This window comes from Paraburkholderia sp. RL17-368-BIF-A (assembly GCF_046054045.1).
Classification (GTDB): domain Bacteria; phylum Pseudomonadota; class Gammaproteobacteria; order Burkholderiales; family Burkholderiaceae; genus Paraburkholderia; species Paraburkholderia graminis.
In genome coordinates this window covers 56320-169917 of sequence record NZ_JARESN010000011.1, presented here as the reverse complement: position 1 = coordinate 169917, position 113598 = coordinate 56320, and the positions used below count along the sequence as shown (strand labels likewise).

Genomic DNA, 113598 nt, shown 5'->3' with positions numbered 1-113598 from the left:
GAGAAACGCAATACCGATCGAGAAGATGGTCGCCGACGCAGCGCTAAGCGCGGGCACCGATCCGATTGGAGCCGGCATGTTGACCTCCTCCGGTCATGGGGCTACGACTCACTGCTCACGTTCAACGCTTAAATTCACTACGTCACGACGTGCGCGTTTGCCTTGCCTCATACGTCTTCAAATGGCTATACGCGATGCGCAGCAACGACAAACTCTGCTCGCTCTTTTGCGCTTCGCCGCCGCGCGCGATCAGATCGCCGAGAATATGATCGGCCTCGGTGTGCGAGTGGTTCTCTACATCGCGCAACATGGAAGCGGTAAGCGGCGACGGCGTGAAAAGCATTTGCGTGGCACGCGCATCGAAATCCGGCGCCATCGTAAAGCCGTGATGTTGCGCAACGGCGCGGGCCTCGGCGAGCAGATTCTCGATCACGCGCTTGCCGTCCGGCGCGGAAAGAATCTCGCCGATCGAACCGCGCATCAAACATGTACTCGCCGCGAGCGTCGCAAGGAAGACCCACTTTTCCCACATGCGCAGCAAGATGTTCTCGCTGACCACCACGTCGAAATTCGCGTCGGCCATCGCGTCGGCAATCGCCTGCACGCGTTCGGAGACGCCGCCCGCCAGTTCGCCGAACGTGACCGCGTGCGTGTCGTTCAAATGCACGATCTGCTGATCGGCGTTGAGCGTGGCCGCAATCACGCATTGGCCGCCGAGCACACGCGCTTCGCCGAATCGTTGCGTGAGCACGTCGATATGACGCATGCCGTTCAGCATCGGCAGAATCACAGTCGATTCGCCGACGAGCGGTGCAAACGAATCGATTGCATCGTCGAGACTGTATGCCTTGCAACTTAGCAGCACGACATCGAACGGTTCGGCGTTCACGCCGGCCAGAATCGTCTTGACGTCACGCTGCGTAAGATCGCCGCGCGCGCTTTTGATCACCAGTCCGTCGCGCCGAAGCCTGTCCGCCCGGCCCGCGCGCACGAGAAAAGTGACGTCCTGTCCCGCCGCTGCGAGCCGTCCGCCGAAGTAGCCGCCCACGGCGCCCGCGCCTACAACCAGAATTCGCATCTTTGGCCTCTCGAATGAATGTCGTCGCTCGAAGCAATGTAGCAAAGATTGGCGCAATGCACCGGACAAGCGCACATGCTCACGGCTTCGCGCAGACGGTGTTCTCGTATAACGCGAGCATGCCGGCCGCGTCGACGCCGACGCATGCCTTGCACGCGGGCCGCGAGTCCCAGGCGGGCGCGGGCACCGGCATCGTGGACGGCTTCAGTATCGTCTGGCCGACGGCGATGCCTTCCGTCAACACCCGCACCGGACCGCTGCGCGTGGTGTACAGATGCGGCGCCAGCACATACGCGACCGCCGACGAGTCGTGCACATAAATGCCTTTTAACTGCGCGCTTTGCTGATGAAACGCCTCGTAGTGCCGCGATACGTCCCAGATGAACTGGCCCGCGGCGCCGCCGCGATCGCGGATCGACGCAAGATACTCCTGGCTCATGATGGTGCGCTGCGTGACGTCGAGCCCGACGATGGCCACAGGCCACGGCGCGCCGAACACGATGTCGGCGGCGTCAGGATCGCCGAGAATGTTGGCCTCGGCTGCGGGCGTCACGTTGCCGAGCACGCCCTCGGTGCCGAACGCGCCGCCCATCACGACTACCTGCTTCACGAGCGGCGCGATCTGCGGATCGTCGGCGAGCGCGAGCGCGAGATTGGTCAGCGGGCCGACGGCCAGCAACGTGACTTCGCCGGGATGCGCACGCACGCTGTCGATAATAAACCGGTGCGCGGGCCGCGGGTCGAGCGGTGCAGCCGGCGAGTCGCCCAGCACGATGTTGCCGAGGCCGTTGTTGCCATGAATCCACGCGAGCGGCTGCGGCGCGGCGCGCTCGAGCGGAGCCGCGGCGCCGCGCGCGACCGGCACGCCAGGCGCGAAGCGGCCCGCGAGAAAGCGCGCGTTATGCGTGGTCGTCTCGATCGTCGCGTTGCCGAATACGCTCGTCAATCCGAGCAGTTCGATATCCGGATGCAGCGCCTGGAAGACGAGCGCCATCGCATCGTCGACACCGGGGTCGGTGTCGTAAATCACCTTGTGCGCGGTCATAGATAGAACGCGTCCGGCAGTTGTTCGCGCGCGGTCGTGTCGCGCGTCGCGCCATGCAGGTTGCCGAGTCGAATGCGCAACTCGGGGCCGCCGAGTTCAATGATCACCTGGCGGCACGCACCACAGGGCGCAATCGGGCCGTCGGTATCGCCGATCACGGCTAGCGCGGCAAACTGGTCGCGCTGGTAGCCCGCTGCAATCGCGCTGAAAAACGCGGTACGTTCAGCGCAATTGCACAAACCATACGACGCGTTCTCGACATTGCAGCCGTCGAATACGCGGCCGTCTTTCGTCAGCAACGCAGCGCCGACCTTGAATTTCGAATACGGCGCATAGGCCTTTTCTCGCGCGGCACCCGCGCGCTCCAACAGTTGTTCCATGTTCATGCGAGACGTCCTCGAATCAATTGAGCGTAATGAACATGCCCGCGATGGTCGCGCTCATCAGATTCGAGAGCGTTGCCGCGAGCACCACACGCAAGCCGTAGCGCGCGACTTCGGCGCGTCGTTCCGGCGCGACGGCGCTAAAGCCGCCCGTCAGCACCGCGATCGACGCAAAGTTCGCAAAGCCGCATAACGCAAACGACAGAATAGCAAGCGTACGCGGATCGAGCGCCTGCAGGCCCGCTGCGCTCACGCTCGCGGCATCCTTCAGATAGGGCGACAACGATGCGTATGCAACGAACTCGTTGAGAATGATCTTCTGCCCGAGAAAATTGCCGGCAATCGCGGCCTCGCTCCACGGCACGCCGATCAGCCACGCGAGCGGTGCGAACACCGTGCCGAGGATGGATTGCATGGACAGATCCGGGTGGCCGAACCAGCCGCCTATGCCACCCACCAGGCCGTTGAGCAATGCGATGAGTCCGACGAATGCGATCAGCATCGCGCCCACCATCACGGCGATTTTGAGTCCGACGGTCGCGCCCGAGCTCGCCGCTTCGATCACATTGGCGGGACGCTTTTCGTCGAAGTTGAGGTTGTCGAGATGAACGCGGCTCGGTTCCGTCGACGGATGAATGATCTTGGCGAACAGCAGTCCGCCGGGCACGGCCATGAACGACGCCGCGAGCAGATATTCAATTCGCACGCCGAGCCCCGCATAACCCGCGAGCACCGAGCCCGCGACCGCGGCCATGCCGCTCGACATCACCGCGAATAGTTCGGCACCCGTCATGTCGCGCGTGAACGGTTTGACGACCGCGGGCATTTCGCTTTGCCCGAGAAAGATCGTGGTGACGGCGGAAAACGATTCGAGCTTCGACACGCCAAGCAGTTTCTGGAAGACAGTGCCGAGTACGATCACGATCCAGCGCATCACGCCGAGGTAGTACAGCACGGAAATGAGCGCCGTCACGAAGATGATGGCCGGCAGCACGCGCACCGCAAACACAAAGCCGCCGTCGCCGAATACCTGAAACATCTTCGCCTGCACGAGTCCGCCGAACAGGAATTCAATGCCGGCATTGCCGTAGCCGAGCACGTTATTCACGCCGGCCGCGGCGGCCGCGAGAATCGTCTTGCCGAGCGGCACGAACAGAATGAATGCGCCAATGCAGAATTGCGCGAGCAACGCGCTACTTACAGTCCGTAAGCGAATGGCGCGACGATTGGTCGAAAAGATAAAGGCGATGAGCAGCAGTACGGCAATGCCGAGTACGTCGCGAGCGATAAGTGCCATGTCTCTTGTTCTTCATATGAAAGTGGCACTGATGCTAAACGAAACTGCTGCGGGAGAGAAATGTTTAAAGCGCGAATCAGTGAGATTTGGAAAAGAACACGACAGCGCCTTCTTGCGGCGTAAGGCCGAGGCTGAAATAACCTTCGAGCCGCTCAGCATCGGCGTCGTTCAGTTCGAAGGGCGCGCGAATGAAACCAGACACCACTGCATGGTCGTACCACACACTCATCCACATGCGCAGCGCCAGTACTTCCGGCGACACCAAACCCCATTCCTGTCGGGTCATGATCCTGCCTCCGTTGCGCAAACTGCCGTTTAGGCGGCCATCATGGCGATCCTCATGGCCGGCCGCTCGTCAGGCGGAAAGACGTGCCAAAGGCCGTCGCCGTGTCGAAAGAAAAACAGCGTGAGTGCGCCGGCCTCGCGTTGCGCCTCGACGCAGACGCAGCGCTTCATCCCACGACGCGGGGACGGTTGCAACTGCACGCGTGCCGATGCGGCACCTGTTGCGTCGAGCCACTTCTCGATAAGGTCACGCAATGATCGCTCTGACGCTGCCATTAGGTCCTCCGCCGGTTCCCATCATGCATCGTAAGTCGGCGGTGGCAACGCCTCCATCGGCGGCGGCGGAATGTCGGTTCAGGAATGCCTGTTTTGAGGCTCAGGTTTTCCTGACGCGTCAAAATTACGTGTTCGTGACCTACTCGGCGACGAGTCCGTGTCTGATCGCATAGCGAATCAGATCGGCGTTATTGGCGAGGCCGAGCTTCTGCATAAGCCGCATCTTGTGCGTGCTGATCGTCTTCGCGCTTAGCGCGAACGCGTCGGCGATGTCATTCAGGCTCTTGCCGAGCGCGAGCATCTGCAGAACCTGAAACTCGCGATCGGAAAGAATTTCGTGCGGCGGCGCATCGCCCGAATAGGTTTCGAACACGATCCCCTCAACCAGCTTCGGATCGATAAAGCGCCCGCCTTCGGCAAGCTTGCGAATCCCCGCGAGCAACACGTCAGGGTTGCTGTCTTTCGTCACATAACCGGTTGCGCCCGCGCGCAGCGCGCGAGAGACGACTTGTGCCTCGTTATGGATGCTCAGCACGAGTATCGGCAGCGATGGACGCTCGGCACGCACGCGCCGGATCAGATCGACACCGCTAATGCCGGGCATCGTCATGTCGAGCAGCAGCAGATCGACCTGACAGGTGCGCAGTTTTTCGATTACTTCGGAGCCTTGAGCCGCTTCGCCGGCCACCACGATGTCGGGCGTCGTTTCGATTATCTGCTTGAGACCTCCGCGCACCAAAGGGTGATCGTCGGCAATCAAAAGGTTGATCATGTCTGAAGCCCATCCTGAAGCGGTATATGAATCGAGACCGAAGTGCCGGTGCCCGGCGCGCTGTCGATCAGCAACGATCCGCCAATCAGACGCGCCCGCTCGCTCATGCCGAGCAGTCCGTATGAATAATCGCGGCGCACCGCCTCCTGATCGAAACCGCAGCCGTCGTCGCTCACATGCAGGTCCAACGCGGCCTGCGTACTCGTGAGCGTGACGTCCGCGCGCGTCGCGCTGGCATGCCGCGCGACGTTGGTCAGCGAAGCCTGCACGATACGGAACATGGCGGTTGCGTGCGCATCGGACAGTATGGGCTCGTTGCCGTTCAGGCGGAACTGGCAGGCGAGTCCGCTGCGCCGCCCGAAATCGTCGACGAGCCATTCGAGCGCCGACACGATACCGTAATTGAGCGCGGCCGGCCGCAAATGACTCGCGACGTTGCGCACCATCCAGATGGTTCTCTCAACGAGTTCACGCATATCGTCGGCTCTTCTCGCGACTTCCTGATCGCCGGGAAGACGCATCTTGAGCAGCGACACATCCATTTTTAGCGCAGTGAGAAGCTGGCCCAATTCGTCGTGAATTTCCATCGCGATGCGCTTTCTCTCTTCCTCGCGAATCGCTTCCATGTAGGCGGAAAGTTCTCGCAATTGCTCGCGCGACTCGACCAATTCCTGTTCGATGCGTTTGCGTTCCGTGATGTCGTTAAGGCCGACGAAGATCGCCGGCGCATCGTCATAAGTCGCGACGCGCGCGGTGGCGATCGCCCAGAACATCGTGCCGTCCGGCCGCCTGAACTTGACTTCGGTATTGCGAAAGTTTCCTTCATGACGCAGTTGGTCGACCAGCCGGTCGCGGTCGTCAGTGTCCGCATAAAGCTCGCCGATATTCGTGATGTGCGTGGTCACGTAGTCGACGCCGAATAGTTCGCGCAACGGTTTGTTGGTATAGAGAATGCGCCCTTCCGGCATCGACGTAATGCAAAGCGGCACGGGGCTCGTCTCGACAATGGTGCGAAAACGGAACTCGCTTGCAACGAGCCGCGCTTCGGCGCGTCTGCGCTCCTCGATCTGCGCTTGCAGCGTTGCATTCGCCCGCGCAAGTTCGTCGGTGCGCTGAGCGACGCTTTCTTCGAGACCGTCGCGCACGCGCGACAATGCACTTTCCGCCCGCTGGCGCACGAATACTTCTTCCTGCAATTGACGGTTCTGCGCAATCAGCTTCTGGTGCATGCCTCTTAACGCGAGATGCGTGCTGATGCGCGCCATCATCTCATCGACGTGAACGGGTTTTGTGAGGTAATCGACGCCGCCCGCGGAGAAGCCTTCGACCATGTCATCGCTGCCCGTTAGCGACGTCATGAAGATCACGGCGATATTGCGCGTGCGCTCGTCGGATTTCAGGCGCCGGCAAGTTTCGAAACCGTCGATGCCCGGCATTCTCACGTCGAGCAGAATCAGATCGGGCTGCGAGAATTGCGCCCGCTGAATCGCCTCCGGACCGTCGAGCGCGACCAGTACCTTGAAGCCGCGCGCGACCAGGCTTTCGACGACGACCGCGAGATTCGCGGGGTTGTCGTCGGCGATCAGAACAGTGGGCGAAGCGTCGCCAGGAAGAGTCATCTCGCTCATCTTACCGCCTGACGTTCGAGTTGCTCTTCGACAAGATGCAGCAGCGTCTTGGACTGATAGCCCTTCGCGAGAGAAAGAATCCGCGCGGTGAACGCGTGGTAATGCGGGGCATGTCTGCCGACGCGCTCCGCCCACAGCGCGATTTCCTGCATATCGCCGCGGCGCGCGAGCAGATGCAATTGCTGGAGTTCTTTTTCGGGCACGGGGACAAGCGGTGCAGTCGGTGCATCGAGCACGACCGCAGGATCGTTGGCTTCCGTGTAAGTCCATTCGAGGTCGAGCAAACGCGCGAGTTGCGCGAGCAGTTTGTCGAAGTCGATCGGCTTCGAAAGAAACGCATTCGCGCCGGCCGCGAGGCTGCGTTGTTCGCCCACGCCGGAAGGACTCGCCGATGTCGCGATGACCGGCACATTCGCGAAGCCTTGAATCTGCCGCAATCGGCGGGTCGCTTCGAGTCCGTCCATATCCGCCATCACGACGTCGGTGACGATCAGCGCGGGACGTTCGCTCAAGATCCTCGCAAGTCCTTGCCGGCCGCCTGTCGCCTCGACGATCTGGAAGCCGAGCCGGCCGAGATACTCGACCATGACCGCGCGGTTCATCGCGACGTCGTCGATCACGACGACCTTGCGGCGCGGCCCTTTGTAACCCGTCGCCATGCGCGCGTCCGTGCGGGCAGGCGCCGCGAGCGGCGCGACGACTGCCGCCGCGTCGAGTTCGAACCAGAACAGACTGCCGCGGCCAGGCTGGCTTTGCACATGAATCTCGCTGCCCATTGCGCGAAGCAACTGCTGACTGATCGTGAGGCCGAGCCCCGTGCCGCTCGCGCCGCGCTCCGTATGCATGATCTGTTCGAAAGGCTCAAAGATAGTCTGGAGCTGATCGGCATCCATGCCGATGCCCGTATCGCGCACTTCGAAGCAGACCTTGCCCGCCGCGCTCATTTCGATCAACAGGCTCACGCTGCCCTGATCCGTGTAATTGAATGCGTTGACCAGCAGATTCAGCAGCACCTGACGCAAGCGCCGTTCGTCCGCGCGTACTGCATCGGGCACATCGGGCGCAACGCGCCAGATAAACTCGACATGCTTCTGCACAATCTTCACTTCAATGATCTCGCGAATTGCGTCGAGTGTGCCGGCGAGCGGCACGTCATTCATCTCGATGCGCAAGCGGCCCGCTTCGACCCGCGCGAAATCAAGCGCGTCGCCAATCAGTGCGAGCAGATGTTCGCCGCTGCGTTGAATCACGCCGACGCCTTCGCGATGGTGCTCGCTCAGGCTTGCGTCGCGCCGCAAGATCTGCGCGTAGCCGAGAATGGCGTTTAACGGCGTGCGCAATTCGTGACTCATGTTGGCGAGGAACTCCCCTTTCGCGCGATTCGCGGCCTCGGCCGAGCGACGCGCTTCGCGCTCGGCGGCGGCTTCGCGCTCATCGAGATAGGCGTGGTGCAGGCGCGCGCCCATCGAATTGAAGGCCGTCACCACGCGTTCCAGTTCGTCGGGCTCACGGGGCGCGCGCCGATTCAGTTTCAACGGCTGCGCGGGCTCCCGAAAATCGTAGTCCTCGACAGTATGCGCGAGTACCGCGAGATGACGGGTCACGAGCCGCGTGAGTACGTAGAAAATGAAAAGAGAAACGAGGAAGGTATTGGCGGCCTGAGTAACGAGAATGAGCAGCGCCGTGTGCGTGAGATCGTCGTAGAGATCGTTCAACGTCGCCTGCACATACAGCGTGCCGATGCGTTGTTCCTTGCCGAGCACGCGATAGACGAGCGGGTACTCGCGCGTGATTGCCGGCCCGCTTGCGGGCTTGCCGGCGGACACGAGCAGCGGCGCCGTGCCGCTTCCGGACTGACGCACCTGAGCCGTGCTGACGTCCGCGAGACGCACAATGCCGCCCAGTTCGAGCCGCAATTGCGCATCGTCTAACCGCCACAGCGCCTCGCCGAGACTATCGCGGTAGCTTTTATCGATATCCGCGAGACGGTTCTCGATCAGCGCAACACCGGCGCTGTAATCGCGTTCGATCTGCAGCGCGGTCAACAACAAGGTGAGCACGCAACTAAACAGAATCACGACTGCGAGAAGCCGGAGCACGACACTGTGCCGCAACCGCCTGAGCGGATACCGCCACTGTCCCATGAGGTCGACAGCCATATTGCCCCCGCAAGCATGGTGATGTCAGTTCGCGTTGCGCGCTCGTGCAGCGACTGCGGTTTTACGGCACCCGCCTTAAACAAGCGGTTATTACGTTATGACGCCATGCGAGAGCGTTGCCGGATTGCGTGCCCAGCGTGCTGCATTCGACTCACGACGACAGCCGGATTCCGGTTGCCCCTGCCGGCTCGTGCACTGCGCGAAGCAGGAGATCGTCCACGCAATCGGCCAGTTCGCGAAGCATTGCCGCGACGTCGCCATCCAGTTCCGTATGATGAGACTTGCGCAATTCCCGCAGTGTTTCGCCTACTCGCCTGATCGCCTTCGGTCCGCTGTCGACCAGCGGCCAGCAATGCAGCAGATACCCCAGCGGCGTGATGCAGCGTCGTTCGCACCAGATATCGAATAGCCGGAAGCAGATCGAATTGATATGCTCCACCTCGTTTTCGCGCTGCGACAGATACGGAATCATTTCTGCTCATCCGGTTAGGCCATTTTGACCCGCTCATCATAGAACGAAGCGCATCGCACGGCAGTCAGTCAGCGCGGAGAATGCGCCAGGGGTATCCCGATTCGCGGGTAAGGAAATCCTGACCCCGCTCGCACATTGCCATTGCCCTAGCGGTTGCGCGCCACAATTGGCCACTGCATCCAGTACTCTTCCGGAATCTTTCGGTCTGCTGCGGAAAGATAGCGATTCTCCAGTTCAATCACTGTCCGCTCGCGCAAGTCGGCCTGCGCCAACGCACCCTGAATGTACGGATGCGCATTGAAAAGCCGCATATACGAGCCGTTTTTATAAGCCGCCATGAAGCCGCGCTCGATTGTCGATGCCAAAGCCGGATTCCGGCGAGCGACATAAAAGAGAAAGTCGGACCGGTACTTCAATAGCAAACGTTTTTCCACCGTCAATTCAGGGTCGATCCGATTGTGCGCTTCGATTTCGGGGAATGCCTCGATGAGTCCCCTAGGGTAATAATCTATTCGCCCGGCGCGCGTCATCGCGAAGAGCGTGTCGGTGCTCGATGTTTCGACCTTCAAACCGGCGTCGAGCAGAATGTCGGTGTCGACCCAGCCGAGCCCTTGGCCGGCCGTCAACTGCCGCAGATCGGCGAGGTTTTGAACGCGGTCGAATTGGGCTTGCCGGTCTTTTCTTATGACGAAGAGGCGATAACCGATCAAGCCGCGATTCACCGGAATAGGAACCACGTTCAGGCCGCTTTCGGCGCGCCTGTCCATACTCGTCCAAAGAAGATTGATCGAATTGCCGTCGGCCAATTCGGCTAACGCGCGGCGGCGCTCCATCGCGACATCGGCCTGACGAATCGAGTAGGTGACGTTGGCCGTCTTCATGGCCAGATCCAATACCGCGAGTGCGAATGCCGCGTGCACCTCGCCGCCAGTGCGGATTCGCGGATACACGATCTCGAAGTCGGCTGTCGACATGGTGGGCGGGCGGCCGAGCATGCCGGCCGTGCCTAACGCTGCGAGTACAAAGTCCCTGCGCTGCATGATGTGTCGACGTCTGATGAAATGCGCGGGGCGTCCGCATCGACGCCCTGCATGTAAGCATCCTGTCACTGCAATGAAAGCTTTGCAATGAGGGGAAAGGCGGGCTAATAGCGAATGCGCTGGTTGCTATGTCAACGTTTTCGATTGCTTATACAGCGTTGCTTGGCTCGTTTGTCGCGGCACGAATGATGCTTCCCAGAAACACGAAAGTTCTCACGAGGAGTCGACGCCATGACGCTCTGGAGCCTTTTGCGTTCGCCCGCAGAACAGCAGATAGCCGGCATGCCGGTGCCCTGCGCCGTCGCGCTGCCCGACGGCCATCGTATCGGCGCGCGAGAGGCGCGTCTGTCGTTTGAGATTCGCGACATGCGGGCGCTGCTGCACCTGCGGCAGGGCGCGATCGGGCGGCTCGCGGAAGACTATGTGGAAGGCCGGCTGGAAATCGAAGGCGACATGCACGACCTGATGGCCGCCGCGCCGGCTTTGCTGCGCGGCGACCCTACGCACGAATCGCATGGATGGCTGCTCGATCGCGTGAGCCGCACGCGACGCGCCGTGTGGGAGCGCACGCATCATAGCCGTGCAAAAGACGCCGCGCAGATTCAGCACCATTACGACATCTCCGATGACTTTTACGCGCTGTGGCTCGATCCGCTGCGCGTGTATTCGTGCGCCTACTTTTCTTCACCGGATATGTCGCTTGCCGACGCACAGAAGGCAAAGCTCGATCACATCTGCAAGAAACTGATGCTGCGCTCCGGCGAACGTTTTCTCGACGTGGGCGCGGGCTGGGGCGCGCTGTTGCTGTGGGCCGCGGAACACTACGGTGTTGCCGCTACCGGCATTACGCTGTCGAAGAACCAGCATGCGTACGTCAGCCGGCTCATCGAGGAAAAGGGACTGCAAGGGCGCGTCACGATGCTGCTGCAGGACTATCGCGACGTCGACGAATCCGCGCCCTTTGACAAGATCGCTTCGGTCGGCATGTGCGAACACGTCGGCCGCCCTAACCTGCCTTTGTACTTTGCCAAGATGCGGCGACTGCTCCGGCCCGGCGGTCTTATGATGAATCACAGCATTACCGCCGGCGGCGTGGAAAACGGAGAAGTCGGCGGAGGCATGGGCGATTTCATCGACCGATATATTTTCCCCGGCGGCCAGCTCGTACACGTGAGCGTCATGATGGATGCGATGACGCGCGGCAATCTCGAAGCGGTCGACGCAGAATGCCTGCGCCCGCATTACGCGCGCACGCTCTGGCATTGGGCCGATGCGCTCGACGCGCATATCGACGAAGCGCGCCGCATTCTCGGCGAGCACGCGGAAAAGATCATTCGCGCCTACCGGCTTTATCTCGCCGGGTCGGCAATGGGATTCGAACGCGGCTGGACGTCGCTGTTTCAGATCGTTGCATCGCGTCCCGCAGAGCCGGCGACAATACACGACGAATCGGCCGGCCGCCTGCCGTGGACCCGCAGCGACTATCCATTCAATCGCACGTACATGTATGCCCGCAACGCCGCGATCGATCGGGTGAATGAACTGGAACACGCGAACGGCGGCGAGCAGATCGATTGAGGCGTCACGAATGCTCGACTGGAGACGTCGTTTCGCCGGGACTCGCGGCACCGCGTGATTCCGAGGCTGATTCCGCGGCCGATTCGGTTTCCGGCCCCATCGTGACGAGCACGCTGCAACTCACCCTGTCGAGCAACAGGCCATCGGTTCTGCCGCCCCACCACCGTGCGAGCCGGCCGGCCCGATGATGTCCCACGACAATCAGATCGACGTTCAGTTCTTTGGCGAAGTAAGGAATCTGATCGAGCGGATCGCCGATCGCAAAGTGCCCGGTCGCGTGAATGCCCTTGGCGGCCAGCTTTTTCAAGCCCTCGTCTAGCACGCTTTTGACCGAATCGTTAATCATATCCACCGGTATCGCCGACGTAATATCCGCGCCTTGCACCCACGCGGAATTGTCGATGACAGAGAGCACATGCACTTGCGCCGCGAGTTCTTGCGCGAGACGGGCACCGTCCGCAAGCGCGTGCTGCCCTTCGCGGGTCCCGTCATAACAGAGAAGAATGCGGTTGAAGGCCGACATGTCGTTCCTCCTCTAAGGAAAACGAACCTGCGCAATTCAGTATATGCCGCTTTGCGGCATAAGCGAGGTAGACCGCAACGCTGCTGTGCACGGCCTTCAACTACTCATCGCCTGATACATCATAATATGACATATAATAAAGGCGAGCGTGATCTGCGCAACATGTTGTCGATGCCGGTCGCGCTTTCCGTGGGAGGATCAAATGATCATTGGCAACGATTTCGAAATCGGCTTTCTGCTGGTCGCCTTTGCGCTGCTCGGCATCATTCTGATCGGCGCGCTGCTCGACACGCTGCACCTGCAGAGACTGCATCCCCGGCTCATAGGCGCGACGGTCGGAGCGCTAGTCGGCTTCGCGCTGATCGAAGCCGTGCCGCTATTCACCTGAGCCGATAAACGCGGCCGCAACATCTGAAGAACGCGTCGGCACGGCGGGGGTTACAGCCCCCAGATAATGTCCGCGCCGCGTTTGCGCGCCTCGCGCAACATATCCAGAAATGGCCATGCACGTTGCGAAAGCCCATTGCTCGGCTCACGCCGATTGCCAGGCGAGCGATGCAACGCCTCGAGCGCGACTTCGGCGCTGGCGTCTTCGGTAATGGCCGATTCCAGGCGGTTAATCGCGGCGGGCAATTCGTCGTGCATGATCACGCCCCGCTCATTCAGACGCTTACCGATCAGCCCCAATAGATATTGGGCGAGGTCGCGAAGCATCACCACATCAGGTGACGCACTGGATTGAAAAGTGATCAGCATGATGGCTCCTTTTCGCATACGCACGCGGCGCGGTTGAGTGCCGGTTAGGCGTTCGTCCAATTTATATCACAATGTGACTTAAATGACAGGTGAAATCGCGCCGCTAGCGCGGCTGGCGAATGGAGCCCAACGCCGTACTGATACGCTGCCCTGCTGAATCGGAACCGGTCATCGTCCGTCGGCGTGCGGGCCGTTTATATCATATTGAAATATAATCATGACCAGACGGTATTCGCGTTGCCCGGGGTTTCCCTGGTATCGTCGCACTCCAGCACAATCCACTCACTCGCCTTTTTCGCACCTTGTCCCGCTCTCTCGTCCTGCGCTGGCTGTCCAGCTTCGTCCCCGTACCAGTCACAGTGCGATGGCAGGAGCGCGCGCGTTCCTGTCTGGGCGCGCTGATCGGCATCGCGTTCACCGGCGGCTCGATGTACCTGCTGTTCGGACCCGGCGCGAACATTCCGCTGCTGGTTGCGCCGATGGGCGCTTCGGCCGTGCTGCTATTCGCGGTGCCGGCAAGTCCGCTGGCGCAGCCGTGGTCGATCATCGGCGGAAATCTGGTTTCGGCGACGATCGGCGTGACCTGCGCTAACGTGATTGCCGACCCGACACTCGCGGCCGCGCTGGCAGTCGCGCTGGCGATATGCGGCATGTTCGCGCTTCGCTGCGTGCATCCGCCCTCGGGCGCGGTCGCTTTGACCGCCGTGCTCGGCGGGCCGGCAATTCATGCGCTCGGCTACCGCTTCGTGCTCGAGCCGATCGCCGTGCAATCCGCCGCGTTGCTGGCCGCCGCGATCGCCTATCACGCGGCGACGGGCCACCGCTATCCGCATTCGGTGCGCGCGGCACGCAGCGCGCCGGGCAGTGCGGCCGACGCGTCGTCGCGCGCCGGCTTCACGCGCGCCGACCTGGAAGCGGTGCTCAGGCGGCGCAGCGAAATGCTCGACATCGATCCGGACGACCTCGAATCGCTGCTGCGCGAAACGCAGCTTCAGGCCTTCTCGCGCAGCTTTAACGAGTTGACCTGCGAGAACATCATGTCGCGCCACGTCGTGTCGGTATCGGCGGCGACGCGCGCGGTCGCCGCCTGGGCGCTGCTCAAGCGCAACAAGGTCAAAGCCCTGCCCGTGATCGACGCGGACCACACGCTGGTCGGCATCGTGACGCGTGCCGACCTCGTCGATAAAAGAATCTTTGGCCAGTTCGTGCCGTTCGTCGCCTATTTCGACGGTTGGCTGCGCGGCGATGCACTGCGTGCGCCGACCGTGGGCAGCGTGATGACGACCGACGTGTGCACCGTCAAAGTGAATGCGCCGATAACGGACCTCGTGCCGATGTTCGCGGACTACGGGCACCACCATATTCCTGTACTCGATGCCGCCGGACATGTAGTCGGCATGATTACGCAAGTCGATCTGATTTCCGGTCTTTATCGTCAGACCGTGGTGAAGGCGCAGCAGGCCGCCTAAGGATTGCGGCAAGCTATCGGCAGACGAATAGCACCGGTCGATTACATCATTTTGTGATATAATTTTTGTCTTCTTCAAGCAGGCAGACGAACAATGAAAGAACGGGCTCGCGGGCTGCGCAAAGCCGACTTTGAGCAACTGTCGGAGTTCCGCTATCAGATGCGGCGCTTCGAGCGGTTCTCGGAACAGGCCGCGCAGAGCGAAGGCATTACGCCGCTGCAGTATCTGTTGCTGCTGCACATCAAGGGCTATCCGGAGCGCGACTGGGCAACGGTCGGCGAACTGGCCGAGCGGCTTCAGGCTCAACATCACGGCGTCGTCGCGCTGGTGTCGCGTTGCGAGGCGCTCGAGCTCGTGCGCCGCCGGACTAGCGAGACCGACCGCCGCCAGGTTGAAGTGCACATTGAAAAAGCCGGTGAGCGGGTGCTTGCGAGACTCGCGGAACTGCACCGCGCCGAGCTGAAATCGCTGAAAGGCGCGTTCCAGGTTCCCCAGATCGACCTCGACTAACTATGACCATGGACTCCCACAAGCGCGACTTCTCCGCGAACGCACGGCTGCCAGGCATCTTCGCGCTCGCTGCGTGCATCGGCGCGGTCAGTACGCTGGCAGCATTCGTGCTGCTCAATCTGATTCATCTGTTCACGAACCTGTTCTTCTTCGGCACGCTGTCATTCGCCGAACATTCGCCGGCGCATAACAGCCTGGGCGGTTGGGTCATTGGCGTGCCGGTAGTCGGTGGACTGATTGTCGGATTGATGGCGCGCTTCGGCTCGGAGAAAATCCGCGGTCATGGCATTCCCGAGGCAATCGAAGCCATTCTCTTCGGCAAGAGCCGGATGTCGCCGAAAGTGGCGGTGCTCAAGCCGCTGTCGTCGGGCATAGTGATCGGCAGCGGCGGTCCGTTCGGCGCCGAGGGGCCGATCATCATGACGGGCGGCGCGCTCGGTTCGCTGATCGCGCAATGCTTCAAGGTCACGGCGGCGGAACGCAAGACGCTGCTCGTCGCAGGCGCCGCCGCGGGCATGACCGCCGTGTTCGGCACGCCGCTGGCGGCCGTGCTGCTGGCGGTCGAATTGCTGCTGTTCGAATGGCGGCCGCGCAGTTTCCTGCCGGTCGCTGTGGCCTGCGCGGTGGCCGGTTTTGCTCGCGCGGCATTCTTCGGCACGGGTCCGCTCTTCCCGCTCGAAACAGCCGCGCCCGATGGCTGGTCGCTATTTTCCTGCCTGATTGCAGGGCTTTTGTCCGGTGCGCTGGCGTCGGCACTGTCCGCCTCGCTCTACAAGACCGAAGATCTTTTCGGCAAACTGCCGATTCACTGGATGTGGTGGCCCGCGCTCGGCGGCATCGTCGTCGGTATCGGCGGATGGCTCGAACCGCGCGCGCTGGGCGTGGGCTATGACGTGATCGGCGATCTGCTGCATCAGCACATCGCGTTGCAGATCGCAATCGTGCTGCTCGCGGTGAAGGCCGTCATGTGGGTCGTCGCGCTCGGTTCCGGCACGTCCGGCGGCGTGCTCGCCCCGCTGCTGATGCTCGGCGCGGGGCTCGGCACCGTCCTCTCGCACTGGCTGCCGGGCAATGAGCCTGCGTTGTGGCCGCTCGTGTGCATGGCCGCGACGCTCGGCGCCACGCTCGGCGCGCCGCTCACCGCAATCGTGTTCGCTTTCGGGCTCACCCACGACAGCAATGCGCTGCTGCCGCTGCTCACTGCAACGCTCGTCGCGCACGGCTTCGCCACGGTGACCATGCGCCGCTCGATCATGACGGAAAAAATCGCGCGGCGCGGCTATCACATCTACCGTGAGTACGGCGTCGATCCGCTCGAGCGCCATCACGTGGATGAAGTGATGACCGCCTCGGTCGACTCGATCGATGCCGGCATGACAGTCGGCGCGGCGCTCGACACCTTCTTCGGCGCGAAGCAGACTCGCCGCGCGTATCCCGTCGTGCGTGAAGGCGCGGTAATCGGCGTGGCCGATCGCGCATTGCTCGAACAGTTCCGCGATGAGAACCCTGATTTGCGGACTGCCATGAACGTGGAGAGTGTCTTCGACCGGCGCTCGCCGGTGTTCGCGTTGCCGACCGAAACGTGTCGACTGGTTGCAACGAGACTTGCTGTGCACAGCCTCGAACGGCTGCCCGTCGTGGCGGATTCGAAGTCCATGCGTCTTGTTGGCATCGTCTCGCGCAGCGATCTCGTCAAGCCGTCGCTCACTTACTTCGAAGAAGAGCACAAGAAAGAGCGGTTCCGTCGTCTGACGCCGACGCGCGCGAAACGCCGCTTCGCTCCTATCGGCAAGGCCGGCTAAGCGCAACCGGCTAGCGCAACGATTCCGCTTCAATGCGAAGCGGAATCCGCACGATAGATCAGCAGGCCGTCAGGCTGCGCCTGTGCAGCCGGCGTGATGGTTGCGGTGTCAACGTGCTGCGCGCTCAAGATGTGGCACACCGGTTCGCCGTGCATCAGCAGGTAATCGGTAATGATGCGCCGGTGGCAACGCCACCAGACTGCTTCGGAGCACATGATCGCGCAACGTCGGCGATGCCCCAGTTCCCGCAGTTCCGCCAGGCCCTTCTGAAAAGCGTCCGTCATTGCGTAATCGGCGTAGTTACGAAACGCGGGATGCGTCCAGTAGTCGTTCACAGACGGACCTTCGTCCTTGCGGCGGCCGCGCCGCCCACCCAGTTCCTCCAGATGCACGTAGTCGATATGAGCCGGCGCCAGCGACTCCGGCAACGTATCGCGGTTAAACTGCGGGTTCGTTCGCGAACGCGGAATGCTGCGCACGTCGACTAATACTTCGACGTCCGAATTTTCCAGCAGACCGATGAACTCGGAAAGCGCGCGCGTGGAATGCCCGATCGTGAAAAACGGCCGCGTCATGATCACCTCGTGACTTCGCAGTATGCAAAGGATTATATTGCCAGCAAGGCGTTGGCCGATTACCTGACTCGCTGCACATTCAGCACGCATCAGCCATGCCCGAAACCGGCGACGTCAGCGAAACGCGGCACGGACATTGCGCAAAGCCCAGGCTTCTTACTGGCACTTCAGGCCACTCACCGCTCGAGCTTCGTCATGAAAACGTTCCACTGCAACCGCTGCTCGCAACGAGTGTTCTTCGAAAACGTCCGCTGTGAACGCTGCGCGGCACTGCTCGGCTATCTGCCGCAACTGCGTGCAATCAGCGCGTTTGAAGATGCGGGCGAAGCGCGCTGGCGCAGCCTGCATCCCCAAGCGGACGGTGCGCTTTACAAGCAATGCCACAACTACGCGGTGGAAAACGTCTGCAACTGGATGATTCCGGCCGATTCGCCCGACACGCTGTGCCGCGCCTGCCAACTGACGCGCACCATTCCGAATCTCAGCACGCCGGATAACCGGCTCTACTGGTATCGTCTGGAAGTGGCGAAACGGCGGCTGCTTTACACGCTTGCCGAACTCGGTCTCGACGTCAAATCGCGCCGGCAAGATCCGCAACAAGGTCTCGCGTTCGAATTTCTCGAAGACAGTGGCGACGGTTCGCGTGTGATGACAGGCCACGACAACGGGCTTATCACGCTCAACATCGCCGAGGCCGACGACGCTCATCGCGAGAAAGTCCGCACTGCGATGGGCGAACCGTATCGCACGCTGCTCGGCCACTTCCGCCACGAAACCGGGCACTACTATTTCAGCCGGCTGATAGAGAACAACCCACGCTGGCTCCCAGCGTTCCGCGAGCTTTTCGGCGACGAGCGCGCGAATTACGGTGACGCACTCGACGCCTACTATCGTGTCGGCGCGCCGGCCGACTGGCAGGCGTCGTACATCAGTGCGTATGCAACGATGCATCCCTGGGAAGATTGGGCGGAGACATGGGCGCATTATCTGATGATCGTCGACGTGCTCGACACCTCGACCGCGTATGGCATCGCGCTGCTTTCCGACGATCCGCGCGAGCCCACGCTGACTGACCGCACGCCCGTTGAAAACGCGAGCTTCGATACGCTCATGAAGCGCTGGTTTCCGCTCACCTACGCCTTGAACGGCCTGAATCGCAGCCTCGGCATGCCGGACGGCTATCCATTCGCGTTGGCCGCGCCCGTCGTGGACAAACTGCGCTTCGTGCATCGAGTGATCGCGGAAGCGGGGGACAAATCGCCGGCTTCGCCGCCAGCACAGCACTAGCAGCGCCGGAGTCCGCGCTCACAGCCGCGCCGGCCTGCAGGAGTCGTCCAGGAGTTCCGTCTCAAAAATAAGACTGCTCCTAGATACCTGCCCGCTCAAATCTCTGAAAATCGTATTTAGCCGACGAGACATGCGTCGCAGTCTGATCCAGGCTGCCCGCATTTCCGCCGCTCGCGTTTTCCATTGATTACGACGGCCGCGCAGAACACCGCAAGCCGCTCACTACTGACCACGGCCATGAGCACACAATTTTCCCTCGATCGTTTCGAATCCCAGGTCCACGCCGGCGACTACGACGCCGCGCATGAAGAGTTCGCCGCACTGCTGGACACCCTGCGGCAAAATCGCGGCGGGCTCGGTATCGAGCGCTTTGCGAAAAACCGCCCGAATCCCGCCGACGACGAAGCCGCGCGGCAAACGCTGCAGCGCATCGCGGACGCCTTCACTGCGCTGCTCTCGGCACCGGAATACGCGCTTGACGCCGACAGGATCAACGTCATGTTCTGCGGCCGTTCCTGGATCGATATGATTTTCGCGGTGAGTTCGTACGGTTCGACGGACCACATCGTCGAGAAACTGCTCGAGACGTCGCGTGACAGCGACGACGCCACGGCTCGCGACGTATTGACCCGCAAGCAACTCGTGCTCTACACGTCCGGCTCGAAGTACGACATCGATTTCGAGGAACTTCACAAGTGCGACCCCGTGCTTGCGACGAGTCTCGCCATTTCAATCGTCAGTGCTGCGGTACATATCTCGCCCGCCGCGCACGACAAGCGCGAACGTCTGCTCGAATGGCTTCCGGGAAAGGTCGACTTGGTGGAAGACCTGGACGATCTGCCGGCCAACGCGGTTTTCGGCTCGTATATGCACTGCAGCTATTCGACTTCGCCGAAGCGGCATGAGCTCAAGCGCAGCATCAGTCGTCTGGTACGCAAAAAGCTGGAGACCCTCGAGTTGTTGGGACCTGAATCCAGCGTTACCCATAGGCCAGTTAAAGGACGTAAGCCAATCATGCTTGTCGTGCTCGAATGGTTTTCCGGCGGCCATTCTATTTACCGGACGCATTCGCGCACCATGCTCGCGGCACGCGAACATTTCGAAGTCGTCGCGTTCGGCGAAGATCAGCACGTGGACGAAACCGGCCGCGCGGTTTTCGACCGTTTCATCGAGTTCGAGCATCCGGAGTTTATCGGCGACTGCATTCGGCAGATTCAGGAATTCGCCGAGCGCGAACGGCCCGACGTGCTGTATATGCCGAGCGTCGGCATGTTCGCGCACACCATCTTTCTATCGAACTTGCGCGTTGCTCCATTGCAGATTGCCGGACTCGGCCATCCCGCGACCATGCATTCCGCGCACATCGACTATGTGAGTGTTGAAGACGATTTTGTGGGCGACCCGGCGTGCTTCAGCGAGAAGTTGCTTCGTCTTCCGAAGGATGGACAGCCGTATGTGCCTTCAAAACTGCTGACGCCCATCACGGCATCCGTTCCCGAACGTCGCGACGTCGTGCATATCGGCGTGACGGCAAGCGCCATGAAAATCAACCCGGACTTTCTCGAGACATGTAAAGCGATCGTGCAGACAGCGCGCGTGCCGGTGCACTTCCACTTCATGACCGCCTGGAGCGAGAGCATCGATCTGGCCTACGTCAGGAAATCGATTCACGCAACGCTGCCCGAATCCGACGTGGACGTGTACGGCTCGCTCTCCTATCCGAACTATCTGAAAGTACTGAACGGCCTGGACATGTTCGTGAGTCCCTTCCCGTTCGGCAACACCAACGGTATCGTCGATTCATTCACGATGGGTCTGCCGGGCGTCAATCTTTGCGGGCCGGAAGTCTTCGAACATATCGACCGCGGACTTTTCGAGCGCGCGGGTCTGCCAGACTGGCTCACGACCTACTCCAAAGACGAATACGTGAAAGCCGCGGCACGTCTCGCAGAACAGCACGACGAACGGGAAGCGCTGCGCCGGCGGCTGATCGAAGATAAAGCCGTCGAGCGGATCTTTAAGGGCCGCCCGCAGGCATTCGGCAAATCCGTACTCAAGCTGCTACAAGAGTTGGACAAGCAATAAAGAACAGCAGGTCAAACGAGAGCCACACCGGCCTATAAGCCGGTGTGACTTTTCTTATTGGCGGGCTCTCGCAACGGTTCAATACGCGACGTAAGGCCCGGCGCCGCTCGGTGTGGCCTGCTGCTCGATGGCGGCGTACACGTTGCGTCCATAGAAGAACGGCAAGCCCCAATCGAAAATCGACGATGTCACGAAAGCGGGCCCTGCCAGCAGCGGCAACGCGGAATCGCCGGCATAGGTTTGCGCAACCGTATTCGCATTGGCCACGCTGAAATTCACCGCGCTCGTCGCGCCGTTCGCGCCTTCGATCATCGCGCTCAACTGCTGTGTCGAAGACGGGCAGTAATACGCGTTGTTCGGACTCGCGCAAACCGGCAACACGCTGCTTCCGAAAAAGAGCCCCGTGGCGCGCAGCGAAGCGAGCGATGTAAGCGCGCGCTGAAATTTCCGCCGCTTTAAACGAGCAACGACGAGCGCGGCACATGAAAAAGCCGCGAAAGGTTCGCCGGATTTCGACGACCTTCCGCGGCCTGGCTTGCGAACGGCATCAGCCGTCCGCGAGCGGCAGACTACTGGGCAATTACGTCTTCTGCTGTTGCTGCTGCAAAAGCGAGCGCAATTCCTGCACGTTTTCTTCGACGCGTTTTGCGATCACCGCATACGACTCCGCTTGCGTCTGATACGCCGCCTGCGCGAGCTGCTGCATGTCCGCGAGCGACTTGTGCAGGCTTTGCTGGATCAGCTCCGCGGTTTTTGGCGAAGGCGTGCTGCCGCTTGCCGATAGTTGCGTCGTCAGCGATTGCAACTCGGCCAGCGTCGTGCGCAACATCTCCGCCTGTTTCTGCGCGAGCGACTGCATGCCTTGAAACGCAGTCTGATTCGCCTGAACCAGTGCTTCGACGTCCTTGCGCCGTGCTTCCATGATGGCGGGCACGTCGAAGCCGGGCAGCTTGAACTGCTCGAGCATTTTGGTGAAATCGCCAAACGGATTGGCGGTATCAGGTCGGTCCATGCGAAATCCTCCTTTACGGTTGAACGATCGCCGGCGGCGCTGCGCCGCATGATTCACGCGACGCAAACACAGACACACACGCAGGCGCTCCCGGTGCGCCGCGCCCCTGCGGCCGCGCTGCGCGGTTGCGGGGTCGGACGGCACATTGCGTCCATCATGCGCCATCCGACGTCATTGCGCCAGCGCATGCGCCGTTCCACGCGCCGTGCGAAGTTCTTCGCGGCGCGTCTCCATCCGCATGCACACGCGCATCGGCAGCAAGAGTTCGTAAGTGTGCGGACACGCGTTCGTAACCCGCGGCGACGGTGTCTCGTCTATCTTTTCGATGAACCGGCGCACTGTCGCGCCGGCATTTGTCGAATGGGAGCGACGTGATGAAAAAACAGATATTTGGCGCGGCGCTGGCCGCCGCGATAAACCTCGCCGCAGTCGCGGCAACAACCGCATCGGCAGAAGAAAACGCGCCGCCGCCCGCGCACGCGCAAGGCGATGCGCCGCATGGACCGCATGCCGCGATGGAGCCCGCCGGTCCAATCGGCCCGATGGGTCCCGGCTTCGCAGTCGTCAACGATCTCGAACAGTTGCGCCGCCTGTATGCGCTGAGCGGACGGCCGGGCGACATCGTCGCGGTCTATCACGACGTGCTGAACAGGACGCAGGATCCGATGCTGCGCCACTACGTGTACGACTCGCTCGCGCGCGAGCAGTTGAAGCCCGCCAATCCCGAGCAGGCAATCGCCACGTTGCGCACGAGCCTGTCGGAAGACCTCGCGGCAATCGACAAGATGCCGCGGCCGCCATTCGACCGCGCGCCGCAAAGCAAGCCCTAGCAAACACGCATCGGCAACTGGAAGCGCTACCGCAAACACGCTCGCGCCGACGTTCTTCGCGCAGCGTTGGTTCTCCCACATTGCTGTTCACTGGCCGCTTTTTCGTCTTCCCTCTGTTGATTAGGATAAGGACTGTTTAAACGTCAGTGCGGGTGAAGCATGCGCTATCCAGTCGATGTGGCCGTCGCCGCCGGGTTGCTGGTGTTCGTGCTGTGCTGCATCGTCACGCTCGCCTTGCACTGATCGATCGCATGCTCAGTTTCTCTCGCGCCACAGCGTGCGCATCAAGGCGAGCAGCACGTTAGGCGCTGTGCCCTTCTGACAATAGCCGTCGAAATTGTGTCGGCCGCGGCCGGTCTCCCGCACGTGTTCCTCATCGAGCGAAGTGAACGCAACAATGCCGAGGCTCGGCGTGGGCAGATAGCTGCGCAGCGCGCTTGCTGTTTCGTAGCCGTCGCGCCCCGGCATCATGATGTCGAGCACGACCACGTCGGGCACCCAGTCTTTCACGCACGCGAGCGCCTCGTCACAGCCGTTCGCCGAGCGCGCTTCCACACCTTCATACGATAGATACGTCGCGAGCGCTTCGGCCGCATCCTCGTTGTCGTCGACCACGAGGACACGCGGCACCTCGTGTAATACCCGCACTTGGCGGGCGCTCCACCTTTGACAGGTACTCGTTGTTGCTGACATGTAATAGCGATTGGCGAGAGAAAAACCATCGCGATCCAGCAAGTGGCATACCAAATGGCCGTTAGCTCGGCATGAGCGCCACCATGAACGTGGCCGGTGAAGCGCGAAGCGCTAGCGCGCCGCGGTGGACCCGCGAACCACGAGATCGCCAGGCAGCACGAGCGAACGTGTGGACATGGAAGGATCGGCGAGACGCTGGGTAAGCAATTGCATGGCGATCTTGCCGATCTCATACACCGGCTGCGCGACGACGGTGATGCCCGGCGTGACGAGGTCGGTCCACGCGTCGTTGTCGAAACCGGCGAGCGCGATGTCGGTTCCAGGCGTTACGCCGCGCGCGCGCATCTCGCGATACGCGCCGAGCAGCAACAGCCCGTTGCTCGCGACAATCGCATCGGGCCGCGTATCCGCGTCGCGCGCGAGCCACGCGCCGACATGCTCGAGCGCGCTCGCCGGGTTCGGTTCGACGAATTCCGCCAGCACCGGCAAACCGTGTCGGCCAAGCGCGTGCGCAAAACCATCGTGACGCTCGCGGCCCGTGGTGCTCGCGTTGCCGAATAGCCCGGCGATGCGCCGGTAGCCGCGCCCCACCAGATGCTCGACGAGGCGCGCCGCCGCGTCGCGGTTATCGAGCACGACGGCATCCGCGCTGCCCGCCGGCCCGGCGCGGTCGATCATCACCACGGGAAAGTCATAGGCCTGCGCCTTGAAACGCTGCGCCGCGTCGTGCGTCGGCGAATAGATGCAACCCGTGACGCGCTCCTCTTCCATCAGCCGCAGATACATGGCCTCTTTCTCGGCGTTTTCGTCCGTGTTGCAGAGGATCACGCGCAAGCCCTGCTGATAGGCGGCGTCTTCGACGGCGCGGCTGACTTCGGTGAAAAACGGATTGCGCACGTCCGATACGATCAGGCCGATGGTCGCCGTATCGCCGGAACGCAGACGCCGCGCCGCCGCGTTCGGCCGATAACCCAATTGCTCGATCGCGCCCAGCACGCGCTGACGCACCGCATCGCGCACCGGCCCATTGTTCGACAGCACGCGCGAAACCGTCGTGACCGACACGCCGGCGGCTTGCGCAACATCCTTGATTCGTAGATTCATGAAAGTGGTATCGATTCCTCGAATCGCTCGGTATTTTCCCTGGATTGCCCGACGACCTCGGCATTTGCCCGCTGTCGCCGGACACAGGCTGCTCGGCTCTTTCGAGCCATTCTACCTGCGTTCATGCCATTTCAAGTGAACTATGCCGCTTGCGGGCAACGCTTGACGGACAAAGTGGTATCGATTCCAATAACACCCACTTCAACGATTCGATTTCAGGAGACGCGATGCCGTCGCTGCTTACCGCGGAGCTGGTTCGATTGAACGCACGGGCCAGTTCGAAACACGACGCGATCGTACAGGCGGGCGAACTGCTGGCCGCGGCCGGCTATATCGAGCCCGGCTACGTCGACAGTCTTCACGCTCGCGAAACAGTCTCGAATACGTATCTGGGCAGCGGCGTCGCCATTCCGCACGGCATGCAGGAAGACCGCCATCTGATCCGGCGCACCGGCGTCGCGGTGCTGCAATTGCCCGAGGGCGTCGAGTGGCACGACGGCGAGCGCGCCAACCTGGTCGTCGCGATTGCCGCTCAGTCGGACGAACACATCGCGCTGCTGCAACGCCTCACGCGTCTGATCGGCGACGCGGACAAGCTGCGCGCGCTCATCGACGCACGCGATCCGGGTCTGATCGTCGATGCGCTCAACGGCGCCTCAGTCGATCCGGTGACGAGCGTCGTCGACAGTACGCCCGCCGATTTCGCGCAGCGCGTGGAACTGGTGCTCGACTATCCGCACGGGCTGCACGCGCGGCCGGCAAGCGCATGGGTGGCCACGGCGAAGCGCTATCAGGCCGCCTTGCGCGTGCGCAACGGCAAGCTCGCCGCCGATCCGAAAAATCTCGTCAGCCTGTTGCAGCTCGGCGCGACCGCGAACGCGCAACTGGTGCTGTCGGCGCAAGGCGTGGACGCCGCCGACGCGCTCACGGCCCTCAAGCGCACCATCGAGGCGCTGTCCGCCGAAGAGCACGAGCGCGCCGCCGCGGCGCGCGCACGTCGGCAGAAAGCGCAGCCGGTGTCGTGGGAACCGGCCGATCCGGCGACGGTGTTCGAAGGCGTCAGCGCCGGGCCCGGCTTTTCCATCGGTCCGATCCGCGTGATGCGCACCGCGCAGCTCGACATTCAGGACCAACCGCAAGAAACCGTCGAAGCGACGCAGCGGCTCGACACAGCATTGCGCCATACCGCCGGCGAACTCGACGCGCTCACACGCGACACGACCGCACGCCTCGGCGCGGAAGAAGGCGCGATCTTCGCGGCGCACCGCGAACTGCTCAACGACACCGACTTGCTCGCCGAAGCCGCACGCCTGCTGCTCGACGGACACGGCGTTGCGTGGTCGTGGCATCAGGCCGCCGAACGTCAGGCCGCGCGCCTCGCCGCATTGCCCGATCCGCTGCTTGCGTCGCGCGCGACCGATCTGCGCGACGTCGCGCGGCGCGTGCTCAAGCACCTCGGCGAAAACGTCGCGGCAGACACGCGCTTCGACACGCCCGCCATCCTGATCGCCGAAGATCTCACGCCATCGGACACGGCGATGCTCGACCCCGCCGTCACGCTCGGCTTCTGCACGGTGTCGGGCGGCCCGACCTCGCACACCGCGATTCTCGCGCGCACGCTCGGCGTGCCGGCGGCGGTCGCGTGCGGCGCAGCGTTGATGAACATCCAGGACGGCAGCGCCGCCGTGCTCGACGGCACGAGCGGCCGTCTGTATGCCGGCGTGTCGGCGCGCGACCTCGAGCGAGCGCGTCAAACGCAAGCCGAACTCGCGGAGCAGGCTCGACGCGCCGCGGCAAATCGCGCGCTTCCCGCCGCGACGCTCGACGGCCACGTGCTCGAAATCGGCGCGAACATCACGCGTCCGGATCAGGTGCGCGACGCGATCGCGAACGGCGCGGACGGCGTCGGCCTGATGCGCACGGAGTTCCTGTTTCTCGAACGTCACGATGCGCCGAGCGAGGACGAACAGTACGACTGCTATCGGCGCATGGTCGAAGCAAGCGGCGGACGTCATCTGATCATTCGCACGCTCGACATCGGCGGCGACAAGCAGGTGCCGTATCTGAATCTGCCGCACGAATCGAATCCGTTTCTCGGCGTGCGCGGGCTGCGTCTGTGCCTGCGCCGTCCCGATCTGTTCGTGCCGCAGTTGCGCGCGCTCTATCGCGCGGCCAAAACAGGCCCGCTGTGGATCATGTTCCCGATGGTCTCCACGCTGGACGAAGCGCGCCAGGCGCTCGCGCTCGCGGAAACCGTGCGCGCCGAACTCGACGCGCCGAAGGTGCCGCTCGGCATCATGGTCGAGACGCCGTCGGCGGCCGCGTTTGCCGATCACTTCGCCGCGCTCGTCGACTTCTTTTCGATCGGCACGAACGATCTGACGCAATACGTGCTCGCCGTCGACCGCGAACATCCCGAACTCGCGCGCATGGCCGAGAGCCTGCATCCCGCCGTGCTGCGCATGATCAAGCAGACCGTCGACGGCGCGCGGCGTCATCGCAAGTGGGTCGGTGTATGCGGCGGCCTTGCGGGCGATCCGCTCGGCGCGTCGATTCTCGCGGGCTTGGGCGTCGATGAACTGTCGATGAGCTCGCGCGACATTCCCGCCGTGAAGTCGCGGCTGCGCGCGTCGCGTCTCGACGCATTGCAGGCGCTCGCGCGCCGCGCGCTGGATTGCGAGGACGTCGACGCGGTTCGCGCGCTCGAAGCCACCGAGATCAAGGCGGCCGCATGAACACGGTCGTCACCGTCACGCCGAACCCGGCGCTCGATCAGACCGTGCGCGTCGCGAATCTCGCGCTCGGCGAGGTCAATCTCGCGGCATCGCTCGAATTCAACGCGGGCGGCAAGGGCGTGAATGTCGCGGGCTGTCTCGCCGACTACGGCATCGCGACCATCGTCACGGGCCTGCTCGGTCGCGACGACGCAACCGCGTTCGACGCGATGTTCGCCGACAAGCAGATCGTCGACCGCTTCGTGCGAATCGCGGGGCGTCCGCGCATTAACGTGAAGCTGGTCGATACCGCACGCGATCAAACCACCGACATCAATCTCGCGACCTCGCTGCCGAACGCGGCCGACGTCGACGCACTGGAACGGCGCGTGATCGAACTCGCCGCGCCGGGCCGCTGGTTCGTGCTGGCGGGCAGCTTGCCGCCGGGCGTGGACGTGTCGTTCTATCGGCGGCTCACGCGCGCATTGCACGCGGCGGGCGCGCAGGTCGCGCTCGACACGAGCGGCGCGCCGCTCGCCGACGCGCTCGCGGCGAACGAGCCCGGCGCGCTGCCGGATCTCGTCAAGCCGAATCGCGCGGAACTGGAAGCCGCGCTCGACCGTTCGCTCGCCGACGACGACGCGTTGATCGAGGCCGCTTGCGAGCTGGCCGAACGCGGCGTCAAGTACGTGGTCGTTTCGCTCGGCGAGCGTGGTGCGCTCGGCGTGACGCGCCTGCAATCCGAAGCGCATTCTTCGCAAGCGCACTCCCAAGCAGCGGCAAGTGCCGGAGCCTATGAAGGCTGGCGCGCCGCGCCGCTGCGCGTGCCGGTGGCAAGCACCGTCGGTGCCGGCGACGCGCTCGTCGCAGGGCTCGTCGCGAGTCTCGCGGAAAAGCGTCCGTGGCACGAGGTCGGCCGGCGCGCCACCGCGTTCGCCGCGGGCAAGCTCGCGCGCGTCGGTCCGCATCTGCCGGATCGCGCGACGCTCGACGCGCTCGCCGCGCAAGTCGAATTGGGCACCTTCAGCGTCGCCGCGAATCCGCTGCGCGTGATCCAACATCAAGCCGTGTAAGCCAGGAAGAGCAATGGACAAGCTGATTGGACTGGTATCGTCCCCGCAACAGAGCGCGTCGCCGATGGTCGCGGCGCAGGCCTTGAACCGCGCGGCGCAAAGACGCGGCGCTTCGCTCGCCGTCGAAACGCGCAGTGCGCTCGGCGTTCAGCATCCGTTGAATGCGGCGCAGATCGACGCGGCGCAAGCGGTACTGATCGCCGCGGACGCCGATGAGCGCATCGACGAAACGCCGTTTGCGGGCAAGACGATTCACCGCGTGTCGCTCGACGACGCGATCCGCGAAGCCGATGCGGTGCTCGCACGCGTCGCGGCGAACGCGGGCGCGAATGTGGCTTCGAATACGGCGCAAGGCGCAGGCAATGCACACGCCGCGCAAGGCCCGCAAGCCTCGCCACGCGCGCTGAAAATCGTTGCGATCACATCGTGTCCGACGGGCATCGCGCACACCTTCATGGCCGCCGAAGGATTGGCGCAAGGCGCGAAGTCGCTCGGTCACGAGATTCACGTCGAAACGCAGGGCTCGGTCGGCGCGCAAAACACGCTGAGCGACGAACAGATCGCCGCAGCCGACCTCGTCGTCATCGCCGCCGATACGCAAGTCGACAAAAGCCGCTTTCGCGGCAAGCCCATCTACGAAACCGGCACGAAGGGCGCGATCGGCAAAGGCGCGGCGTTGATCGAACGTGCGATTGCCGAAGCGTCCGTCGATGGCAACGCGCCCGCTTCGCAAGCAAGCGCAAGCGCAAACGGTCAATCGGCGGCGGGCGGCGCGCTCGCCGATCAGGTCGCCGCAGCGAAGAAGCAGCGCTCGGCGAAAGCGTCGGGACCGTACCGGCATCTGATGACCGGCGTGTCGTTCATGTTGCCGTTCGTGGTGGCGGGCGGCCTGCTGATCGCGATTTCGTTCGCGCTCGGCGGCATCTACGCATTCGACGACGCGCACAAAGGCACGCTGGCGTGGGCGCTGTTCCAGATCGGCGCAAAGTCCGCGTTTGCGCTGATGGTGCCGGTGCTGTCGGGCTACATCGCGTATTCGATCGCGGACCGTCCGGGCATCACGCCCGGCATGGTCGGCGGCATGCTTGCCGCCAGCCTCGGCGCGGGTTTTCTCGGCGGCATCATTTCGGGCTTTCTCGCGGGCTACACGGCGTTGCTGATCAGCCGCAAGCTCAAGCTGCATCGCAACCTGGAGGGTCTCAAGCCGGTGCTCATCATCCCGCTAGTCTCGACGCTCGTCGTCGGTCTGCTGATGATCTACGTGGTCGGCACGCCCGTCGCGACCGCGCTGCACGGCCTCGAAAACTGGCTTCGCTCGATGCAAACCGGCAGCGCCGTCACGCTCGGCCTGCTGCTCGGCGCGATGATGGCCTTCGACATGGGCGGCCCGGTCAACAAGGCCGCGTATGCGTTCAGCACCGGTTTGATCGCAAGCCAGGTCTACACGCCGATGGCGGCGGCGATGGCCGCGGGCATGACGCCGCCGCTCGGCATCGCGCTCGCGACGTGGATTTTCCGCAACCGCTTCGTCGCCGACGAGCGCGAAGCGGGCAACGCGGCCGCGGTGCTCGGCATGGCGTTCATCACCGAAGGCGCAATTCCGTTCGCCGCGCGCGATCCGATGCGGATCATTCCGGCGTGCGTGATCGGCTCGGCGATCACGGGCGCGATTTCGATGGCGTCGGCGGTCGATCTGAAAGTGCCGCACGGCGGCATCTTCGTGCTGCCGATTCCGAACGCGGTCACGCATCTCGGCATGTATGTGCTGGCGATCGCGGTGGGCACCGTCGTCACGGCGCTCGCGGTCGGTGTGCTGAAGCGGCCGGTTCAGGTGGCGGCGTGAGCGGCGCGAACGCCGTGAACGTCGCGAGGGTCCATTCGCCTCGACGGCAAAGCGTGCGTGACACGGGACGGCACGATATGACGCAACGCCTCAGCGAAACTTATCGCGGCTTCGACCTGCTGATCGAAGCCCTTCCCGCCGACGACATGCAACGCATTCGCCTGCAACGCACGATTACGCGAAAGCTCGGCGAGCGCATGCTTACCGTCGATACGCGTTGCGACACGACTGCGTATTCGACTGACACCTCGCATGAATTGCTGACCAACGCCCTGCGCGATGCGCGCGAAGCGGTCGACCGTCTGCTCGGCGGCTGGCATCCGGCCTATGCGCACGCGCAGTCCCTGCATAAGCCGTCGGCGCATTAGCCCGTATGCGAGTAGCGCACGGCTCGTCGCGTTTGGCTAACCAAACGTGAACGCATACGCGCTCGCGCCGGCATCCAGAAACTCGATTTCAAACGTTCGATCCTGAACCGCGCCGCTTTGGCGCACGAGCTGGTAAAGCCGCTCTTTATCGACGACACCTACGCCATTCGCATCGGTGTCGGCGCCGTGCGAAGCGCCCGGCGGCTTGCCGTCGAGCGTCACTCTGAAACGCACCGGCTTGCCGTCCGCCATCGGTCCCAATACCAGATGCAGATCGCGCGCGTGAAAGCGATAGGCGATCTTCGCGCCGCTCGCGCCGGATTGCGCGCGCTCGCCGGCAACGTTCCATTCGCCGTCGAGACTCCAGCTTCCCGTACGCAGCCGCGCGGGGCTGCTGTACGCGCGGAGCATGTCGGGCGCCAATGTTTCCGGCGACGCAAAACCTTCTGCCTGGCGATAACCGACGTACGTCTCGCCCGAGCGCAAATCCTGCGGATCGGCGGCGGCCTCGATGCCCGACGCTTTCGCGGCGCCAGCGGATGCCGGCAGTTTCGAATGCCCGGCGTCCGCGAGCAATTGACGGATGACTGCTTCCGACTCGTCGTATCCGCCTTCGCCGAAATGGTGATAGCGAATCTCGCCGCGCGCATCGACGATATAAAAGGCCGGCCAATACTGATTGTCGAATGCCTGCCACACGGCGAGTTTGTTATCGATGGCAATCGGATAGTCGATATGCAGATCGGCCGCCGCGCGCTTCACATTGGCGATGTTGTGCTCGAACGCGAACTCGGGCGCGTGCACGCCGATCACGACGAGCCCCTGATCGCGATACCTGTTCGACCACGCCTTCAGATACGGCAACGTGCGCAGACAGTTGATGCACGAGTACGTCCAGAAATTGACGATCACCACTTTGCCGCGCAGATCGCTGGTTTTCAGCGGCGGCGAATTGAGCCAGTCGACGGCGCCGGACAGCGACGGCATCGCGCCTTCGGCCGGTAAGGAAAGTTGCGCGGCTGCGGGTGCCGGGTTTGTCGCGGCCGCGGGTTCTGCGGTCATGCTCACTTTCAGAAGCGCGCCAGCGTTTGGCTGCTCTGCATTCATGGCTTGCGAATCAGCAGCCTGTGAATCAGCAGCCTGTGAATCGACCTGCTGTGCATTCACCTTCTCCGCTTGAACGTTCCGCGAACCCGCACGCGGCGACCAGCGCTGCACCAGTTTCTCTTCGATACCGGTCGTATTCAGCGACGGCAACAGCGCCAGCACGCGCGTATCGAAGCCGAGTGCAATGGCCGCAGCGGACAGCACCACGGCCGCGCCGAGCACCTGACGCACGCGCTCGCTCACCGCATACGAGCGTCTGAGCGACGCGACGACGCGTCCGCCGATTGCGAGCACGATCGCAAGCGATGCCGCCGCGCCCGCTGCGAACGCGAGCAACGGCAACACGCCCGCGCCGCCTGGCCGATGCAGGATCACGCCCGTCATCACAAGGCCGAGGATCGGTCCCGCGCACGGCGCCCACAGCAAGCCGGTCGCAACGCCGAGTACCACCGACGACATCACGCGAGGCTCGCCGCCGTCGCGGCGCACCGCGCCATCCAGACGATTGCCGAGGTTCACGAGCGGATGCGTGAGCCGCTCGGCCATCGACGGAAACAGCAGCGACGCGCCGAACACGGCGAAGAACGCGAGCGCGATCCAGCGGCCGTATTCGTTGACGTGCGCGACCCACGCGCCGCCGGCCACCGCGAGGCTCGCGACGGCCGCGAACGTCAGCGCCATGCCGGCGAGAAGCGGCACGCCGTGACGCACGAACGACTGATCGACGCGCGCGAACACGAGCGGCACGACCGGAAGAATGCACGGACTCAGGATGGTAAGCATGCCGCCGGCGAAGGCGAGAAGTGTGAGCAGCATAACGGTGTCCTTTTTGTTCAATGAGCGTGATACGGCATTCATGCATTGAACTACCGGGACGTATCGCGCTTGTGTCGGCGAACGCGGCGTTGTGCAAGCTCGTGTATCGGCCTGCTGCGTAGATACAGTGCGATACAAAACGCGTCCGGCGAGGCATACGAGCGGCACACACACACACGCGCGCGCGCACGGGTTTGTATCCCAACGTATCGCACAGCGGCGCGGACACAGAACGTTGCACAGGCAGCCGCAAGCGACACACGCCAGATACGTCCACGGCGTCCAATGACTATCCAAAGACATCGCGCTTGCCGATCAACCCTCGCGCGCACCGCGCCTCTCATGCAAAGGACGATTCCATCATGCACGCCCGACTCAAAACCCTCGCCACTATCGGCTCCTTCATCGCGCTCGCGTTGCTCGCCAGTGTGCTTGCGACACGCGGCAGCGCGCTCACTGCCGCCGAACGGAATACGCCGGTTGCGCCGCAAATAACCGGCATCGACACATGGATCAACGGCTCGCCGCTGACGCTTTCGCAACTGCGCGGCAAGGTCGTGCTGGTCGATTTCTGGACCTACTCGTGCATCAACTGCGTGAACACGCTGCCGTACGTGAAGAACTGGTATAAGCAGTACGGCAACCAGGGGCTGCAAGTGATCGGCGTGCACACGCCGGAGTACCCGTTCGAACGCGATGCCGGGCATGTGCGCGCTGCCGTGAAGAAGTTCGACATTCAGTATCCGGTCGCGCTCGACAATCAGTACGCGACCTGGAACGCGTTCAATAACCAGTACTGGCCCGCGGTGTATCTGTTCGACAAGACAGGACATGTCGTGTATAGCCACTTCGGCGAGGGCGACTATGCGCAGACCGAAGCGAAGATTCGCGAGCTGTTGGCGCAACCGGGCTGATGCAGCGCCGCATTGAAGTGTTGACGCCGTCATGCTCGCCTGCGAGCATGCGGCAATCGAAATCAATCAGCCTGTCGAGCGGCCCATGCGAGCACCCAATCATCTCAATGCACTGCGTGCTTTCGAGGCCGTCGGCCGGCATCTGAGTTATGTCGCCGCTGCGGAAGAACTGCATGTGACGCCCGCGGCAATCGGCCAGATGATTCGCGGACTCGAGGAAACGCTAGAAATCGAGCTGTTTCATCGTTCGACGTCGGGTGCGTCACGCCTCGTGCTCACCGACGCGGCGCGCGCCGCCATGCCGGAATTGCAGGGCGGCTTTGAACTGCTCGCACAGGCGGTCGAAAGGCTGAAGGCCAGCAAGGCGCGCATAACGGTCACCGTAACGGTGCCGCCAGCGCTTGCCGACAAGTGGTTTTTGCATCGCGTGGAGCGGTTTCAGCGCAAGTATCCGCGCTACGATTTGCGCATCGACCTGTCGCTGAAACTCGTCGACTTTGTCGCGGATAGAGTGGACGCCGGCATCCGCTACGGCACCGGTCAGTGGCCGGATCTCGCCGCGACCTTCCTGATGCGCGACGAGTTCTTCCCTGTGTGCAGCCCCGAGCTGCTCGAAGACGAGCATCCGCTCAGAACACCGGCGGATCTCAACTACCATCCGTTGATTCACGACATATCGATGCGCGCGGCGCCCACGTTTCCCACCTGGCGATCATGGGTGCAAAAGACGGGCAACGCAGGGCGTGTCGATTGCGATCGCGGTCTGCAGATCAACGACTCCGCCGCCGCGATTCATACCGCTATCTCGGGCAACGGCGTCGCGCTCGGCAGAACGTGCCTCGTCGAGCGCGACATCGCAGAAGGCCGGCTGGTGCGGCCGTTCCCCGACGCGCAGACGTGCGAGCTCGCCTATTACGTGGTGCATAGAAAGGACAACGGCAACGAGCCGGCTGTGGTCGCGTTCAAGGAGTGGCTGCTTGCCGAGGCGAACGCGCGATAGCCGCGCGCCGCGTTAGTACTCTCTAATCTGTCTTCGCGCCGCCCGACGCCTTCAGCGCCAGTTGCTTGCGGTATTGCTCCACAGGCAAGCCGCCCCAGCCCCAGTTATCCATATCGACTTCTTCGATCACGACGAACGTCGCTTCAAGCGGCTTGTTCAGGACATCGAGCAGTACATGGCTGACACCGCTGATCAAGCGCGCTTTTTCTTCGGCCGTGACGGCGGTTGCGCCAGGCTTCGTTCCCTCGCGCGTGACCTGAATCGTGACGATAGGCATGTCGTTCTCCGTGGCAAAGGCGGGCGCCGCGAATCGGCGCCCGTTGTTCCGCTGTTGTTAAAAGCCGCGCTTAGTGGCCGGCGCTCTGGCCGCCGTCGACGTGCAGGATCTCGCCCGTCACGAACGGCGCCGAATCCAGATACAGCACCGCTTGCACGATGTCGTCCATTTCGCCCATATGACCCATCGGATGCAATGCGCCGAGCCCCGCATGCGTTTCCGGCGCGTGCATCGGCGATTTGATGATGCCAGGCGAGACCGCGTTCGCGCGAATCCCGGCTTTAGCGTACTCGATCGCGATGGACTTCGTCGCCGCATTCAACCCGCCCTTCGTCAACGACGCGAGCACCGAAGGCACGCCGCTAATCGCATGATCGGTGAGACTCGTCGTGATGGTGACGATGTGGCCGCTTTCGTGCTTTTCCATCTCGGCAATCGCGAGCTGCGTGATATTGAAGAAGCCGTCGAGGTTGACGCCCTTCACCAATGCGTAGTCTTCAGACGTATAGCTCGTGAACGGCTTCGCGACAAACACGCCCGCGTTGTTGACGAGCGTATCGACGCGCCCGAAACGCGTCACGGCCTCTGCAATCACGCGGCGCGCGGTGGCCGGATCGGCGATGTCGCCCGCCACCGTCGCGATGTTCGGATCGTCGAACGGTGTAATGCCGCGAGCCGTCGCAACCACGCGATAGCCGCGCTGACGAAACGCCTTCACCAGTTCCGCGCCGATGCCTTGCGATGCGCCAGTAACGATCGCCACTTTTTCCGACGTATTCATGTTGTGCTCCAGAGTTGTTGTCATGCAATTCAGAAATGAGAGCGGTTGCCTGGCCGGCTGCCGCTGTGTGCCGCGAGTCTTGCAGTGCGCCCTCGGTGACTGAACTATCGGCTTTGCGCAGGCATTAAACAAACGAGAAGATTTGCGTCGGCGGGAAAGAAAAACTACGGCGGTTCTGGATGCCGATGGCTAAACGGTCGTGCCGAACGCACCGGCCACCGTGACACGCCCGCCTGGCGGGCACGCGACATGCGGCGTGCAATCCAGCGCTGCGGCTTCGGCGGCCCGGTTATCGGCTACTCGAATGGAATGCGGCGCGCAATCACGCTCAATGGCGAGGCGTTTATGAACAAGGTCTCTTCACCCGCTGCGGCGCCAAAAAAACACGGAAAGCTGCGCGGCGCTTTCACCACCGTGGTCAACGCAGGCAAGCGCTTCATGTCGGACCGCTGCCCGATGATGGCCGCGAGCGTCGGCTTTTACTCGGCGTTCTCGCTTGCGCCGACGCTGCTGATGGTGCTCGCGGTCGCCGGCTGGTTCTTCGGCGAAGACGCCGCGCGCGGACGTCTGTTCGAGCAGGTGCGCGGCATTATGGGCAAGGACGCCGCGGAGGCGATGCAGACCATCGTCGAACACGCGCATCGCGCGAGCGGCAGCGGCATTGCCGCCGTGGTGTCGGTCGTGTTGTTGATCATCGGTGCGTCGGCGACTTTTACTTCGCTGAACACCGCGCTCGACGTGGTGCTCGAGGCGGAGAAAAACGTCAAGAGCAAGGGCAGCATTACGTGGCTCGTGCGCACGCGGCTGGTGTCGGTCGGCATGGTGCTCGGCCTCGGCTTTCTGCTCGTGGTGTCGCTCGTGCTAGACACGGCGATCACGTTCGCCGGACACGCAATATTCGGCGATTCGCCGTTGGTCGTCGTCACCGCGATCGTGCAAACGGTACTCGGCCTGATCGTGCTGGGCGCCGCGTTCACCGCCCTGCTTCGGTGGATGTCAGACGCGCCGGTGAGTCTCGCGCATGCGGCGGTCGGCGGTATGACGGCGGCGATACTGTTTTCGGTCGGACGGCATCTGTTCGGGCTTTATCTCACGCATGCGGGCACCGCGAGTTCTTTCGGCGCCGCAGGCTCGCTCGCCGTGCTGATGATGTGGCTGTATTTTTCGGCGGCGGTGTTTCTGTTCGGCGCGGAGACGACAGCCGAACTCGCGGGACGCAATGAAGTAAAAGACGAGGAGAAAGACCGGCCATTGTCCGTAGGCGCGGCGCGCTCGCGCGGTTAAAACGCGCATTGAAAATGAAAAAAGCGGCCTCGCGGCTGCTTTCGCATGACTAGTGCTGCACGCCCCAGCGCCGCACCGTCACCCGTTCCAACGTATCGAACACGAGATGTTCGATCAACAGCCCGATCACGATTACCGCTGCAAGTCCCGCGAAAACGCGGTCCGTGTAAAGCTCGTTGCGATTCTGGAAAATGTACCAGCCGAGTCCGCCGTTGCCGGAACTCGCGCCGAATACCAGCTCGGCCGCGATCAGCGTGCGCCACGCAAACGCCCAGCCCACCCGCAAGCCGGCGAGAATCGACGGCAACGCGGCCGGCATCAGAATCAGCAGTACGTGGCGCATTCCCGTCAGGCCGTAGTTGCGTCCGGTCATGCGCAGCGTCGCCGGGACCGACTGGAAACCGGAGTACGTGTTGAGCGCGAGCGGCCACAGTACCGAATGCACGAGCACGAATAACAGACTGCCCGTGCCGAGTCCGAACCAGAGCAACGCGATCGGCAACAGCGCGATGGAAGGCAGCGGGTTGAACATCGCGGTGAGCATCGACAGCAAATCGCGGCCCACACGCGTCGACACAGCCAGCGACGTCAGCACGAACGCAAGCGCCGCACCGAGCAGATAACCGCGCAGCAGTACCGACATCGACACCGCCGTTTTTTGCAGCAACTCGCCGGACAACACGCCCTGCACGAACGCGACGAAAGTCGCGCCGAAGGTGGGCAGCAGCAGATCGTTATTGACGACGCGCGCGGCGATCTCCCATACGGCGATCAACACCAGCGCGATCAGCACCTTGCGCACCCAGCTTTGCGCGAAGACGCGTTTGCCGAGCGGCAATGGCGCTTCGAGCACGATGTCGCCAGGCGGTTCGAGCGGGCGTTCGTATTCGTCGCGAATCGGCGGCAATAAGGTGGCGGGCGAACTCATTGCGCGGCCTCCGTCTCTTCGAACAACAGGCGATGAATACGCGCGACGCTACGCTGAAAATCGTTGCGCCCGAAGCTGTCGTGCGAATACTGATGACTGTTCAACTCGGCACGCACGCCGCCCGGATGCGGCGACAACAGCAGAATGCGGTTTCCCACTACCAGCGCTTCTTCGATTGAATGAGTCACGAACAGCAGCGTGAAATTGACCTCTTCCCACAAACGCAGCAGTTCTTCCTGCATCTTGCGGCGCGTCAATGCGTCGAGCGCGGCGAACGGTTCGTCCATCAGCAATACACGCGGCTGCATCGCGAGTGCGCGCGCAATCGCGACGCGCTGCTTCATGCCGCCCGACAAGGTGTGCGGATACGCATTCGCAAACGCAGCGAGGCCGACCTTGTCGAGATAATGCAACGCACGCTCATTTGCTTCAGCACGCGCAAGCTTCTTCGCGACGCGCAGCGGAAAGGCCACGTTTTGCAGCACCGTTTTCCACGGCGGCAACTGATCGAACTCCTGGAATACGACGATGCGATCGGCGCCCGGACCGCGCACGAGCTGACCCTCGAGCGAGATGGTGCCCGAGCTCGGCTCGATGAAACCGCCCACGGCCTTCAGCAACGTCGACTTGCCGCAGCCCGACGGCCCGAGCAGCACGAAGCGATCGCCGCCGTAGACGTCGAAGCTGACCTCGTGCGTCGCGCGGACAATGCGCTCGCGCGTGCGGTATTCGAGGCTGACGTTCTCCACTGCGAGCAGTTTTTCGCTGACGGCGGGACCGCTGCGTACGGCGCGGTCAGCGCGTTCGGGAAAGAGTAGCGTGGGATTAGCCACCATCGGATCGCTCCCAGGTTGCGGATTGCGCGAGCGGCTCACCACCGCCCCGCAGTCCGCTGAAGTTAGAAACACGAAGCGCCATGCTTAACTGCCTGCCGCGGTTGCCGGGTCGTCGAAGAAATAGTCTTTCCACGACTTCGGCTCGTTTTTGATCGCCCCCACGCGATACATGAACTGCGCGAGACCGAGCGTGTTTTGCGGCGCGATCTTGAACTCCACTTGCGGATTCTTGATGATCTTCAGGAGCAGCGCGCGATCGATTTTCGACTTGTTTACGCGCAGATAAATATCGGCGGCGGCGTCCGGATTCGCCGCAATAAAACGCGATGCGTCGGCGAGTGCATCGACGAACGCGCGGTACGTTTTCGGATTGCCGTCGCGGAATTTTTCCGTCGCATAGAGAACCGTTGCGGAACTCGGGCCACCGAGCACATCGTAGGAATTCAGCACGATATGCGCCTTCGGATTGCCCGCAAGTTCCTGATCCTGAAACGGCGGATTGCCGAAGTGACCGGTAATTTCCGTGCCGCCCGCGATGATCGCCGCCGCAGCATCAGGATGCGGCAGCGCCTGCGTGTACTTGTCGAGACGGTTGTATTCCTTGTCGCCCCAGCGCTTCGCGGCCGCGTATTGCAACACGCGCGACTGCACCGACACATTCACCGCCGGCACCGCAATGCGGTCTTTCGCGCCGAAATCGGCAATCGTCTTGACGTCAGGATTGTTGCTCACCAGGTAATACGGCAGATTGCCGAGCGAAGCGACGCCCTTCACATTCTGCTTGCCGTGCGTGCGATCCCAGATGGTCAGCAACGGGCCCACGCCGGCGCCGGCGACATCCACGGCGCCCGACAGCAAGGCGTCGTTGACGGCGGCCCCGCCCGAGAGCTGCACCCAATCCACCTTGATGTCGAGGCCCTGCTTGCGCCCTTGCTTTTCGATGAACTGCTGATCGCGCGCGACGTTCAGCAGCAGATAGACAATGCCGAACTGTTCGGCAATGCGGATCTGTCCTTCGGCATGCGCGGGTATAGCGGCGCTCATGCCGGCCGCGCCGATAGAAACGGCGAGCAACGTCGCGGCAAAGCGGCGCGTGAAATGGCTGACTGTACGACGACTCAAAAGCGGTGACCGTGCAGCGGTCGAATGAAACCTGGCGAACATCGAAACTCCGATCGGCGAGTGGCGTTTAAGTATTTGAGTTGTGTGAATGGCACGGCGCGCTGATTGCGCGCAAAAGATCAGAAAGGCACGTCGCCTTCGATCGTCGTGCGATACAGCTTGCGCCGCTGGTCATCCGGCGTGCCGGCCGCGAGGTGCATCAACGAACGGTTGTCCCAGAACACCATGTCGTGTTCCGCCCAGCGATGCCGGTACACATGTTCGGCACGCACGCTGTGCGCGAAGAGTTCTTCGAGCAATTGCCGGCTTTCGTCTTCGGGCAAGCCGATTACACGCGTCGTGAAATGCTCGCTCACGAACAGCGCCTTGCGCCCCGTCTCCGGATGCGTGCGCACAATCGGATGCACGACCGGCTTCACTTGCGCGATCTGCTCAGGCGACAGATTCGGCCGCCACGGGCTGCGCTTTTGCAACTCAGCGTACTTCGCGAGATACGTGTGTTCGGCCGTGCGTCCTTCGACCGCGCTGCGCAGATGCGCGGGCAAGGTGTCCCACGCGAGATGCATGTTGGCAAACAGCGTGTCGCCGCCTTCGGCCGGCAATTCCTGCGCATGCAGCAAGGAACCGAGGCTCGGCTTTTCCTTGTAGGACAGATCGGAATGCCAGTAATGACCGGCATCGCCCAGACCAATTGGCTTGCCGTTTTCGACGATATTCGACACCACCAGCACTTCCGGATAGTCCGGCAGCTGGAACTGATGCAGCACATGGATCTGCAACGGACCGAAGCGGCGGCTGAAAGCAATCTGCTCGTCCGGCGTAATGCGCTGATCGCGAAACACCAGCACGTGATAGTCGAGATGCGCGCGATGAATGCGCGCGAAATCCGCCTGGGCAAGCGGCTTGCTCAGATCGAGGCCGAGCACTTCGGCGCCGAGCGGGCCGTCGAAAGCGCGAATCTCGATGGGCTGACCGGCAATGGCGCCGCCGGCGGCGTGGGCATCATGGGCGTCGTGGGCGGCGGTGGAAGCAAAGGCTGTCGTCACGGGAAACTCTTCGTCGTATCGGGTCGCAGTCAGATGAATGTACCGGCGCGCGCACCCGACGACAACGAAGCAAATCCGATACGTTTATCTGCTGGAGTGATAAACCCGATGTTTTAACGCGCGACGACGCGCACGAGCAATATTACGGCTCCATGTCAGAGCTGGCCCGGACGCGGATCGGGCACGAAGCCGTCGCGATTCGGCATCGCGACGCGCGGCAGCGATGCCGCGTCGAGCCGCGTGTCCGCGGGCACAATGCCGTTCTGGTTCAGCAGAAACGCGCTGACCGCATAGACCTCGTCGGCGGAAAGGGATTCGGGCGCGTTGTACGGCATCGCGCGGCGAATATAGTCGAAGAGCGTCGTGGCGTACGGCCAGTAGCTGCCCACGGTGCGCTTCGGCTTCGCGCCCGACAACGTGCCCTGGCCGCCCACGAGCGGGTCGCCGAGACCGCCCTCGCCGCGCGCGCCGTGACACGCCGCGCATTTCGTGGCGAACACGCGCGCGCCGGTGGCCACGTCGCCGCTGCCGGCGGGCAGGCCGCGCCCGTCGGGTGCGATGTCGATGTTCCAGGCAGCGATGCTCGTTTCGTTAAGCGGCGTGCCGATGCCGTAGGTCGCGCTTGCATCGCGGGAATCGGGCTTGATGGACGAGCACGCGGCGAGCGTCGTCATGAAAACAAGCGCGGCGATGCGCGTCGAAGGGCGTTCACGCATTGCGCACCTCGCCGCTCGCATCCACGCGCCATTGCTGGATCGCGTTGTAGTGGTACTGCGAATTCAGGCCGCGCGCGGCGACGAGTTGCGCGCGCGTGGGCTGCACGTAGCCGGTGGAATCGGTAGCGCGCGAAAGTATCTCGGCCGGCGCGCCGTCCCAGCGCCAATCCGCTTCGAAACGAGTCAGCGCACGGTCGCGTGCCGCGCCATCAAGACGCGCGAGCCGCCATGACGCGCCGCCATCGGTGGAAACTTCGACCTTGCGGATCGTGCCGCGCCCCGACCACGCAATGCCGCTAATCGCGTAATAACCGTGCGTGGTGAGGCGATGCCCCGGCGATGGCCGCGTGATGACCGACTTCGCATCCATCTCGAACACGAACTGACGCGCGGTGCCGTTCGCGAGCAGGCTCGTATATTTCGACGTCTCCTCGCGCGTTTGCAGCGGCGCGTCAACCACTTTGAGCCTGCGCAGCCACTTCACATTGGTATTGCCCTCGAAGCCGGGCACGATGAGCCGCAACGGATAACCGTTCTCGGGCCGCAAGCGTTCGCCGTTCTGCGCATAGACCACGAGCGCGCGCTCGAGTATGCGATCGAGCGGCAGGCTGCGCGTCATCGCGGCGGCGTCGGCGCCTTCCGCGAGCAGCCAGGCGCCGCCGTTAGCGTTGCTTTGCACGGACACGCCGCCGACCTCTTCCAGCAACGTGGAAAGACGCACGCCTGTCCATTCGCAACACGACAACAGACCGTGCGTCAGTTGCACCGGCAAGCCGCTCGGACCATTCCATTCGCTGCCGGTATTGCCGGAACATTCGAGGAAGTGGATGCGCGACTCCGCCGGCAGACGCAGCAGGTCGTCCATCGTGAAGAGCTTCGGCGTGCGCACGAGGCCGTGAATCGCGAGCCGATGCTGATCGGCGTCGATGTCGGGCACGCCGCCGTGATGACGTTCGTAGACGAGGCCGTTCGGCGTGATCGTGCCGTGCAGGTCCGCAAGCGGCGTCATCGACGAAGCCGCGCCGGGCAGCGGCCATTGGCGGGCACTTCGGCGCACGACGCCGGCTTCGCGCGGCGACGGCACGCCATACGGATGCTCGAGCACCGGCGCGCCCGGCACACGGCTCGACGGCGCGACTTCGAGCGGCCTGAGCAATTCGCCCGCGGCTGCCGCCGCGCCTTGCGACGCGACCAGACCGCCCGCCGCAAGACGGCCGAGCAGACGGCGGCGGCTACGCGACGAAGGTGGATCGGGCGGCAGATTTAACGGCGTGTTGCTTTGGCTCATTGCGGCAGCGGCGCTTCATGGAGAAGTCGACGATGCTAGCAATGCGATGCGCCGCGGCAAAACGATCAATCGTGATATGCATTGCAGCGAATGCGGGCTTTCGCTTTATTCGCTACTGGCCACGCTCACTCGACCGTAGCCGGCGACGCCTTCACGAGATTGCGCAGCGTGAGCCTCGCCTCCAGCCCGCCGCCGGCGCGATTATGAAGTTCGAGCGTGGCATCCATCGCAAGCGCGAGTTGACGCGCGATCGCAAGGCCAAGCCCTGTGCCGCCCGTTTGCCGATTGCGCGATCCTTCGATCCTGTAGAACGGCTGGAACACATCTTCGAGCGAATCGGCGGGAATGCCCGGGCCGCGATCGAGCACGGAGATGGTGGCGTGCCTGTCCGGCGACATCGCGATCTCGATCTGCGCCGCGCCGCCGAACTTCAGCGCGTTATCCACGAGATTACCGACGATGCGCCGCAGCGCCTGCGGCCGCGTCATCAGCGGCATGTCGAAGCGGCCATGCAGTGACACGGCCTGGTCGGCATCCACGTAATCGCAAACGAGGCTGTCGAACAGCGCATCGGGATCGATGCGGCACGGCGTTTCCGTCGCGCCGTGCAGCGTGCGCGCATACGTGACGCCTTCTTTCACGAGCGCTTCCATCTCCTGCAAATCCTGGCGCAGCTTCGCACCTTCGGCTTCCGCGTCCATCATGTCGACGCGCAGACGCATGCGCGTGATCGGCGTTTGCAGATCGTGCGAAATGGCCGCGAGAATCTGCATGCGTTCGGTCACGTACATCGCAATGCGTTCCTGCATGGCGTTGAAAGCGCGAGCCGCGCGTGCGATTTCGGAAGGCCCGCTTTCGCTGAGACGCCCGGCCTTGAGATCGGGGCCGAGCGCATCGGCGGCGACCGCCAACTCGTTGAGCGGACGCGTGGCCGTCCGCACCGCGAACCAGCAGCAGCCGAGCAGCACCGCGAGTTCCAGCAGCAGCACGAGCGGCAACCAGCGCGACAGCGGCGCGCCGGACATCGGCCGCATGTCGATGGTGAGCGGCGAGCCGTCGCTGAGCTTCAGATGAACCTGCAGCCGTTCGCGCTCGCCCGGCACCGCATTCACCGTGAGCGGGTAGTTCGTGCCGATGCCATCCGCGATGGAGCGCGCGACGCGCGCCGACAGGTTCGCATCCACCGGGCCGCCGCTCACGCCGGGGCCCAGCATGAACTCGTAACTGCGCCGCGCGAGACGCGGCAGCCATTGAGCGCGTTCGTTAGCGGGCAGATGATCGAGCAGCGCGACCGAACTCACGACCTCGCGTTCGATGTAACCCATCATCACGTTCGTCATGGTCTGGTCGCGTTCGGTCATGGTGAGCCAGAACGACAGCGCCTGCGCCGACGCGAGTCCGACGAAGAGAATCAACGTCAACCTCGCGAACAGCGTGCGCGGCCAGTGCAGCGACCGAAGAAATGTCATTGCGGGTCCCCGATCACGTTCACGGCCGCGGAAAACACATAGCCTTCGCTGCGCAGCGTCTTGATGTAACGCGGTTCGCGCGCCTCGTCGCGCAAGCGCTGACGCAGACGGCTTACCATCAGATCGATCGAGCGGTCGAATTGATCGGCCTGACGGCCTTGCGTGAGATTGAGCAGTTGATCGCGTGTCAACACGCGCTGCGGATTGTCGAGGAATACGCGCAGCAAGCGGTATTCGGCGCCGCTTAGCGCGACCATCGTGCCTTCGGCGTCGAGCAGATGACGCGCCGTGGTGTCGAGCCGCCAGTCGCCGAAGCCGAGCATTTGCGCGCTTTCCGTTACCTGCATGCCGGGCGGCAGCATGCGCGCGCGGCGCAGCACCGCGCGAATGCGCGCGAGCAGTTCGCGCACGGCAAAGGGCTTGGGCAGATAGTCGTCGGCGCCCATTTCGAGGCCGAGAATGCGGTCCGCTTCTTCATTGCGCGCGGTGAGCATCAGCACGGGCACCGTGCGAAATTTGCCCGCGCGCAGTTCGCGGCATAGCACGAGGCCGTCTTCGCCGGGCATCATCAGATCGAGCACGATCAGGTCGGGTGCGCCCTGCTCGAGAGCCGCGCGCATTTGCCGCCCGTTGGCCGCGAGCGAAACCCGCATGCCGTTCTTCTCCAGATAGCCGGCGATCAGTTCGCGAATGCCGCGGTCGTCGTCGACGATCAGTACGTGGTCGATCGTGTCCATGAATGGATCATCTCTTTTGACGTTTCACCTGCACCCGGCTCGCGCACAGCATCGAACACTGGACCGGATGCGCCCATTCGGCCGCCACACCGCCCGCGATGAACGCGATGATTGCAAGCAGCCGCTTCATGCGTCCTCCACGACGGAAAGACTGGCGCCGTCGGAAAGACCGGCATCCAGCGTATACGGATCGATCCCTTCCAGGCAACCGATATTGACGCGCCACAGCTTCGCGTCCCGGCGCGTCTGATGAAACGGATAAATACCGCAGTGCCTGCAGAAGAAATGCTTCGCGACGCGCGTGTTGAACTGATACAGCGTGAGCGCGTCCTCGCCTTGCGTGATCGTCAACCGGCCGGCCTCGAACGGCGGGCTCATCAGCGCGCCCTTGCGGCGGCACAGGCTGCAATTGCAGCGCGCGGCGGGCGCAAGCGGTGTCCTGACCTCGAATTTGACGGAGCCGCAGTGGCAGCTTCCCTTTAGCGTTTCGGTGTTCATCAGCATCTCCGTGACTCTCGATGCCTGCTTTATAACGCGCGTCCGACCGCGGTTTATGTCGCAATGTATCCGAACCTGTATCTGACACAAAACATTGCACCGGTGCGCTCTAGCTGGGTTGGCTCGCGTTCGGCCGCGTTTCGCCCGCGTTTCGCCCGCGTTTCGCCCGCGTTTCGCCATTTCGCGGCGCGCGGCGTCGATCAATTTGTATCGCACTGTATATGCGGCGCCGCGAGATACACAGCATTGCAATACGCCGCTTCGCCGACACAAGCCAGATACCCGGCGCGACTCTAATCTCATCAACGACGGATTCGGGGCCACGCCAGATGTTGCGATGCGGACATCGCCGCTCTTCGGCAAGCCTCGCTGAAACCCGACGGATGCTTGGCTTCCTACCTATTCTGGAGAACGACATGAAAGTTTCGATGATCGCTTTGGCTCTGGCTGTTTCCGCTACGACGCTTCCGGCTTTTGCCGCCAATCCCGCCGCTGCCGTGAGCAACGTCGACGGGCAGCACACGCAGCAATGGACGCCGGCGCAGAACACTGCGGCGAAGAGCCGCCTGGAGGTTCGCCAGGAACTGGCGCGTGCGACGAAAAGCGGCGAGTTGGCATCGCTGAACAAGATTTACCAAGGGAGCTAAGGCGGGCTGCTGAACGGCCACGCTCTTGGTACTTTTCTCCTTATCTACCGACTTATTACCGACGAAATCGATCATGACCCAATCAGACAAAGTGCTGTACACCGGCAAGACCCACACCACCGGCGGACGCGATGGTGCGTCGCGCAGTTCGGACGGCCGGCTCGACGTCAAGCTCGGCTCGCCCGGCGCATCCGCGACCGGTACGAACCCCGAGCAGATGCTGGCCGCGGGATGGTCCGCGTGCTTCATCGGCGCAATGGGTATCGCGGCCAAGACGCTGGGAGTCGCGCTGCCCGCCGAAACCGCCGTCGACGCCGAGATCGACCTGGCGATGAACAATAGCGGCTATTTTCTGCGCGCGCGGCTCAATGTCAGCCTGCCTGGAATCGAGCGCGAGACTGCGCAGAAGCTCACGGATATGGCGCACCAGACGTGTCCGTATTCGAAGGCGACGCGCGGCAATATCGACGTGGTGATTACTGTGGTTTGATGGCGACCGCGTGTGGCTCGCTGCATGACGCCGGCGCTCTTTGCGGAGCGCCGGCGTGTTTGTCTTCGGGTCTGCACCGCAGCAAGCGCGCTACCGTGCAACGTCTCCATCGTCGTCGCCGGTCACACCGAATTCGACGGGCGTCTTCACGTAGAACAGATGCACGTCCTCGGCGCGCAGCCGCTCGAACAACCTGGCGGCTTCGTCGCTCGTTACCGCCATCACGACCGATAACGGCTGATCCGCCAGCTCGAAAAAATGCGCCGAATGCACGCGATGATGGTGGCCGATGCCCTCGCTCGCCGGTATCACGGTCGCGCCGCGCAGACCGAGTTCGCCGGCGAGAACGACGAGCCAGTCGGCCATCGGCTTGCCGCGATGCCGCCGATCCTGCTGCGTGAAAAAAGTGATCTGATAGCCGTTCATGGCGACGTCTCCTGGATGCGCTGCGGCACCGCGCCGTCCGATTGCGCCGCATCGGGCGCGGGCCACGCGTCGGCGCCGACGAGCGGCACGAAGCTCACTTCGCCGAGCGAGCAGCTTTCGTAGTCGTCCTCGCTGCGGCGCACGAGTTTGACGAGCTTCTGATAGTGCCGCTCGCGGCCGACCGGCATCACGATCCGGCCGCCGATCGCGAGCTGTTTGCGCCATATCCGCGGAATATGCGGGCCGCCCGCCGCGGCGATGATCGCGTCGTACGGCGCATGTTCCGCGAGTCCCGCCGTGCCGTCGCCGAGATAAACGGTCACGTTCGAAATGTTCAGCCGCGCGAGAATGTCGCGCGCCATCGCGACCAGGTCCGCGTGACGCTCGATTGAATGGACATGCGCGGAAAGCGCGGCCGCGACGGCAGCCGCATAGCCCGAGCCGGTGCCGACGTCGAGCACGATGTCGGCGGACGAAAGCTCCGCGGCCTCGATCATCGTTGCGACGATCGCCGGCTGCGAGATGGTCTGATCGTTGCCAATGGGCAGCGGCCTGTCTTCGTAAGCGAGATCGCGCAGACAGTCGGGCACGAACGCTTCGCGCGGCACGCGGCGCATCGCATCCAGCACACGTGAATCGCAAATGCCGCGGCGGACGAGCTGCCGCTCCACCATCCGCTCGCGGGCCTCGTTGAAATCGCTCATGGCCACCTCCGTCTTGCAGCCAGCGCCCGTTCGTCTGCGTGCCGCGTTGCAGCAGAAACCGCAGCGCACGCATCGACACGTTTGCCGGCGAATGCGGGACCTACATTCAGTCTACGCGCAGAACGAGTCCGACAAAACGGGCGGCGAAGATGGCATTAAACGGTGGACGTGCCCCTCAAACCGGCTCAGCCGGAATCTCGGGTTCGACCAGCTTCGCGAGTTGCATCAGCGATTCCTGCCAGCCGAGGTAGCACATCTCCACGGGAATCACCTCGGGCACGCCTTCCTGAAGAATCGAGACGTCGGTGCCGCACAGCACCGTGCGGAAGGTGATCGTCGCGGACATTTCGCCGGGGAGATTAGGATCGTCGAAGCGGTCGGTATAGCGGATTTTCTCGTTCGGCACGAGTTCGACGTACTCGCCGCCGAACGAGTGGCTGTGGCCGGTGCCGAAGTTGCGAAACGACATCTTGTAGGTGCCGCCCACGTGTCCGTCGAAGTGATGGACCTGGCAAGTAAAGCCATACGGAGGCAGCCATTTCGCGAGCGCGTCCGGTTCGAGGAACGCCCGATAAACGCGTTCGGCAGGCGCGCGCAGCACGCGGTGGAGTTTGATGGTTCCGGTAGTCATGGTAAGCCGCCTTTCGGTTGAGAAGTTGGACACACTGCTACGACGATTCGACGGCAGCGGAATCGACACGATGCGCGATAAAAATCGTCACGCGTTGTGGGTGCCGTTACGTCGGCCGGACACCGCGGACGGCTCGACCCGTCTCTGAGCGATAGACTACCAACACAGCTCTTGCAGGAGAATCTCATGCGGCTCGTCGACTGGAATATTCAGTGGGGACGCGGCGTGGATGGCCGCGTCGATCTCGCCCGCATCGTGCGCGAGGCGCGTGCGCTGTGCGATTTCGACATCATGTGCGTGCAGGAAGTGACGCGCGGCTTTCATGAGCCGCAGCAGATGGGCGGACTGGCCGGTGGGCCGAGCGCCGATCAGTTCGCCGAACTCGCCGCGTTGCTGCCCGGCATGACCGTAGTCGACGCGATCGGCTCGGACCTTCCGGGCGTCGGTGGTGGCGTCGGCGGCGGCAAGCAGCGGCGGCAGTTCGGCAACGCGATCGTCACGCGTCTGCCGGTCAGACAGGTGCTGCGCCACTCGCTGCCGTGGCCCGCCGACCCCGCGAAGCCGTCGATGCTGCGCGTCGCGCTCGAGGCCGTGATCGATACCGACGTCGGACCATTGCGCGTGATCAGCACGCACCTGGAGTTTTATTCGGAAACACAGCGGCTCGCGCAGGTCGAGAGGCTGCGCGAGCTGCATCAGGAAGCATGCGGGCACGCGCGCCGCCCGGCGCGCGCCGAGAAGCAGGACAGCCCATTCGCCGACACGGGGCGTCCGATGAGCGCAATCGTCTGCGGCGACTTCAACAGCGCGTTCGAAAGCGCCGCGTATCGCAAGATGCTCGAGCCGATTGCCGGCGCGCCCGCTTTCGCCGACGCGTGGACGCTCGCGCACGGCAACGACGCACGCGCCGCGACGGTCGGCCTGTACGACCGCGAGCAATGGCCGGACGGACCGTTTGCCTGCGACTTCGTGTTCGTCACCGAAGACCTTGCGCCGCGCGTCGCGTGCTGCGAGGTCGACGCGCACAGCCGGTCGTCGGATCATCAGCCGATGTGGCTCGAACTGCGCTGAGCGGCAACGTACGACGAAAGCGCGGGCCGCGCGCTAGATGCGCGGCAGGTCGTCGATGCATTTTTCGATGTGGCCGTCGGGGACGTCGGTGTCGATTCCGTCATGCCCGTTGGTGTGGGAGACGGCCACGATTTTCGGCCCGAGAAAGCGCGTGCCGCCGAGCGTGAAGAGCGACCAGACAGCGTCGCCGCGACGGATCGCGGCCACCACCTGAGCGACTTCGACGATCGAGGTCGGCGACAACCAGCTGCGCGTGGCGGGGTCGACCGTGGCCCAGCGCACATGCGTGATCCGGTCGTTCGAAGGGTTGATGCGCACAGCGTCGATACCGAATGTAGCCATGATATTTCCCCCCAGCACCCTGGCACTGACGATCCTAGCATGATGGTCCAAGCCGTCCGGCGGGGCAAGGGGCAGCGTTGCGGGACTTCCGCGTCATTTACCCGCGCCGGGAAACTCGCGGCAACCGAGCAGCAGTCGGTCGCCCGGCGCCGCGCCTGGCGCAAGCGCCGCGGCGTGCGTCTGGCCGTCGCCGCACTGCCATTGCGCTGTCAGATCGCTGCGGCATGACAGGACGCCTCCACCGGCGACGTCACCGGTCAGCATGTAGGTGCAGGCTGTGCGGCCATTGCATCGACGCGCGAGGTCGAGCGTGGCGTTGCCCTCCTGCTGGCCGCAGTTTCGGCCGTAGGTTCCTGCGACGATTGTTATGGTGTTCGATGGATTCGCGTCGGCCGCAGGTGCGCCGTAGCTGGCGGACGCGTGGAATGTCAGGGATGCCAGGCATGTGGCACTCACAAGCACTCTGGCGCGCGACGCAGCGAGTCGGCGGATTTTCATGAGCGGCCTCCGGGCGGCCGAACGGCAGGGGTAAACCCATTTTAGACGCTGCCATGCGACACGCGGGGCCGCGAGACGACTAATCGAAGAAGACCAGCCAACCTGCGAAGGCGCGGCTCAATTGCCTGATTGCGGTGGCTCTGCCCGAGCACTTCGTAAATCCGGGGTACTGGCGAGCGGTCACCGGAACAACCGCTCCCACACTACCCCCACTGCACACAACCGCAACCCCAACCACCAACCCTCACCGCTGCCCGTAAATCGCAATCGTCACCCGCCGGTCTTTCTGCAGGCAAGCAATGACGGCAGGCGTTTCACCCGGCGGGCAATGGGAAACCGGCTGCGACGATCCCGCGCCCGAAGCGCGAATGCGCTCAGCGTCGAGGCCGTGCGCCACCAGATACGCCTTCACGGTTTCGGCTCGCGCCTGCGACAGCGCACGGTTGCTCTCGTCGGAACCGATACGGTCGGTGTGACCCACCACGTCGATGCGCGTCACGCCGTCTTCCTTGCGGATTTTCTCGATCGCGGCGTCCAGTTCGGCGCGGCCGCGCGGCAGCATCGAATTGAGGCTCGATTTCCCGAACGGAAACAGCGCCTCGCCTTCGAACGTGAACTGTTCGAGCGCCGCCGGCTTCGCCGCGACCGGAGCAGGCGCAACCGGTGCGGCGTCGCTCATCAAGTCCGCACACTGTGGATCGCGCCAGTACGTCGCCCTCACGCGCATGTTCTTGTCGAACTGCACCTGATATTGACACGACACCACCCGGTCGCCGCGACGGAAATCGAACAGGTAGTTCCAGACATGATTGCCCACGAACCACTCGTTAAAGTGCGGCGGCCCGATCAGGTCATAGAGCTGGTCCTTGTTGAGCCCGGTACTCACGTTGCGCAGGTTCGCCACGTTCACGAACGTGCCGCCGGCCGGCGACGCGGACGTGGCGTCCGGAAACTTCGGCGGCGTCTGCGGCACCGCGCATCCCTGCATGACGACGGCAGCCGCGAGGCACATCGAAAGCAGCATAGCTGGTTGTAATTTCATGATTCGCTTGTTGTCTTGTTTGAGGTTTCGCATCGGCTTGGCTACTGCGGCTAGTGCGCTTTCCGCGCCTTCCGCGCCTACCACTGATAGCCCGCGCCCATTACGGCGCCGTAGGTGCCGCGCGTGTTCGTCGAGACGGCCGCCTTGTAGACCCAGTGGTTGTTCTCCGAGATCGTGGAAACGCCGAGCGCCTGGCCCGACTGACCGCGATACACGCTGCCCGCAATCGACACCATGCTCTTGCCCGGCCCCGACGGCTGCGGCAGGCCGGCTACAGCCATCGCCGTGGCGGTGCCGCCGTCCGCGTCGCGGCGATACGAGTCGAGGTTGTTGCGCAGGCCGGCCACCTGGCTGTCCGTGTAGCTGTTCGCCTGTGACAGCGCGTTGCTCACGCTCGCGTTGAGCTGGCCGACGTTCACGGCATCGGTCGGCGCCGTGCCCGCCGCGACGTTGACGACCTGGCGGGTCGAACCTGCGGAGCCCACGGCAACCACGTTCGAGCGGCCGCCGTCGTCGCTGCCCGCACCGATTGCAGCCGATCCGCTGCCCGACGAAGTCGCGCCCGTACCCACCACCGTCGAGCCGTTGCCCGTCGCCTGCGAGCCGTTGCCGACCGCCGTGCTGTTCGAGCCCGAGGCGACGGCCCCGGAGCCGCCCGCGGACGAGTTCGTGCCCGTCGACGACGGCGCCGTGCTGTTGCCGGTGCCCGGCGTCGACGTATAGCCACCGCCGTTATTGGTGGTGTTCTGGTTGATGAGCGTCGTGAGCTGGGAAGCGACGGCGTCGAGTTGCGAGACATTCACGGCGTCGGTGCCGAGGCGCCCAGGGGCCAGGCCCGTGATTTGCCGGTTGCCGACGTTGATTTCCCCCGCCGACGATTGCGGGCTGCTCAACCCATACGCCACGTAGTTGCTGAGCGCGCCGACCGTGGTGAGCGAGCCGGCGCCGAGCGCGATGCTGTTCGCCATCGTCGCGCTGGCTCCCGAGCCAAACGCGATGGCATCCACGGCACTGCTGCGCGCGCCCGAACCGATCGCGACGCTGCCGACGTTGGCCGCGCTCGAATTCGCGCCCTGCGCAATCGACTGCGCGCCGCCCGCCACGCTGCCGCTGCCGAGCGCGATCGCATCGGCCTGCGCGGCGCTCGATGCCTGGCCGATCGCCACGCCGCCCGGCGCCGTGGCATCCACGACTGCGCCGTTGCCGATGCCCACGCCGTTGTCGCCGTTCACGACCGTCGTGGGGCCCACCGCGATGGACTCCGCGCCGACGGCGAGCGAGTCGGCCGCCGTCGAGTTCGCGTGGAAGTACAACTGCCCGGTCACGGCAAACGACGACAACGCGCCCGCAAGCTGACGCACGGTGACGGCGTCCTGCGCTTCAGTGCCGTCCGCGACATTGGTGAGCTGGCGATAGGTGTTCGTCGACGCATTGCCGAGCGACACCGCACCGAGCAGCGTGCGATCCGACGTGTTGTACGGAATCGAATGCGTGCCGTTGGCAATCGAGCCGACGCCTGAGAGCACGGCGCGATCTGATACGGAGCCCGAACCAATCGCCACGCCGTCGTCGACGGTGACGCTCGACAGCGTGCCGAGCGCAAGCGAGTTGGCGTTCTGCGCCGAGGCCCCATTGCCCGCGGCGAGACTCGAGGTGCCGGCCGAGACCGCGGCCGGGCCGATGGCGACGCTGTCGGTGCCCGTCGCCAGGCTGTCCGCGAGCGTCGAGCTTGCGTGGAAGTACTTGATGCCCGCGCCGTTGTTGATGTTGTCGATGGCGGTACTGTTGGCCGTCACCTGCTGGTTGGTCGCGTAGAGCTGCGAGCCGTTCACGGCGTCCGTGCTCGACTGGCTCAACTCGCCCGCGGCCACGTTCTGGATCTGCCGCGTGGCGCCCGACGTGCCCACACTCACGACGCCTGCGGGTGCGCCGCCGGCGAAGGTGTAGCTCACGCCGCCAATGGTCGCGCCCGACGTCGGCGTGGCGGCCGTGGTGGTGGAACCCGCACCCAGCGCCACGCTGTTCGCGACACTGGCGATAGCGTTGGAGCCGACGGCCACGGCGTTCGCCGCCGTCGATTGCGTGTTGCCGCCCACGGCGATCGCATCCGTGCCCGTGGCGACAGAATCGGCCAGCGTCGAATTGGCGTGGAAGTACTTGATGCCCGCGCCGTTGTTGATGTTGTCGATGGCAGTGCTGTTGGCCGTGACCTGCTGGTTGGTCGCGTAAAGCTGCGAGCCGTTCACGGCGTCCGTGCTGGACTGGCTCAACTGACCCGCGGCCACGTTCTGGATTTGCCGCTCGGCACCCAACGCGCCCACGCTCACGACGCCCGCAGGCGACGCGCCGGCGAACGAGTAGCTCACGCCGCCGATGGTCGCGCCCGAGGTGGGCGTCGACGTGGTCGTCGTGGAACTCGCACCCAGCGCGACGCTGTTGGCCACGCTCGCGTTGGCGCCCGAGCCGAGCGCGAGCCCGCGCGATGCGGCAGCCTGCACGACGGCCGTATCGCCGAGTGCAACTGAGCCCGCGCTGTTGGCCTGCGACGCGTTGCCGAGCGCGACGGAGCCTTGTCCGGTCGCAACGTTTCCGTTACCGAGCGCGATCGCGCCCTGGCCATTGGACGTGTTGTTCGCGCCCATCGCGATGGCGCCGTTGCCGATGGCCGAATTCGGATCGCCGATCGCCACTGCGCCGTTGCCGCTCGCCGTCTGGGCTTCGCCGAGTGCGACCGCGCCCGTGCCGCTCGTGACCTGCGAATTATGGCCGCCCGCAATGGCGCCGGTGCCGGCCGCGGCCGCCACGATGTTGTTGGCCCCGAAGGCGACCGTCATCGTGGCAAGCGCCTGTGAGCCGATGCCCATTGCCGTTGCGCCTGCCGCCGACGCGACCGCCGTATAGCCGACCGCGGTGGCGTTGTTGGCGCTTGCCGTGGTCGCGCCGCCCAGCGCCGTGGTCTGCACGCCGGTGGCGAGCGCGTTGATGCCGAGGCCCGTCGCGTTCAGGGCCGTTGCATGAACGCCCGCACCCAGCGCCGTCGCGGACGTCGCCGTGGCGCTCGCATTGAGACCGAGCGCCGACGTGTTGTCGACGGTCGCATTCGCGCCCGCGCCGAGCGCGACGGCCGACGTGCCGGTCGCCCTCGCGAGATTGCCGAAGGCGCTGCTCGACAGTCCGGATGTCAGCGCGCCGACGCCCACCGCAACCGAACTGTTGCCGCTGGCCGTCGCGCCGCTGCCGAACGCTTGAGCCGACGCGCCGCTCGCAATGGTGTTGTTGCCCATCGAGATCGCGAAGTTGCCGGTGGCCTGCGTGCCGGAGCCCGGTACACCTGCGGTGCCGCCCACGCCGATCGCAATCGCCCCAGTGCCCGACGCGCCGCTGTTCACGCCGACCGCGACGCCGGATGCGCCGCTCACCATCGCGCCCGAACCGACCGCGACACCGGCATCGCCCGCGGTGGTCGTGATCGCCTGATTGCCGATGGCGACCGACGTGCCGGCGGCCGCAGTCGACAAGGGTCCGAGGGCCGTCGCGTGATCGCCCGATGCCGTTGCCCCGGCCGCTCCCGCGAACGAAGAGGCGCCCGAAGCGTTGGCAGCGCCCGCCGCGACAGCGGCCGCGCCGGAAGCGTTGGCGAACGATCCTAACGCGGAGCTATTGGTATCGGACGCCTTGGCGCCGGGTCCTAGCGCACTGGAATTAAGCCCGGTTGCGCCTGCCGAAGTACCGTAAGCGGCAGCACCTTGAGCCGTTGCGCTGGACAGATAGCCGGTCGCAGTACTGTTGACGCCGCTCGCAACACTGGTGCTGCCGATCGATACGGCGCTGGCTCCCGACGAAACGGCGCCGAGCCCTACCGCAACGGTGCCCGTGGTGCTCGCCGTCGAGTTAATACCTACGGCCGTCGAATTGTTTCCGGAAGCCAGCGCGCCAGGTCCTAATGCACTTGCAGAGATGCCCGTGGCGATCGCCAGGTTGCCCAACGCCGTGGAGTTCTGCTGCGAGGCAGTCGACCCTATACCGATTGCGATTGCACTGGTCGATCCGCTCGCGCTGCCGCCGTCCAACGCAAACTGCGCATGCGCGCTCGGGGCGGCGAGTCCGCTGCCCAGCAGCACCAACGCCGCCGCGGCAAGCGATGGCATGGCACGACCACGGCTGCGCGCGTCGGTTGCGTCGCTGCGTGCATCGGCGGCGCAGACATTGACGACGCCCGCAGACGCGCCTTTGCCCTTGCCGTTGGCCCGGTCGAGTTCGGACGCGGCGACGAAGGCGCCGAGCGCCGCGTTCCACACAGTGCGGTAAGTTCGATTCATAGATTTCCCTGCCTGTAAGCGGCGTGTTCCACACAGACGCATCACGCACTCATGGCAGCTTGAATCTGCATAAGTGCGATAAACGTCTGCCGAGCTAAATAAATAACCGTTTGTTATCGACGAATGAGGTCCTCGCCTCGAATAATTCGAGTCGAACGAATAACGTCAGACAGGGGCGAGCAAAAATACCGGCAATCCGATCGATTGCGTATTTTTTAAGCGCTGGTTGTCGTAATTCCGTTACCTGAATCAGGCGAGAACCCGGTGAAACATAGAGTAAGGGATAGGCCGATGGAAAAGAGAGCGGACAATATTGAACAATTGTCACTGAAATGTGACAAAGTTGAACGGGCATGCCGACAGTCACGGCTCGCCTGCCTGTCCGGGCGTCGGTAAAGTCAAAAAACAGGCCGGCGCATGTCACATTTGACGTTTTTTTGTGCAGCCGGATTAATGCGGACTGATTGTTTATCCGTAATTCTCGAACCGGTCGAAATGCGAATTCTTTAAGCGCAAGATGCAATTGGCGTACCGCGCCATATATCGCGGCGCGATCCCGCTTTGTCGCAAAGGTTTTTCAAAGCTATTGAAGATTCTTCAGGAAATGCCGGCGCGCGCATTTGGCGCCGTCAGCGAATGACTGTTATTCAGGCGAGCCGGATTTTTTCGGCAATAGAAGCGTGAAGAGGGAACCGTGTCCCACTTCGCTCTCGACCTCAATGTGCCCGCCGAGCGTATCCACTACATGCTTGACGAAGGCGAGCCCGAGCCCGTGTCCGGGCGCCGGATGATCCGACGGAAGCCGGAAGAATTCCGTGAACAGGTTGGGTATCTGATCGGCCGGTATGCTGCTGCCCGTGTCGGCGACGGTCACGGCCCAGCGCTCTCCGCGCTCACCGGCGGTCACAGTGACCGTTGCGCTCCGCGGGCTGAACTTGATGGCGTTGTCGATCAAATTGGCGAATGCCCGGCGCAGCAGCGGCGCATCGGCCACTACCAGCATGCCGGGTTCGGCGGCGAGGTGCACGGCTGTCTGCTTCGCGCTGGCCTGCGGCCAGAGATCGTCGACGGCGTCGCCCAGCAGCAAGGCCAGGTCGACGGTGCTCGCTGCGGGCGGCCGGCCTTCGGCACGCGCGAGCAACAGGAACTGGTCGGCGAGGCTGAGCGACCACTGCGCGTAGTGGCCCACGAGTTCCACGAAGCGTGACTCCGGCAGATCGGCGCCCGCATGGCGACGCTGCTCGATCAACGCAAGTATTGCGGCTTGCGGCGAGCGGATGTCGTGCGACAGAAAGCGCAGCGCCGAGTCGCGCTGACGTTCCGCAATGCGCATCGGTGTGACGTCGGCCACATGAAAGATGAGCGCAGCGTCGCGTGCATGCAGCGCGGGCACCACCGCGCACTTGATGAGCAGCGAACGACGTTTTGCGTCGACAATTTCGATGCCGTCCATCTGTGCCGCAGATTCGACGCGCGATGCTGCGCTGCTCTCACTTGCGGCACGAGTAGCCGGCTCGGAACGCGCGGTCTCGGCAAGGCGTTGCAGCGCTCTTTGGACGTACTCGACGGCATGCTCGGAGGCCGTCATGTCGCGCACGACATCCGTCGCAAGCCGGCCCGCGGGACGCCGCGGCGAGTCTGGCGCGTGCGAGTCCGACTCGTACAGCGCGACGGCCTTCCGGTTCGCGAGCATGACGACGCCCGAAGACGCCACCACGAGCGTCGCCTCGGGCAGGCTGTTCATCCACTCGGAGATGAAAGACGCCGAACGCCGCAACCGCGCGACGACAGCGCTCATGACCATGACGCGGCGATGCAGCGGGTCGATCGCGGGTCGATGTATGAGCGGCTCGCCGGGGAAGCCAGGCTCCGCCATTGCGCGCGCCGCCGCCTCGCTCAGATAGCGTAATAGCGCCTCCTGCCGCCGCCATGCGCTGACCGGATAGGCCACGAGACAGGCGGCCACCGCGGTGCCTGGAAAGAAGAACACGTGCATGGTGTCGAGCAGCACGAGCGACACGGCGCACGCCGCGAGTGCGAGCGCCGCGGCGGCGATCAACCCCAGGCGCGGCCCTAACGTGAACTGCGCGGCGCACAGCAACGGCAGCATGCACAGACTGAACAGAAGTTGAGCGGCTGTCGGCGCTGCACGCACGAACGAGCCGCTCGCGAGCGCACTCGTCGCTTCGGCGAGAAACTCCACGCCCGACAGCAGATGCCGTCCGCGGCCCGGCGTGACGAAATGCGTGTCGGCGGCGCTCGCCGTCGGCCCGACGATAACGACCGCGTCCTTCAACGCGCTCGAAGCCACGCGGCCTTCGAGCATATCGACGAACGAATACGACGCGTAGGACCGCTCGCGTCCGAGCGGCACGTAGCGGCGGCACGCGCTGAACCAGCGGCCAGCCTCGCGTGCCGGCGCTTCGCCGCATCGCGCGACAGACAAACCGCCGGTACGCAGCAGCGCCACGCTCATGTGCTCGTAGACGGCGGACGGTCGACCTTCCTGCAGATAGAAACTGCGCGTGGCGCCGTCGGCGTCCGGTGCGGCGTTGGCTTCGGCAAGCGCAAAGGCCGCCTCGGCCATCGGCGCGACGGGCTCGATGACTTCCGGCATGCCGGCTGTATCCGCGTCGCCCGAGACAACCACCACCGGCAACACGACGCGGCCATTGCGCTTCATCGCGTCCGCGAGTCGTTGGTCGCCGGCCGGCTGGAGCCTTCCGTGGTTGGTCATGGCCACGTCGAGTCCCACGGCTGCGGCTCCGGCGGCGGTCAACCGATCGATGAGCGCGGCGTAGTCCTTGCGCGGCACGGGCCATCCGCCGAGCGCCTGCACGCTCGCGTCGTCGATGGCGGCCAGCACGATCTTCGCCGGCGACGGCCTTTGAAGGCGCGGCTGCGCGATGTCGAAGAAGAACAGATCGGCGCGGCGCAATACGCCCGACATCGTCAACGCCACACATACGAGCACGAGGAACACGCCGAGCGCGAGGCATTCACGCGCCATGTCGACGGGCGCGGGACTGTCGTCGGCGTGCATCAGCGTGCGCCCGCGAGATTGCTGACCGGCTGTCCAGTTGGCCGGACACGCTCACAGGCCGCCCGCTTCGGCCGCTTAGCCCGCTTACTCATAGGCGAGTCCGGCCGGCGCCCACTGCGCCGCCTGCATTGGTTGCGCAGGCGAATGATGGCTCGACGCCGCGGGATGAAGCGTGCGCGCCGGCACGGCCTCGAGACGATAACCGTGCGTGTAGACGGAACTCAGCCGCAGTCCGTTTTCAGGTGCGAGGGCAAGCTTCTGACGCACGCGATAGATGTGCGTGTCGAGCGTACGCGAAGCCGGATCGAGTTCACGCCCCCACGTGCTGATGCTCACCACCTTGCGCGATAACAGCTTGCCCAGATTGTTGAAGAAGAACGCGATGAGATCGAATTCCTTCGGCGTGAGTTCGATGCGTTGACCGCGCAGCGACACGGTGCGCTCCACGGAATCGAGCACATACTCGCCCGCGCAGATGAGGCCGCCGTGCTCGTTGCCGCGCGTTGCGCGCCTCAGCAGCGCGTTCACGCGCGACACCAGTTCTGCGACGCGAAACGGCTTCACCAGGTAGTCGTCGGCGCCCGCTTCCATCGCGAGCACGACGTCGTCTTCGAGCGATTTGCTGGTCACGAACAGCACCGTAGGCGATGCGCCGAGCGTGCGGCGAATCCAGTAAAGCAATTCGAAACCGGTCATTCTGGGCAGCAGCCAGTCGACAATCACCAGGTCGAACGGCTCCGAGCGCAGCAGGCGGACCGCCTGCTCGCCGTCACTCACCTCGACGATCTCGTGCCCGAGGGGCTCCACGACCCGCGCCGCGGATTTCGCGTGAACGGGATCATCTTCGACTATCAGCACACGCATGGGTGTCATCCTTCATTAGCACTTGGGCGGCATGGCCTTCACGGTCGTTGCGCTGAAACCCGGCGGCATCTGCGCGACGCATGCTCGTTGCACGACACGGTGTGCAAGCACGGGCGCAGCAGACCCGTCCTCGACATACGAGGAGGCATTAACCGTTGGCATCGAGACGCGAAGTAGCAGGCCGAAAATTGCTCAGCGGCCGGCGCAAGGAGCGCGTGGGAATGCTGATTGAAGTAGATTGACTACCTGTTTTTGGCCGTATCGACAGCCTGTTACCCTCTGGGTGCTCATATTGCCGTGCCCTCACCAAGCCGCTTGTTCGGTAGTTCGGTTTGTTCGGTTGCGCTATCGGTGCGTCCGCGTGGCACGGACTCTCCGACAATCGTCAGTATCTCTTTTCGAAAACTCTGCGAGCACTATCTTTTGTCCAATGCGGCAACACGCGTCACAGCGCTGTAACGGTTGGTAAGGCAAGTGCTCGGCGGGACTTTGGCATATGGCCATTTATTTGTCTACGTAAATCCACAGAATAACGACGTGTATTGTTTATTTAACAATCGGGGCAGGATTGAATGGTCTCGAGCAACTACCTGGCATCGGCCTGGTGACCGCCAGATGACGTTGTGGCGGGCGTGCGTGGCCGACGTGTGTTTTAAACAACCGGACGCCGATGCAGAGCCGCCGGTGATGGCAAACCGTCTGGCCGGCTGGATTGTTTCGGCATTTTTGGAGCAGCATTGGCGATCTTCGGTGCGAATTGAATGAATGGCGCGATAAGCTTCGACTGATATTTTTTTGCCGTCGAATTACTTAATTTACAAAAACTGTCAATTGCCCGTTCTAAACGCTGTATGAGAATTACAACAAATGGGAAGGGCGATTATTTATCATGTACCCGGCTTCGGTGTGCATCTCATCAGCGATATCGGTCGATGATCTCAAAGAGTCGCTGACACGACGTGGCCAGGTGCTGCTCAGGCGCCGTCGCAACGCCGAGCAAAAGCCCCGGTAATGTCCACAACGGAGTCGCGAACCACACGGACAACGGCGATGGCGCCATGCCGACGGTCATCGCTTCGCGAACGATCCGCACGTCGGGCGCGTCGTCGGGGAGTCGGAGAAGGACTGCCAGGCCGGCATTGACCCACTCCGCGTCGCGCATTCTTAACTGCTCGCATAGCGCGTCGCGCTGGGCGGAATAAAGACGCTTGAGCCGGCGCACGCGCCGGATGTAGTGACCGTCACGCATGAATTGCGCTGTGGCGAGCTGAATGACTGGCGATGGCGCCGGGGCAAGCGTTGCGGCGACCTCGGCGAATGCGTTGGCCAGTTCGTTCGGCGCGACGACAAATCCAAGCCGCAGCCCCGGGCTAATCGTCTTGCTGAACGAACCGATGTGAATGACCCGTTTGCCCTCGTCCAGCGACGCGAGCGCAGGTGCCGGCCTGCCTTGCAGTTGGAGCTCGCCGAGGTAGTCGTCTTCGATGATCCACGCGTGGCTCGAGGCTGCCCATTCGAGCAGCTGAAGCCGTCGCCTGAGCGACAGCGTCGAGCCGAGTGGCGCTTGTTGACCAGGCGTCACGACTGCTAACGCGGCGTCCGCGGCGTTCTCAATGCCATAGCCTACGTTGAGGCCTTCTGCATCCACCGGCACCGGCACTATGTTCAAACGCGCGAGCTCCAGGCCTTTGCGCGTGACCATGAAACCGGGCTCTTCCATCCAGACCTTTCTGCCTTCCAGACCTAGCACTCGCAGTGCGAGGCCCAAGCCGGCGCTGTATCCGGAAGTGATAAAAATCTGCTCCGGGTAGCAGTGGACGTTCCTCGCGATGGACAGATAGCCCGCAATCTCTCTGCGCAGTTCGAACTCCCCTCTCGGATCGGGATAGAGCAGCGACGACAAGCATCCGGTCTTCAGCAGATTGGAAGAACGCGCGCGCGCAAAAAGCTGTTCGGGCAGACCTTCAAACGCCGGAATGCCGAGCTGAAAGATCGCTGGCCCGGCGTTCATCTCCTCATAAGCCCGCATAAAGGCGCCGAGCTGCGGCGCTTGCGCCTGAGTCGCCACCACGCGCGGCCGCGGGGCGACGCGGGTGCCGCCCGCCCCGAATGTTTCGATCATCTGCGCGTCGCATAACCGTTCATAGGCCGCTTGAACCGTACCGCGCGCCACACCGAGTTGCGCCGCCAGGTCCTGCCACGAGGGCAGCCGCGTGCCGGGTGCGAGCAGCCCGGCCTCTATGGTCCTGCTAATGCTCGCACGAATCTGTTCTGCGAGGGGCAGCTTCGCTGTCCGGTCGAGCCGAATTTTCAGGTCTGGATGCATGTTCTTGGTACACACGAAAATGGGGAATCTTGGTTCTTCTATTCGTACCATCGATGGTACAGAATATTCCCACCATAGCAGGTAGAAATGTGAGCCCAATAGGGAGATACCAGGCCATGCCCGATCGACCGATTCGAGCGGGTAATAATTCGCATATCGAACTATCTATTCACCCATAGGATTAACCATGACCAATGCAGTCATCGAATGTATCCTGAGCCGCAGCGCCGCCAAGTACTACGACACGGCTGCGACGTTGAGCGACGACCAGATCCGCGAACTCGTGCGAATCGGCACATCCGCGCCGACATCCTTCCACTTGCAGAACTGGCGCTTCATCGCAGTACGTACGCCCGAGGCCAAGACACGACTTAGCCCGATCGCGTGGAATCAGCCCGCGGTCAAAGATGCAGCGGTTACGTTCATCGTCTGCGGCCAACTGGTCGATACCAGCGTCATACCGGAACGCCTCGCTCCGCTCGTGGAAGCGGGTGTCATGCCCGCCGCGATGGTGCCGGAATGGGAAAACCCCGCACGCGACCTGTACATGGCGCACCCGCAGCGCCGGCGCGACGAGGCCGTACGTACGGCCACTTTCGGCGCATCGGCGATGATCTATGCGGCCCGCTCACTGGGCCTGGGTTCGACGCCGATGATCGGTTTCGATGCCGAGGCCGTGCACCGCGAGTTCGGACTCGCCGACGACGAAGTGCCGGTGATGTTGTTGTCGATAGGCGCGGAGCGTCCGGGCAACTGGGCGCAAAAGCCGCGCCGTCCCGTGGCCGATGTGCTGGCGCTCGTCTGATGATTAGTAGAACCGGCGATGTGCGGGAACAGGTGGCCGATTCCGCCATTGCCCTTGTGAAGCCGCTGGAGAAAGCCGCATGAATATCCTGCACATCGATTGCAGTCCGCGACGGGAGTCGCACAGCCGGCAGCTATCGTCGGCAGTCGTCGACAAGCTCCTCTCGATCCTCCCCGACGCGAGTATCAGCCGCCGCGATCTGGGCTATGAACCGATACCTCACGCGAGCGCCGACTATGCCGCCGCGCTCGCGACGCCCGCGTCGCTGGCCGCGGCTGGACGCTCCGCCGACGCGCTAGTGCTCGCCGAGCAACTCATTGACGAAGTCGAGCGTTCCGATGTCGTTGTCATCGGCACGCCGATGAACAACTTCACGGTGCCGTCCGTTCTGAAAGCGTGGATCGATCAGATCCTTCGTGTGGGCCGCACGATGAAGTCGACACCAGCCGGCAAGGTCGGAATGCTTTCGGACCGCCCCGTATTCGTCGCGATCGCTTCGGGCGGCGTGTTTGCTGGTGAGCGAGCCAATCAGCCGGATTTCCTCACGCCTTACCTCACCGCCGTCCTCGGCTGCATCGGTTTCAATACAGTCCATTACCTGCCTTTGCAAGGCACAGCGTTTATCGATGAGGCTCGCGCCAACGAACTTCGCCGCTCGCTCGTCGCGACGATCGAACCGGCGATGGTCAGCCTCGTGCAGAGCCTCGCTTGAACAAGCGTCGAGCCGGTAACTTATCAGGAACGTTCGTCCTTGCGCGTCTCAATCGTGGAAAAGCTGTCGTCGACAACGATCAGCGTATGCTGGAGCGATCCTTGTTCGGGTCATTGCGCGGCCCAGGTCTGGGGCATCTGTGTTGCGCGTGTGGATGCCGTTTGCGTGCTGTCCGGTAAGCCGATACGCCGCGGGGATTCGATATTTCGTCCGCGTGTGTATCGATCGCAAGTGCCGATCAATCGCCACCGCATGATCCTGGCTTCCGCAGTAGCTGGATTCCCCGAGAAACCATCCTTTTGAAAAGTACTAAAGTATGAGCACATGTATGAGTACATCGAGAAAGGTTGTCGTCGTTACCGGCGCCTCGCGCGGGATGGGTGCCGCGATCGTTCAGGCATTTCGCGAACTCGACTGTGCCGTCGTTGCTACCTCGCGTTCGATCGAACCATCGGACGACGCGAACCTGCTGACGGTAGCCGGCGACATCGGCGACCCGGCAACCGCGCGACGTGTCATCGCCGAGGGCGTCGCACGATTCGGGCGGATCGATACGCTCGTGAACAACGCCGGCATCTACATCGGCAAGCCTTTTACCGAACACACCGCGGAAGACTATGCGGCCGTGATGAACGTGAACATGGCGGGCTTCTATTACATCACGCAGCTAGCAATCGCCGAGATGGAAAAGCATTCGAGTGGTCATGTGGTGAGCATCACGGCCAGCATCGATCAGGTTGCAATCAGCGGGGTCTACTCGGTCCTCGCGGCGCTGACGAAGGGCGGCATCAACGCGGCCACGAAGTCGCTGGCAATCGAGTACGCGAAGAAGGGAATCCGCGTGAACGCCGTCGCGCCCGGAAACATGGACACGCCGATGCACGCGCCTGAAATCCACGACGCACTGCGAGCTTTCAACCCCATCGGGCGCCTGGGTGAAACACGCGATATCGCCGACGCTGTCGTCTTTCTCGATTCGGCGCCGTTCATTACTGGAGAGATCCTGCACGTCGATGGCGGACAAAGCGCGGGCCACTGAAGCGCTCTTCTCCATGCCGAAGCCTAACGGAGCCCTATGTCTCAAGTCGATTGGCTGAGCCACCTGCTGCAAATGATCACCATCACCGGCCGGCTGGAAGTCCGTTGCGCGTATGGTGCGCCGTGGCGCGTGGCCTGGCCGCAGGCCAGCGCGCAAGAGGTTCCCTATCACGTCGTGCTCAAGGGCCGGGCCATTATTGAGGACCCCGAGACAGACACGGCGCGCGAACTGGTAGCCGGCGATGTCGTGCTGCTGCCTCACGGCTCGGCGCACGTACTGCACGACGGCAGCGGACATGCGCCCCGACCTACGTGCGAACGCCGTGACTCCGCCGGTTTGATGTTCAGCGAGAACGACGGCCAGGGCGAGCGTCTTGACATGCTGTGCGGGCGATTTCTGATCGGGCCGCCTCATGATCGGCTGATCCGCAATTACCTGCCCACGAATGTCGTCGTCCGGACCCTCGAAGGTCACGGCGAAAAGGATGTGGGGTCCGCTCCAAACCACCTGGCGAGTTTCGTGGGGATGATGCGCGAAGAGTCGACGGGTGACAAAGTCGGCGGATACGCGATCGTCAACGCCCTCTCCTCGGCGCTCTTCACGCTCGTGTTGCGCGAGGCGAGCGAATCGGAAGAAGCCCCGGCGGGCCTGCTGGCACTGGCCGGCAATCCGCGACTCGCGCCGGCCATTTCAGCCATGTTCGCCGATCCCGCGCGGCCCTGGAACCTGCCTGAGCTAGCCGACTTATGCAGCATGTCGCGCGCCACTTTCATGCGGCACTTTCAGGACACGCTCGGGTGCTCGGCCGTCGATCTGTTGACCGATATCCGGATGAGCCTCGCTGCCAACGAGTTAAAGAAACCGATGATGACCACCGAGGCCGTGGCCGAGTCGGTTGGGTATCAATCGGTGTCGTCATTCCGCCGTGTATTCACCGAGAGGATGGGCATGACGCCGGGGCAATGGCGGCGGCTGGCGCGCAACGGCCAATAGCGGTCCCGGTGCCGGTCCCGAATCATCGCTTCACGTCGACTTGATCCTTTTGGATACTTTATTGAGCAAATCCAGTCTCGAAAGCCGCATCGACGAGGCCTAAAGTGGAGGCTCCTAACCGCCTGACACAGCATCGACGCAACGCACGCTGATACGAGAGAGACCGACTTATGAGCGCACAAGCTTTCGAATTTGACGGACCGCACGGCTACCGTCTCGCCGGCAGGCTGGAATTGCCGGACGGCGAGCCGCGTGGCTGGGCCATCCTCGCCCACTGCTTCACGTGCGGCAAGGACAGCCTCGCCGCCAGTCGCGTCGCACGAGCGCTCGCCGCTCACGGCATTGGCGTGCTGCGCTTCGACTTTGCCGGATTGGGTAATAGCGGTGGAAGCTTCGCCGACACCACTTTCGCCGCCGACGTGGACGACCTGGTTGCGGCCGGCAACGCGATGACCAGCGACGGCAAGCCGCCATCGATCCTGGTCGGCCATAGCCTCGGCGGCGCAGCCGTCCTGATGGCCGCGGGCCAGATGCCGGGCATTCGTGCGGTGGCCACGCTGGCCGCTCCGTTCGATACCCGCCATGTTCTGCATCAGTTCGCCCCGCAAAGCCTTGAAACCATCGAGGCGCACGGCGAAGCGGAAGTATTGCTGGCTGGCAGGCCGTTCGTCGTACGCAAGAGTTTCGTCGACGACCTGGCGTGTCACAACCTCGAGTCGCGAATCGCCGGGTTGCGCATCCCATTGCTGGTGCTGCATTCGCCACTGGATTCGACAGTGGGCATCGAGAACGCCGCGCGTATTTTTGCGGCTGCGAAGCATCCCAAGAGCTTTATTTCGCTGGACAACGCGGACCACCTGCTGACGCGCCGCGCCGACGCCGACTATGCCGCCGCAATGATCTCGACCTGGGCCAGCCGGTATCTGATTTCCTGATTTGAATGACATGTGCTTTGCGCTCCGCCTGGAGCGCGGGCACTCGTACGCCTGAACCTACCCTCCTACACACAGGAATCCTTATGAAAACCGAAATCAACATGACCAACCCCGTCATCGAATGCATTCTGAGCCGCAGCGCGGCCAAGTACTACGACCCGGCCGCGACCTTGAGCGACGAACAGATCCACGAGCTCGTGCGGATCGGTACGAGTGCGCCGACATCCTTCCACTTGCAGAACTGGCGTTTTATCGCGGTACGTACGCCCGAAGCCAAGGCGCGACTGAGCCCGATTGCGTGGAACCAGCCCGCGGTCAAAGATGCAGCGGTCACTTTCATCGTCTGCGGTCAACTGGTCGAAACCAGCGTGATTCCGGAGCGTCTTGCACCGCTGGTGGAAGCGGGCGTCATGCCTGCAACCATGGTGCCGGAGTGGGAAATCCCCGCACGCAATCTGTATATGGCATACCCGCAGCGCCGTCGTGACGAGGCCGTGCGCACCGCGACTTTCGGCGCGGCGGCGATGATCTATGCAGCCCGTTCGATGGGCCTCGGTTCAACGCCGATGATCGGTTTCGATGACGAAGGCGTGCACCGCGAGTTCGGACTGGCCGCGGACGAAGTACCGGTTCTGCTGTTGTCCGTAGGCGTGGAGCGAGCCGGAAACTGGGCGCAGAAGCCGCGCCGTCCCGTGGCCGAAGTGCTGGACCTGGTATGAAGTGAAAGACAAGTTGTCTGCTTGAATGGCAAACCCGCTTCGACCCGCAACCTAGGCGCGAAGCAAACCAACGGATGGTCTCCCAATGACCGTTCTCAATCTGTAAAACCAGTAATTAAGGATGACTACGATGGCAAGGACTACTACTTTAACGCCGGAACAGGTGCCCGCCGATTCGAAGCCAACACTCGACGCGTTCACCAAAAATATCGGCTTCACGCCGAACATGATGTCGAGCTTCGCGCAAAGCCCGATCGCGTTCAACGCATGGGCCACGCTGCTCGGTTCGCTGAGCAAAGCACTCGACGTAAAGACGCGTGACAGCATCGGTCTCGTTGTCTCCGAGGTGAACGGCTGCAACTACTGCCTGACGGTGCACAGCTTTACCGCCGAGCATATGGCGAAGCTGCCGGCCGATGAAATCATTCTCGCCCGCAAAGGACATGCTGCCGATCCGAAGCGCGACGCCGCGGTTCAGTTTGCGCGCAAGGTCATCGAGACCCGCGGGCAAGTCAGCGACGCCGATCTGAAAGCCGTCCGCGATGCCGGCTACACGGATGCAAACGTAATGGAGATCGTCGCGCTGGTGGCCATGTACTCGCTGACGAACTTTTTCAATAACGTGTTCGATCCCGAGAAGGACTTTCCCCCGGTTACGCCGGCTGGCTCAATCTGAACTTTATTCCCTCGTCTGCGAGGGAATTGGGAAACAAGGCGGAAGAGCCGGCCATACCCCGGCTCCGCCCCCCCGCTGGCTTACCCAGGAGAACAAGCATGACACTCGATCATCCAATTTTCACGCGCTGGCCGGCGCGGCACCCTGATCTGCTCCAGCTCTTTTCGTTACCGACGCCCAACGGCGTGAAGGTTGGGATCATGCTGGAGGAAACGGGTCTTGCGTATGAGGCGCACCGCATCGACATCATGGCAAACGAGCACCATGACCCGGCTTTTCTCGCCCTCAATCCGAACGGCAAGATTCCGGCGATCTTCGATCCCGACGGTCCCGGTGGACGGCCGCTTGCATTGTTCGAATCGGGAGCGATCCTGATCTATCTCGCCGAGAAGACCGGGCAACTCCTTTCCACCGATCCCGTTACTCGCTACGAAACGATCCAGTGGCTGATGTGGCAGATGGGCGGTGTCGGGCCGATGTTCGGCCAGGTTGGCTTCTTCAACAAATTCGCCGGCAAAGCGTATGAGGACAAGCGCCCGCGCGATCGCTACGTCGCGGAATCAGCGCGGCTGCTCGGTGTTCTCGACCAACGGCTCGCGGGCCGCGACTGGGTAATGGGCGCTGAGTACAGCATCGCCGATATTTCACTGCTCGGCTGGGTACGCAACCTGATCGGCTTTTATGAAGCGCGTGAGCTTGTCGGCTTCGACCGCTTCTCGCATGTCGAGCGCTGGTTCGAGCGCGGTCTCGCGCGCCCGGCGGTGCAGCGCGGGTTGGCAGTGACCGCGGCCTGAAGCGAGGCTGTCGAAACGTTCTGTATAGCGAAGCATAAAGCCGCTCACATTCTTTTCAAGCGAGGATCTCCGTGATCGAAATCAACGCCGACGCAGAGGCGATCATCAAGCGGGCGATATTGTCATTCGTCGCGACGGTCAACGACGATGGAACGCCGAATCTTTCGCCGAAGGCATCGTTGACAGTCAGGAACGGTGTTCTCTACTTCGCCGATATCGCCTCGCCCGCGACGATACGAAACCTGAAACGCAAGCCCGCCGTCGAGATCAACGTAATCGACATCTTCGAGAGGCGCGGTTATCGATTCAAAGGTCATGCGTCGATCCTGCCGCCAGGCGATGACGAGTACTCGATGATCGCGGACTGGGTCCGCTCGACGAACGGCCCCGAGTACCCCGTCGATCACGTCGTCAGGATCGAAACGCTTTCGATCTCTCCGCTGCTGTCGCCGGCGCATGTATTCGCGGAGCCTGCTCGAACTCAGGATGAAATCAGGAACACTTACTATCAAAAGTACGGTGTTAAACGCATCGGCGAATAGGCGAATAGCGTGAGAAGTACTCGCGCAAGCCAGGAGAAAATCTATGCTATCGGTTGAGATCAAAGCCATTGAAAAGAACGACTTTGATATTTGGCTTCCTCTGTGGAAAGGCTATCAGCGATTCTACGAAGTGAATATCCCCGAGTCGGTGACGCTCGAAACATGGGCACGCTTCGTGGACCCGTTGGAGCCGATGCATGCGGCGCTTGCCATGATAGGCGAACACGCGTTCGGCCTGGTGCATTCCATCTACCATCGATCCACCTGGACAACCGCTAACTACTGCTATCTGCAAGACCTGTTTGTGGCAGCCGATGTGCGTGGCGGCGGCATCGGCCGCGCGCTGATCGAGCATGTTTATGCGGACGCGAAACGTCGCGGGGCGGCGCGTGTGCACTGGCTGACACACCGAACCAACGCTGCCGCCATGCGGCTTTATGAAAGCGTCGGACATCGCTCGGGCTTCGTCCAGTACCGGAAACTGCTCACCTGAAAATTCCCGTGCGGGATCTCATCAAGACTCCTGCGACACATCAAGCAACCACGCCTTCTTTGATCCTTTTGAGCATTTTATTGAGCAATTGCAGTCTCGAAACCCGCATCGGGCAAGCCTAAAGTGAAGGCTCCTAATGACCGACCCACAACCTGAATTGGAAACCCAAAATGTCTATTCCCACAGATCAGCTCCGTCTTCAAATCGCCGAGAAAAGCGCAGGATCGCTCTCTAGTCTGGCTCTACTCAGATGGGCGCTTGTCATCGTCTTTCTTTGGTTCGGCGCAATGAAATTCACCGCCTACGAAGCCAACGGCATCGCTCCGTTCATTATGCACAGCCCGATCATGAGCTGGTTGCATTCCCTGTTCGGAATTCAAGGGGCAAGCGACGTTATCGGCGTACTCGAACTGTCGACTGCAGCGGCGCTGACTATCGGAGCCTTCGTGCCCGTTTTCTCCGCATTGGGTGCAGCGATGTCGGCCGCGACCTACTTCATCACGCTGACTTTCTTCCTGAGCACGCCAGGCGTAGCCGAAGCGACGGCGGGTGGGTTTCCTGCAATTTCAGCCTTGCCTGGCCAGTTCCTTCTCAAAGATGTCGTTCTACTGGCTGCATCGCTTTCTCTCCTTGTGGCGTCCATTCAGGCCTCGTGGGCAAACGCTCAGAAGCCGTGACCTGGATGAACTTTCGATACCGCGATTAACGGTACCGCGCGAAGCATTCCACCCATGCAGATGAAGAGGAAAGCAAACGTGAACGAGTCCACTGAGATCGGCGACAGAATCGCCGACAAATCTTCGCAGCCCGACGAGCGCACTATCCGCGACTGGATGGGACCGGAGGCGTTCGAGCATTGGGTCGAACTGCGGAGCTGGATCGACGCATCGTATCCCGGTGTTTTTGCGCCAGACTGGCTATATGGCGGCAAGAAGCGCGGTTGGTCGCTGCGCTACCGGAAGACCAAGGCGCTCTGCACGCTGTTGCCCGCATACAGGCTGTTGTCGGTTCTCGTGGTCCTGGGGCGAGCTGAACGGGAGAAGTTCGAGGCGCGGCGTTACTTCTGGAGCCCACAGTTGGTGAAGCTCTACGATGAAGCCCGCGCCTACCCCGACGGCAAATGGCTGACTGTCCCGATTTCATCCGCGGATGATCGGCATGAGGTGACCGAGCTGATGCGTATGAAGCGCCCTACGCTTTCGCGCGAGTGAATCGTACGTCGCGGAATCCCTTCTCTGTACCGGATATCATCCCACAATCCGTACCGGTACTGTACCGGCAACGCTGGCTAGAATGGTCAAAATCTTCTAGCCTCGTTCCGGAGCCCGCCATGTCCTACCTCACGCTCAGCGCGCTGCCCGCCGGCATCCTGTTCGCGCTCGTCACCAGCATCACGCCTGGTCCGAACAACACGATGTTGCTCGCGTCGGGCGTCAACTTCGGTTTTCGCCGCACCTTGCCGCACATTTCAGGCATCAGCGCCGGCGTCGTGCTGTTGATGCTGTCGGTCGGCGTCGGACTCGGCGAAGCCTTCGTGCATTTCCCGGTGCTGTACACCGTGCTCGAAGTGGCGAGCGTCGCCTACCTGCTTTATCTCGCGTGGAAAATCGGCACGTCGGGCGAACTGAAGGTCAGGCAGGGCGAACGCCGGCCGATGAAGTTCTATGAAGCCATCGCGTTTCAGTGGGTCAACCCGAAGGCGTGGATGATGGTGCTGACTGCGGCCACGACCATCCATCTGAGCGAGAGCTACAGCATGAACGCAGTGGCAATGGCGGCGGTGTTCTATGTGATCGGCTTTCCGTGCATCTGCCTGTGGGCCGGGTTCGGCACCGCGATGCGGCGCGTGTTGTCCGACGCGAGGCGTCTGCGCGCTTTTAACATCACGATGGCGCTGCTGCTCGTGCTTTCGCTGTATCCGATCGCGCTGAAGCTGCTGGACGCAGCCACCTCGTAAGCGAGCGAGAGACGCGCCAGGCGATGCGCATCTAAACCGCCCCGCGCCCCACTCGCTCGATGAAGCGCCACAACGCATCATCGGTCGAATAAGGGGCGTTGAAGCGAAACCATGCGCTCGGCGCGTCGTCCGGCCGGAAGTATGAGCCGGGCGCAAGCCAGATGCCGTGCTTGAGCGCCGCGGTCGCGACGTCGCCGGCAGAAGCAGGATCAATCGGCAGGCGAGCCCACAGAAACAACCCCGCTCGCGGCCGATGAAACACTTCGAGCCCAAGCGAGTCGAGCCGCTCTTCGACGGTCGCATGCGCGAGCTTGAGCCGCTCGTTGACCGCTTCCACGTGACGCGCGTAGCGGCCCTCGAGCAGCACCTTATCGACAATCCGCTCGATCGCCTCCGACGACGTCAAGCCCACCGCCATCTTCGTGCGCGCCAGTTCGCGCAGCACCGCGCGCTCCGCGACCACGTAGCCGCAGCGCAGCCCCGGCGTCACCGTCTTCGAAAAACCGCCCACATACAGCACGCGCTGCAAGCCTTCCATCGCGGCAAAAAGCGGCGCGCCGGACGGCGCCAGTTCGCGGCTCACGTCGTCCTCGATCACCCACATGCGCTGACGCTCCGCGATCTGCAGCAGGCGGAACGCCGCCGACATGCCGAAGGTCGCGCCGGTCGGATTCTGGAGCGTCGTGTTGACGAAAATGGCCTTCGGCTTGTGCTCCGCGACGAGCGCTTCGAGCACCTCGGTATCGACGCCCGCGGGCGTGCGCGGCACGCCATGCACGACGAGTCCGGCGAGCTTGAGAATCTGCAGCAGGTTGCAATAGCCGGGATCTTCGACGATCACCGCGTCGCCCGCGCGCAGCAACGTGCGCACGATCAGATCGAGCCCTTGCGTCGCGCCCTGCGTGAGCAGCACGTTGGACACGTCGACGGGCAGGCCGCGCCGGTCGAGCTGCTCGGCGATGCGCTCGCGCAACGGCGCGAAGCCGTAGGGATGCCCGTAATCGCCGAACCGCGCGGCAGGCACCCGGCTCATCGCGCGCAACGCATGCTGCAAACCGGTCTCGTTGATCCATTCGTTCGGCAGCCAGCCGCCGCCGGCCTTGATCGGCACCGAATGATCGGCGAATACGTCGGACAGAAGCCAGGTCGCGGTGAGGCTCGGCGGCTGCCAGTCGGTCACGGCCGCTCGCGGCGCAGGCGAGCGCGCCGCCACGCGATAACCGGAGCCGCGCCGCGCGACCACGAGCCCCATCGACACCAGACGGTTGTACGCCTCCGTCACCGTGAAGGTGCTCAACTCATGCGTCTGCGCAAGTTGCCGCACCGACGGCAGCAGCGCGCCTGCGCGCAGCGACTGCGCTTCGATGGCTTGCGCGAAGCCTTGCACGACCTGGTCGACGAGCGTGGGAGCGGCGCGCCGGTCGCGCTCGAGATTCAATTCGATCATGGTCGGGGATGTGGACTCGGAACGAAAAAGCCGGCCGCGACGCACGGCCCGAAGCGGATCGCGTCGGCACAGTTACCGCCGATCCACCAACACAGTTAGCGCGACACCGCGTCAACTGTTTATGCCGCCATTAAACCGCGAACGCTACAGTTTTGGCTACGCCCAAAGGAAGTCCCCTTGGCAGACGCCCCGAAGCAACTATTCTTGGGGGACGCCCAAAGGAAGTCCCTCTTGGGAAACCACTTCGAGGAGAAACCCATGACTTCGCGCCCCGTCATCGACGATCTGTCGTCTTTCTGGATGCCGTTCACCGCCAATCGCCAGTTCAAGGCCGCGCCGCGCCTGCTGGAATCGGCGAAAGGCATGTACTACCGCAGCACGGACGGCCGCGAAGTGCTCGACGGCTGCGCGGGCCTATGGTGCGTGAATGCGGGCCACAGCCGCGACGAGATCGTCGCCGCGATCACGAAGCAGCTTTCCACGCTGGACTTTGCGCCGACGTTCCAGATGGGCCATCCGCTCGCGTTCGAAGCGGCCACGCGGGTCGCCGAGCTGATGCCCGAAGGCCTCGACCGCATCTTCTTCACGAACTCGGGTTCCGAATCCGTCGATACCGCGCTGAAAATCGCGCTCGCCTATCACCGCTCGCGCGGCGAAGCGCAGCGCACGCGCCTGATCGGCCGCGAGCGCGGTTATCACGGCGTGGGCTTCGGCGGCATTTCGGTCGGCGGCATCGCGCCGAACCGCAAGACGTTTTCCGGCGCGCTGCTGCCGGCCGTCGATCATCTGCCGCACACGCACAATCTCGAGCAGAACGCGTTCTCGAAGGGTCAGCCGGCGTGGGGCGCGCATCTCGCCGACGAACTTGAGCGCATCGTCACGCTGCACGATGCGTCGACGATTGCCGCGGTGATCGTCGAACCGGTCGCCGGCTCGACGGGCGTGCTGATTCCGCCGCAAGGCTACCTGCAGAAGCTGCGCGACATCTGCACGAAGCACGGCATCCTGCTGATTTTCGACGAAGTGATCACGGGCTTCGGCCGCGTCGGCAAGGCCACGGCCAGCGAATATTTCGGCGTGACGCCCGACCTGATCACGATGGCGAAGGCGATCAACAACGCGTCGATTCCGATGGGCGCAGTCGCGGCGAGCCGCACGGTGCACGACACGATCGTCAACGGCGGCGCACAAGGCGCGATCGAGCTGTTCCACGGCTACACGTATTCGGCGCACCCGGCCGCGGTCGCCGCCGCCATCGCGACGCTCGACCTGTATCGCAGCGAGGGCCTGTTCGAACGCGCCGCGTCGCTCGCGCCGACGTTCGAAGCCGCCGTTCACTCGCTGCGCGGCGCGAAGCATGTGAAGGACATCCGCAACCTTGGGATGATCGCCGGCATCGAACTCGAATCGCGCGACGGCGCACCGGGCGCGCGCGCTTACGAGGCGTTCGTCAAATGCTTCGAGGCGGGCGTGCTGGTGCGCTTTACGGGGGACATCCTGGCGTTTTCGCCGCCGCTCATCATCAACGAAGAGCAGATCGCGCATCTCTTCAAGACGGTCGGCGACGTGCTGGCCACGGTGCAGTAAGGCGACAGCGAACAACGGCGCGCAGGTCGCGCGCCGTCCGCCGTCAGTGATGCTGATGCGCGCGCGCAGCGCGTGTCTGCGCCGCCTTCTTCGCCGCGGCTGAACGTCCGGCTGCGCCTTTCGTCGCGGCAGCCTTCTTCGCCGCCGCCGAGCGGCTCGCGGCCGGCCGCTTGGCCGCCGCCGACTTCGCCTGCTTCGACATCGCCGAGTGCGATGCGCCGGCCTTGCTTTCGCGCTTCAGCACATTGGTCGTGGTGCGCGAGCGCTTCGCCGTCGACTCCTTGCTGGCGGTCTTTTTCGCGGCGCCCTTCTTGTGTCCCGCGGCGCTGTCCTTCTCCGCCTTCTTGCGGGTCGCCTCGCTCGTGCTGCCCTTCTTCGGCGCCTTTAGATCGACGCCCGCGCGACGCGCCTCCGACAATCCGATCGCAATCGCCTGTTTCGGCGAGCGCACGCCGTGCTTGCCGGCGCGCACCTTGTCCACCTGTTCCTTGACGAACTCTCCAGCTTGCGTGCTCGCCGACTTGCCGGCGCGTTTGTCGTCTTCCGCACGCTTGAGGGTTTTCTTCTCGGGCATGACAGTTCTCCGGTTGACTGTGGCCCATGCAGTGAAGCAATGGCTGTGCCGCAGCGCCGGGACACTTCGCCAGGACTCGCGCCGTTCACGGGGACGGCGTATGGTGTGGTCAAGGGTCGGCGCACTGGACCGGTCCGAATGGGAGACACTGATGAAGATCCCCACCGTGCGCGCAGGCGCGCATATCGAAGGCGTTCACTGGATCGCGGAATACGCGGAAGACGTCCACGAAATTCGCATCTTCCGCGAAGGGCAGGAAATCGACGTGCACGACGCGCCATCGTCGCTGTTCGGCGACGAGGAGAACGCGGGCTCGAAAAGCACCGCCGACCATCGCGCGGTCGAAGCGGCGGTGCTGGCTTACTTGCGGCGCTTCGTGGCGGAGCACGACGCGGAGGAATAGCCGCCGAGGCCGAGGCCGACGTCGACGCCTGCTTACTCGCCGGGCCGCAGCTTCTTCACGTCGGCATCCGACGGCTGCACGCTCGCGCCGTCGATGTAGCGATACGACGTCATCACACCCTTGCCGTCCTTCAGACCGGTGACGCCGACGTAAGCGCCCATCGTCGACTGATTGTCCTGCGCGCGATAGGTGATCGGCCCGAACGGTGTGTCGACGGCGAGACCCTTGAACGCGGCCGCGAGCTTGTCGGTATCCGCGGAACCGGCCTTTTTGATGCCCGCAGCGATCGACATCAGCGCCGAGTAGCCGACCACCGAGCCGAGCCGCGGGTAGTCGTGATACTTCGCCTGATAGGCGTCGACAAACTTCTTGTTCGCCGGAGTGTCGATCGAATACCACGGGTAGCCCGTCACGATCCAGCCGGCCGGCGCTTCGGCGCCCAGCGGATCGAGATAATCCGGCTCGCCCGTCAGCAGCGACACCACCGTGCGGTCCTTGAAGAGGCCGCGCGTATTGCCCTCGCGCACGAACTTGCCGAGGTCGGCGCCGAACAGCACGTTGAAGATCGCGTCGGGCTTCGCATCGGCGAGAGCCTGCGTGACCGCGCCCGCATCCACGTTGCCGAGCGGCGTGGCCTGTTCGGCCACGAACTGCACGTCGGGCTGCGCGGCGGTGAGGAGCTTCTTGAACGTCGCGACCGCCGACTGCCCATACTCATAGTTCGGATAGACAAGCGCCCAGCGCTTTTTCTTCAGCTTGGCCGCTTCGGGCACGAGCATCGCGACCTGCATATACGTGGAAGGACGCAGACGGTACGTGTATTTGTTGCCGTCGGCCCAGACGATCTTGTCGGTCAACGGTTCGGCGGCGAGGAAGAAGATCTTTTTCTGCTTCGCGAAATCGGTGAGCGCGAGGCCGGTGTTCGACAGGAAACCACCGAACAGCAACTGCACCTGTTCACGAGCGATCAGCTCCTGCGCGACGCGAATGGTGTCGCCAGGGTTGCCGTTGTCGTCGCGCGAAACGACTTCGAGCTTTTTGCCGAGCACGCCGCCCGCGCCGTTGATCTGTTCCAGCGCGAGATTCCAGCCGTTCTTGTAAGGCCCGAGAAAGGCCGGCTGCGCCTTATAGCTGTTGATTTCCCCGATCTTGATGGTCTGCTGGGCGTTCGCGCCGAAGGCGGCGAATGAAACAACCGTCGATAGCGTCAGGCGAGAGATCCATCGTGCGCGCGTGGTCATGCGTTTCTCCGTATCAATGGGATTGCGGGAATGCGTTGGTCTTCTAACAGGCTGTTCTATCAGGCGTTGCGGCGGCGTTCAAGCGGTCGGGCGGGCAGTGGCTCGTGCGTTCGTTCTTGCGTTCGTTCTTGCGTCCGTTCGTGCGCTCACTCCGCGCTCGCCGTCGCGCGAATCCTCGCGACGCTCGCCGCCACATTCTGCCAGGCAGGCTTACCGCCCGCGAATTGCTGGCGCAGATACGACACGAGCTCGGCGACCTGGGCGTCGTTGAAACTGTCGCGATAAGCCGGCATCGTACCGAGTTCGGGCCGCGCAGGCGAGCCGATGCCGTCGAGAATCACGCGGATCAGATTATCGGGCGTCGCGCCATGCAGGTTCGTGTTGAGCGCAAGCGACGGATGCGCGCCAAACAGTTGCGGCCCGCTGCCGGTGTGATGACAGGCCGCGCAAGCGCCGTCGAACAGCCGCGCGCCGACGCTGGACGGCGCGCCGTTGATCGTGCTCGCCGCTTCGTATTGCCGCGCCATCGCCGCGACATCGACGTTCGGTTCCACTGGCGCGAGCGACGCGAGATACGTCGCCATCGCGCGAATATCGCTGTCGGGCAGCGCCGCGAGATCGGCGACGACGGGCGCCATCGGTCCCGCCGCGACGCCGTGCAGCGGCGCATGGCCGAAGCGCAAATAGCGGAACAGCTCGTCCTCGGTCCACGGCACCGGCGCGTTCGATAGCGACGATAACGCGGGCGCTTCCCAGCCTTCGGCGCTCCCACCGCCCATGAAGGCCGCTCCGCTTTTCTCGGCGCCGAACGCATTGCGCGGCGTGTGACACGCGCTGCAATGCCCGAGCCCGTTGACGAGATACGCGCCGCGATTCCATTGCGCGCTTTGCGTCGCGCTGGCGGTGAACGTGTTGCGTCCGAGGAAGAGGCCGTTCCATGCCGCCATCAACGGACGCGCGCTAAACGGAAACGGCAGCTTCGTTTCCGGCGGACGAAAACGCACAGGCGTTTGCGACATCAGATACGCGTAGAGCGCGTTGAGGTCGTCGTCGGAAGTATTTTTGAAGGACGTGTACGGGAACGCCGGATAGAGCCGATGCCCGTCGCGGCTGACGCCTTCACGCATCGCGCGGACAAACGCTTCGAGCGACCATGCGCCGATGCCCGTCTGCACATCCGGCGTGATGTTCGTGCTGTAGACGGTGCCGAAAGGCGTCTCGAGCGGCTTGCCGCCCGCGTTCGGCACGCCGTTCTTCGCGGTGTGGCAGACCGCGCAATTGCCAAGCGACGCGAGCACCTTGCCGCGCGCGATTAGCTCCGGCGCGAAGGCGCTCGCGAGCGGCGGCGTGATCGGCGCGAGAGCGGACGGCGCCAGCGACAACGCGCCGAGCCAGCCCGCCGCGCCGGCCGCGAACGCCCCTAGAAAACCGAGCCGCCAGCGCTTTTTCCTGCGCGCGGCGGCCTTCTCGGCTTGTGCATCGGCGAGCGCCGCGCGAATCCTTTCGGGCGTGAACGGCGGCCTGCGAAAACGCACGCCGGTCGCGTCGTACAACGCGTTGGCAATCGCCGCCGCGCCGGGCAGCGACGCGGATTCGCCCGCGCCCATCGGCGGCTCGCCGTGACGCGGCATCATCACGACGTCGATCACCGGCACTTCGCGAAACGTGAGAATCGGATACGCGCCCCACTCCTGGCTCGTCACCGCGTTGCCGCCGAACGTCACGCGTTCTTTCAGCGCGCGGCTCGTCGCCTGGATCACGTTGCCGTGAATCTGGTGACGCACGCCGTCCGGGTTGATCGTGGTGCCGTTGTCCTGGCCGACCACGACGCGCGTCACCGCGAGTTCGCCGCTTCGGCGATTGACTTCGACGTCGGCGACCCACGCGCACCACGCGGCGCCGAAGCCGGGGAATTTGCTGTGCACGTAGCGGGCGTAGGCGATACCGCGGCCTCGTGCGATGTCGCCTTGGTCGCTTTGTTCGCCTCGTTCGTGAGCCTCAGCGTCAGTGGCTTCGCGCACGCGCGGCTGCCAGCCCGCGCGCTCGGCCACCGCTCGCACGAGATCGGCCGCGCGCGGGTCGCGCAAATGCTTCAGCCGAAACTCGACCGGATCGGCGCCCGCTTCCACTGCGAGTTCGTCGATGAACGACTCGTGCGCGAAAGTGTTCGGCAACGCCGACACGCCGCGCAGCCACGACGCGCGAACAATAGGCGGCGTGTCGTCGCAGACGACGCGCATCGCCTCGTAGTCGTACGGCGGCACGGCCGTGCGGTCGCCCATCTCGAACACCTGCGGCTCGCCGGACAGCGTGCCCGTCAGCAACAACGCCAACGTCGGCGCATCGTTCGATGGATAACGCGTCGCGAAGTCGTAAGCCGCGAGTTCGCCCTCGGCGCTCAACGCGCCGCGCACGTCCATCAATTGCGCGGCGCCCTTCGGCTCCCACGCATGCTCGTCCTCGCGCGACAGTTGCACGCGCACCGGCGCGCCGGCCGCACGCGAGAGCAACGCGGCGTCGGCGGCGACATCGTCTGCGCAATTGCGGCCGTAGCAGCCAGCCGCATCCATGCGCACGATCTCGATGTGCGCTTCGTTCATGCCCATCAGCAACGCGAGGTCCGCGCGCAGCGAATGCGGATTCTGCGTGCCGGACCATACCTTCAGCGCACCGTCGCGATAGTCGGCCACCGCGCACGACGGTCCGATCGACGCATGCATCTGAAACGGCCATACGTACGTGCGATTCAGCGTGCGAGCCGGATCGCGTGAAAGCGCGGCGTCGACATCGCCGTCGATTAAAAGCTCGCGCCGCTTCGCAGGATTCGCGCGCAATGCGGCTTCGACTTCCTCGCTGGTATCCAGCGGCGGCAAGGCTTCGGTGGTTTTCCATTGCACGTCGAGCCGCTTCGCGGCCTGCTGCGCGATTTCCTCGCGCTCCGCCACGATGCCGACGAAGTCGCGTATCACCACGACCTTGACGATGCCGGCCATGTCGCGGATCGACTCTTCATCGACACGCAGCAAACTGTTACCAATGAAGTTGCCCTGCGCGATGCCCGCATATGGCGGACGCACGACGCGCCCATGCAGCATGCCGGGCACGCGCACATCGTGGACGAAACTCAATTCGCCCGTTGCCTTCGCTGGAATATCGACGCGCGGCGCATGCTTGCCGACGATGTTGTATGCGGCCGGGTCTTTGAGCGGCGCGTCGGTAGTCAACTGGAGTTCGATGCGTTGCCCCGCGATGAGCTCGCCGTAGGCGATGCGCTTTGCACTCCCACTTGCATTTGCATCGTCGCGTTTGAACACGATGCCATCGCGCACATCGAGCTTTTCCACGTCAACGCCAAGCCGCATCGCCGCCTGCTCAAGCAGCCATTGCCGCGCCTGCGCCGCGGCGTGCCGCAACGGCACGGCCGTTATCTGAAGCGTGGCGCTGGCAATCGTCGGCCCCTGATTCGGCGTCTCGTTCGTATGACCGAGCACGATCGACACGCGCGTCAACGGCACATCGAGTTCTTCCGCGACGATCTGCGCAAGCGCGGTGCCGATGCCTGTGCCGAGATCGACGTGGCCGTTGAACGCGATCACGCTGCCGTCGTCGCGCACGGCGAGGAACATGTCGGCGTCAGTGGGCATGAACGACGACCGCGAGCCCGGCTGACCGGCCGCCGGTTGAACCGGTGCTTGCGGCGGCCGCATGACGATGAGCACGCTCTGCGCGTCGTAAAGCTGTTTGCGCGACGGCGGCGCCGCGCGTCGATCGACGCTGAAGTCCGGTCCCGTCATGCGCTCGCCTCTTTATCAGCGGTCTCTTGAACATGCTTCTGCGTGGCGAGCAACTCAGCGGCGCGCTGCACGGCGCGCACGATTTCGACATGCGTGCCGCAACGGCACAGGTTGCGCGACAACTCGCGGCAAATCGTCTCGACGCTCGGATGCGGATCGCGCTCGAGCAGCGCCTTTGTCGTCATGATCATGCCGCTCAGACAATAGCCGCATTGCGCCGCCTGTTCGTCGATAAACGCCTGCTGCACCGGATGCAGCGCGGCACGCGTGCCGAGCCCTTCGAGCGTGGTGATCTCGTGCCCCAGCGCCACCTTCGCCGTGGTCACGCAGGCGCGCGTCGGCATGCCGTCGAGCAGCACCGTGCACGCGCCGCACTCGCCCAGGCCGCAGCCGAATTTCGGACCATTGAGCGCGAGGTCGTTGCGCAGCAGGTAAAGCAAAGGCGTGTCCGCGCTGGCGCAGACGACATGCGTCGCGCCGTTGACCTTCAGCGCGAGCGGCGCCGCCCCGTTCATGAGCGCGCCGACCGCGCTCTAAGACGCGCATTCATAGCACCACCGGCACTTCGGTCGCGGGCGGCGTATTGCGGCTGCGCCGGCAACGGATCAAGCCGTCGATCATCACCATGCCCACGCCTGGAATATCGCCGAGTTGCACGCTTTCGAGCAGCGTGTCCGCGGCCGTATGCTGCGCGCGGTCCATGAAGACAAGGTCGGCGGGACGGCCCACTTCGATGAGCCCCTGACGCAAGTTGCGTTGCCGCGCCGTGTTGCCCGTCGCGAAGCAGAACGCGATTTCCGCAGGCACGTCGGCGAGGCTCGAAGTCAGCGCGATCATGCGCAAGATGCCGAGCGGCTGCACGCCCGAGCCGGCCGGGCTGTCGGTGCCGAGAATGATCCGGTGCGGGCATTTCAGTTCGATCGCATGGCGCGCCGTCAGCAATGCAATGCGTTCGTTGCCGTTATGAACGATTTCGAGCGCGCGGCTCGACTGCTCGCACAAGTCGCAAACATGGCGGTAAGACAGCGACGTATGCCCGCCGTTGACGTGGCCGATCACGTCCGCGTCGGCTGCAAGCACCACGTCGCGGTCGATCAGCCCCGAGCCCGGAATCGACGGACCACCCGTATGAATCGTGCTCTGAATGCCGTACTTGCGCGCCCACGCGACCATTTGCGCGGCTTCCTCGCCGGCCTTCACGCTGCCGAGACCGACTTCGCCCAGCAGCTTCACGCCGGCTTCGGAGAGCTCCTTGAAGTCCTCTTCGACCATGCCTTTTTCGATCACCGGCGCGCCCGCCATCACCTTGACGCCACCACCGACGCCCGCCGCACGCATGCCTTCGAACGAACGCTGCGCGGTGATCGCAAGCGCCTTCACGCCGAGCACATCTTTCGGACGGCCAGGTAAATGCACTTCGCCGGCGGAGATCATCGTCGTCACGCCGCCGTTCAGATTCGATTCGATCCAGCCGAGCTGATTCTGACGCGGCGTCCAGTCGCCGAATACCGGATGCACATGCGAGTCGATCAGGCCAGGTGCTACCGTCGTTCCCTTGCAATCGACGGTAGTACGCGCGCCTTCGAGGTCGCAGTCCGCTTCCTTGCCGATCGCGACGATCACGCCGTCGTCGATCACGAGCGTATTGGCGTCGAGAATCGGCTGATCGATGTCGCCGGATAACAGCAGGCCGATGTTCGTCACCGCGACCTTGCCGGACAATCCTGTCAACGTCTCTGCTGCCATCTGCCTCTCCTTTTGCAACGACGGTTCGATTACACGCTCAGATAAGCGCGCCTCACGGTTTCGTTCTTCGCCAGTTCGCCGATGCTGCCGCTAAAGCGGATTTGCCCTTTTTCAAGGACATAAGCGCGGTCGCTGACCATCTCGGCGAAGTGCAGGTTCTGCTCGGACAACAGAATGGACAGCCCCTCGCGCTTCAGTTCGAGGATCATGTTGGCCATCTGTTCGACGATCACGGGCGCGACGCCTTCCGACGGTTCATCGAGCAATACGAGGTACGGGTTGCCCATCAGCGTGCGCGATACCGTCAGCATCTGCTGCTCGCCGCCGCTCATCTGGCCGCCGGGACGCTTGGGCATTTCGCCGAGATTCGGAAACAGGCGGAACAGCTTTTCCGGCGTCCATTGCGGCGCGCCTTCGCGCGGTGGCTGACGGCCCGCGTCGAGGTTCTCCATCACCGTCAGATCGGCGAACACGCGCCGGTCTTCGGGAACGAAGCCCATGCCCATGCGCGCGATCTTGTACGGCGGCAGCGCGGCGATGTTCTGTCCGCGAAACGTCACCTCGCCCTGGCGGCGCGGCAGCAAACCCATGACCGCTTTCATCGTGGTCGATTTACCCGCGCCGTTGCGGCCCATCAACGCAACCACTTCACCGCGTCCCACTTCGAGGCCGACGTCGAACAGAATATGTGCGCGGCCATAAAACGCGTTGAGGCCCGCGACTTTCAGCATCGGCTCGCTCATTGCAGGACTCCTTCGCCGGTGTGGCCGCCTGCCGTGTCATGCAGCGCCGCGTGTGGCTGAAACGTCTTGCCGGTGCCGAAATACACTTCCTGCACGCGCGGATCGTTGCGGATCGTTTCGCCGTCGCCTTCGGCAATCAGCTTGCCGCGCGCGAGTACGATCATGCGGTCGGCGTAGGCAAACACGACGTCCATGCTGTGCTCGGTGAACAGCACGCCGATCTTCTGCTCGGTAACGAGCCGCCGCGTCAGCGCCATCAATTCGTTACGCTCCTTCGGCGCCATGCCCGCAGTGGGTTCGTCCATCAGCAGCAGCTTCGGGCGGTTCGCGAGCGCAATCGCGAGTTCGACGCGCTTGACGTCGCCATACGCGAGCACGCCGCAGGCGCGCTTCGCGTCGGCGGCCATGCCGACTTGCTCGAGCAGTGCGAACGCTTCATCGGCGTAGTGCGAGCCCGCGGGTTTCCACAGGCCGAAGGTTTTGCGTTCGCGCGAAACGAGGGCCATCTGCACGTTTTCGAGTACGGTCATCGAATTGAAGGTCGCGGCGATCTGGAATGTGCGGCCCACGCCGAGCCGCCAGATGTCGCGCGGACGCATGCCGACGAGTTCGTGTCCGCCGAAACGGATCGAGCCCGACGAAGGCGGCAACTGTCCGTTGACCATGTTGAAGCACGTCGATTTACCCGCGCCGTTCGGGCCGAGCAGCGCGAGAAGCTGGCCGGCTTCGAGCGTGAACGACACGTTGTCGACGGCCTTCAGTCCACCGAACGACTTCGAGAGGCCGGACACTTGCAGCAAACTCATAGCCCCTCCTTGATCGCCGCGCGCTGCGAAGTGGGTGCGGTGGTTTTGTCAGCCGCGTCGTTCGCATTGTCGTTGATGTCGTCACCGAAACGATCGCGAATAAAGCCAACGATGCCTTGCGGAAACGCGATCACGAGCAGCAAAATCGCGAAGCCCAGCAGCGCCTGCCAATAGTCGGTCTGCCGCGCGACGGTGTCCTGCAGCCACGTGAACACGGCCGCGCCCACGATGGGGCCGGTGAGCGTCTGCAAGCCGCCGAGCAGCACCATCACGAGACCGTCGACGGAACGGCTCACGCTGATCACCTCCGGCGAGATCGTGCCTTTCGAGAACGCATACAACGACCCCGCGAGTCCGCAGAACAGCGACGCGATCACGAACGCCGCCCACTGCACGCGCTTCACGTCGATGCCGATCGCCTCCGCGCGCAACACCGAATCGCGCGACGCGCGCATCGCATAGCCGAGCGGCGAAAACAGCATGCGCCGCAACAGCCACACGCCGATCACCGCGCACACGAGCGTCACGTAGTAAAACGCCACCGGCGACGAAAGCCAGTCGGCCGGCCACAAGCCGAGAATGCCGTTGCTGCCGCCCGTCACATCGTCCCATTGGAAAACGACCGACCAGACGATCTGCGCGAACGCGAGCGTCAGCATCGCGAGATAGACGCCGGACAAACGCACGCAGAACCAGCCGAACACGAGCGCGCCGCCGACTGCGAGTAGCGGCGCGAGCAGCAACGCGGCTTCCATCGGCAGATTGAGTACTTTGAGAAAGAGCGCCGCGCCATACGCGCCGAGCCCGAAATACGCGGCGTGGCCGAACGAATGCATGCCGCCCGGTCCCATGATGAAATGCAGGCTCGTTGCAAACAGAACAGCGATCAGAATTTCCACCAGCAGCACCGGCATATACGGGAATGCGTTGGCCAAGAGCGGCGCGAGAAGCAGAACCAGTAGTACGATCGCAGCCAGCCATTTGACGCGCTTGCCTGCGGGACGCAACGGCGCTTCGGGCGCCGCCATGCCGCGCACCGCGGCACTCGCGCGGCCGAGCAAACCCCAGGGCCGCACGACCAGCACGACCGCCATCACGACGAATTCCGCGACCAGCGTAAAGCGGCTCAACGACAGGCCGACGCCGAAAATCGTCACATGTCCAATGCCGATGCACAGCGCCTTGATTTCCGCGATGATCAGCGCGGCCACGAATGCGCCCGGAATCGAACCCATGCCGCCGACCACGACGACCACGAACGCATTGCCGATCGTCTCGAGATCGAGAGAGAGATTCGCCGACATGCGCGGCCCTTGCAGCGCGCCGCCCAGACCCGCGAGAAACGCGCCGACGAAAAACACGCCGGTAAACAGCCACGCCTGATTGATGCCGAGCGCGCCGAGCATCTCGCGGTCCTGCGTCGCCGCGCGCACCAGCGTGCCCCAACGCGTGCGCGTCAGCGCATACCAGAGCAGCAGCAACACGACCGGGCCGATCACGATCAACGCGATGTCGTAGGTCGGCAGCGGATGGCCGAGGAAATTCACCGCGCCGGCAAGATGCGGCGCGCGCGGCCCGAACAGATCTTCCGGGCCCCATAGCCACAACGCGGCATCGCGAAAGATCAATACGAGCGCGAACGTGGCAAGCAGATGAAATAGTTCGGGTGCCTGATAAATACGCCGCAACACGATGACCTCGACCAGCGCACCAAGCACCGCGACGACGAGCGCCGCGGCCAGCACCGACAGCCAGAAGCCGCCCGCCGTATGTCCGAAGCGGCTCGCGATGCTGTACGCGATGTAGATGCCGAACATATAGAACGAGCCGTGCGCGAAATTGACGATGCGCGTCACGCCGAAGATCAACGACAAACCGGCAGCGACGAGAAAGAGCGTCGACGCATCGGCGAGTCCGTTGACCAGTTGTACCAGCAAATTCGAAAGCATCGAGACCCTCGGCAGCTTGCCGACCGCCCGCACGCGACATGCGCATGCCACTCGGCCAGCAGACGTTGCGGCGCGTGCGGCACCGTGCTCGCACGCATCAACGGCAGCACACTACCTGAAAGAAATCCCTTGTGGGGACGCGCGAAACAAATGCATGCACACATCAGCGCAAACCATCCTCGCCCTTGATCTCGTTCGCCTGCAAGCCGCCGATGCGCGGCAGCGGCCGGCCCGACGCCGTCACCGCCACCGCGACGACGATTTCATTGGCACGCGGCGCGTCCGACACGCGCGCCTCGATCGCGTCGAAATGACTGCGCACGAAGGCGGCGTCCTTGTGGCCGAGCGGCACGTCGATTGCCGTGCCGAGCGTGCCCATTTTTTTCGCCGACGGCACGAGCGCCGCGCCCTTTTCGACGGCTGCGCGCAGCGGCGCGCCGAGCTTCGGATGCAAGATCGCAGCCGCGTGTTCGAGTTCGCCCGCCTCGCCGACAATCGCGGCCTTGCCGTAGCTCTGCGCTTCGCCGGGTTCGATACCGAGCGCCTCGACGCAGCGCTTGCCGAGCAGCGCGCCGAGTTCCTCGCCGGCGTCGATCAGCGCGTCGAGCTTTGCCTCATAGCGGCCCGCATACGGATTGTCGATCACCGCGATCGCCACCGCGCGGCGCGTGGGCGGATCAATGCTCTGGCGCATTTCAATGCGGGTTTCGTCCACTTGCACGACCAGCTTGCGAAGCCTGATTGCCATTTCGCTCTCCGAGATTCGATGTATGTGTTGCGACCTTCAGTGAACATGCAGCGTGGTTCAGCGCAAGCCGTCCTTGCCCACAATCGCCTCCTTGGCGAGCCCGCCGACGCGCGCATGCACGCGCTGTCCCGTGCTCATCACGAGGATGAACACCACTTCGTCGGCGGCGGGCGCGCCCGGCACGCGCACTTCGATTGCGTCGAAGTGACTGCGCACATAGCTCGCGTTGACATGCGTGAGCGGCACGTCGAGCGCGGTGGATGGCGCGCCGACTTTTTTCGTCGACGGCACGATTGCGTTGGTCGGCACGCCGTTCTTTTCTAGCAGCTCGCGCATTGCATAGCCGCCCGGCACATGCCACAACGCGCCGTGTTCGAGTTCGCCGCGCGAGCCGACAATCGCGCCCTTGCCATAACTTTCTATCGACGCATGCGGCACCGCCATCGCCGCGAGCAGACGCTGCGCCATGTCGAAGCCGATCGGCTTGAGCGCTTCCATCGCGTGTTCGATGTTCGGCTCATAGCGGCCGGCGAACGGGTTCGTCATCACGGCGGCGATTGCGCCGCGTCTTAATGGCTCTGCCGGCGCGGGGCCGAATTCGTGAAAGATGTCTTCGACGTGCGTCAGCACGCGGCGTATTTCGAACACGGAGCCTCCGTTGTTGAGTGAGCGCGATGCATCGTCAGCAACGCGTGTGTGCCGTGCATGCCGGCCGTGCGCACGCGTCCTTGCAGGAACAACGCGGCGCCTTCTATCAGGCCGCGCTGGACCAAGCGCCGCGCGGCTTCCACGCCGCGAGCAAGCGCGAAGTCGATGAGCGGCTGCGGCAGCGCAGGGACATCCACAGTGACGAGCCGATCGCCCAGATCGGTATCGTCCTTCAGCGACGAAGCCGGCTTTCGCACGATGCCCGCATGATCGAGGTTCACCGCGTTGGCGATCATCGTCGCGGCCGCGTCCGCGCTCGCCGCGTCGCCTGCGAGGACGGTCACGCTGTCGGCAATGCCGAGGCTGAAGCTCCGCCCGCGCCAGCCGCTCGTCGCGATGCCGCGAATCGGCATGCTTGCGTCGATTGTGAGGTTGGCGTCGAGCGTATCGCCGTTTGAACGCTGCGTCTTCGTGAGCCACTGCGAGAGATCCGCGAACACGCCCACGCGATATTGCTGACCTTCGGTCAAATGAAACGCGATGTCGCCGCCGTTGTTGATGAACGCGCGCGACACGCCTTCGCGTTTGAATGCACCGATCAGTTCGTCCGCGACGCTGCCTGCAACGGCTGCCATCGGCGTGATAAAGCGCGCGCGATGCGGATGGCACACGGCCCACATGCTGCGCGCCACGCGGCCTTGCAGCGGGCATTCGTTGAGCGGTGCATCGGCGCGCACGGGTTGCCGAAGCATCTTCAGTTCGCTGACCAGCTCAGGCAATACATCGACGAAACGCGTCCAGCACGCTTCATATGCGGCTTGCAGCGCGGCAGGTTCGCCGTCGGCGCTGAGGATAAGATCGATCGGGCCATGCTGCCAATGCCAGCGCGTCGCGTCGATACGGGTGCGGGTTGGATTCATCGCGTGGTTGTGGGCCGAATTGTTAGCCGCGTTAGTCGGTTAGCCCAGCATCGGCGGCATGGCGGGCGGCCACGGATTGTCCGGATTGCGCGCCAACGTTCGACGCGCGAGCGGCGCGCCTTCCGTATGTTCGGGACCATTCGCGAGCACGCTCTCCAACGAACGCACCGCATCCAGATGGCCGCCGAGATCGCGATAAGCGTCATACGTCATGGTGAATTCGATCGGCGCGACGATCGCCGGCGTGGGCACGGTGCCGAACGAACGGTCGGGCATGCGCGACACGTCGACCATCACAGTGATGCCGCCGCCTGGCCACACATAAGCCGGCGCGCCGCCGCACGTCACGTTCACGAGCTTCTGCTTGATCGCACGCGTGAGCAGCACGGGGTTCTCGGTCGCACCCGCGCGCAGACTGCCGCCCGCGCCGCCGAGAAACAGCACCGTGGCAAGCGACGGCTCGCAGTTTTCGCCGATGCGTTCCACCGTGCGGCGCACCGCATCGGGCATCGCCGCGACGCGCGGCACGAGCTCATGATCGAGTTCATACCACTGCGCGTGCTCGCCGGTAGTCGACACCATCAGGAGACGCATGCCGGGTTGAGCGACAGCGGGATCGAAGCCTTCGATAATCGCGAGCGGGTCTTGAATGTCCGTGCCGCCCCAACCGATGCCTGGATTGGCCACCTGAAAATAGCGTCCTGGCGTCGATTTGCGTCCGCGAATCTTGATGCCCGAGCGCGTCATGCCGAGGCAGCGCCCCGCCTGATGCTCGGTCAACACGCCGGTGATGTGATCGTCGACTACAACGACTTCGTCGACATGACCGAACCATTGCTTCGCGAAAATGCCGATGGTCGCGGAACCGCAGCCGACGCGCATGCGCCGTTCCTCGACGCCGTCGACCACTGGCGCCGCGCCCGCGCGCACCACGAGGCTCGCGCCGCCGTCTATGCTGAGTTCAACCGCCTGCTTGTTGCCGAGTGCAAGCATCATGTCGCAGGTCACGCGGCCTTCTTTCTTGCTGCCGCCGGTCAGATGATGCACGCCGCCGACGCTCAACATTTGCGAACCGTATTCCGCCGTCGTCACATGGCCGACGATCTCGCCCTGGCAACGCACGTTCGCCTGCTCGGGTCCGAGAAAGCGGTCGGTGTCGATTTTGACCTTGAAGCTGCAATAGCTGAAGATGCCTTCGGTGACGACCGTGACCATGTCGACGTCGTCGAGCTTCGAGGCAACGATGAAAGGCGCGGGCTTGTAGTCGGGATAGGTGGACGATGCGCCCACGCCCGTGACGAAGAGCGCGGTATTGGCGGTATCGTCTCGCGCTTCTTCGGACGACGCACCGAATTCGACCAGGGCATCTGCGCTATCGGCTTGCGAGCGCGACAGGAATACGACAGGGTCGACGCGAATCAGCCGCCCGTCCGCATTCGCATAGCGATCGCATGCGCCGGTGCGCCCTTCGGAGATCTGACACAGCACCGGACAGGCATTGCATTCGATCTTGTTCGACGCCATACGCTCGCTGCGCGGCGCCGCCTTCTCGAGCACGGTGGGACCCGGCGTCGACGCGATATCGCCGTCGACGCGTTCCGCACCGAAATCGACCTTCGTATGTTCTGTCATAGTGGGGTTCCATACGACGACATCACAATCGGTCCTGCCCGGCTGACGAATAGCCCTTGTTTAAGGGCACTTTCGCGTGACTCGCATGTTTCAACGCATCATTCCATGTTGCGGTCACTTGCCGTTCGTGTAGTGTTCGCTACACCAAAGCTGTCTGAAATCTACCCGATCAAAATAGACTGCGCAATGAGTTTCCGGCCCGCAAGCGGATGGTGCGCCGCCGCATTCAAACGCTGACTCCAACATTGAACGCGGCCTCGTCGCCAGAGATTCAATTTACGCCGAAGCAGTTCACCGTGCATCGCTAGAAAGAGACTCGGCAGTCTGCAATGCGCACGGTATGATGAGGATGCCTGCATTCCAACGAAGCGCGCGCAAGAGAGTTCAATCCCTTCAACACGCCAACGAAGAGATACCAGATCGCCATGAATTCCACTGCCGGCCGCAAGCCGGGCGCCACGGGCATCCGTGCGAAACAGGCACAGGACACGCGCGCCAAGATTCTGAAAGCGGCAATCAAGGTCTTCGCGAAGCAGGGCTATGCGAGCGGCCGGGTGGAAAGCATTTCGAAGGCCGCGCGCTCGCACGACCGCATGATCTACTACTACTTCGGCAGCAAGGAGCAGTTGTTCGTCGAAGTGCTTGAGACCATCTACACGCAGTTCAACGAAGCGGAAAGCAAACTCGATCTCGACCTTGAAGACCCGGTTCACGGCCTCGAACAAATGGTCGAATTCGTCTGGCAGTACTATCTCGATCACCCTGAGTTCGTCACGCTGCTATCGAGCGAGAATCTGCATCAAGGCAAGCATGCGAAGAAGTCGTCCAAGCTGAAGGAGATTTCGGGCTACGCGATTTCAGTCGTGCAGAAGTTGCTGGACGCAGGCAAGGCGCAGCACGTTTTTCGCGCCGACGTCAAAGCACGCGACGTGTATCTGATGATCGCGTCGCTCGGTTATTTTTATAACGCCAATCAGTACACGTTAGGCGCGTTTCTCGGCGAAGCGCTGATGGACAAGGCGGCGCTCGCGCATTGGCGCGAAGTGATCAAAGATACGGTGTTGCGCGCGGTGCGTCTGCAATTGCCGGTTGATGTCGCGTCGAATGCTAGCTTGAGTGCGGACACGGAGGCATAAGTAAAGCACTCGAGAGAGAGAACCGCCCAGTAAAAAACGCGCGCCGTAGCACAGGCGCGCGTTTCTTCATCAAACCATCGCCACAGCAAAACCCTCAAGTCTTCGCCGCCGCATCGTCTTCGCGGAACAGCTTATCGGCGAGATGAAACGCCGAGTTCGCCGCCGGCACGCCGCAGTAAATCGCGGTTTGCAGCAGCACTTCCTTGATCTGCTCGCGCGTCACGCCGTTGTTTTTCGCGGCCCGCAAATGCAGCGCGAGTTCTTCGCTGCGATTGAGCGCGACCATCATCGCAATCGTGAGCAGGCTGCGCGTGTGCCGCGGCAAACCTTCGCGCGTCCACACTTCGCCCCACGCATAACGCGTGATGAAGTTCTGAAACTCTTCCGTCAACTCGGTGCGGTTGGCAAGCGAGCGGTCCACATGCGCGTCGCCCAATACCGCGCGGCGCACGCCGAGTCCGGCTTCGTAGCGGTCTTCGTCGTTCATTTGGGCTCCGTCAAAAAATCGATCACAGCCTTCGTGAACGCATCGGCCTTCTCGATGTTCGAAATATGCGAGGCGTCCAGTTCGACGTAACGCGCGGCCGGAATCGCCTGCGCCAGTTCGCGGCCTTGCGCGGGCGTCGCGGCCACGTCGTGCGTGCCGCTGATCACGAGCACCGGCAGCTTGATGCCAGGCGTTTCGGGGCGCAGATCGGTCGCGTCGATCGCATCGCAGTTCGACGCGTAGCCTTCCTTGTCGGTATGCACGAACACGTCGCGAATCATCGCAAGCACGACGGGCTCGCGCTCGAAGTAATCCGCTGTGAACCAGCGCGGCAACACCGCGTCAGCGAGTGCCTGCATGCCTTCGCTGCGAGCGCGCGCGGCGCGCGGCACCCACACTTCCGGCGAGCCGATGCGCGCCGCCGTGTTCGCGAGCACGACGCGCTCAAAGCGGCTCGCATGACGCGCGGCCAACGCGACGCCCGTGAGTCCGCCCATCGACACGCCGCAAAAATGCGCGCGTGCGATCTTCAGCGTATCCATCAGGCCGAGCACGTCGCCTGCCAATTGTTCGATCGTGTACGGTCCTTTCGGCGCTTCCGAATGCCCGTGACCGCGCGTGTCGTAGCGCAGCACGCGAAAGTGCTTCGACAAGGCCGCGACTTGCGGCGTCCACATGGACAGATCGCTGCCGAGCGAATTCGACAGAATCACCCACGGCGCGCTGCCGTGACGATCGCCGTCGATCCGATAGTGAAGCTCGGTGCCGTTGACTGCGGCGTATGGCATGCCGGTTACTCCTTCGAAGTGGCGCGCTGCGAACGCGCGATATGAAGCGCCAGCGCCGCATCGACGTAAGCGTGCGCCTGGCCGACGTATTGAGCGGGATCGAGCAGTTGCTTAAGCCGCTCGACAGAAAGATGCAGGGTCACGGCGGAGTCCGCGGAGAGCACGTCCAAAAGCGTCTGCCCTTCGCGGATCGCCGCCTTCGACGCGCTCTCGACCAGATGATGCGCGTCGAGCCGGCCGATGCTGTCGCCGAGCGCGAGCATCACCGCTTCGCCGAGAATCAGGCCATGCGTGACGTCGAGGTTCGCGGCCAGGCGCGGCATGTTCACGTTGAGTCCGCTCGCGATCTGCCCGATGTTCGCAAGCGCGCCGCCCGCGAGCCGCGCGAGATCGGGCAACGCGTCCCACTCGGCTTGCCAGCCGCCGAGCGCGCGCTCGTGTTCCTGCACCATGCCCGCGAACACTGTGGCGACGAGCCCCGGCGCGCGCGTGGCCGCCGTGAGCACCGCCGCGCAGCCGACCGGATTGCGCTTGTGCGGCATCGTCGACGATCCGCCTTTGCCGGCCGCGGCCGGTTCCGATAGTTCGTCGATTTCCGTTTGCATTTGCAGCGAGATGTCGCGCGCGATCTTGCCGAGCGTGCCGATCAGCATGCCGAAGAACGATGCCGTTTCAGCGATGCGATCGCGCTGCGTATGCCACGGCAAAGTGGGCACCGCAAGACTGAGTTCCTGCGCGAGCGCTTGCGTGACCTGCGGCGCCGCATCGCGCAGACTCGCGAGCGTGCCGGCCGCGCCGCCGAATTGCAGCACGAGCACGCGCGCGCGCAATGCGTCGAGCCGTTCGCGATGACGCAGCAATGCGTCGAGCCATTGCGCGAACTTGAGACCGAGCGTGATAGGCAACGCCTGCTGCAACCACGTGCGGCCGATCATCGGCGTCGCGCGATGCGTGGCCGCGAGCTTCGCGATGGCGTCGCAGGTGGATTGCAAGCCGCTGTCGAGCAAATCGAAGGTGTCGCGCAGTTGCAGGACCGTCGCCGTGTCGATGATGTCCTGGCTCGTCGCGCCCCAATGCACGTATTTCGATGCTTGCGCGTCGGCGGCTTTCACGCGCGCGGTGAGTTGCTTGACGAGAGGAATCGCGAGATTGCCGCCGAGCGCGGCGTCGCGTGCGAGCGCGTCGGCGTCGAGTTGATCCGCATGGCACGCGGCTTCAATTGCCGCGACGGCCGCTGCGGGAATCACGCCGTGCGCGGCCGAAGCGCGCGCGAGCGCCGCTTCGACGTCGAGCATCCGTTGCAGTGTGGCGCGCGGCGCCCAGATGTCGTTCATCGGCTGCGTGCCGCAAAGAAGGCCGGTGAGCCGGCCGCTGGAGTCGAGCATGATGACGTCGATGATCGGATGATCTGGTGAATGTAGCACTGCGGGCAGTATGACGCGTTGCGCGTCACAGTGCCCGCAGTTGTCAGCCGCGCTTAAGCGGCCCGCGCCGCCTGCGTGCCGTCGATCAGCGGCACGCCCGTGAGTTTCAGCAAGGCGTCGAAGTCGATGTCCGAGAAAATCTCGCGCACGACGAGGCCCTGGTCGGTCACGTCGATCATCGCGAGATCAGTGTAGATGCGGTCGACGCAACCGACGCCCGTCACCGGATACGTGCATTCCGCGGCGATCTTGCTTTCGCCCTGCTTGGTCAGATGCTCCATCATCACGTAGACCTGCTTCGCGCCGATCGCGAGGTCCATCGCGCCGCCGACCGCCGGAATCGCGTCGGGCGCTCCGGTGTGCCAGTTCGCCAGGTCGCCCTTCGCCGAGACCTGGAATGCGCCGAGCACGCAGAAGTCGAGGTGGCCGCCGCGCATCATCGCAAACGAATCGGCGTGATGGAAAAACGCGCCGCCCGTCAGCAGCGTGACGTGCTGCTTGCCGGCGTTGATCAGTTCGTCGTCTTCCTCGCCCTTCGCGGGCGCCGGGCCCATGCCGAGCAGGCCGTTTTCGCTGTGCAGGAAGATTTCCTTGTCGGCGGCGAGGTGGTTCGCCACCAGCGTCGGCACGCCGATACCGAGGTTCACATACGCGCCTTCGGGAATATCCAGTGCGACGCGCTTGGCCATTTCATCGCGGGTCAGTTTCTTCATGTCGGTCTCCGGTTCAGGCTGCGGCGTCGCGCGGATTGGGTTGCGGGGCATGTGCCGCTTGCGGCACTTCGATCACGCGCTGCACGAAAATGCCCGGCGTCACGATGTTTTCCGGGTCCAGCGCGCCGAGCGGCACCACTTCCGACACTTGCACGATGGCGGTCTTTGCGGCGCTTGCCATGATCGGCCCGAAGTTGCGAGCCGTCTTGCGATAAACGAGGTTGCCCCAGCGGTCGCCCTTATACGCTTTGATCAGCGCAAAGTCCGCGTGAAGCGGCGACTCGAGCACGTAATGCCGACCGTCGATCAGACGCGTTTCCTTGCTTTCGGCGAGCTTCGTGCCGTAGCCGGTCGGCGTGAAAAATCCGCCGATGCCCGCGCCCGCCGCGCGGATGCGCTCGGCCAGATTGCCTTGCGGCACGAGTTCGAGTTCGATTTCGCCGGCGCGATAGAGCGCGTCGAACACATACGAATCGGTCTGACGCGGAAACGAGCAGATGATCTTGCGCACGCGCTTCGCCTTCAGCAGCGCCGCGAGGCCGATGTCGCCGTTGCCCGCGTTGTTATTGACGATGGTGAGTTCGCGCGCGCCCTGCTCGATCAGCGCGTCGATCAGTTCCGACGGCATGCCGGCCGTGCCGAAGCCGCCGATCATGACGGTCGCGCCGTCGTGGACATCGGCGACGGCCGATTGAAGTGACTCGAAAATCTTGTTGATCATGTCGAATTTCCTTGAGAGGCGCTACGCGCGTCGGGCTCGCCATCGCGTTGTCGGCGCTGTTTCGCGAACTTTGCAATGTTCTTATAGCGAACACTGATTCGATTAGCGAACGATTCGAAGATTATGGTTGCGCTTGCGCCGCATTGTCAAGGCGCGGACTTTCCCTTAATCATAGGTTCCCGCAAGGCGAAGTGCGCGCCACCTGGCCGTCGCGAGCCGCCGATTCTGACCGGCAGCAAAGAAAACCCCACTATCGCGTTCGGCGATTCTTCCGCTACCCTTTATCGACACATCGAATACGAACAGGACCACGCGACCCTCGTCGAAAAGCATGTCGGACACGAACCTTGACCTGAACCTGATCCCCTACCTCGTTGCGATGGAGGACACGCGCAACGTGAGCCGCGCGGCCGAGCAGCTCGGCGTGAGCCAGCCGCGCGTGAGCACGGCGCTCGGCCGGCTGCGCGAATATTTCGACGACCCGCTGTTCGTGCGCACGTCCAAAGGCATGGAGCCCACGCCGCGCGCGCTGGCGATTCTGCCCGCGGCGCGCGACGCGCTTCTGCGAATCGAAAAAGGCATGCTCGACGCGCAGGAGTTCGATCCCGACACGAGCACGCATACCTTTTCGATCGCGCTTTCCGACGTCGGCGAAATCGTGTTTTTGCCGCGGCTATTGCAGCTTTTCGCCGAGCGCGCGCCGCACGCGAATCTGCGTTCGGTGTCGCTGCCGCCCTCGCATGTGGAACGCGGGCTCGAATCGGGCGACGTCGATCTCGCGGTCGGTTACTTCCCCGATCTGTCGGGCAATAACTTCTTTCAGCAGCGGCTCTTCACGCACCGGTTCATTTGCCTGATGCGCACCGGTCATCCGCTATCAAAAGCGCCGCTGACGCTCGCGCAATATGTCGCGTCGGGACATGCGGTGGTGCGCGCCGAAGGACGCAGCCAGGAAGTCCTCGAACAGTACCTCGTGAAAAAGCGCATCAAGCGGCGCGCGGTGCTGGAAACGCCGCATTTCATGAGCCTGCCGTTCATCCTCGCGCGCACGGATCTGATCGCCACGGTGCCGCACGCGATCGGCTTCGCGTATGTGTCCGAGCATGCGTCGATCACACTTGTCGAACCGCCGCTGCCGCTGCCGCGCTTCGATTTGCGGCAGCACTGGCATCGCAAGTTTCATAACGATCCGCGCGGCACCTGGCTGCGCGGCGTGGTCGCGGAACTCTTCAACGACGCGCTCGACGAGTGGCCGAAATGAAACCGTCAGCTCCGCGACGCCTGAAGGGGCATCGGCACGTTATGCCGTAAACATGGAACAATGGCTGTACTCATGAACCCGCGCGCTCCACTCCACTCGAGGTCGACGCGCGATCGCGGAGGAGCGACGGATGACCAGCAGCAAGACAGAACAAACCACAGCCACGACGACAACCGAGGCCGCGAATGGCCGCCCGAGCCGCGAGGAAGCGGAAGCAGCGGTTCGCGTGCTGCTGCGTTGGGCCGGCGACAACCCGGAGCGCGAAGGGCTCATCGACACACCGGCGCGCGTCGTGCGCTCGTATGAGGAGTTCTATGCGGGCTATCAGATCGACCCGCGCGAGATTCTCGCCCGCACGTTTTCCGAAGTGGACGGCTACGACGAGATGATCGTGCTGAAGGACATCCGCTTCGAAAGCTATTGCGAACATCACATGGTGCCGATTATCGGGCGCGCGCATGTTGCTTATTTGCCGGGACATCGCGTGGTCGGCATCTCGAAGCTCGCACGGCTCGTCGACGCATTCGCGAAGCGTCTGCAGATTCAGGAAAAGATGACGGTGCAGATCGCCGATACGCTGAACGACGTGCTGCAACCGGAGGGCGTCGGCGTGATCCTCGAAGCCTCGCATCAGTGCATGTCGACGCGCGGCGTGCACAAGGCGGGCGTGACGATGGTCACGTCGCGCATGTTGGGCACGTTCCGCACGGACCCGTCCACGCGGCGCGAGTTTCTGTCGATCGTCGGCAATCCTGGCGCGGTGGCGGTGCATAACACGTAAGCGCGGAGTCCATCACGCCACCTTCCGCGCGCCGAGCGATTGTCCAAACGTCGCGAGCATCACGGCGCCCAGCACACAGGCCACGCCCGTAAGCTGCGCCGCGCTGACCGGCTCGCGCAGCAGCAGCGCGGCCAACGCCAACGCGCTGACCGGCACGAGCGCGGTCATCAGGCCGGCTTCCGCGCCGCTGACGCGCGCCGCGCCTTCATACCAGAGGACGAAACCGGCCACCGTCGGCACCAGCGCGTAATACAGCACGCCGCCGAGAGCCGCCGCGTCGATCGGCATGTTCCAGGCTTGCTCGAAGCAGGCGGGCACGATAGAAACCGCGAAGCCGATGCCGCACATCGACGCCGACAGCGGCAGCGGTGCAACCGGCGTGCGCAGCTTGCGATTGAGCAGAATGAACAGCGCCTCGCAGACAATCGCCGCGAACACCAGCAGGTTGCCAACAATAGAGCCGCCCGCGTGCGGCGCGGCGTTGTCGCCGGCATACACGGTGCACGCAAGCACGCCCGCTGTCGCCAGAACGATCGCGCCGAGCAGCGCGGGCGACGGGCGCTCGCCCAACGCGAGCATGGCCACCATCGCCGATACCGCGGGCAAGGTGCCGGCGATCACGCCGGCATCGCCGGCAGAAGCGAGCTTCATGCCGCTGATCAGCAACACCGTATAGCCGACGCTGCCCGCCGCGGCCTGCGCGATCACCAGCGCGGTGTCGCGACGGTCGAGGCGCGGCCAGCGCACGCCGCGCCAACGCATCACGAGCACGAACAACGGGAACGCAATCGCAAAGCGCAGCGCGGTCGCGCTGAACGGCGGCAAGCCGGCCGCAATGGACTTGCTGACCACCACCGTGCTGCCGACGCCGATCATCGCGAGCGCACAGCAGATGTAGCCGACATACCGTGAATTCATCGTGCTTCTCCGGAACAAAGGGACCAGCACGCAGATTAAGCATGCGGCGCGCACAGGTCTTGAACGAAATTGCAGACCGACGCGCGATGGCCGCGTGCGCGATCCATCGAGTATCCTGATTGACGAAGCACGCGAAGGAAGCATGCGAAGCCGTGCGGGAACAGGCTTTGCGTAGGCGTCGGGCCAGGCAGCCGGCAATACCGGCGCAGCCAACTTGCCAACAACAAACAGGAGCCGCTTAATTGGTCGAGTTTCCGTCGTCGGCGGTATCCACCTGGGGCGGCGCGATTGTCTTCGTCAACGTGCTGTTGACGCGCCTCGGCGTGCCGATTCCCGCGGTCCCCGTGCTGCTGTTCGCCGGTTCCGCGATTGCCGCGGGCAACCTGTCGTTCTGGCCGGTGCTCTCCGCGGCCGTGCTGGGCGCGTTGATTGGTGACGGCGTCTGGTTCACCGCGGGCCGTCTTTACGGCCGCAAGCTGATCCGCGTGCTTGGCCAGATGCTGCCTGCCGTCGATGCCCGCGTCGAACAGGCGCGCGCGCTGTTCGAGCGCTTCGGCGTGCCGCTCGTGTCGATCTCGAAGTTCGTGCCTGGCCTCGCGCTGGTCACGCCGCCGCTGATGGGCACCACAGCCGTCGACGCCCGCATCTACGCGCTCTGGGACCTCACCGGCGCGATGGCGTGGGCCACGTTCTGGCTGCTCGGCGGCGCGGCGGCGGAGCGGCAGTTGCACATGCTGTTCGCGTTCGTCAGAGCACAAGGCGGGACCGTGATCGACCTGCTGATAGCCGTCGCGTTGCTGTATCTCGCGTACCGGCTCGTGATGCAGCGGCGGGCGCGGCGTGAGGCCGCTCTCATCGCCGATGGCGATGCCGACGCGGATGGCCGACGATCGCACGCATCGGGCCGCAAGCCGACGCCCAAGGTACTCGACGCCCGCCCGCAAAGCGCGGCGCTCGACGCCGCGTCGCCGATTCCCGGCGCGCTCGCACTCGATCCGCACTCGCCCGAACAGATCGACTTCGCACTGCGCGCCTACGACATGGTGATCTACTGCGTATGCCCGGACAGCGCCACCGCCGCCGAGATCAGCGTGCGGATGCGCAACTACGGCTATACGCGGATTCGCGCGCTGCATGGCGGACTCGATGCATGGCAGCGGCGCGGTTTTCCGGTGGGCTTGCTGCTCGCCGATGAGCCGTCGACGGGCAAGCTCGAGCACTCGCACGCCGAATCGGGCAGCGACGCAGACAATGCACGCACCGCGGACAACGCCGTGACGCTGCGCGGTTTTGCGCCGCGACGCAGGGCCAACGCATGAGCAACGTCGGCGCGTTGGCCGAGCGTCGTCTCGCTTACGACGGCGAGTCCGCCGCCACCGATCCCACCGCCGAGCGTCCGCAAGAAACGCGATTGCGTCCCGCCGCCTTCGCGAGATAAAGCTGCCGATCGGCGGCGGCCAGCAGATCGAGCGCGTTCGCGCCCTGCGCGGGCACCATCGTCGCGCAACCGACGCTCACCGTGACCGCCACGCTGCCGTCGCCGCCATGCAAGATGTCCTGCGCCTGCACGTTGCGGCGAATCTTTTCGGCCACGGCAGCGGCGCCATCGGCCGAGGTGTCCGGCAGGATCACGGCAAACTCTTCGCCGCCATAGCGCGCGACCAGATCGACGGCGCGGCGCACCGTCGACGAAATGCATTCGGCCACGGCGCTGAGCGCCTCGTCGCCGCTTGCATGGCCGTACGTGTCGTTAAAGCGCTTAAAATGATCGATGTCGATGAAAAGCGCCGACAGCGGCTGACCCGTGCGCCGCGCGCGTCGCCATTCCTCGTCGAGCCGGTTGTCGAGCACACGGCGATTGCTGAGACCGGTCAGCGGATCGGTGGCGGCGAGCCGCATCAGCGCGGCCTGCGCGCGCAGCTTGTCGCGCAGTGCAAACGCCAGCAGCCACGACACGATCACGAACACCGTACCGAACGCGAGCGTCAGCGCGCCGGCGATCATCGCGCGGTGGCGCCACGGCGAGAGCACGTCGTCGACGGCGGGCGCGACGGCTGCGATCAGCGGCGTGCCCGGCACATGCACGAACGTGAACATGCGTTGCACACCGTCGACGGCGGAGCGCGCCACATACGAACCGTCGCGCTGCGCGGCCATGCGCAGGAAAGTCGGCGAACCGGCGATGCTCGCGCCGATGTCGCGCGGCGAGTACGGCTTGCGCGCGATCAGCGTGCCGTCGTCCATCGCGATGAACACGGAGCCGTGCTGGCCCACGCTGATCCGGTCGAGCAGACGCTGGAAATACTCGATGCGGATCGCGAGCAATGCGACGCCGGCAAAGCCGCCGTTTTCGTCATTGATACGCCGCGTCAGACCTATCGACAACTTGCCGTCGCGCAAGCGCGAGCGAAACGGATGCGACAGATAAAGTCCCACTGCCGGATTGCGCTGATGCACGAGGAAATAGTCGCGGTCGGTGAAGCGAACGGTCGGGCTGATCTCGCCGCTTTGCGAGGCGATCACCTCGCCCTTCGCACCGACGACATATGCGCCGCCGAGATACGCGGCCGTGGTCGCGCGATCGAACAGCACCGCTCGCTGAAGGTCGGGCGGCAGATCCGCGCTCAGGTGATGCTCGGCGCCGTCCACCATCGCCTGCAACGAAAGCGCATAGATCTCGACGTTCCTTTCGAGGTCGCTGGAAATGATCGAGACGAGATTCTGCGATGTCTCGCGCGCATGGTCGAGCGCGTCGGCGCGGCCGTTGAGGAGCGTGAGCAGCGTGAGGCCCGCCATCGCGACGGCGACCAGCGTGCCGGCCAGACCGGCGAGCACCGGATGATTGCCCACGTAGCGCGCGACGCCGGCTGCTCCGTGCCGCAAATTTCTGCGCCAGCGCCTTCGCTGCCAATGCGCTCGATGTGCCACCTGCGCGTTGCCTCCGTTGCAAGCGGGCCCGCATGAATCGACATCGGGCCGTTATGAGTTATTTACCTTCGGACGTTACCTTCGCGCGTCACAGTTTGCGCAGCAGCCCGGCTGCCGAACGCATCCGGCGCTTGCGCTCCTTGTGCAGCCACTGCAGCACGTCCGCTGCGTCGCCCGAGCCGGCGAACAGGCCGGCGTTGTCGCGCAGCAATACTTCGCTTGCGACGATATCGTTTAGTGTCCCGAAACGTTTTTGTACCTGCTTCAGACGCTTGAGCGTGCGCTTGTGGCTGCCGCTCAACACCGGCTCGAAAAACTCCAGCAGATAGCGGAGCTTCTTACCGGCCTTTCTTACGTCGTGAAAAGCCGCGTAGTTCGAGCGCTTTGCGTGGCGCGCGCGTTTCGCGCGCTTCATCAGCGAACGCTCGGACGCTGCGACCCGCTTGTTGGCAAACTTGCGCAGCGGCACGCGTTCATGTGCGGTATTGATGTCGGTGGATGCGCTCGTCAACGCGTCCCGCAGCAGATGTTTGACGTCCGCGTTCGTCAGCGTTTCGCGGCTCGTTGTGAGCGCATCGCCGCGCGCTTTCTCGAGCGTCGGCGCGACGCTGCCCGCGCCACTGTCTTCATGCCGGATCAGTTCGATCAGGATGTCCCAGTCGCGCGTCTTGCCGGCCGCCGTGGCCAGGTACTTGTAGAGCGCGCGTTGACGCGTGTTTTCGCCCTTTTCGAGGAGCGGCGCAAAGGCCCACCACAACGAACGCAAGCGGCGCAGCGAAACGCGGAGTTTGTGCAGCGCTTCCGGCGACGGATCGTCGCGCACCGCATTGGCGTACGTGATCGCGTCGCTCACGAGCGGAGCCGCATACGATGCAAACGCCGCCTGCGCCGTCGGCTCGCTCGCGTTGGAACCAGTGGCCGCGGCGCTTGCGTCCGCCTTGCGGTTTTCCTTGTGACCGTCGCGCTTCATTGAAGCTCCCTGGAAAGTGCTGCGCGTTTCCAGCGTAGCAAAAAAGATTCCCGCATGCCGCTAGCACCCTGCCTCGCAGCGGCAAAACCGAGGCGCGATCCGCCAGCGTCGTCAGGTGCGAGCCCTTCTGTGCGAGCGCCGGCCGTTGTCATCGTACCGACACACGCGCCCAGCAGGATCGGTAGTTCCGCGACATTCTTCCAGGGGCACACGTCATGCCGGAGCTTTCATACCCGCAATCGAGCGGGGTCAGTGGCAAGGGGCGCAATCTTGGCCTCGTGGTTTTCCTCGCCGTGATCGTAGTCGGCATCGGCTATTGCAGCATGCAGCTCGTGGGCGACCTGCAACCCGTGCGCGAAGGTTCCATCCTGCCGTATCTGCTACTCGGCGTCGCACTGCTGATCGCGCTCGGCTTCGAATTCGTCAACGGCTTTCACGATACCGCGAACGCGGTGGCGACCGTCATCTACACGCATTCGCTCGCGCCGAATCTCGCGGTGGTGTGGTCGGGCACATGGAATTTTCTCGGCGTGCTGACTTCGAGCGGCGCGGTCGCGTTCGGCATTCTGCAACTGCTGCCGGTTGAACTGATTCTGCAAGTGGGCAGCAGCGCCGGCTTTTCGATGGTGTTCGCACTGCTCATTGCCGCGATCATCTGGAACCTCGGCACCTGGTATTTCGGCTTGCCGTCGTCGAGTTCGCATACGCTGATCGGCTCGATCATCGGCGTCGGCCTGATGAATCAATTGATGCATGGCGCGAGCGGCACGAGTGGCGTGGACTGGAACCAGGCGCTGGGCGTCGGCAAGTCGCTGCTGTTTTCGCCGCTCATCGGCTTTCTCGCGGCCGGCCTGCTGTTGATGATCCTCAAAGCCGTTGTGCGCGTGCCCGCACTTTACGCCGAACCGAAGGGCAAGGAGCCGCCGCCGTTCTGGATTCGCAGTCTCCTGATTCTGACCTGCACGGGCGTTTCGTTTGCGCACGGTTCGAACGACGGCCAGAAGGGCATGGGCCTCATCATGCTGATCCTGATCGGCACCGTGCCGACGGCGTATGCGTTGAACAAGGCCGTCACGCCCGCTGAAACGCAGACCTTCGTCGCGGTCGCCCAGCAAACGTCGGCCGCGCTCGCGCGCTATACGAACGGCGCGCCGCCGTCGGCCAATCCGCGCGCCGATGTCGAAGCCTATGTGCGCACGCATCAACTCACGCCTGCAACCGTGCCCGCGCTAAAACAACTGACGGACGTGATCGCGCAGCAGGTCGGCGCCTCGGGTTCGATGGCCGGCGTACCGCAAGGCATCGTCGATAACGTGCGCAACAACATGTATGTCGCGTCGGAAGCGATCCGCCTGATGAACAAGGCGAAGCAACCGGCGTTCGCCCCGGAAGACGCGAAGGCCATCGACAACTTCAAGGCGCAAACGGATCACGCCACCAAGTTCATTCCGACGTGGGTCAAGGTCGCGGTCGCGATTGCTCTGGGCCTGGGCACGATGGTCGGATGGAAGCGGATCGTCGTGACTGTCGGCGAGAAGATCGGCAAGCAGCATTTGACGTACGGACAGGGCGCGTCCGCCGAACTGGTCGCGATGATGACGATTGGCGCGGCCGACATGTACGGTCTGCCGGTTTCGACGACTCACGTGCTGTCTTCCGGCGTGGCGGGCACGATGGCCGCGAACGGCTCGGGCTTGCAATGGGCGACGGTGCGCAGCCTCGTGCTCGCGTGGGTGCTGACGCTGCCGGTTTCGATCGCGCTCGCGGCGGGATTGTATTGGGTGTTTCGGGCGGTGTTCTGAGGTGTTATGCAGCTTCGCTCAGACCGCAGTGGTTTAGCGCCGCTGCTGCGGTCTGAAGGCGCCGACATGATACTGATGAGATTTGAGGCGATTAAGGCCCGCATTCGCCTCAAATCATGAGTCGATTAAAAGGCGCGCGCTTCTGAGTCGATCGCGCGCACGTAATCGACTCCCCCCTCAATAAACCTCAGGCACGATCATCGAAGCCGGCACCGGCTGGCGGCTGTACTCGTCGTGATAAACACGCGCCGGCAGTTCGACACGCGGATGCTCGATCTCGTGATACGGCACCTGGTTCAGCAGATGCTGGATGCAGTTCAGCCGCGCGCGCTTCTTGTCGACGGCCTGCACGACCCACCACGGCGCCTCGGGAATATGCGAGCGCTGCAGCATCACTTCCTTCGCCTGCGTATAGGCCTCCCAGCGGCGCCGGCTTTCCAGATCCATCGGACTGAGCTTCCACTGCTTCAGCGGATCGTGAATGCGGTTTTGAAAGCGGATTTCCTGCTCTTCGTCGGTGATCGAAAACCAGTACTTGACGATCTGCACGCCGCTGCGCACCAGCATCTTTTCGAACTCCGGCACGGAGCGGAAGAACTCTTCGTATTCGTCGTCGGTGCAAAAATTCATCACGCGTTCGACGCCCGCGCGGTTGTACCAGCTTCGATCGAACAGCACCATCTCGCCGCCGGCCGGCAGATGCGACACATAGCGCTGGAAATACCATTGCGTGCGCTCGCGGTTGTTCGGCGCCGGCAGCGCCGCGACGCGGCACACGCGCGGATTGAGCCGCTGCGTGATGCGCTTGATCGCGCCGCCCTTGCCCGCGGCATCGCGTCCTTCGAAAATGACCACAAGGCGATGCCCCGTCTCCACGATCCAGTCCTGCAGCTTGACCAGTTCGCCCTGCAGGCGGAACAACTCGCGGAAGTACATCTTGCGTGCTTCGCGGTTCTCCGGCGTGAAGGCTTCCGAACCGTCGAGTATGCGGTCGTCGACCTCCATCTCGAGTTCCTCGTCGTACGCGTCGATGAGGTCCTCCTCGAAACGGCGTTGCCGCTCAGTCAGCAACTCGGCTTCGGGTCTCGGGTCCTGCTCTTTCATTGCGGCTCTCCTGGCGACGGAAATGATCGGGCGCGCGGCGGCAAGCGCGACGCGGACGCGCCCGATTATCGGTGCGCCCGGTGTCAGCCGTGTTACCGTTCAGCCGTTTCATGATAGCGAGTTTTTCGCCGACGCCCGCGCGTCGCGCAACGGTTTCGCGAAGCTGAGTTCGTGGCCGTCCGGATCGCTGATATGAAAATAGCGCTCGCCCCAAGGCGCATCCGACGGCTCCAACGACGGCTCGAAGCCCGCCGCCAGCGCCTTGCGATAAACCGCGTCGACATCGGACACATAGACGATGACGCGGCCCCACCAATTCACCGGCGCACGCGGATCGGCGATCAGATTCAGATACGTTCCGCCGAATTCGAACGACGTGAACGCCGCGTCTTCTCCACCGAATTTGAGCGGGAAGCCAAGAGCCTGATAGAAGCGCACCGCTTGCCGCATGTCGCCGGTGGCGAGCGTAATCGCGCTGAGCGACTCGATGCGCGGCTCGGCATCGGACGATGGTGCAGGCACGTCGGAAGGCGTCGCAGACAGATTCATGGTGGCTCACTCCCTGGGTAGCGGCCGCGAATGGCTCGCGAGTACCGGAAAGTGTCTCACACGGCACGAAAAAAAGACCCCGGGCTCTTTCGAGCGCGAGGTCTTCCGTTAATTGTGAGCGGCACATCTCAACCCATGCACCGCTCACACAATCCGCACAACGCTTACTGGATAATCCGCGTCACGCCACGGCCACGCGGATCGGCTGCCGGTTCGGGCGTGTTGTCGTTGATCTTGATCGCCTGAATGTCGCCGTTGAAATTCTGCGCCTTCAGCGTATAGCCCTTTGCTTCGACGGCCTTTGCAAGCTCGCCGTCGATCGGCATATACGGCTCCCAGAAAATCGTGTTCGGCGGCAGCAACTGATGATGGAAACGCATCGCGGCGACCGCTTCCGGCAGCGGCATATTGAAGTCGTAGACGTTGTTGATCACCTGGAAGATCGACGTGAAGATGCGCGAGCCGCCCGGCGTGCCGATCACAAGCGACACCTTGCCGTCTTTCGTCAGAATGGTCGGGCTCATGGACGAAAGCGGGCGCTTCTTCGGTTCGATCGAATTGGCGTCGCTGCCCACCACGCCGAACATGTTGGCGACGCCCGGCTTCGCGGAGAAGTCGTCCATCTCGTCGTTCAGCACGATACCCGTGCGATCGGCGACCACGCCCGAGCCGAAGTAACCGTTCACGGTGTACGTGTTCGACACCGCGTTACCCCACTTGTCGACGACCGAGAAATGCGTGGTTTCCGCTTTCTCCGGCATCGACGTGCCGAGTCCCGGCTGCACGCTCTTCGTGTCCGACGGCGTTTCCGTATTGACCTCGGCGGCGCGCTTCGCGATGTAGGCGTCGTCGGTCAATTGCGCGACCGGCACCTTGTAGAAGTCCGGATCGCCGAGATATTGCGCACGGTCCGCGAATACGCGCTTTTCGATTTCCGCGATCAGATGAATGTATTGCGGCGAATTGAGCGGCACATCCTTGAAGTCGTCCGCGCGATCGGCTTTCATCTTCAGCAGTTGCACGAGGCCGATGCCGCCCGAGCTCGGAGGCGGCGCAGTGTACACGCGGTAGCCTTTCCAGTCGGCCTGAATTGGCTGACGCCATACGGCCTTGTACTGCTGCAAGTCGGCCTTGGTGATGAGGCCGTGACCACGCATGGACTCGGCGATCAGATCAGCCGTCTTGCCGGAATAGAAATCTTTCGCGCCCTGATCGGAAATCCGCTGCAATACGGCGGCGAGATCCGGTTGCTTGAAGTTGACGCCCTGCTTCATGTTGCCGAAGTACGTGTCGAAGTTCGTCTTGCCGGCGAATTCCTTGGCCGCCGCATCGCGGCGCTCCTGCAATTGCTCGCTGACCACGAAGCCGTCGCGCGCATAGTGGATGGCCGGCGCCAGCACCTGCTTCCATTTGAGCTTGCCGAAGCGGCGCTGCGCCTGCCACATGCCGTCGACGGTGCCGGGCACGCCCACCGCGCGATAACCGTACAGGCTCATGCCCTTGATGACCTCGCCCTTATCGTCGAGATACATGTTCTTCGTTGCCGCCAGCGGCGCGCGCTCGCGATAGTCGAGAAAGTACGGCTTGCCGGCCACGTACAGCGTCATGAAACCGCCGCCGCCGATGTTGCCCGCTTCCGGATAAGTCACGGCAAGCGTGAAGGCGATGGCCACCGCGGCATCGACCGCATTGCCGCCTTCCTTGAAAATCTGTTCGGCGGCATCCGCGCTGTACTCGTCCGCGACCGCGATGGCGGACGCGGTGAGAACCGCGGGCTGCGCTTTGACGGGCGGCTTCGCGACGGCCGGCGTGGCCTCGAGAAAGCCGAAGGAAACAGACAACACAGTGGCCAGTGCGAACACGCTGGCCGACGATCTGGCGTTGCGGAACAACCTCATTGTTAATCCCCCAAGACGACTGTTTCACCTGACGATAACGACAGTTCCCTTGGGCTTATAACATGCGAAGCGCCTCTTTGCGAAGCCGCGCAAATCCGTAAGGCACCTGCTGCGGCACACAAAGAGGCGTATGACTTCGATTAAACAGCAGCCGCCGGCGTGAGAACCTGCGAGGCCACTTCATCCACTGCGGCGCGAGCGAGCTTCACGATTTCGTCGACCTCGTCGCGCGAAGTCACGAGCGGCGGCGCGAAACCGAGGATGTCGCCATGCGGCATCGCGCGCGCAATCAGCCCGCGTTGCAACGCAGCAGCCGACACGCGCGGGCCGACCTTCAGCGCCGGATCGAACGGACGGCGCGCGTCCTTGTCGGCCATGAATTCGAGCGCGGCCAGCATGCCCACACCGCGCACTTCGCCGACGAGCGGATGCGAATCGAACGCGGCATGCAATTGCTCGAGCAGATACGCGCCGGTTTGCGCCGCGTTTTGCGTAAGATTCTCGCGCTCGAGAATATCGAGGTTCGCCAGCGCCGCTGCCGCGCAGACCGGATGTCCCGAGTAGGTCCAGCCGTGCCCCATCGGACCGAATTCCTGCGAAGCCTTGTCGATCACATCCCACACGCCTTCGCTCACAATCACGCCGGAGAGCGGCGCATACGCGCTCGTCAAACCCTTCGCGACGGTGATGAGGTCGGGCGTCATGCCGTAGTGCTGCGCGCCCATCTTCGAGCCGAGACGGCCGAAGCCGCACACCACTTCGTCGGAGATCAGCAGAATGTCGTGCTTCTTCAGCACCTCTTGGATCGCGGGCCAATAGCCGGCAGGCGGCGGCAGAATGCCGCCCGTTCCCATGACCGGTTCGCCGATGAACGCAGCGATCGTGTCGGCGCCTTCGCGCGCGATCAGTTGCTCCAGTTCCTCGACGCAATATGCGACGAACTGCGTTTCGTTCATGCCGGCCGGCGCATTGCGATACCAGTGCGGACACGTGGTGTGCTTGACGCGCTCGATCGGCAGGTCGAAGTATTGATGAAAACTCGGCAGACCCGTGAGGCTGCCCGTCACGATGCCCGAGCCGTGATAGCCGCGCTGCCGCGAGATGATCTTCTTCTTGTTCGGCCGGCCCTTCACGTTGTTGTAGTACCAGACGAGCTTGATCTGCGTTTCGTTCGCGTCCGAGCCCGACATGCCGTAGTACACCTTCTTCATGCCCTGCGGCGCCCAATCGATGATGCGCGACGACAGTTCGATGATCGTATCGGTCGAGTGGCCGACATACGTGTGATAGTAGGCAAGCTTCTTCGCCTGCTCGTAAATGGCCTCGGCAACTTCGGTGCGTCCATAGCCGATGTTCACGCAATAGAGACCCGCGAAGGCGTCGATAAAAGACTTGCCTTGATGGTCTTCAATGCGGATGCCTTTTGCGCCCGTCACAATGCGGCCCGGCAGCGCGCCGCTCGCGTGGTCGTGAGCATGCGTCGACGGGTGCATGAAATGCGCGCGGTCGGCGCTGAAGAGTTGATCGAGTTGTTCGGGCTGAGTCATCAAATGCTCCTTCGTTGAATGCGTGAATGAGTTAGGCGGCCGCGGCGCTGCGAGCGGGCAGGCTTTGCGTCACCGGCAAGCCGAGTTGGCCGAGGCAGAAATAGCGTGTTTCCACAAAAGGTTCGAAGCCTTCGGCGCCGCCTTCGCGGCCGAGTCCCGACGACTTGATGCCGCCAAACGGAATCGGCGCCCCCGTGAACTTGGCGCCGTTCACCGAGACCATCGCGAAGTCGAGGCGCCGAATCAGTTGAAAGACCGTGTTCAGATCGCGCGCGCAGACATATGCGGCAAGACCGTACTCGGTGTCGTTCGCGCGCTCGATTACTTCGTCCAGCGAATCAAATGGCGTGAGTGCGGAAATCGGCGCGAAGTTTTCTTCGTCGTAGATGCGCATGCCAGGCGCGGCGTCGGCCACCACGGTCGGCTCGAAGAACCAGCCGCCGCGTTCGTGCGCCGATCCGCCAACCGTGATGCGCGCGCCCTTGGCTTGCGCATCGGCGACGCGCTGCATGGTCGTGTCGAATGCGGCTTGATGCATCAGCGGGCCGACGTCCACATCGGCTTCGAGTGCCGAGCCCACTTTCAATGCGCGAACCGCGTCGCTGTATCGCGTGACGAACGTCTCGTACAACGGACGCGCAACGAAAATGCGATTGGCCGCGCAGCAATCCTGGCCCGACGTCTGGAATTTCGCGGCGATGGCGACGCGCACGGCCTGTTCGAGGTCGGCGTCTTCGGTGACGATGAACGGCGCGTTGCCACCCAGCTCCAGCGCCGTCTTCTTGATGCCCGCGTTTGCGACGGCCTGCATCACGAGCCCGCCGACGCGAGTCGAACCGGTGAAGCTCACCGAGCGCACGCGGGAATCGCCGACGAGCGTTTGCATCGCCATTTGCGGTTCGCCGAGCACCACGTTGAATACGCCCGCTGGAAAACCGGCTTCTTCGGCGAGTTGAGCGAGCGCGAGCGCGGAGAACGGCGTTTCATGCGCCGGCTTCACGACAACCGTACAACCGGCCGCGAGCGCGGCGGCCGCCTTGCGCGTGATCATCGCGCAAGGGAAATTCCACGGCGTGATCAACGCGGCAACGCCCACCGGTTCGATCACGGTGCCCAGTTGCGCGCCGTCGATATGCGTGGGAATGGTGCGCCCATTCAGACGCCGCACTTCATGCGCGAACCATTCGACGAAGCTCGCGCCATACGCAATCTCGCCGCGTGCTTCGGCGAGCGGCTTGCCCTGTTCGAGCGAGAGAATCGCCGCAAGGTCGTGCTGATGGCGCAGGATCAGTTCGTGCCAGCGCAGCAGCAACGTCGAGCGCTTCGCGACCGGCAGCCAGCGCCACGCGGAAAAGGCACGCTGCGCGGCATCGACGGCTTCCGTGATCTGCGCCGCGTCGAGCATCGGCACATGCCCGAGCACTTCCTGATCCGCGGGATTGCGCACGGCGACACTTGCCGCGCTTGCGCTATGCACCCAGCGCCCGTCGACGTAACACAGCGATTTGAACAGAACCGGATGACCCAGCAACATGACGACCTCCTGTGTGCGATGTATGTCTGTCACTGTACGTTGAGCGGCCTCGCGGTTTTTTCGGTTCGCGTGCGCCGAAGCCGGCGTTTTTTCCGTAATGCGCGGCGGCGCGTGGTGTTTTTTCGGCAGCGTCGCCGCGTGCTTCAACTGTCGTCGCCGAACGATTCGTCGGCCCAGTCGGGCACACCTTCGGGCATGCTTTTCACGACCTTCGTGACGATGTACGTGAAGTACTTTTCGATACCCAGTTCAGCCGTGAGCAAGGAATCGATAAACCGCTGATAGTGGTCGATGTCGCGCGCCATCACGTGCATCACATAGTCGACGCCGCCGCCCGTCGCATGGCATTGCACGACTTCGGGCGACGCGCCAATGCGTTCCTCGAAACGCCGCATGTCCTGCGCGGTATGCCGCGCGAGCGTGACCTCGACCACCACGCGCGCGCCCTTGAACGCGCGCAGCCAGTCGACGTCGGCGCGGTAACCGCGAATCACGCCGCTGTCTTCGAGGCGCTTGACGCGCTCCCATGCCGGCGAAATCGACAGATTGATTTCTTCCGCGAGGCGCGACTTCGTGATGCGTCCGTCGCGCGCAAGAATCCGCAGAATCGCCAGGTCGTAGCGGTCGAGTTTCATCGCGCTCAGACGCTCACCGGTATGCCGCGCTCGACGACATCGGCGACCACCGCAACCGTATCGCCGATCCGCACGAGCCCCGGAAAATGCCGCGCCGCGAGCAGGCCGCCGCGGCGTGCACGATATTCGACCGGCGCAACGCCGGTGCGCGACGCATCGTAGATTCGCGCGATCACCTCGCCGCTTTCCACCATCTCGCCGAGGTCCTTGCACAGTTCGAGCAGCCCGTCGTGTTCGCTGGTGGTAAAGCAGGTGCCGTCGGGCATATCGAGCAATGTGGTGGTGCGTGCCGCTTGCTCGCCCGGTTCCTGAACGAGAATGCCCGCGTGCTGCAAAAATCCTCGCACGCCGCGAACGGCGATCGCAACGCTTTGCGCGGTGGCCGTGCCGCCGCCGCCGAGTTCCGTCGATACGAAAACCTTGCCCGCTTCCTCGGCCGCGGTATCGAAGAGTCCAACGCTGTCGAGTTCCAGCATACGCATCGAATAAGGCGCGCCGAATGCGCGCATCGCCGCTTCGCAGCGCGCCTGCTGCCGCTCATCGGACAGCAGATGGATCGCGGCGAACGGCACGAAGTCCAGCGTGCGGCCGCCGGCGTGCAGATCGAGCACATAGTCAGCGAGCGGCAGCAAATGGCGCTGAAAGTAATCGGCGATCTTTTCGGTGACGGTGCCGTCCGGCTTGCCAGGAAAACTGCGATTCAGATTGCCGCGATCGATCGGCGACGTGCGACTGCCCGCGCGAAACGCCGGGTAGTTCATGAACGGCACGATAATCACGCGGCCTTTCACGTCCGCGGCTTTGAGCGTCGACGCGAGTTGTGAAAGCGCGATCGGCCCTTCGTATTCGTCGCCGTGATTGCCGCCTGTGAGCAACGCGGTCGGCCCTTCGCCGTTGCGAATCACGGTGACGGGAATCATCACGGCGCCCCACGCGGACGCATCGTGCGAATGCGGCAGTTTTAGAAAGCCATGCTGTTCGCCGTCGACATTGAAGTCGACGGTCGGCTGAATAGGCGAGGCGCGCATATGCACTACTCCTTCACGAACAGCTTGCGCGGCGTATTGCAGAACGTCTCGACACCGTTCTCCGTGATCAGGATGCTTTCGGTAATTTCGAGTCCCCAATCGTCGAGCCATAGGCCCGGCATGAAGTGAAACGTCATGCCCGGTTCGAGCACGGTCTTGTCGCCTGGACGCAGGCTCATGGTGCGCTCGCCCCAATCCGGCGGATAGCTCGCGCCGATCGGATAACCGCAGCGGCTGTTCTTTTCGATGCCGTATTTGTGCAGCATCGCGAAGAATGCATTGGCGATGTCCTCGCAGGTGTTGCCCGGTTTCGCCGCGGCAAGCCCGGCCTCGATGCCTTCCACGACCGCGCGTTCGCCGTCGATGAAATGCTTGGGCGGCTTGCCGAGAAACACCGTGCGCGACTGCGGACAGTGGTAGCGCTTGAAGCAGCCGGCAATTTCGAAGAACGTGCCCGCGCCTTTCGCGAACGGCGTGTCGTCCCACGTGAGATGCGGAGCGGCGGCGTCCGCGCCGGTCGGCAGCAATGGCACGATGGCCGGATAGTCGCCGCCGTAACCGTCCACGCCGCGAATGCCCGTCGAATAGATCTCGGCCACCAGATCGTTCTTGCGCATGCCCGGCTCGATTCGCTCGACAATGCGCTCATGCATCGCCTCGACAATGCGCGCCGCCACGCGCATATATTCGATTTCACGCGGCGACTTCACTGCGCGTTGCCAGTTCACGAGGCTCGTTGCGTCATGCCATTTCGCGTTGGGCAGATGCTGGACGAGCGAGCGGTAAGCCGCTGCGCTGAAATAGTAGTTATCCATTTCGACGCCGATTCTCAGCGCGCCCCAGCCGCGCGCTTCAATCACATCGCGCGCGAGGTAGTCCATCGGATGACGCACGGCCGACTGCACATAATGATCTGGATAACCAACTATATGGTCGTGCTGCATGAACACCGTGCGCTTCGCGCCGTTCGCGTCCTGACCGCGGCCGAACCATACCGGCTCGCCGTCGAGCGCAAGCAGCACGCATTGGTGCACGTAGAACGACCAGCCGTCGTAGCCGGTCAGCCACGCCATATTAGTCGGGTCCGACACGATCAGCAGTTCGATCCCGGCGGCCTGCATCGCCTTGCGGGTCTTGCCGATACGTGCGTCGTATTCCGCTCGTTCGAACGGCAGGCGTACAGCCAACGCCTGATCGCTCACATTGCGTTCCAGTTGAGTTGTCTCGGACATCGTCCCCTCTTAGCGCTCTACATCGTTACGAAAAACGGTTCCTGCGTTCGCGGCTCGCGCGCGCTGCAAGGCGAGCGCGGCAATCGCCGTGTCCTGTGCGCCGGTGCCGGTGAGATCGCAGATCGTCACGTCCGTATCGCTCGTCCGGCCCACGGCCTTGCCCGCGATCACTTCGCCCAGCTCGGCAATCGACGCGTCGGTCTTGATCGCGCGCGCATTCAGCGCATGATGCAATTCGCCCAGTACGCGGGTTTGCTGCACGCGATCGCAGATGTAGCGCGCCGCCGCCAATGCCGCCGGCGCGATCTCATTCTTGTGCTCGGCGTCCGAGCCCATTGCGGTGATATGCAAACCGGCGTG

The 113598-nt window shown here is 63.4% G+C and carries 109 protein-coding genes and 1 pseudogene (2 of these 110 cut by a window edge); 39 read left to right on the top strand and 71 right to left on the bottom strand.

Annotation, left to right across the window (positions count from 1 at the left end; genetic code table 11):
- From P0D87_RS20280 to P0D87_RS20230, 11 genes are all read right to left on the bottom strand, one after another.
- A protein-coding gene (locus P0D87_RS20280; RefSeq protein WP_006049509.1) for a hypothetical protein crosses the window boundary here: on the bottom strand, positions 1-78 show its 5' end (the start). 222 nt of this gene lie to the left of the window's left edge; only the first 78 of its 300 coding nucleotides appear in the window; its start codon is at positions 76-78; its stop codon lies beyond the left edge, outside the window.
- Positions 79-142: 64 nt separating this feature from the next.
- Positions 143-1078 carry a 2-dehydropantoate 2-reductase gene (panE, locus tag P0D87_RS20275; protein WP_053860028.1) on the bottom strand — a complete coding sequence of 312 codons (936 nt, stop codon included), beginning with the start codon at positions 1076-1078 and terminating at the stop codon, positions 143-145.
- Between the two features lie 79 nt (positions 1079-1157).
- The gene (locus tag P0D87_RS20270) at positions 1158-2123 is read right to left on the bottom strand and encodes a nucleoside hydrolase (RefSeq protein ID WP_053860027.1); all 966 of its coding nucleotides are present in this window, start codon (positions 2121-2123) and stop codon (positions 1158-1160) included.
- Positions 2120-2530, bottom strand: a complete 411-nt coding sequence (locus P0D87_RS20265) for a cytidine deaminase (protein ID WP_482811981.1) — start codon at positions 2528-2530, stop codon at positions 2120-2122. Before P0D87_RS20265 ends, P0D87_RS20270 begins: the two co-directional genes overlap by 4 nt.
- Positions 2526-3803 (bottom strand): NupC/NupG family nucleoside CNT transporter, encoded by a 1278-nt coding sequence (locus P0D87_RS20260; RefSeq protein WP_053860026.1) that lies wholly within the window; start codon positions 3801-3803, stop codon positions 2526-2528. Before P0D87_RS20260 ends, P0D87_RS20265 begins: the two co-directional genes overlap by 5 nt.
- A 76-nt stretch (positions 3804-3879) precedes the next feature.
- Positions 3880-4089: a hypothetical protein gene (locus P0D87_RS20255; RefSeq protein WP_006049515.1), complete on the bottom strand. Its 210-nt coding sequence runs from the start codon at positions 4087-4089 to the stop codon at positions 3880-3882.
- A gap of 414 nt (positions 4090-4503) precedes the next feature.
- Positions 4504-5136: a response regulator gene (locus P0D87_RS20250; protein ID WP_029966706.1), complete on the bottom strand. Its 633-nt coding sequence runs from the start codon at positions 5134-5136 to the stop codon at positions 4504-4506.
- A complete protein-coding gene (locus P0D87_RS20245; RefSeq protein WP_006049518.1) occupies positions 5133-6764 on the bottom strand; it encodes a hybrid sensor histidine kinase/response regulator in 1632 nt (543 codons plus the stop codon). Before P0D87_RS20245 ends, P0D87_RS20250 begins: the two co-directional genes overlap by 4 nt.
- Positions 6761-8923, bottom strand: coding sequence for a hybrid sensor histidine kinase/response regulator (locus P0D87_RS20240; RefSeq protein WP_053860025.1), 2163 nt, complete (start codon positions 8921-8923; stop codon positions 6761-6763). The genes P0D87_RS20245 and P0D87_RS20240 overlap by 4 nt, the downstream gene beginning before the upstream one ends.
- A 151-nt stretch (positions 8924-9074) precedes the next feature.
- Positions 9075-9395: a hypothetical protein gene (locus P0D87_RS20235; RefSeq protein ID WP_006049520.1), complete on the bottom strand. Its 321-nt coding sequence runs from the start codon at positions 9393-9395 to the stop codon at positions 9075-9077.
- A 146-nt stretch (positions 9396-9541) separates the two neighbouring features.
- Positions 9542-10435: a transporter substrate-binding domain-containing protein gene (locus P0D87_RS20230; protein WP_053860024.1), complete on the bottom strand. Its 894-nt coding sequence runs from the start codon at positions 10433-10435 to the stop codon at positions 9542-9544.
- Positions 10436-10666: 231 nt separating this feature from the next.
- Between P0D87_RS20230 and P0D87_RS20225 the strand changes: the two genes are divergently transcribed.
- Complete coding sequence (locus tag P0D87_RS20225; protein ID WP_053860023.1) at positions 10667-12013, top strand: class I SAM-dependent methyltransferase; 1347 nt, start codon at positions 10667-10669, stop codon at positions 12011-12013.
- A 4-nt stretch (positions 12014-12017) separates the two neighbouring features.
- Here the strand turns inward: P0D87_RS20225 and P0D87_RS20220 are convergent, their stop codons facing one another.
- On the bottom strand, positions 12018-12536 hold the full coding sequence (locus tag P0D87_RS20220) for a universal stress protein (RefSeq protein ID WP_053860022.1): 519 nt from the start codon (positions 12534-12536) through the stop codon (positions 12018-12020).
- A gap of 202 nt (positions 12537-12738) precedes the next feature.
- On the opposite strand from P0D87_RS20220, the gene P0D87_RS20215 reads away from it, so the two are divergent.
- Positions 12739-12924, top strand: a complete 186-nt coding sequence (locus P0D87_RS20215; protein ID WP_006049524.1) for a hypothetical protein — start codon at positions 12739-12741, stop codon at positions 12922-12924.
- A 50-nt stretch (positions 12925-12974) separates the two neighbouring features.
- On the opposite strand, the gene P0D87_RS20210 is transcribed toward P0D87_RS20215, so the two are convergent.
- A complete protein-coding gene (locus P0D87_RS20210; RefSeq protein WP_006049525.1) occupies positions 12975-13292 on the bottom strand; it encodes a DUF1840 domain-containing protein in 318 nt (105 codons plus the stop codon).
- Positions 13293-13594: 302 nt separating this feature from the next.
- Here P0D87_RS20210 and P0D87_RS20205 point away from each other — a divergent pair, with 302 nt between their 5' ends.
- The 3 genes from P0D87_RS20205 (at position 13595) to P0D87_RS20195 (ending at position 17073) form a co-directional block, all read left to right on the top strand.
- Entirely contained in the window at positions 13595-14761 is a 1167-nt protein-coding gene (locus P0D87_RS20205) for an HPP family protein (protein ID WP_171800035.1), read from the top strand.
- A 93-nt stretch (positions 14762-14854) separates the two neighbouring features.
- Positions 14855-15271, top strand: coding sequence for a MarR family winged helix-turn-helix transcriptional regulator (locus tag P0D87_RS20200; protein WP_006049527.1), 417 nt, complete (start codon positions 14855-14857; stop codon positions 15269-15271).
- A 2-nt stretch (positions 15272-15273) separates the two neighbouring features.
- On the top strand, positions 15274-17073 hold the full coding sequence (locus tag P0D87_RS20195) for a chloride channel protein (protein WP_053860020.1): 1800 nt from the start codon (positions 15274-15276) through the stop codon (positions 17071-17073).
- A 29-nt stretch (positions 17074-17102) separates the two neighbouring features.
- Here the strand turns inward: P0D87_RS20195 and P0D87_RS20190 are convergent, their stop codons facing one another.
- Positions 17103-17648, bottom strand: coding sequence for a DUF488 domain-containing protein (locus P0D87_RS20190; RefSeq protein WP_006049529.1), 546 nt, complete (start codon positions 17646-17648; stop codon positions 17103-17105).
- A gap of 195 nt (positions 17649-17843) precedes the next feature.
- Here P0D87_RS20190 and P0D87_RS20185 point away from each other — a divergent pair, with 195 nt between their 5' ends.
- Positions 17844-18935, top strand: coding sequence for a zinc-binding metallopeptidase family protein (locus P0D87_RS20185; RefSeq protein ID WP_053860813.1), 1092 nt, complete (start codon positions 17844-17846; stop codon positions 18933-18935).
- A 237-nt stretch (positions 18936-19172) separates the two neighbouring features.
- Positions 19173-21020 (top strand): adhesin, encoded by a 1848-nt coding sequence (locus P0D87_RS20180; protein WP_053860812.1) that lies wholly within the window; start codon positions 19173-19175, stop codon positions 21018-21020.
- A 78-nt stretch (positions 21021-21098) separates the two neighbouring features.
- Here P0D87_RS20180 and P0D87_RS20175 read toward each other — a convergent pair.
- Together P0D87_RS20175 and P0D87_RS20170 are read right to left on the bottom strand one after the other, a co-directional pair.
- Positions 21099-21428, bottom strand: a pseudogene (locus P0D87_RS20175) (DUF3443 family protein); the annotation flags it as partial.
- Between the two features lie 172 nt (positions 21429-21600).
- Positions 21601-22032, bottom strand: a complete 432-nt coding sequence (locus tag P0D87_RS20170; RefSeq protein ID WP_006049533.1) for a phasin family protein — start codon at positions 22030-22032, stop codon at positions 21601-21603.
- Between the two features lie 374 nt (positions 22033-22406).
- On the opposite strand from P0D87_RS20170, the gene P0D87_RS20165 reads away from it, so the two are divergent.
- On the top strand, positions 22407-22862 hold the full coding sequence (locus P0D87_RS20165) for a hypothetical protein (RefSeq protein ID WP_408637009.1): 456 nt from the start codon (positions 22407-22409) through the stop codon (positions 22860-22862).
- 255 nt (positions 22863-23117) lie between these two features.
- Here P0D87_RS20165 and P0D87_RS20160 read toward each other — a convergent pair whose 3' ends face one another.
- A complete protein-coding gene (locus P0D87_RS20160; protein ID WP_006049535.1) occupies positions 23118-23510 on the bottom strand; it encodes a response regulator in 393 nt (130 codons plus the stop codon).
- A gap of 156 nt (positions 23511-23666) precedes the next feature.
- On the bottom strand, positions 23667-24659 hold the full coding sequence (locus tag P0D87_RS20155; RefSeq protein ID WP_006049536.1) for a LacI family DNA-binding transcriptional regulator: 993 nt from the start codon (positions 24657-24659) through the stop codon (positions 23667-23669).
- Between the two features lie 227 nt (positions 24660-24886).
- Between P0D87_RS20155 and ptsP the strand changes: the two genes are divergently transcribed.
- The 4 genes from ptsP (at position 24887) to P0D87_RS20135 (ending at position 30657) form a co-directional block, all read left to right on the top strand.
- A complete protein-coding gene (gene ptsP, locus P0D87_RS20150; RefSeq protein WP_053860017.1) occupies positions 24887-27394 on the top strand; it encodes a phosphoenolpyruvate--protein phosphotransferase in 2508 nt (835 codons plus the stop codon).
- Positions 27391-28446: a 1-phosphofructokinase family hexose kinase gene (locus P0D87_RS20145; protein WP_053860016.1), complete on the top strand. Its 1056-nt coding sequence runs from the start codon at positions 27391-27393 to the stop codon at positions 28444-28446. The genes ptsP and P0D87_RS20145 overlap by 4 nt, the downstream gene beginning before the upstream one ends.
- A gap of 13 nt (positions 28447-28459) precedes the next feature.
- Entirely contained in the window at positions 28460-30289 is a 1830-nt protein-coding gene (locus tag P0D87_RS20140; protein ID WP_053860015.1) for a PTS fructose-like transporter subunit IIB, read from the top strand.
- A gap of 77 nt (positions 30290-30366) precedes the next feature.
- Positions 30367-30657, top strand: coding sequence for a hypothetical protein (locus P0D87_RS20135; RefSeq protein ID WP_053860014.1), 291 nt, complete (start codon positions 30367-30369; stop codon positions 30655-30657).
- 36 nt (positions 30658-30693) lie between these two features.
- Here P0D87_RS20135 and P0D87_RS20130 read toward each other — a convergent pair whose 3' ends face one another.
- Positions 30694-32580, bottom strand: coding sequence for a cytochrome c biogenesis protein DipZ (locus tag P0D87_RS20130; protein ID WP_053860013.1), 1887 nt, complete (start codon positions 32578-32580; stop codon positions 30694-30696).
- A 362-nt stretch (positions 32581-32942) separates the two neighbouring features.
- Here P0D87_RS20130 and P0D87_RS20125 point away from each other — a divergent pair, with 362 nt between their 5' ends.
- Positions 32943-33494, top strand: coding sequence for a thioredoxin family protein (locus P0D87_RS20125; RefSeq protein WP_006049542.1), 552 nt, complete (start codon positions 32943-32945; stop codon positions 33492-33494).
- 85 nt (positions 33495-33579) lie between these two features.
- A complete protein-coding gene (locus P0D87_RS20120; RefSeq protein WP_053860811.1) occupies positions 33580-34494 on the top strand; it encodes a LysR substrate-binding domain-containing protein in 915 nt (304 codons plus the stop codon).
- A gap of 22 nt (positions 34495-34516) precedes the next feature.
- Here the strand turns inward: P0D87_RS20120 and P0D87_RS20115 are convergent, their stop codons facing one another.
- Both P0D87_RS20115 and P0D87_RS20110 read right to left on the bottom strand, forming a co-directional pair.
- Positions 34517-34771, bottom strand: a complete 255-nt coding sequence (locus tag P0D87_RS20115) for a tautomerase family protein (protein WP_006049544.1) — start codon at positions 34769-34771, stop codon at positions 34517-34519.
- A 70-nt stretch (positions 34772-34841) separates the two neighbouring features.
- The gene (locus P0D87_RS20110; protein WP_006049545.1) at positions 34842-35552 is read right to left on the bottom strand and encodes an SDR family NAD(P)-dependent oxidoreductase; all 711 of its coding nucleotides are present in this window, start codon (positions 35550-35552) and stop codon (positions 34842-34844) included.
- A 345-nt stretch (positions 35553-35897) separates the two neighbouring features.
- Between P0D87_RS20110 and P0D87_RS20105 the strand changes: the two genes are divergently transcribed.
- On the top strand, positions 35898-36836 hold the full coding sequence (locus P0D87_RS20105) for a YihY/virulence factor BrkB family protein (RefSeq protein WP_053860810.1): 939 nt from the start codon (positions 35898-35900) through the stop codon (positions 36834-36836).
- A 49-nt stretch (positions 36837-36885) separates the two neighbouring features.
- On the opposite strand, the gene P0D87_RS20100 is transcribed toward P0D87_RS20105, so the two are convergent.
- From P0D87_RS20100 to P0D87_RS20055, 10 genes are all read right to left on the bottom strand, one after another.
- Entirely contained in the window at positions 36886-37764 is an 879-nt protein-coding gene (locus P0D87_RS20100) for an ABC transporter permease (RefSeq protein WP_053860012.1), read from the bottom strand.
- Positions 37761-38600: an ABC transporter ATP-binding protein gene (locus P0D87_RS20095; RefSeq protein ID WP_408637008.1), complete on the bottom strand. Its 840-nt coding sequence runs from the start codon at positions 38598-38600 to the stop codon at positions 37761-37763. The genes P0D87_RS20100 and P0D87_RS20095 overlap by 4 nt, the downstream gene beginning before the upstream one ends.
- Before the next feature lie 84 nt (positions 38601-38684).
- Positions 38685-39764 carry an ABC transporter substrate-binding protein gene (locus tag P0D87_RS20090; protein WP_006049549.1) on the bottom strand — a complete coding sequence of 360 codons (1080 nt, stop codon included), beginning with the start codon at positions 39762-39764 and terminating at the stop codon, positions 38685-38687.
- Positions 39765-39841: 77 nt separating this feature from the next.
- Complete coding sequence (locus P0D87_RS20085; protein ID WP_321175887.1) at positions 39842-40702, bottom strand: TauD/TfdA dioxygenase family protein; 861 nt, start codon at positions 40700-40702, stop codon at positions 39842-39844.
- Positions 40703-40923: 221 nt separating this feature from the next.
- Positions 40924-41484 (bottom strand): c-type cytochrome, encoded by a 561-nt coding sequence (locus P0D87_RS20080; RefSeq protein ID WP_053860009.1) that lies wholly within the window; start codon positions 41482-41484, stop codon positions 40924-40926.
- The gene (gene soxC / locus P0D87_RS20075; RefSeq protein WP_053860008.1) at positions 41477-42772 is read right to left on the bottom strand and encodes a sulfite dehydrogenase; all 1296 of its coding nucleotides are present in this window, start codon (positions 42770-42772) and stop codon (positions 41477-41479) included. The genes P0D87_RS20080 and soxC overlap by 8 nt, the downstream gene beginning before the upstream one ends.
- Positions 42773-42897: 125 nt before the next feature.
- Complete coding sequence (locus P0D87_RS20070) at positions 42898-44241, bottom strand: ATP-binding protein (protein ID WP_029966747.1); 1344 nt, start codon at positions 44239-44241, stop codon at positions 42898-42900.
- Positions 44238-44978, bottom strand: coding sequence for a response regulator (locus P0D87_RS20065; RefSeq protein WP_006049554.1), 741 nt, complete (start codon positions 44976-44978; stop codon positions 44238-44240). Before P0D87_RS20065 ends, P0D87_RS20070 begins: the two co-directional genes overlap by 4 nt.
- A 7-nt stretch (positions 44979-44985) precedes the next feature.
- Entirely contained in the window at positions 44986-45108 is a 123-nt protein-coding gene (locus P0D87_RS20060; RefSeq protein ID WP_006049555.1) for a hypothetical protein, read from the bottom strand.
- A complete protein-coding gene (locus P0D87_RS20055; protein ID WP_006049556.1) occupies positions 45105-45476 on the bottom strand; it encodes a GFA family protein in 372 nt (123 codons plus the stop codon). Before P0D87_RS20055 ends, P0D87_RS20060 begins: the two co-directional genes overlap by 4 nt.
- Positions 45477-45892: 416 nt before the next feature.
- On the opposite strand from P0D87_RS20055, the gene P0D87_RS20050 reads away from it, so the two are divergent.
- Positions 45893-46123 (top strand): DUF4148 domain-containing protein, encoded by a 231-nt coding sequence (locus tag P0D87_RS20050; protein WP_029966749.1) that lies wholly within the window; start codon positions 45893-45895, stop codon positions 46121-46123.
- A 73-nt stretch (positions 46124-46196) separates the two neighbouring features.
- Positions 46197-46613 carry an organic hydroperoxide resistance protein gene (locus P0D87_RS20045; RefSeq protein WP_053860006.1) on the top strand — a complete coding sequence of 139 codons (417 nt, stop codon included), beginning with the start codon at positions 46197-46199 and terminating at the stop codon, positions 46611-46613.
- A 90-nt stretch (positions 46614-46703) separates the two neighbouring features.
- Here the strand turns inward: P0D87_RS20045 and P0D87_RS20040 are convergent, their stop codons facing one another.
- From P0D87_RS20040 to P0D87_RS20030, 3 genes are all read right to left on the bottom strand, one after another.
- Positions 46704-47039 carry a DUF190 domain-containing protein gene (locus P0D87_RS20040; protein WP_006049559.1) on the bottom strand — a complete coding sequence of 112 codons (336 nt, stop codon included), beginning with the start codon at positions 47037-47039 and terminating at the stop codon, positions 46704-46706.
- Complete coding sequence (locus P0D87_RS20035) at positions 47036-47743, bottom strand: protein-L-isoaspartate(D-aspartate) O-methyltransferase (RefSeq protein ID WP_053860005.1); 708 nt, start codon at positions 47741-47743, stop codon at positions 47036-47038. The genes P0D87_RS20040 and P0D87_RS20035 overlap by 4 nt, the downstream gene beginning before the upstream one ends.
- Before the next feature lie 175 nt (positions 47744-47918).
- On the bottom strand, positions 47919-48374 hold the full coding sequence (locus P0D87_RS20030) for an SRPBCC family protein (protein WP_408637007.1): 456 nt from the start codon (positions 48372-48374) through the stop codon (positions 47919-47921).
- A gap of 186 nt (positions 48375-48560) precedes the next feature.
- Between P0D87_RS20030 and P0D87_RS20025 the strand changes: the two genes are divergently transcribed.
- On the top strand, positions 48561-49445 hold the full coding sequence (locus P0D87_RS20025; protein ID WP_053860003.1) for an endonuclease/exonuclease/phosphatase family protein: 885 nt from the start codon (positions 48561-48563) through the stop codon (positions 49443-49445).
- Between the two features lie 33 nt (positions 49446-49478).
- Here P0D87_RS20025 and P0D87_RS20020 read toward each other — a convergent pair whose 3' ends face one another.
- The 7 genes from P0D87_RS20020 to pdxR all read right to left on the bottom strand — a co-directional run bounded on the left by P0D87_RS20020 (position 49479) and on the right by pdxR (position 61879).
- Positions 49479-49787, bottom strand: a complete 309-nt coding sequence (locus P0D87_RS20020; RefSeq protein WP_006049563.1) for a hypothetical protein — start codon at positions 49785-49787, stop codon at positions 49479-49481.
- A gap of 93 nt (positions 49788-49880) precedes the next feature.
- Positions 49881-50285 carry a hypothetical protein gene (locus P0D87_RS20015; RefSeq protein WP_053860002.1) on the bottom strand — a complete coding sequence of 135 codons (405 nt, stop codon included), beginning with the start codon at positions 50283-50285 and terminating at the stop codon, positions 49881-49883.
- Between the two features lie 244 nt (positions 50286-50529).
- On the bottom strand, positions 50530-51360 hold the full coding sequence (locus tag P0D87_RS20010; protein ID WP_053860001.1) for an OmpA family protein: 831 nt from the start codon (positions 51358-51360) through the stop codon (positions 50530-50532).
- A 44-nt stretch (positions 51361-51404) separates the two neighbouring features.
- Positions 51405-55646: a YadA-like family protein gene (locus P0D87_RS20005; RefSeq protein ID WP_053860000.1), complete on the bottom strand. Its 4242-nt coding sequence runs from the start codon at positions 55644-55646 to the stop codon at positions 51405-51407.
- A gap of 643 nt (positions 55647-56289) precedes the next feature.
- Positions 56290-58689 carry a CHASE2 domain-containing protein gene (locus P0D87_RS20000; RefSeq protein ID WP_053859999.1) on the bottom strand — a complete coding sequence of 800 codons (2400 nt, stop codon included), beginning with the start codon at positions 58687-58689 and terminating at the stop codon, positions 56290-56292.
- 84 nt (positions 58690-58773) lie between these two features.
- Positions 58774-59553 (bottom strand): response regulator transcription factor, encoded by a 780-nt coding sequence (locus P0D87_RS19995; protein WP_053859998.1) that lies wholly within the window; start codon positions 59551-59553, stop codon positions 58774-58776.
- A 916-nt stretch (positions 59554-60469) separates the two neighbouring features.
- Positions 60470-61879, bottom strand: coding sequence for a MocR-like pyridoxine biosynthesis transcription factor PdxR (gene pdxR, locus P0D87_RS19990; RefSeq protein WP_053860809.1), 1410 nt, complete (start codon positions 61877-61879; stop codon positions 60470-60472).
- A gap of 187 nt (positions 61880-62066) precedes the next feature.
- On the opposite strand from pdxR, the gene P0D87_RS19985 reads away from it, so the two are divergent.
- The 14 genes from P0D87_RS19985 to P0D87_RS19920 all read left to right on the top strand — a co-directional run bounded on the left by P0D87_RS19985 (position 62067) and on the right by P0D87_RS19920 (position 71544).
- Positions 62067-62684: a nitroreductase family protein gene (locus P0D87_RS19985; RefSeq protein WP_006049570.1), complete on the top strand. Its 618-nt coding sequence runs from the start codon at positions 62067-62069 to the stop codon at positions 62682-62684.
- Positions 62685-62763: 79 nt separating this feature from the next.
- Entirely contained in the window at positions 62764-63396 is a 633-nt protein-coding gene (locus tag P0D87_RS19980; protein WP_053859997.1) for an FMN-dependent NADH-azoreductase, read from the top strand.
- A gap of 39 nt (positions 63397-63435) precedes the next feature.
- Positions 63436-63699 carry a DUF3331 domain-containing protein gene (locus P0D87_RS19975; RefSeq protein WP_082367147.1) on the top strand — a complete coding sequence of 88 codons (264 nt, stop codon included), beginning with the start codon at positions 63436-63438 and terminating at the stop codon, positions 63697-63699.
- 25 nt (positions 63700-63724) lie between these two features.
- Complete coding sequence (locus tag P0D87_RS19970; protein ID WP_053859996.1) at positions 63725-64435, top strand: SDR family NAD(P)-dependent oxidoreductase; 711 nt, start codon at positions 63725-63727, stop codon at positions 64433-64435.
- A gap of 36 nt (positions 64436-64471) precedes the next feature.
- Positions 64472-65428 (top strand): AraC family transcriptional regulator, encoded by a 957-nt coding sequence (locus tag P0D87_RS19965; protein ID WP_053859995.1) that lies wholly within the window; start codon positions 64472-64474, stop codon positions 65426-65428.
- A 170-nt stretch (positions 65429-65598) separates the two neighbouring features.
- Complete coding sequence (locus tag P0D87_RS19960; protein ID WP_006049574.1) at positions 65599-66363, top strand: alpha/beta hydrolase family protein; 765 nt, start codon at positions 65599-65601, stop codon at positions 66361-66363.
- Positions 66364-66446: 83 nt separating this feature from the next.
- A complete protein-coding gene (locus P0D87_RS19955) occupies positions 66447-67082 on the top strand; it encodes a nitroreductase family protein (protein ID WP_053859994.1) in 636 nt (211 codons plus the stop codon).
- Positions 67083-67212: 130 nt separating this feature from the next.
- Positions 67213-67758: a carboxymuconolactone decarboxylase family protein gene (locus tag P0D87_RS19950; protein ID WP_006049576.1), complete on the top strand. Its 546-nt coding sequence runs from the start codon at positions 67213-67215 to the stop codon at positions 67756-67758.
- Between the two features lie 98 nt (positions 67759-67856).
- Positions 67857-68552: a glutathione S-transferase N-terminal domain-containing protein gene (locus tag P0D87_RS19945; RefSeq protein WP_053859993.1), complete on the top strand. Its 696-nt coding sequence runs from the start codon at positions 67857-67859 to the stop codon at positions 68550-68552.
- A 71-nt stretch (positions 68553-68623) separates the two neighbouring features.
- On the top strand, positions 68624-69094 hold the full coding sequence (locus P0D87_RS19940) for a pyridoxamine 5'-phosphate oxidase family protein (RefSeq protein WP_006049578.1): 471 nt from the start codon (positions 68624-68626) through the stop codon (positions 69092-69094).
- A 43-nt stretch (positions 69095-69137) separates the two neighbouring features.
- Entirely contained in the window at positions 69138-69587 is a 450-nt protein-coding gene (locus P0D87_RS19935; RefSeq protein WP_053859992.1) for a GNAT family N-acetyltransferase, read from the top strand.
- A gap of 170 nt (positions 69588-69757) precedes the next feature.
- Positions 69758-70264: a YkgB family protein gene (locus P0D87_RS19930; RefSeq protein WP_006049580.1), complete on the top strand. Its 507-nt coding sequence runs from the start codon at positions 69758-69760 to the stop codon at positions 70262-70264.
- 54 nt (positions 70265-70318) lie between these two features.
- Positions 70319-70798 (top strand): DUF3788 domain-containing protein, encoded by a 480-nt coding sequence (locus P0D87_RS19925; RefSeq protein ID WP_216649174.1) that lies wholly within the window; start codon positions 70319-70321, stop codon positions 70796-70798.
- 119 nt (positions 70799-70917) lie between these two features.
- On the top strand, positions 70918-71544 hold the full coding sequence (locus P0D87_RS19920; protein ID WP_006049582.1) for a LysE family translocator: 627 nt from the start codon (positions 70918-70920) through the stop codon (positions 71542-71544).
- 31 nt (positions 71545-71575) lie between these two features.
- Here the strand turns inward: P0D87_RS19920 and P0D87_RS19915 are convergent, their stop codons facing one another.
- Positions 71576-72991, bottom strand: coding sequence for an aminotransferase-like domain-containing protein (locus P0D87_RS19915; RefSeq protein WP_053859991.1), 1416 nt, complete (start codon positions 72989-72991; stop codon positions 71576-71578).
- 258 nt (positions 72992-73249) lie between these two features.
- Between P0D87_RS19915 and aptA the strand changes: the two genes are divergently transcribed.
- Positions 73250-74578: an omega-aminotransferase AptA gene (aptA, locus tag P0D87_RS19910; protein WP_053859990.1), complete on the top strand. Its 1329-nt coding sequence runs from the start codon at positions 73250-73252 to the stop codon at positions 74576-74578.
- 43 nt (positions 74579-74621) lie between these two features.
- Here the strand turns inward: aptA and P0D87_RS19905 are convergent, their stop codons facing one another.
- A complete protein-coding gene (locus P0D87_RS19905) occupies positions 74622-75152 on the bottom strand; it encodes a DUF6496 domain-containing protein (protein ID WP_053859989.1) in 531 nt (176 codons plus the stop codon).
- A gap of 151 nt (positions 75153-75303) precedes the next feature.
- Between P0D87_RS19905 and P0D87_RS19900 the strand changes: the two genes are divergently transcribed.
- Positions 75304-75555 (top strand): hypothetical protein, encoded by a 252-nt coding sequence (locus P0D87_RS19900; protein WP_006049586.1) that lies wholly within the window; start codon positions 75304-75306, stop codon positions 75553-75555.
- 32 nt (positions 75556-75587) lie between these two features.
- Here the strand turns inward: P0D87_RS19900 and P0D87_RS19895 are convergent, their stop codons facing one another.
- From P0D87_RS19895 to P0D87_RS19845, 11 genes are all read right to left on the bottom strand, one after another.
- Positions 75588-76796, bottom strand: coding sequence for an ABC transporter substrate-binding protein (locus tag P0D87_RS19895; protein WP_053859988.1), 1209 nt, complete (start codon positions 76794-76796; stop codon positions 75588-75590).
- A 146-nt stretch (positions 76797-76942) separates the two neighbouring features.
- Positions 76943-80590, bottom strand: coding sequence for a molybdopterin cofactor-binding domain-containing protein (locus tag P0D87_RS19890; protein WP_053859987.1), 3648 nt, complete (start codon positions 80588-80590; stop codon positions 76943-76945).
- Positions 80587-81105: a (2Fe-2S)-binding protein gene (locus P0D87_RS19885; RefSeq protein WP_053859986.1), complete on the bottom strand. Its 519-nt coding sequence runs from the start codon at positions 81103-81105 to the stop codon at positions 80587-80589. The genes P0D87_RS19890 and P0D87_RS19885 overlap by 4 nt, the downstream gene beginning before the upstream one ends.
- 31 nt (positions 81106-81136) lie before the next feature.
- Positions 81137-82336: an amidohydrolase family protein gene (locus P0D87_RS19880; protein ID WP_053859985.1), complete on the bottom strand. Its 1200-nt coding sequence runs from the start codon at positions 82334-82336 to the stop codon at positions 81137-81139.
- Between the two features lie 29 nt (positions 82337-82365).
- Positions 82366-83079, bottom strand: coding sequence for an ABC transporter ATP-binding protein (locus P0D87_RS19875; RefSeq protein ID WP_029966792.1), 714 nt, complete (start codon positions 83077-83079; stop codon positions 82366-82368).
- The gene (locus P0D87_RS19870; protein WP_053859984.1) at positions 83076-83885 is read right to left on the bottom strand and encodes an ABC transporter ATP-binding protein; all 810 of its coding nucleotides are present in this window, start codon (positions 83883-83885) and stop codon (positions 83076-83078) included. The genes P0D87_RS19875 and P0D87_RS19870 overlap by 4 nt, the downstream gene beginning before the upstream one ends.
- Positions 83882-85834, bottom strand: a complete 1953-nt coding sequence (locus P0D87_RS19865) for an ABC transporter permease (RefSeq protein WP_029966795.1) — start codon at positions 85832-85834, stop codon at positions 83882-83884. The genes P0D87_RS19870 and P0D87_RS19865 overlap by 4 nt, the downstream gene beginning before the upstream one ends.
- 163 nt (positions 85835-85997) lie before the next feature.
- Entirely contained in the window at positions 85998-86582 is a 585-nt protein-coding gene (locus P0D87_RS19860) for an amino acid synthesis family protein (RefSeq protein ID WP_053859983.1), read from the bottom strand.
- 57 nt (positions 86583-86639) lie between these two features.
- Positions 86640-87230: an amino acid synthesis family protein gene (locus P0D87_RS19855; RefSeq protein WP_006049595.1), complete on the bottom strand. Its 591-nt coding sequence runs from the start codon at positions 87228-87230 to the stop codon at positions 86640-86642.
- Positions 87206-88150, bottom strand: coding sequence for a UPF0280 family protein (locus P0D87_RS19850; protein WP_053859982.1), 945 nt, complete (start codon positions 88148-88150; stop codon positions 87206-87208). Before P0D87_RS19850 ends, P0D87_RS19855 begins: the two co-directional genes overlap by 25 nt.
- Before the next feature lie 39 nt (positions 88151-88189).
- The gene (locus tag P0D87_RS19845; RefSeq protein WP_053859981.1) at positions 88190-89782 is read right to left on the bottom strand and encodes a hypothetical protein; all 1593 of its coding nucleotides are present in this window, start codon (positions 89780-89782) and stop codon (positions 88190-88192) included.
- 425 nt (positions 89783-90207) lie between these two features.
- Between P0D87_RS19845 and P0D87_RS19840 the strand changes: the two genes are divergently transcribed.
- A complete protein-coding gene (locus P0D87_RS19840) occupies positions 90208-90918 on the top strand; it encodes a TetR family transcriptional regulator (RefSeq protein ID WP_029966801.1) in 711 nt (236 codons plus the stop codon).
- Positions 90919-91012: 94 nt separating this feature from the next.
- Here P0D87_RS19840 and pcaC read toward each other — a convergent pair whose 3' ends face one another.
- From pcaC to P0D87_RS19815, 5 genes are all read right to left on the bottom strand, one after another.
- Positions 91013-91405, bottom strand: a complete 393-nt coding sequence (gene pcaC, locus P0D87_RS19835) for a 4-carboxymuconolactone decarboxylase (protein ID WP_006049599.1) — start codon at positions 91403-91405, stop codon at positions 91013-91015.
- A complete protein-coding gene (pcaD, locus tag P0D87_RS19830) occupies positions 91402-92193 on the bottom strand; it encodes a 3-oxoadipate enol-lactonase (RefSeq protein ID WP_053859980.1) in 792 nt (263 codons plus the stop codon). The genes pcaC and pcaD overlap by 4 nt, the downstream gene beginning before the upstream one ends.
- A 5-nt stretch (positions 92194-92198) precedes the next feature.
- Positions 92199-93578 carry a 3-carboxy-cis,cis-muconate cycloisomerase gene (locus tag P0D87_RS19825; protein WP_053859979.1) on the bottom strand — a complete coding sequence of 460 codons (1380 nt, stop codon included), beginning with the start codon at positions 93576-93578 and terminating at the stop codon, positions 92199-92201.
- A 92-nt stretch (positions 93579-93670) separates the two neighbouring features.
- Complete coding sequence (locus tag P0D87_RS19820) at positions 93671-94330, bottom strand: 3-oxoacid CoA-transferase subunit B (protein WP_006049602.1); 660 nt, start codon at positions 94328-94330, stop codon at positions 93671-93673.
- A gap of 13 nt (positions 94331-94343) precedes the next feature.
- Complete coding sequence (locus tag P0D87_RS19815; RefSeq protein ID WP_053859978.1) at positions 94344-95051, bottom strand: 3-oxoacid CoA-transferase subunit A; 708 nt, start codon at positions 95049-95051, stop codon at positions 94344-94346.
- Between the two features lie 331 nt (positions 95052-95382).
- Between P0D87_RS19815 and P0D87_RS19810 the strand changes: the two genes are divergently transcribed.
- Positions 95383-96312, top strand: coding sequence for a LysR family transcriptional regulator (locus tag P0D87_RS19810; RefSeq protein WP_006049604.1), 930 nt, complete (start codon positions 95383-95385; stop codon positions 96310-96312).
- A gap of 130 nt (positions 96313-96442) precedes the next feature.
- Positions 96443-97093, top strand: a complete 651-nt coding sequence (folE, locus tag P0D87_RS19805; protein WP_053859977.1) for a GTP cyclohydrolase I FolE — start codon at positions 96443-96445, stop codon at positions 97091-97093.
- Between the two features lie 12 nt (positions 97094-97105).
- On the opposite strand, the gene P0D87_RS19800 is transcribed toward folE, so the two are convergent.
- A complete protein-coding gene (locus tag P0D87_RS19800) occupies positions 97106-98011 on the bottom strand; it encodes a DMT family transporter (RefSeq protein WP_053859976.1) in 906 nt (301 codons plus the stop codon).
- 242 nt (positions 98012-98253) lie between these two features.
- Here P0D87_RS19800 and P0D87_RS19795 point away from each other — a divergent pair, with 242 nt between their 5' ends.
- Positions 98254-99330, top strand: a complete 1077-nt coding sequence (locus P0D87_RS19795) for a VTT domain-containing protein (protein WP_006049607.1) — start codon at positions 98254-98256, stop codon at positions 99328-99330.
- Between the two features lie 34 nt (positions 99331-99364).
- On the opposite strand, the gene P0D87_RS19790 is transcribed toward P0D87_RS19795, so the two are convergent.
- Together P0D87_RS19790 and P0D87_RS19785 are read right to left on the bottom strand one after the other, a co-directional pair.
- Positions 99365-100939: a GGDEF domain-containing protein gene (locus P0D87_RS19790; protein WP_053859975.1), complete on the bottom strand. Its 1575-nt coding sequence runs from the start codon at positions 100937-100939 to the stop codon at positions 99365-99367.
- An 88-nt stretch (positions 100940-101027) separates the two neighbouring features.
- Positions 101028-101909 (bottom strand): CHAD domain-containing protein, encoded by an 882-nt coding sequence (locus P0D87_RS19785; RefSeq protein WP_053859974.1) that lies wholly within the window; start codon positions 101907-101909, stop codon positions 101028-101030.
- 215 nt (positions 101910-102124) lie between these two features.
- Between P0D87_RS19785 and P0D87_RS19780 the strand changes: the two genes are divergently transcribed.
- Positions 102125-103711: an inorganic phosphate transporter gene (locus P0D87_RS19780; protein ID WP_006049610.1), complete on the top strand. Its 1587-nt coding sequence runs from the start codon at positions 102125-102127 to the stop codon at positions 103709-103711.
- Positions 103712-103888: 177 nt separating this feature from the next.
- Here the strand turns inward: P0D87_RS19780 and ppk2 are convergent, their stop codons facing one another.
- From ppk2 to P0D87_RS19735, 9 genes are all read right to left on the bottom strand, one after another.
- Positions 103889-104815, bottom strand: coding sequence for a polyphosphate kinase 2 (gene ppk2, locus P0D87_RS19775; protein ID WP_006049611.1), 927 nt, complete (start codon positions 104813-104815; stop codon positions 103889-103891).
- Between the two features lie 108 nt (positions 104816-104923).
- A complete protein-coding gene (locus tag P0D87_RS19770; RefSeq protein WP_006049612.1) occupies positions 104924-105364 on the bottom strand; it encodes a VOC family protein in 441 nt (146 codons plus the stop codon).
- Between the two features lie 164 nt (positions 105365-105528).
- Positions 105529-107262, bottom strand: coding sequence for a gamma-glutamyltransferase (gene ggt, locus P0D87_RS19765; protein WP_006049613.1), 1734 nt, complete (start codon positions 107260-107262; stop codon positions 105529-105531).
- Between the two features lie 140 nt (positions 107263-107402).
- A complete protein-coding gene (locus tag P0D87_RS19760) occupies positions 107403-108809 on the bottom strand; it encodes an aspartate aminotransferase family protein (RefSeq protein WP_006049614.1) in 1407 nt (468 codons plus the stop codon).
- 31 nt (positions 108810-108840) lie between these two features.
- Positions 108841-110343 carry an NAD-dependent succinate-semialdehyde dehydrogenase gene (locus P0D87_RS19755; protein ID WP_006049615.1) on the bottom strand — a complete coding sequence of 501 codons (1503 nt, stop codon included), beginning with the start codon at positions 110341-110343 and terminating at the stop codon, positions 108841-108843.
- A gap of 143 nt (positions 110344-110486) precedes the next feature.
- Positions 110487-110978: an Lrp/AsnC family transcriptional regulator gene (locus tag P0D87_RS19750; RefSeq protein WP_006049616.1), complete on the bottom strand. Its 492-nt coding sequence runs from the start codon at positions 110976-110978 to the stop codon at positions 110487-110489.
- A 5-nt stretch (positions 110979-110983) separates the two neighbouring features.
- Positions 110984-112006 carry a N(2)-acetyl-L-2,4-diaminobutanoate deacetylase DoeB gene (gene doeB, locus P0D87_RS19745; protein WP_053859973.1) on the bottom strand — a complete coding sequence of 341 codons (1023 nt, stop codon included), beginning with the start codon at positions 112004-112006 and terminating at the stop codon, positions 110984-110986.
- Between the two features lie 5 nt (positions 112007-112011).
- Positions 112012-113238, bottom strand: a complete 1227-nt coding sequence (gene doeA / locus P0D87_RS19740; protein WP_029966822.1) for an ectoine hydrolase DoeA — start codon at positions 113236-113238, stop codon at positions 112012-112014.
- A 9-nt stretch (positions 113239-113247) separates the two neighbouring features.
- Positions 113248-113598: the 3' end of a cyclodeaminase gene (locus P0D87_RS19735; RefSeq protein ID WP_053859972.1), read on the bottom strand. The gene runs 651 nt beyond the window's last position; the window shows 351 of its 1002 coding nt (coding positions 652-1002); its start codon lies off the right edge, out of view — the gene reads right to left on this strand; it ends in the stop codon at positions 113248-113250.

Coding starts and splice junctions, on each gene's coding strand:
- panE (WP_053860028.1), bottom strand. CDS start 1,078: ATGCGAATTCTGGTTGTAGGCGCGGGCGCCGTGGGCGGCTACTTCGGC.
- P0D87_RS20270 (WP_053860027.1), bottom strand. CDS start 2,123: ATGACCGCGCACAAGGTGATTTACGACACCGACCCCGGTGTCGACGAT.
- P0D87_RS20260 (WP_053860026.1), bottom strand. CDS start 3,803: ATGGCACTTATCGCTCGCGACGTACTCGGCATTGCCGTACTGCTGCTC.
- P0D87_RS20255 (WP_006049515.1), bottom strand. CDS start 4,089: ATGACCCGACAGGAATGGGGTTTGGTGTCGCCGGAAGTACTGGCGCTG.
- P0D87_RS20250 (WP_029966706.1), bottom strand. CDS start 5,136: ATGATCAACCTTTTGATTGCCGACGATCACCCTTTGGTGCGCGGAGGT.
- P0D87_RS20245 (WP_006049518.1), bottom strand. CDS start 6,764: ATGAGCGAGATGACTCTTCCTGGCGACGCTTCGCCCACTGTTCTGATC.
- P0D87_RS20240 (WP_053860025.1), bottom strand. CDS start 8,923: ATGGCTGTCGACCTCATGGGACAGTGGCGGTATCCGCTCAGGCGGTTG.
- P0D87_RS20235 (WP_006049520.1), bottom strand. CDS start 9,395: ATGATTCCGTATCTGTCGCAGCGCGAAAACGAGGTGGAGCATATCAAT.
- P0D87_RS20230 (WP_053860024.1), bottom strand. CDS start 10,435: ATGCAGCGCAGGGACTTTGTACTCGCAGCGTTAGGCACGGCCGGCATG.
- P0D87_RS20225 (WP_053860023.1), top strand. CDS start 10,667: ATGACGCTCTGGAGCCTTTTGCGTTCGCCCGCAGAACAGCAGATAGCC.
- P0D87_RS20220 (WP_053860022.1), bottom strand. CDS start 12,536: ATGTCGGCCTTCAACCGCATTCTTCTCTGTTATGACGGGACCCGCGAA.
- P0D87_RS20215 (WP_006049524.1), top strand. CDS start 12,739: ATGATCATTGGCAACGATTTCGAAATCGGCTTTCTGCTGGTCGCCTTT.
- P0D87_RS20210 (WP_006049525.1), bottom strand. CDS start 13,292: ATGCTGATCACTTTTCAATCCAGTGCGTCACCTGATGTGGTGATGCTT.
- P0D87_RS20200 (WP_006049527.1), top strand. CDS start 14,855: ATGAAAGAACGGGCTCGCGGGCTGCGCAAAGCCGACTTTGAGCAACTG.
- P0D87_RS20195 (WP_053860020.1), top strand. CDS start 15,274: ATGACCATGGACTCCCACAAGCGCGACTTCTCCGCGAACGCACGGCTG.
- P0D87_RS20190 (WP_006049529.1), bottom strand. CDS start 17,648: ATGACGCGGCCGTTTTTCACGATCGGGCATTCCACGCGCGCGCTTTCC.
- P0D87_RS20185 (WP_053860813.1), top strand. CDS start 17,844: ATGAAAACGTTCCACTGCAACCGCTGCTCGCAACGAGTGTTCTTCGAA.
- P0D87_RS20180 (WP_053860812.1), top strand. CDS start 19,173: ATGAGCACACAATTTTCCCTCGATCGTTTCGAATCCCAGGTCCACGCC.
- P0D87_RS20170 (WP_006049533.1), bottom strand. CDS start 22,032: ATGGACCGACCTGATACCGCCAATCCGTTTGGCGATTTCACCAAAATG.
- P0D87_RS20165 (WP_408637009.1), top strand. CDS start 22,407: ATGAAAAAACAGATATTTGGCGCGGCGCTGGCCGCCGCGATAAACCTC.
- P0D87_RS20155 (WP_006049536.1), bottom strand. CDS start 24,659: ATGAATCTACGAATCAAGGATGTTGCGCAAGCCGCCGGCGTGTCGGTC.
- ptsP (WP_053860017.1), top strand. CDS start 24,887: ATGCCGTCGCTGCTTACCGCGGAGCTGGTTCGATTGAACGCACGGGCC.
- P0D87_RS20145 (WP_053860016.1), top strand. CDS start 27,391: ATGAACACGGTCGTCACCGTCACGCCGAACCCGGCGCTCGATCAGACC.
- P0D87_RS20140 (WP_053860015.1), top strand. CDS start 28,460: ATGGACAAGCTGATTGGACTGGTATCGTCCCCGCAACAGAGCGCGTCG.
- P0D87_RS20135 (WP_053860014.1), top strand. CDS start 30,367: ATGACGCAACGCCTCAGCGAAACTTATCGCGGCTTCGACCTGCTGATC.
- P0D87_RS20130 (WP_053860013.1), bottom strand. CDS start 32,580: ATGCTGCTCACACTTCTCGCCTTCGCCGGCGGCATGCTTACCATCCTG.
- P0D87_RS20125 (WP_006049542.1), top strand. CDS start 32,943: ATGCACGCCCGACTCAAAACCCTCGCCACTATCGGCTCCTTCATCGCG.
- P0D87_RS20120 (WP_053860811.1), top strand. CDS start 33,580: ATGCGAGCACCCAATCATCTCAATGCACTGCGTGCTTTCGAGGCCGTC.
- P0D87_RS20115 (WP_006049544.1), bottom strand. CDS start 34,771: ATGCCTATCGTCACGATTCAGGTCACGCGCGAGGGAACGAAGCCTGGC.
- P0D87_RS20110 (WP_006049545.1), bottom strand. CDS start 35,552: ATGAATACGTCGGAAAAAGTGGCGATCGTTACTGGCGCATCGCAAGGC.
- P0D87_RS20105 (WP_053860810.1), top strand. CDS start 35,898: ATGAACAAGGTCTCTTCACCCGCTGCGGCGCCAAAAAAACACGGAAAG.
- P0D87_RS20100 (WP_053860012.1), bottom strand. CDS start 37,764: ATGAGTTCGCCCGCCACCTTATTGCCGCCGATTCGCGACGAATACGAA.
- P0D87_RS20095 (WP_408637008.1), bottom strand. CDS start 38,600: ATGGTGGCTAATCCCACGCTACTCTTTCCCGAACGCGCTGACCGCGCC.
- P0D87_RS20090 (WP_006049549.1), bottom strand. CDS start 39,764: ATGTTCGCCAGGTTTCATTCGACCGCTGCACGGTCACCGCTTTTGAGT.
- P0D87_RS20080 (WP_053860009.1), bottom strand. CDS start 41,484: ATGCGTGAACGCCCTTCGACGCGCATCGCCGCGCTTGTTTTCATGACG.
- soxC (WP_053860008.1), bottom strand. CDS start 42,772: ATGAGCCAAAGCAACACGCCGTTAAATCTGCCGCCCGATCCACCTTCG.
- P0D87_RS20070 (WP_029966747.1), bottom strand. CDS start 44,241: ATGACATTTCTTCGGTCGCTGCACTGGCCGCGCACGCTGTTCGCGAGG.
- P0D87_RS20065 (WP_006049554.1), bottom strand. CDS start 44,978: ATGGACACGATCGACCACGTACTGATCGTCGACGACGACCGCGGCATT.
- P0D87_RS20060 (WP_006049555.1), bottom strand. CDS start 45,108: ATGAAGCGGCTGCTTGCAATCATCGCGTTCATCGCGGGCGGTGTGGCG.
- P0D87_RS20055 (WP_006049556.1), bottom strand. CDS start 45,476: ATGAACACCGAAACGCTAAAGGGAAGCTGCCACTGCGGCTCCGTCAAA.
- P0D87_RS20050 (WP_029966749.1), top strand. CDS start 45,893: ATGAAAGTTTCGATGATCGCTTTGGCTCTGGCTGTTTCCGCTACGACG.
- P0D87_RS20045 (WP_053860006.1), top strand. CDS start 46,197: ATGACCCAATCAGACAAAGTGCTGTACACCGGCAAGACCCACACCACC.
- P0D87_RS20040 (WP_006049559.1), bottom strand. CDS start 47,039: ATGAACGGCTATCAGATCACTTTTTTCACGCAGCAGGATCGGCGGCAT.
- P0D87_RS20035 (WP_053860005.1), bottom strand. CDS start 47,743: ATGAGCGATTTCAACGAGGCCCGCGAGCGGATGGTGGAGCGGCAGCTC.
- P0D87_RS20030 (WP_408637007.1), bottom strand. CDS start 48,374: ATGACTACCGGAACCATCAAACTCCACCGCGTGCTGCGCGCGCCTGCC.
- P0D87_RS20025 (WP_053860003.1), top strand. CDS start 48,561: ATGCGGCTCGTCGACTGGAATATTCAGTGGGGACGCGGCGTGGATGGC.
- P0D87_RS20020 (WP_006049563.1), bottom strand. CDS start 49,787: ATGGCTACATTCGGTATCGACGCTGTGCGCATCAACCCTTCGAACGAC.
- P0D87_RS20015 (WP_053860002.1), bottom strand. CDS start 50,285: ATGAAAATCCGCCGACTCGCTGCGTCGCGCGCCAGAGTGCTTGTGAGT.
- P0D87_RS20010 (WP_053860001.1), bottom strand. CDS start 51,360: ATGCGAAACCTCAAACAAGACAACAAGCGAATCATGAAATTACAACCA.
- P0D87_RS20005 (WP_053860000.1), bottom strand. CDS start 55,646: ATGAATCGAACTTACCGCACTGTGTGGAACGCGGCGCTCGGCGCCTTC.
- P0D87_RS20000 (WP_053859999.1), bottom strand. CDS start 58,689: ATGCACGCCGACGACAGTCCCGCGCCCGTCGACATGGCGCGTGAATGC.
- P0D87_RS19995 (WP_053859998.1), bottom strand. CDS start 59,553: ATGCGTGTGCTGATAGTCGAAGATGATCCCGTTCACGCGAAATCCGCG.
- pdxR (WP_053860809.1), bottom strand. CDS start 61,879: ATGCATCCAGACCTGAAAATTCGGCTCGACCGGACAGCGAAGCTGCCC.
- P0D87_RS19985 (WP_006049570.1), top strand. CDS start 62,067: ATGACCAATGCAGTCATCGAATGTATCCTGAGCCGCAGCGCCGCCAAG.
- P0D87_RS19980 (WP_053859997.1), top strand. CDS start 62,764: ATGAATATCCTGCACATCGATTGCAGTCCGCGACGGGAGTCGCACAGC.
- P0D87_RS19970 (WP_053859996.1), top strand. CDS start 63,725: ATGAGTACATCGAGAAAGGTTGTCGTCGTTACCGGCGCCTCGCGCGGG.
- P0D87_RS19965 (WP_053859995.1), top strand. CDS start 64,472: ATGTCTCAAGTCGATTGGCTGAGCCACCTGCTGCAAATGATCACCATC.
- P0D87_RS19960 (WP_006049574.1), top strand. CDS start 65,599: ATGAGCGCACAAGCTTTCGAATTTGACGGACCGCACGGCTACCGTCTC.
- P0D87_RS19955 (WP_053859994.1), top strand. CDS start 66,447: ATGAAAACCGAAATCAACATGACCAACCCCGTCATCGAATGCATTCTG.
- P0D87_RS19950 (WP_006049576.1), top strand. CDS start 67,213: ATGGCAAGGACTACTACTTTAACGCCGGAACAGGTGCCCGCCGATTCG.
- P0D87_RS19945 (WP_053859993.1), top strand. CDS start 67,857: ATGACACTCGATCATCCAATTTTCACGCGCTGGCCGGCGCGGCACCCT.
- P0D87_RS19935 (WP_053859992.1), top strand. CDS start 69,138: ATGCTATCGGTTGAGATCAAAGCCATTGAAAAGAACGACTTTGATATT.
- P0D87_RS19930 (WP_006049580.1), top strand. CDS start 69,758: ATGTCTATTCCCACAGATCAGCTCCGTCTTCAAATCGCCGAGAAAAGC.
- P0D87_RS19925 (WP_216649174.1), top strand. CDS start 70,319: ATGCAGATGAAGAGGAAAGCAAACGTGAACGAGTCCACTGAGATCGGC.
- P0D87_RS19920 (WP_006049582.1), top strand. CDS start 70,918: ATGTCCTACCTCACGCTCAGCGCGCTGCCCGCCGGCATCCTGTTCGCG.
- P0D87_RS19915 (WP_053859991.1), bottom strand. CDS start 72,991: ATGATCGAATTGAATCTCGAGCGCGACCGGCGCGCCGCTCCCACGCTC.
- aptA (WP_053859990.1), top strand. CDS start 73,250: ATGACTTCGCGCCCCGTCATCGACGATCTGTCGTCTTTCTGGATGCCG.
- P0D87_RS19905 (WP_053859989.1), bottom strand. CDS start 75,152: ATGCCCGAGAAGAAAACCCTCAAGCGTGCGGAAGACGACAAACGCGCC.
- P0D87_RS19900 (WP_006049586.1), top strand. CDS start 75,304: ATGAAGATCCCCACCGTGCGCGCAGGCGCGCATATCGAAGGCGTTCAC.
- P0D87_RS19895 (WP_053859988.1), bottom strand. CDS start 76,796: ATGACCACGCGCGCACGATGGATCTCTCGCCTGACGCTATCGACGGTT.
- P0D87_RS19890 (WP_053859987.1), bottom strand. CDS start 80,590: ATGACGGGACCGGACTTCAGCGTCGATCGACGCGCGGCGCCGCCGTCG.
- P0D87_RS19885 (WP_053859986.1), bottom strand. CDS start 81,105: ATGAACGGGGCGGCGCCGCTCGCGCTGAAGGTCAACGGCGCGACGCAT.
- P0D87_RS19880 (WP_053859985.1), bottom strand. CDS start 82,336: ATGGCAGCAGAGACGTTGACAGGATTGTCCGGCAAGGTCGCGGTGACG.
- P0D87_RS19875 (WP_029966792.1), bottom strand. CDS start 83,079: ATGAGCGAGCCGATGCTGAAAGTCGCGGGCCTCAACGCGTTTTATGGC.
- P0D87_RS19870 (WP_053859984.1), bottom strand. CDS start 83,885: ATGAGTTTGCTGCAAGTGTCCGGCCTCTCGAAGTCGTTCGGTGGACTG.
- P0D87_RS19865 (WP_029966795.1), bottom strand. CDS start 85,834: ATGCTTTCGAATTTGCTGGTACAACTGGTCAACGGACTCGCCGATGCG.
- P0D87_RS19860 (WP_053859983.1), bottom strand. CDS start 86,582: ATGGCAATCAGGCTTCGCAAGCTGGTCGTGCAAGTGGACGAAACCCGC.
- P0D87_RS19850 (WP_053859982.1), bottom strand. CDS start 88,150: ATGAATCCAACCCGCACCCGTATCGACGCGACGCGCTGGCATTGGCAG.
- P0D87_RS19845 (WP_053859981.1), bottom strand. CDS start 89,782: ATGACAGAACATACGAAGGTCGATTTCGGTGCGGAACGCGTCGACGGC.
- P0D87_RS19840 (WP_029966801.1), top strand. CDS start 90,208: ATGAATTCCACTGCCGGCCGCAAGCCGGGCGCCACGGGCATCCGTGCG.
- pcaC (WP_006049599.1), bottom strand. CDS start 91,405: ATGAACGACGAAGACCGCTACGAAGCCGGACTCGGCGTGCGCCGCGCG.
- pcaD (WP_053859980.1), bottom strand. CDS start 92,193: ATGCCATACGCCGCAGTCAACGGCACCGAGCTTCACTATCGGATCGAC.
- P0D87_RS19825 (WP_053859979.1), bottom strand. CDS start 93,578: ATGCTCGACTCCAGCGGCCGGCTCACCGGCCTTCTTTGCGGCACGCAG.
- P0D87_RS19820 (WP_006049602.1), bottom strand. CDS start 94,330: ATGAAGAAACTGACCCGCGATGAAATGGCCAAGCGCGTCGCACTGGAT.
- P0D87_RS19815 (WP_053859978.1), bottom strand. CDS start 95,051: ATGATCAACAAGATTTTCGAGTCACTTCAATCGGCCGTCGCCGATGTC.
- P0D87_RS19810 (WP_006049604.1), top strand. CDS start 95,383: ATGTCGGACACGAACCTTGACCTGAACCTGATCCCCTACCTCGTTGCG.
- folE (WP_053859977.1), top strand. CDS start 96,443: ATGACCAGCAGCAAGACAGAACAAACCACAGCCACGACGACAACCGAG.
- P0D87_RS19800 (WP_053859976.1), bottom strand. CDS start 98,011: ATGAATTCACGGTATGTCGGCTACATCTGCTGTGCGCTCGCGATGATC.
- P0D87_RS19785 (WP_053859974.1), bottom strand. CDS start 101,909: ATGAAGCGCGACGGTCACAAGGAAAACCGCAAGGCGGACGCAAGCGCC.
- P0D87_RS19780 (WP_006049610.1), top strand. CDS start 102,125: ATGCCGGAGCTTTCATACCCGCAATCGAGCGGGGTCAGTGGCAAGGGG.
- ppk2 (WP_006049611.1), bottom strand. CDS start 104,815: ATGAAAGAGCAGGACCCGAGACCCGAAGCCGAGTTGCTGACTGAGCGG.
- P0D87_RS19770 (WP_006049612.1), bottom strand. CDS start 105,364: ATGAATCTGTCTGCGACGCCTTCCGACGTGCCTGCACCATCGTCCGAT.
- ggt (WP_006049613.1), bottom strand. CDS start 107,262: ATGAGGTTGTTCCGCAACGCCAGATCGTCGGCCAGCGTGTTCGCACTG.
- P0D87_RS19760 (WP_006049614.1), bottom strand. CDS start 108,809: ATGACTCAGCCCGAACAACTCGATCAACTCTTCAGCGCCGACCGCGCG.
- P0D87_RS19755 (WP_006049615.1), bottom strand. CDS start 110,343: ATGTTGCTGGGTCATCCGGTTCTGTTCAAATCGCTGTGTTACGTCGAC.
- P0D87_RS19750 (WP_006049616.1), bottom strand. CDS start 110,978: ATGAAACTCGACCGCTACGACCTGGCGATTCTGCGGATTCTTGCGCGC.
- doeB (WP_053859973.1), bottom strand. CDS start 112,006: ATGCGCGCCTCGCCTATTCAGCCGACCGTCGACTTCAATGTCGACGGC.
- doeA (WP_029966822.1), bottom strand. CDS start 113,238: ATGTCCGAGACAACTCAACTGGAACGCAATGTGAGCGATCAGGCGTTG.